General features: G+C 70.9%; 99 protein-coding genes and 1 tRNA gene (2 of these 100 running past the window's edge). 56 read left to right on the top strand and 44 right to left on the bottom strand.

Annotated elements, in window-relative coordinates; genetic code table 11:
* Both lon and B6R96_RS12055 read left to right on the top strand, forming a co-directional pair.
* Nucleotides 1-2,076 carry the 3' portion of an endopeptidase La gene (gene lon, locus B6R96_RS12060; protein ID WP_081522459.1) on the top strand. The gene continues 330 nt to the left of window position 1, outside the view, so only the last 2,076 of its 2,406 coding nucleotides appear in the window; its start codon lies off the left edge, out of view; the stop codon is at nt 2,074-2,076.
* A 141-nt stretch (nt 2,077-2,217) separates the two neighbouring features.
* A complete protein-coding gene (locus tag B6R96_RS12055) occupies nt 2,218-2,658 on the top strand; it encodes a MarR family winged helix-turn-helix transcriptional regulator (RefSeq protein WP_033218751.1) in 441 nt (146 codons plus the stop codon).
* 94 nt (nt 2,659-2,752) lie between these two features.
* Here the strand turns inward: B6R96_RS12055 and B6R96_RS12050 are convergent, their stop codons facing one another.
* On the bottom strand, nt 2,753-3,526 hold the full coding sequence (locus tag B6R96_RS12050) for a protein phosphatase 2C domain-containing protein (protein WP_030390179.1): 774 nt from the start codon (nt 3,524-3,526) through the stop codon (nt 2,753-2,755).
* Between the two features lie 397 nt (nt 3,527-3,923).
* Here B6R96_RS12050 and B6R96_RS38640 point away from each other — a divergent pair, with 397 nt between their 5' ends.
* From B6R96_RS38640 to B6R96_RS12025, 5 genes are read left to right on the top strand one after another with little or no spacing between them, the layout of a single operon-like run.
* Nucleotides 3,924-6,878, top strand: a complete 2,955-nt coding sequence (locus B6R96_RS38640) for a sensor histidine kinase (RefSeq protein WP_081522458.1) — start codon at nt 3,924-3,926, stop codon at nt 6,876-6,878.
* Nucleotides 6,875-7,360, top strand: a complete 486-nt coding sequence (locus B6R96_RS12040) for a roadblock/LC7 domain-containing protein (protein WP_052873774.1) — start codon at nt 6,875-6,877, stop codon at nt 7,358-7,360. Before B6R96_RS38640 ends, B6R96_RS12040 begins: the two co-directional genes overlap by 4 nt.
* Entirely contained in the window at nt 7,357-7,746 is a 390-nt protein-coding gene (locus B6R96_RS12035; RefSeq protein ID WP_030390182.1) for a DUF742 domain-containing protein, read from the top strand. The genes B6R96_RS12040 and B6R96_RS12035 overlap by 4 nt, the downstream gene beginning before the upstream one ends.
* Nucleotides 7,727-8,362 carry a GTP-binding protein gene (locus tag B6R96_RS12030; protein WP_030390183.1) on the top strand — a complete coding sequence of 212 codons (636 nt, stop codon included), beginning with the start codon at nt 7,727-7,729 and terminating at the stop codon, nt 8,360-8,362. The genes B6R96_RS12035 and B6R96_RS12030 overlap by 20 nt, the downstream gene beginning before the upstream one ends.
* 27 nt (nt 8,363-8,389) lie before the next feature.
* A complete protein-coding gene (locus tag B6R96_RS12025) occupies nt 8,390-9,679 on the top strand; it encodes a styrene monooxygenase/indole monooxygenase family protein (protein ID WP_030390184.1) in 1,290 nt (429 codons plus the stop codon).
* Here the strand turns inward: B6R96_RS12025 and B6R96_RS12020 are convergent.
* The 5 genes from B6R96_RS12020 to B6R96_RS12000 form a co-directional block, all read right to left on the bottom strand.
* Nucleotides 9,601-10,800, bottom strand: coding sequence for a C40 family peptidase (locus B6R96_RS12020; protein ID WP_081522457.1), 1,200 nt, complete (start codon nt 10,798-10,800; stop codon nt 9,601-9,603). The two genes, B6R96_RS12025 and B6R96_RS12020, sit on opposite strands and share 79 nt — an antisense overlap.
* A 178-nt stretch (nt 10,801-10,978) precedes the next feature.
* Nucleotides 10,979-11,902 carry an RNA polymerase sigma-70 factor gene (locus B6R96_RS12015; protein WP_081522456.1) on the bottom strand — a complete coding sequence of 308 codons (924 nt, stop codon included), beginning with the start codon at nt 11,900-11,902 and terminating at the stop codon, nt 10,979-10,981.
* 105 nt (nt 11,903-12,007) lie between these two features.
* A complete protein-coding gene (locus B6R96_RS12010) occupies nt 12,008-12,481 on the bottom strand; it encodes a carboxymuconolactone decarboxylase family protein (protein WP_081522455.1) in 474 nt (157 codons plus the stop codon).
* Between the two features lie 236 nt (nt 12,482-12,717).
* Nucleotides 12,718-13,104 (bottom strand): SHOCT domain-containing protein, encoded by a 387-nt coding sequence (locus B6R96_RS12005; RefSeq protein ID WP_081522454.1) that lies wholly within the window; start codon nt 13,102-13,104, stop codon nt 12,718-12,720.
* Complete coding sequence (locus B6R96_RS12000) at nt 13,104-13,511, bottom strand: DUF6325 family protein (RefSeq protein WP_053167712.1); 408 nt, start codon at nt 13,509-13,511, stop codon at nt 13,104-13,106. Before B6R96_RS12000 ends, B6R96_RS12005 begins: the two co-directional genes overlap by 1 nt.
* A gap of 106 nt (nt 13,512-13,617) precedes the next feature.
* On the opposite strand from B6R96_RS12000, the gene B6R96_RS11995 reads away from it, so the two are divergent.
* Both B6R96_RS11995 and B6R96_RS11990 read left to right on the top strand, forming a co-directional pair.
* Nucleotides 13,618-14,988 carry an FtsW/RodA/SpoVE family cell cycle protein gene (locus B6R96_RS11995; RefSeq protein WP_081522453.1) on the top strand — a complete coding sequence of 457 codons (1,371 nt, stop codon included), beginning with the start codon at nt 13,618-13,620 and terminating at the stop codon, nt 14,986-14,988.
* On the top strand, nt 14,985-16,445 hold the full coding sequence (locus tag B6R96_RS11990; protein ID WP_081522452.1) for a penicillin-binding transpeptidase domain-containing protein: 1,461 nt from the start codon (nt 14,985-14,987) through the stop codon (nt 16,443-16,445). Before B6R96_RS11995 ends, B6R96_RS11990 begins: the two co-directional genes overlap by 4 nt.
* A 125-nt stretch (nt 16,446-16,570) precedes the next feature.
* Here the strand turns inward: B6R96_RS11990 and B6R96_RS11985 are convergent, their stop codons facing one another.
* Nucleotides 16,571-17,680 (bottom strand): ferritin-like domain-containing protein, encoded by a 1,110-nt coding sequence (locus tag B6R96_RS11985; protein ID WP_081522451.1) that lies wholly within the window; start codon nt 17,678-17,680, stop codon nt 16,571-16,573.
* A gap of 168 nt (nt 17,681-17,848) precedes the next feature.
* Between B6R96_RS11985 and B6R96_RS11980 the strand changes: the two genes are divergently transcribed.
* The 3 genes from B6R96_RS11980 to B6R96_RS11970 all read left to right on the top strand — a co-directional run bounded on the left by B6R96_RS11980 (nt 17,849) and on the right by B6R96_RS11970 (nt 19,909).
* Entirely contained in the window at nt 17,849-18,778 is a 930-nt protein-coding gene (locus B6R96_RS11980) for an AurF N-oxygenase family protein (protein WP_030390193.1), read from the top strand.
* A 137-nt stretch (nt 18,779-18,915) separates the two neighbouring features.
* On the top strand, nt 18,916-19,629 hold the full coding sequence (locus tag B6R96_RS11975; protein WP_053167702.1) for a TetR/AcrR family transcriptional regulator: 714 nt from the start codon (nt 18,916-18,918) through the stop codon (nt 19,627-19,629).
* A 10-nt stretch (nt 19,630-19,639) separates the two neighbouring features.
* Nucleotides 19,640-19,909: a hypothetical protein gene (locus tag B6R96_RS11970; protein WP_081522450.1), complete on the top strand. Its 270-nt coding sequence runs from the start codon at nt 19,640-19,642 to the stop codon at nt 19,907-19,909.
* A gap of 530 nt (nt 19,910-20,439) precedes the next feature.
* Here B6R96_RS11970 and B6R96_RS11965 read toward each other — a convergent pair.
* From B6R96_RS11965 to B6R96_RS37670, 3 genes are all read right to left on the bottom strand, one after another.
* The gene (locus tag B6R96_RS11965) at nt 20,440-21,696 is read right to left on the bottom strand and encodes a histidine kinase dimerization/phospho-acceptor domain-containing protein (protein ID WP_443070014.1); all 1,257 of its coding nucleotides are present in this window, start codon (nt 21,694-21,696) and stop codon (nt 20,440-20,442) included.
* A 50-nt stretch (nt 21,697-21,746) separates the two neighbouring features.
* Nucleotides 21,747-22,496 (bottom strand): hypothetical protein, encoded by a 750-nt coding sequence (locus tag B6R96_RS11960; RefSeq protein ID WP_051779335.1) that lies wholly within the window; start codon nt 22,494-22,496, stop codon nt 21,747-21,749.
* Between the two features lie 235 nt (nt 22,497-22,731).
* A complete protein-coding gene (locus B6R96_RS37670) occupies nt 22,732-23,385 on the bottom strand; it encodes a hypothetical protein (RefSeq protein WP_081522449.1) in 654 nt (217 codons plus the stop codon).
* 186 nt (nt 23,386-23,571) lie between these two features.
* On the opposite strand from B6R96_RS37670, the gene B6R96_RS11950 reads away from it, so the two are divergent.
* Nucleotides 23,572-24,396 (top strand): nuclease-related domain-containing protein, encoded by an 825-nt coding sequence (locus B6R96_RS11950; RefSeq protein WP_081522448.1) that lies wholly within the window; start codon nt 23,572-23,574, stop codon nt 24,394-24,396.
* Nucleotides 24,397-24,471: 75 nt separating this feature from the next.
* Here the strand turns inward: B6R96_RS11950 and ku are convergent, their stop codons facing one another.
* Nucleotides 24,472-25,614: a non-homologous end joining protein Ku gene (ku, locus tag B6R96_RS11945; RefSeq protein WP_081522447.1), complete on the bottom strand. Its 1,143-nt coding sequence runs from the start codon at nt 25,612-25,614 to the stop codon at nt 24,472-24,474.
* 31 nt (nt 25,615-25,645) lie between these two features.
* On the opposite strand from ku, the gene ligD reads away from it, so the two are divergent.
* Together ligD and B6R96_RS11935 are read left to right on the top strand one after the other, a co-directional pair.
* Complete coding sequence (ligD, locus tag B6R96_RS11940) at nt 25,646-26,542, top strand: non-homologous end-joining DNA ligase (RefSeq protein WP_081522446.1); 897 nt, start codon at nt 25,646-25,648, stop codon at nt 26,540-26,542.
* Nucleotides 26,542-27,426 carry an ATP-dependent DNA ligase gene (locus tag B6R96_RS11935; RefSeq protein ID WP_081525072.1) on the top strand — a complete coding sequence of 295 codons (885 nt, stop codon included), beginning with the start codon at nt 26,542-26,544 and terminating at the stop codon, nt 27,424-27,426. The genes ligD and B6R96_RS11935 overlap by 1 nt, the downstream gene beginning before the upstream one ends.
* A gap of 42 nt (nt 27,427-27,468) precedes the next feature.
* On the opposite strand, the gene B6R96_RS11930 is transcribed toward B6R96_RS11935, so the two are convergent.
* Nucleotides 27,469-27,864 carry a DUF6479 family protein gene (locus B6R96_RS11930; protein WP_051763109.1) on the bottom strand — a complete coding sequence of 132 codons (396 nt, stop codon included), beginning with the start codon at nt 27,862-27,864 and terminating at the stop codon, nt 27,469-27,471.
* A gap of 114 nt (nt 27,865-27,978) precedes the next feature.
* Between B6R96_RS11930 and B6R96_RS11925 the strand changes: the two genes are divergently transcribed.
* On the top strand, nt 27,979-28,314 hold the full coding sequence (locus B6R96_RS11925) for a plasmid stabilization protein (protein ID WP_081522445.1): 336 nt from the start codon (nt 27,979-27,981) through the stop codon (nt 28,312-28,314).
* Here the strand turns inward: B6R96_RS11925 and B6R96_RS38635 are convergent.
* From B6R96_RS38635 to brxD, 3 genes are all read right to left on the bottom strand, one after another.
* Nucleotides 28,311-29,297: an XdhC family protein gene (locus B6R96_RS38635; protein ID WP_081522444.1), complete on the bottom strand. Its 987-nt coding sequence runs from the start codon at nt 29,295-29,297 to the stop codon at nt 28,311-28,313. The two genes, B6R96_RS11925 and B6R96_RS38635, sit on opposite strands and share 4 nt — an antisense overlap.
* A gap of 288 nt (nt 29,298-29,585) precedes the next feature.
* Entirely contained in the window at nt 29,586-31,718 is a 2,133-nt protein-coding gene (locus B6R96_RS11915; protein ID WP_203351617.1) for a DEAD/DEAH box helicase, read from the bottom strand.
* A complete protein-coding gene (gene brxD, locus B6R96_RS11910) occupies nt 31,715-33,049 on the bottom strand; it encodes a BREX system ATP-binding protein BrxD (protein ID WP_081522443.1) in 1,335 nt (444 codons plus the stop codon). Before brxD ends, B6R96_RS11915 begins: the two co-directional genes overlap by 4 nt.
* A gap of 147 nt (nt 33,050-33,196) precedes the next feature.
* Here brxD and B6R96_RS11905 point away from each other — a divergent pair, with 147 nt between their 5' ends.
* Entirely contained in the window at nt 33,197-35,008 is a 1,812-nt protein-coding gene (locus tag B6R96_RS11905) for a DUF262 domain-containing protein (RefSeq protein WP_081522442.1), read from the top strand.
* A gap of 7 nt (nt 35,009-35,015) precedes the next feature.
* Entirely contained in the window at nt 35,016-36,056 is a 1,041-nt protein-coding gene (locus B6R96_RS11900) for a CBS domain-containing protein (protein ID WP_081522441.1), read from the top strand.
* A 51-nt stretch (nt 36,057-36,107) separates the two neighbouring features.
* Here the strand turns inward: B6R96_RS11900 and pglZ are convergent, their stop codons facing one another.
* From pglZ to B6R96_RS11880, 4 genes are all read right to left on the bottom strand, one after another.
* On the bottom strand, nt 36,108-39,050 hold the full coding sequence (gene pglZ, locus B6R96_RS11895; RefSeq protein ID WP_237291400.1) for a BREX-2 system phosphatase PglZ: 2,943 nt from the start codon (nt 39,048-39,050) through the stop codon (nt 36,108-36,110).
* Nucleotides 39,047-42,985, bottom strand: a complete 3,939-nt coding sequence (gene pglY, locus B6R96_RS11890) for a BREX-2 system ATPase PglY (protein WP_081522440.1) — start codon at nt 42,983-42,985, stop codon at nt 39,047-39,049. Before pglY ends, pglZ begins: the two co-directional genes overlap by 4 nt.
* 219 nt (nt 42,986-43,204) lie before the next feature.
* On the bottom strand, nt 43,205-43,408 hold the full coding sequence (locus B6R96_RS11885) for a DUF397 domain-containing protein (RefSeq protein WP_081522439.1): 204 nt from the start codon (nt 43,406-43,408) through the stop codon (nt 43,205-43,207).
* Nucleotides 43,405-44,286, bottom strand: a complete 882-nt coding sequence (locus B6R96_RS11880; RefSeq protein WP_081522438.1) for a helix-turn-helix domain-containing protein — start codon at nt 44,284-44,286, stop codon at nt 43,405-43,407. Before B6R96_RS11880 ends, B6R96_RS11885 begins: the two co-directional genes overlap by 4 nt.
* Before the next feature lie 174 nt (nt 44,287-44,460).
* Between B6R96_RS11880 and B6R96_RS11875 the strand changes: the two genes are divergently transcribed.
* On the top strand, nt 44,461-45,108 hold the full coding sequence (locus tag B6R96_RS11875) for an ATP-binding protein (protein ID WP_081522437.1): 648 nt from the start codon (nt 44,461-44,463) through the stop codon (nt 45,106-45,108).
* A 44-nt stretch (nt 45,109-45,152) separates the two neighbouring features.
* Nucleotides 45,153-45,746, top strand: coding sequence for a Uma2 family endonuclease (locus B6R96_RS11870; protein ID WP_081522436.1), 594 nt, complete (start codon nt 45,153-45,155; stop codon nt 45,744-45,746).
* A 49-nt stretch (nt 45,747-45,795) separates the two neighbouring features.
* Here B6R96_RS11870 and pglX read toward each other — a convergent pair whose 3' ends face one another.
* Both pglX and pglW read right to left on the bottom strand, forming a co-directional pair.
* Nucleotides 45,796-49,560: a BREX-2 system adenine-specific DNA-methyltransferase PglX gene (pglX, locus tag B6R96_RS11865; RefSeq protein WP_443069888.1), complete on the bottom strand. Its 3,765-nt coding sequence runs from the start codon at nt 49,558-49,560 to the stop codon at nt 45,796-45,798.
* 31 nt (nt 49,561-49,591) lie between these two features.
* Nucleotides 49,592-54,295, bottom strand: coding sequence for a BREX system serine/threonine kinase PglW (gene pglW, locus B6R96_RS11860; RefSeq protein ID WP_107475498.1), 4,704 nt, complete (start codon nt 54,293-54,295; stop codon nt 49,592-49,594).
* A 176-nt stretch (nt 54,296-54,471) separates the two neighbouring features.
* Between pglW and B6R96_RS38065 the strand changes: the two genes are divergently transcribed.
* Entirely contained in the window at nt 54,472-55,962 is a 1,491-nt protein-coding gene (locus tag B6R96_RS38065) for an HNH endonuclease (protein ID WP_237291399.1), read from the top strand.
* A gap of 277 nt (nt 55,963-56,239) precedes the next feature.
* Here B6R96_RS38065 and B6R96_RS11850 read toward each other — a convergent pair whose 3' ends face one another.
* The 8 genes from B6R96_RS11850 to B6R96_RS11815 form a co-directional block, all read right to left on the bottom strand.
* Nucleotides 56,240-56,875, bottom strand: coding sequence for a contact-dependent growth inhibition system immunity protein (locus B6R96_RS11850; protein WP_081522435.1), 636 nt, complete (start codon nt 56,873-56,875; stop codon nt 56,240-56,242).
* Nucleotides 56,876-56,885: 10 nt separating this feature from the next.
* Nucleotides 56,886-57,212: an RNase A-like domain-containing protein gene (locus B6R96_RS11845; RefSeq protein ID WP_081522434.1), complete on the bottom strand. Its 327-nt coding sequence runs from the start codon at nt 57,210-57,212 to the stop codon at nt 56,886-56,888.
* Nucleotides 57,209-57,835, bottom strand: coding sequence for a hypothetical protein (locus tag B6R96_RS11840; protein ID WP_159396315.1), 627 nt, complete (start codon nt 57,833-57,835; stop codon nt 57,209-57,211). Before B6R96_RS11840 ends, B6R96_RS11845 begins: the two co-directional genes overlap by 4 nt.
* Nucleotides 57,836-57,877: 42 nt before the next feature.
* The gene (locus tag B6R96_RS38060; protein WP_237291398.1) at nt 57,878-59,548 is read right to left on the bottom strand and encodes an RNase A-like domain-containing protein; all 1,671 of its coding nucleotides are present in this window, start codon (nt 59,546-59,548) and stop codon (nt 57,878-57,880) included.
* Nucleotides 59,548-59,847, bottom strand: coding sequence for a WXG100 family type VII secretion target (locus B6R96_RS11830; protein ID WP_081522432.1), 300 nt, complete (start codon nt 59,845-59,847; stop codon nt 59,548-59,550). Before B6R96_RS11830 ends, B6R96_RS38060 begins: the two co-directional genes overlap by 1 nt.
* 29 nt (nt 59,848-59,876) lie before the next feature.
* Entirely contained in the window at nt 59,877-60,266 is a 390-nt protein-coding gene (locus B6R96_RS11825; protein ID WP_081522431.1) for a WXG100 family type VII secretion target, read from the bottom strand.
* 628 nt (nt 60,267-60,894) lie between these two features.
* Nucleotides 60,895-61,221: a hypothetical protein gene (locus B6R96_RS37235; protein WP_159396314.1), complete on the bottom strand. Its 327-nt coding sequence runs from the start codon at nt 61,219-61,221 to the stop codon at nt 60,895-60,897.
* 111 nt (nt 61,222-61,332) lie between these two features.
* Nucleotides 61,333-61,404, bottom strand: a tRNA-Arg gene (locus B6R96_RS11815).
* Nucleotides 61,405-61,510: 106 nt separating this feature from the next.
* Between B6R96_RS11815 and B6R96_RS11810 the strand changes: the two genes are divergently transcribed.
* The 25 genes from B6R96_RS11810 (at nt 61,511) to B6R96_RS11690 (ending at nt 87,589) form a co-directional block, all read left to right on the top strand.
* Complete coding sequence (locus tag B6R96_RS11810) at nt 61,511-61,996, top strand: response regulator (protein ID WP_371589859.1); 486 nt, start codon at nt 61,511-61,513, stop codon at nt 61,994-61,996.
* A gap of 88 nt (nt 61,997-62,084) precedes the next feature.
* A complete protein-coding gene (nrtL, locus tag B6R96_RS11805; protein WP_081522430.1) occupies nt 62,085-63,026 on the top strand; it encodes an ArgS-related anticodon-binding protein NrtL in 942 nt (313 codons plus the stop codon).
* Between the two features lie 19 nt (nt 63,027-63,045).
* Nucleotides 63,046-64,437 (top strand): diaminopimelate decarboxylase, encoded by a 1,392-nt coding sequence (lysA, locus tag B6R96_RS11800; RefSeq protein ID WP_081522429.1) that lies wholly within the window; start codon nt 63,046-63,048, stop codon nt 64,435-64,437.
* A gap of 125 nt (nt 64,438-64,562) precedes the next feature.
* The gene (locus B6R96_RS11795) at nt 64,563-65,852 is read left to right on the top strand and encodes a homoserine dehydrogenase (protein WP_079408045.1); all 1,290 of its coding nucleotides are present in this window, start codon (nt 64,563-64,565) and stop codon (nt 65,850-65,852) included.
* 6 nt (nt 65,853-65,858) lie between these two features.
* A complete protein-coding gene (gene thrC / locus B6R96_RS11790) occupies nt 65,859-66,929 on the top strand; it encodes a threonine synthase (protein WP_053174591.1) in 1,071 nt (356 codons plus the stop codon).
* Nucleotides 66,930-67,324: 395 nt separating this feature from the next.
* Nucleotides 67,325-68,251, top strand: a complete 927-nt coding sequence (gene thrB, locus B6R96_RS11785) for a homoserine kinase (RefSeq protein ID WP_030386964.1) — start codon at nt 67,325-67,327, stop codon at nt 68,249-68,251.
* 431 nt (nt 68,252-68,682) lie between these two features.
* Nucleotides 68,683-70,812: a transcription termination factor Rho gene (gene rho, locus B6R96_RS11780; RefSeq protein WP_081522428.1), complete on the top strand. Its 2,130-nt coding sequence runs from the start codon at nt 68,683-68,685 to the stop codon at nt 70,810-70,812.
* A gap of 212 nt (nt 70,813-71,024) precedes the next feature.
* Complete coding sequence (locus B6R96_RS11775) at nt 71,025-72,128, top strand: LCP family protein (RefSeq protein WP_081522427.1); 1,104 nt, start codon at nt 71,025-71,027, stop codon at nt 72,126-72,128.
* 194 nt (nt 72,129-72,322) lie between these two features.
* Nucleotides 72,323-72,541: a 50S ribosomal protein L31 gene (gene rpmE / locus B6R96_RS11770; protein WP_030386961.1), complete on the top strand. Its 219-nt coding sequence runs from the start codon at nt 72,323-72,325 to the stop codon at nt 72,539-72,541.
* Nucleotides 72,542-72,667: 126 nt separating this feature from the next.
* Nucleotides 72,668-73,747: a peptide chain release factor 1 gene (gene prfA / locus B6R96_RS11765; RefSeq protein ID WP_030008687.1), complete on the top strand. Its 1,080-nt coding sequence runs from the start codon at nt 72,668-72,670 to the stop codon at nt 73,745-73,747.
* 49 nt (nt 73,748-73,796) lie between these two features.
* Nucleotides 73,797-74,642 (top strand): peptide chain release factor N(5)-glutamine methyltransferase, encoded by an 846-nt coding sequence (gene prmC, locus B6R96_RS11760; RefSeq protein ID WP_030008688.1) that lies wholly within the window; start codon nt 73,797-73,799, stop codon nt 74,640-74,642.
* 49 nt (nt 74,643-74,691) lie between these two features.
* Nucleotides 74,692-75,339 (top strand): L-threonylcarbamoyladenylate synthase, encoded by a 648-nt coding sequence (locus B6R96_RS11755; RefSeq protein ID WP_030386960.1) that lies wholly within the window; start codon nt 74,692-74,694, stop codon nt 75,337-75,339.
* Nucleotides 75,336-75,992, top strand: a complete 657-nt coding sequence (locus B6R96_RS11750; protein ID WP_081522426.1) for an arsenate reductase/protein-tyrosine-phosphatase family protein — start codon at nt 75,336-75,338, stop codon at nt 75,990-75,992. Before B6R96_RS11755 ends, B6R96_RS11750 begins: the two co-directional genes overlap by 4 nt.
* Before the next feature lie 211 nt (nt 75,993-76,203).
* Nucleotides 76,204-77,433, top strand: coding sequence for a serine hydroxymethyltransferase (gene glyA / locus B6R96_RS11745; protein WP_081522425.1), 1,230 nt, complete (start codon nt 76,204-76,206; stop codon nt 77,431-77,433).
* 104 nt (nt 77,434-77,537) lie between these two features.
* Nucleotides 77,538-78,872 (top strand): MraY family glycosyltransferase, encoded by a 1,335-nt coding sequence (locus tag B6R96_RS11740; RefSeq protein WP_030386957.1) that lies wholly within the window; start codon nt 77,538-77,540, stop codon nt 78,870-78,872.
* A gap of 274 nt (nt 78,873-79,146) precedes the next feature.
* Nucleotides 79,147-79,584 (top strand): hypothetical protein, encoded by a 438-nt coding sequence (locus B6R96_RS11735; protein WP_030386956.1) that lies wholly within the window; start codon nt 79,147-79,149, stop codon nt 79,582-79,584.
* Nucleotides 79,585-79,825: 241 nt separating this feature from the next.
* Nucleotides 79,826-80,632 (top strand): F0F1 ATP synthase subunit A, encoded by an 807-nt coding sequence (atpB, locus tag B6R96_RS11730; protein WP_030386955.1) that lies wholly within the window; start codon nt 79,826-79,828, stop codon nt 80,630-80,632.
* Nucleotides 80,633-80,711: 79 nt separating this feature from the next.
* A complete protein-coding gene (gene atpE, locus B6R96_RS11725) occupies nt 80,712-80,939 on the top strand; it encodes an ATP synthase F0 subunit C (protein ID WP_030386954.1) in 228 nt (75 codons plus the stop codon).
* A 40-nt stretch (nt 80,940-80,979) separates the two neighbouring features.
* A complete protein-coding gene (locus tag B6R96_RS11720; protein WP_030386953.1) occupies nt 80,980-81,522 on the top strand; it encodes a F0F1 ATP synthase subunit B in 543 nt (180 codons plus the stop codon).
* Entirely contained in the window at nt 81,519-82,334 is an 816-nt protein-coding gene (locus B6R96_RS11715) for a F0F1 ATP synthase subunit delta (protein ID WP_030386952.1), read from the top strand. The genes B6R96_RS11720 and B6R96_RS11715 overlap by 4 nt, the downstream gene beginning before the upstream one ends.
* A 131-nt stretch (nt 82,335-82,465) precedes the next feature.
* Nucleotides 82,466-84,061: a F0F1 ATP synthase subunit alpha gene (gene atpA / locus B6R96_RS11710; protein WP_030720903.1), complete on the top strand. Its 1,596-nt coding sequence runs from the start codon at nt 82,466-82,468 to the stop codon at nt 84,059-84,061.
* 20 nt (nt 84,062-84,081) lie between these two features.
* Entirely contained in the window at nt 84,082-84,999 is a 918-nt protein-coding gene (locus tag B6R96_RS11705; RefSeq protein WP_030386950.1) for a F0F1 ATP synthase subunit gamma, read from the top strand.
* Entirely contained in the window at nt 84,999-86,441 is a 1,443-nt protein-coding gene (atpD, locus tag B6R96_RS11700) for a F0F1 ATP synthase subunit beta (RefSeq protein WP_030386949.1), read from the top strand. Before B6R96_RS11705 ends, atpD begins: the two co-directional genes overlap by 1 nt.
* A gap of 165 nt (nt 86,442-86,606) precedes the next feature.
* On the top strand, nt 86,607-86,978 hold the full coding sequence (locus B6R96_RS11695) for a F0F1 ATP synthase subunit epsilon (RefSeq protein ID WP_030386948.1): 372 nt from the start codon (nt 86,607-86,609) through the stop codon (nt 86,976-86,978).
* 164 nt (nt 86,979-87,142) lie between these two features.
* Complete coding sequence (locus tag B6R96_RS11690; protein WP_030386947.1) at nt 87,143-87,589, top strand: DUF2550 domain-containing protein; 447 nt, start codon at nt 87,143-87,145, stop codon at nt 87,587-87,589.
* Between the two features lie 66 nt (nt 87,590-87,655).
* Here B6R96_RS11690 and B6R96_RS11685 read toward each other — a convergent pair whose 3' ends face one another.
* From B6R96_RS11685 to B6R96_RS11675, 3 genes are all read right to left on the bottom strand, one after another.
* Nucleotides 87,656-89,557, bottom strand: coding sequence for a glycoside hydrolase family 18 chitinase (locus B6R96_RS11685; RefSeq protein ID WP_081522424.1), 1,902 nt, complete (start codon nt 89,555-89,557; stop codon nt 87,656-87,658).
* Between the two features lie 124 nt (nt 89,558-89,681).
* Nucleotides 89,682-90,335: a response regulator gene (locus B6R96_RS11680; RefSeq protein ID WP_081522423.1), complete on the bottom strand. Its 654-nt coding sequence runs from the start codon at nt 90,333-90,335 to the stop codon at nt 89,682-89,684.
* Nucleotides 90,332-91,579: a sensor histidine kinase gene (locus B6R96_RS11675; protein ID WP_081522422.1), complete on the bottom strand. Its 1,248-nt coding sequence runs from the start codon at nt 91,577-91,579 to the stop codon at nt 90,332-90,334. The genes B6R96_RS11680 and B6R96_RS11675 overlap by 4 nt, the downstream gene beginning before the upstream one ends.
* Before the next feature lie 100 nt (nt 91,580-91,679).
* On the opposite strand from B6R96_RS11675, the gene B6R96_RS11670 reads away from it, so the two are divergent.
* Both B6R96_RS11670 and B6R96_RS11665 read left to right on the top strand, forming a co-directional pair.
* The gene (locus B6R96_RS11670; protein ID WP_053705308.1) at nt 91,680-92,255 is read left to right on the top strand and encodes a hypothetical protein; all 576 of its coding nucleotides are present in this window, start codon (nt 91,680-91,682) and stop codon (nt 92,253-92,255) included.
* Between the two features lie 138 nt (nt 92,256-92,393).
* Nucleotides 92,394-93,314, top strand: coding sequence for a MerR family transcriptional regulator (locus B6R96_RS11665; RefSeq protein ID WP_081522421.1), 921 nt, complete (start codon nt 92,394-92,396; stop codon nt 93,312-93,314).
* Between the two features lie 9 nt (nt 93,315-93,323).
* On the opposite strand, the gene B6R96_RS11660 is transcribed toward B6R96_RS11665, so the two are convergent.
* On the bottom strand, nt 93,324-93,896 hold the full coding sequence (locus B6R96_RS11660) for a cob(I)yrinic acid a,c-diamide adenosyltransferase (RefSeq protein WP_081522420.1): 573 nt from the start codon (nt 93,894-93,896) through the stop codon (nt 93,324-93,326).
* 104 nt (nt 93,897-94,000) lie between these two features.
* Between B6R96_RS11660 and B6R96_RS11655 the strand changes: the two genes are divergently transcribed.
* The 4 genes from B6R96_RS11655 to B6R96_RS11640 all read left to right on the top strand — a co-directional run bounded on the left by B6R96_RS11655 (nt 94,001) and on the right by B6R96_RS11640 (nt 98,783).
* Nucleotides 94,001-94,540 carry a hypothetical protein gene (locus B6R96_RS11655; RefSeq protein ID WP_081522419.1) on the top strand — a complete coding sequence of 180 codons (540 nt, stop codon included), beginning with the start codon at nt 94,001-94,003 and terminating at the stop codon, nt 94,538-94,540.
* A gap of 156 nt (nt 94,541-94,696) precedes the next feature.
* Nucleotides 94,697-95,545, top strand: coding sequence for a 3-hydroxyacyl-CoA dehydrogenase family protein (locus tag B6R96_RS11650; protein WP_030386931.1), 849 nt, complete (start codon nt 94,697-94,699; stop codon nt 95,543-95,545).
* A 175-nt stretch (nt 95,546-95,720) separates the two neighbouring features.
* Entirely contained in the window at nt 95,721-96,044 is a 324-nt protein-coding gene (locus B6R96_RS11645; protein WP_030386930.1) for an STAS domain-containing protein, read from the top strand.
* Between the two features lie 192 nt (nt 96,045-96,236).
* Complete coding sequence (locus tag B6R96_RS11640; protein WP_081522418.1) at nt 96,237-98,783, top strand: hypothetical protein; 2,547 nt, start codon at nt 96,237-96,239, stop codon at nt 98,781-98,783.
* A gap of 66 nt (nt 98,784-98,849) precedes the next feature.
* On the opposite strand, the gene nucS is transcribed toward B6R96_RS11640, so the two are convergent.
* The gene (nucS, locus tag B6R96_RS11635) at nt 98,850-99,521 is read right to left on the bottom strand and encodes an endonuclease NucS (RefSeq protein ID WP_030386928.1); all 672 of its coding nucleotides are present in this window, start codon (nt 99,519-99,521) and stop codon (nt 98,850-98,852) included.
* 220 nt (nt 99,522-99,741) lie between these two features.
* Between nucS and B6R96_RS11630 the strand changes: the two genes are divergently transcribed.
* A complete protein-coding gene (locus B6R96_RS11630) occupies nt 99,742-100,134 on the top strand; it encodes an SCO5389 family protein (protein WP_030386927.1) in 393 nt (130 codons plus the stop codon).
* 74 nt (nt 100,135-100,208) lie between these two features.
* Here the strand turns inward: B6R96_RS11630 and B6R96_RS11625 are convergent, their stop codons facing one another.
* Nucleotides 100,209-101,240, bottom strand: coding sequence for an LLM class flavin-dependent oxidoreductase (locus tag B6R96_RS11625; protein ID WP_081522417.1), 1,032 nt, complete (start codon nt 101,238-101,240; stop codon nt 100,209-100,211).
* Between the two features lie 229 nt (nt 101,241-101,469).
* On the opposite strand from B6R96_RS11625, the gene B6R96_RS11620 reads away from it, so the two are divergent.
* Nucleotides 101,470-101,796: a hypothetical protein gene (locus tag B6R96_RS11620; protein ID WP_030386925.1), complete on the top strand. Its 327-nt coding sequence runs from the start codon at nt 101,470-101,472 to the stop codon at nt 101,794-101,796.
* 50 nt (nt 101,797-101,846) lie between these two features.
* Here the strand turns inward: B6R96_RS11620 and B6R96_RS11615 are convergent, their stop codons facing one another.
* From B6R96_RS11615 to mce, 7 genes are all read right to left on the bottom strand, one after another.
* Nucleotides 101,847-102,683, bottom strand: coding sequence for an ABC transporter permease (locus B6R96_RS11615; protein ID WP_081522416.1), 837 nt, complete (start codon nt 102,681-102,683; stop codon nt 101,847-101,849).
* Nucleotides 102,680-103,810 carry an ABC transporter ATP-binding protein gene (locus B6R96_RS11610; protein ID WP_081522415.1) on the bottom strand — a complete coding sequence of 377 codons (1,131 nt, stop codon included), beginning with the start codon at nt 103,808-103,810 and terminating at the stop codon, nt 102,680-102,682. The genes B6R96_RS11615 and B6R96_RS11610 overlap by 4 nt, the downstream gene beginning before the upstream one ends.
* A 146-nt stretch (nt 103,811-103,956) precedes the next feature.
* Nucleotides 103,957-104,727 carry an ABC transporter permease gene (locus B6R96_RS11605; RefSeq protein WP_053174634.1) on the bottom strand — a complete coding sequence of 257 codons (771 nt, stop codon included), beginning with the start codon at nt 104,725-104,727 and terminating at the stop codon, nt 103,957-103,959.
* A gap of 2 nt (nt 104,728-104,729) precedes the next feature.
* The gene (locus B6R96_RS11600) at nt 104,730-105,725 is read right to left on the bottom strand and encodes an ABC transporter ATP-binding protein (protein ID WP_081522414.1); all 996 of its coding nucleotides are present in this window, start codon (nt 105,723-105,725) and stop codon (nt 104,730-104,732) included.
* Between the two features lie 102 nt (nt 105,726-105,827).
* Nucleotides 105,828-106,766 carry a cellulose-binding protein gene (locus tag B6R96_RS11595; RefSeq protein ID WP_030386920.1) on the bottom strand — a complete coding sequence of 313 codons (939 nt, stop codon included), beginning with the start codon at nt 106,764-106,766 and terminating at the stop codon, nt 105,828-105,830.
* 195 nt (nt 106,767-106,961) lie between these two features.
* Complete coding sequence (scy, locus tag B6R96_RS11590) at nt 106,962-111,518, bottom strand: polarized growth protein Scy (protein ID WP_081522413.1); 4,557 nt, start codon at nt 111,516-111,518, stop codon at nt 106,962-106,964.
* 193 nt (nt 111,519-111,711) lie between these two features.
* Nucleotides 111,712-112,140 (bottom strand): methylmalonyl-CoA epimerase, encoded by a 429-nt coding sequence (gene mce / locus B6R96_RS11585; RefSeq protein WP_030386918.1) that lies wholly within the window; start codon nt 112,138-112,140, stop codon nt 111,712-111,714.
* Between the two features lie 135 nt (nt 112,141-112,275).
* Between mce and B6R96_RS11580 the strand changes: the two genes are divergently transcribed.
* Nucleotides 112,276-113,475, top strand: coding sequence for an acetyl-CoA C-acetyltransferase (locus tag B6R96_RS11580; RefSeq protein WP_030386917.1), 1,200 nt, complete (start codon nt 112,276-112,278; stop codon nt 113,473-113,475).
* A 102-nt stretch (nt 113,476-113,577) separates the two neighbouring features.
* Nucleotides 113,578-114,540: a methylmalonyl Co-A mutase-associated GTPase MeaB gene (gene meaB / locus B6R96_RS11575; RefSeq protein ID WP_030386916.1), complete on the top strand. Its 963-nt coding sequence runs from the start codon at nt 113,578-113,580 to the stop codon at nt 114,538-114,540.
* Between the two features lie 64 nt (nt 114,541-114,604).
* On the opposite strand, the gene B6R96_RS11570 is transcribed toward meaB, so the two are convergent.
* Together B6R96_RS11570 and B6R96_RS11565 are read right to left on the bottom strand one after the other, a co-directional pair.
* Nucleotides 114,605-115,192 carry a PepSY domain-containing protein gene (locus B6R96_RS11570; protein ID WP_081522412.1) on the bottom strand — a complete coding sequence of 196 codons (588 nt, stop codon included), beginning with the start codon at nt 115,190-115,192 and terminating at the stop codon, nt 114,605-114,607.
* A 121-nt stretch (nt 115,193-115,313) separates the two neighbouring features.
* Nucleotides 115,314-115,343, bottom strand: partial view of a MarR family winged helix-turn-helix transcriptional regulator gene (locus tag B6R96_RS11565; RefSeq protein ID WP_053705318.1) — the end only. 447 nt of this gene lie beyond the right edge of the window; only the last 30 of its 477 coding nucleotides appear in the window; its start codon lies beyond the right edge, outside the window; the stop codon is at nt 115,314-115,316.

Raw genomic sequence — 115,343 nt, 5'->3', positions numbered from 1 at the left:
GTCGAGGGCGAGACCGTCGACGAGGCGGTGCCCGATCCGCTGCCCGGAGCGGTCGCCGAGCTCGTCAAGGAGTACAAGGCGCTCGCCACCAGCTGGCTCAAGAAGCGCGGGGCCTGGCAGGTCGTGGACCGGGTCCAGCAGATCGAGGGCGTGTCCGCACTCGCCGACAACTCCGGGTACTCGCCCTTCCTGACGGTCGAGCAGAAGGTCGAACTGCTGGAGACCGCCGACCCGGTCGCCCGCCTCAAGCTCGCCGTCAAGGCCCTCAGCGACCACCTCGCCGAACAGGACGTGGCCGAGTCCATCGCCAAGGACGTCCAGGACGGCGTCGACAAGCAGCAGCGCGAGTTCCTGCTCCGGCGTCAGCTGGAAGCCGTACGCAAGGAACTGCGCGAGCTGAACGGCGAGAAGGACGGCGAGGAGTCCGACGACTACCGCGCCCGCGTCGAGGCCGCCGACCTCCCCGAGAACGTACGGGAGGCCGCGCTCAAGGAGGTCGACAAGCTGGAGCGGTCCAGCGACCAGAGCCCCGAAGGGTCCTGGATCCGGACCTGGCTGGACACCGTGCTGGAACTGCCCTGGAACGAGCGCACCGAGGACGAGTACGACATCCGCGGCGCCCGGGCGGTGCTCGACGCCGAGCACGCGGGCCTCAGCGACGTGAAGGACCGCATCACCGAGTACCTCGCCGTCCGCAAGCGGCGCAGCGAGCGCGGCATGGGCGTCATCGGCGGCCGGCGCGGCGGCGCCGTGCTCGCGCTCGTCGGGCCGCCCGGCGTGGGCAAGACCTCGCTGGGCGAGTCCGTGGCGCACGCCATGGGCCGCAAGTTCGTGCGCGTCGCCCTCGGCGGCGTCCGGGACGAGGCCGAGGTCCGCGGCCACCGCCGCACCTACGTCGGCGCCCTGCCCGGCCGGATCGTCCGGGCCATCAAGGAAGCCGGGTCGATGAACCCGGTGGTGCTCCTCGACGAGATCGACAAGGTGGGCTCCGACTTCCGCGGCGACCCCGCGGCCGCCCTGCTGGAGGTCCTGGACCCGGCGCAGAACCACACCTTCCGCGACCACTACCTGGAGGTGGAGCTCGACCTCAGCGACGTCGTCTTCCTGGCCACCGCCAACGTCCTGGAGGCCATCCCCGAGGCCCTGGCCGACCGGATGGAGCTCGTCCGGCTGGACGGGTACACCGAGGACGAGAAGGTCGTCATCGCCCGCGACCACCTGCTGCCGCGCCAGCTGGAGCGCGCCGGGCTCGGCTCCGACGAAGTGGTCCTGGAGGAGGACGCGCTGCGCAGGCTGGCCGGCGAGTACACCCGCGAGGCGGGCGTACGCACCCTGGAGCGGTCCATCGCCCGCCTGCTGCGCAAGGTCGCCTCGCAGCACGAGCTGGGGGAGCGGGAACTGCCCCTGAGCATCGGCGCGGACGACCTGAGGGCTCTGATCGGGCGCCCGCACCACGTACCGGAGTCCGCCCAGGACCCGGCCGAGCGGCGCACCGCCGTCCCCGGCGTGGCCACCGGCCTCGCGGTGACCGGCGCCGGCGGCGACGTGCTGTTCGTGGAGGCCTCCCTGGCCGACCCGGAGACGGGCGCGGCCGGCCTGACCCTCACCGGCCAGCTCGGCGACGTCATGAAGGAGTCGGCGCAGATCGCGCTGAGCTTCCTGCGCTCGCACGGCGCCGAACTGGAGCTCCCGGTCGCCGACCTGAAGGACCGGGGCGTGCACATCCACTTCCCGGCGGGCGCCGTGCCCAAGGACGGCCCGAGCGCGGGCATCACCATGACCACCGCACTCGCCTCGCTGCTCTCCGGGCGGCAGGTGCGTACGGACGTGGCCATGACCGGTGAGGTCTCGCTGACCGGACGCGTCCTGCCGATCGGCGGCGTGAAGCAGAAGCTGCTCGCCGCGCACCGGGCCGGGCTGACCACCGTCATCATCCCCAAGCGCAACGAGGCCGACCTGGACGACGTCCCGGCGGAGGTGCTGGAGGGGCTGGAGGTGCACCCGGTGACGGACGTGCGCCAGGTCCTGGACCTCGCGCTCGCCCGGGCCGAGGCCCAGGTCACCGTCGCGGCCTGACGGAGGCCCCGGCCCCCGCACAGGGCGACCGCACACGGCCCGGTGTCCCGCTCCGGCGGGGTACCGGGCCGTCGGCACACCCCCTGCGAAATACTGGTCCCGCACCCACCGAGGTGCCGGACACCATCGAAGGAGCAGGACGTGCACGGGAGTGAAGACCAGGAGTTCCTTGCCCTGGAGCGGGAGCTGTCCGTCTTCCTCCGGCGGGCCCGCGCCTCGTCCGGCGAGATGGCCCGCGAGCTCCACCCCGAGCTGGAGCCCGCCGCGTACGGGCTCCTCGTACGCCTGGAGGCGGCCGGCCGGCAGCGGGCCACCGAACTCGCCGCCTACTTCGGGGTCGGCAAGGCCACCATGAGCCGGCAGCTGCGGGCCCTGGAGGTGCTGGGCCTGGTCGCGCGCGAGCCGGACCCCGCCGACGGCCGGGCCTCCCTGGTCGGCCTCACCGAGGAGGGCCGGGAACGGTTCCTGCGGGTCCGGGGCGCGCGGCGCGAGCAGTACATGCGCAAGCTCGCCGACTGGGACCGCGGCGAGGTGGCGGAACTGGCCCGGCTGCTGAACCAGTTGAACGCGGGCGGGGAGTAGGGGAGTAGGGCAGCAGGGGGTGGGGGAGCAGGACCCCGGGCGCGGGACGGCCCGCCGGCACCGGCGGCCGGCACCGGCGGCCGGCGCCGGCCGCTCACAGCTCCGCGTAGACCGCCGAGGCGTCGTCGTGCCGCTTGTACCGGGCCGAGGGGCGGGCCGGATCGCACTCCACGGCGCGCACCCGGTCGATCAGCCCCTGCGCGCCCTCCTTCCGCAGCACCGCCAGGCAGTCCGCCCAGTCGCCCTCCCCGAACGTGTCCGTCCACCGGCTCGCCCCGTCCGTGAGCGCGGCCACCGCCCGGACCTGCCCGCGCGGCGTGCGGCCGGTCACCGCCCGGGCCGCCACCGCCGGGTCCGCGGCCGCCGTGAAGAAGCCGCCCTCCGCGTTCCGCAGCGCGTCCGTCGCGGCCACCGAGCTCAGCACCTCCCGCGGGATCCGGTCCAGCCGGTCGTCGAGCACCGCCGTCACCGCGCCCCCGGGCGCCTCCAGGAGCAGGACGGAGTCCGAGAGGACGAGGTGCTCCACGTACCGGGCGTCCCAGCGGACCACCACGACCGTCGCCTGCGGGGTCCGCACGTGAGAAAGGTCACAGGTGTCCCGGTGGGCGTCGGCCGTGGCGCGGACGGATTCGGCCAGAACCTGATCGAGCGGCATGTCCCGTCGCGATCCGGACAGTTCGGTCAATCGGCCGCCGAGCCGGGTCGCGAACCAGGGCACTCCGTGCACGCACCCGTCGTCCCCGCCCGGCGGCGTGACCCCGTCCAGAACCACCAGGACGCCGCCGCCCGAAGCGGGGATCGCGGCCGACACCCAGTCCTCATTGGGGCGTTCCTGGTGGCCGGGGGCCGAGGCGAGGTCGATGCGCATGCCTGCATTCTGCCGCGCGGGGGCCGCGGAGCACATGCAGGTACGTAACAAATCGGGCGCGGGGTCACGGGGTGCGGGCGCACCTCCCGGACGCGGGCCGCGGCGGCCGCGGCCCCGAGCGGCTCATGTGGGCGGGCATCCTGCCAAAGGCCGTAGCGATCTTTCAACCACCTGTCCACGGGGGCGCGCTGGCACAGGGTGCCCGAGTTGGTCGGCAACTCATCCGTGATGTTCACTCGTTCGAGTGGCCGGGTGGGCGATGTGCGGCTCTCTCCCCAACACGCTGCAAAGGTCTGAGGCGGTACGAGGGGGCAGGGGGCGTTTACTTGTTGACCGGCCGTTACCTCGGCCACACGAGTAGACGAGCAAGAGCACACGTACAGGATTGCGAGCACCGGTGCAGAAGAAGCGGTCTCGGAAGAACGGCACCGCCGCCGACGGCCCGGCCCCCGCAGGACGCCGCGTCCGCGTGCGCCGCAGGCTGGTCATCGGCGTCGCCGTCACCGGCCTCACCGTCCTCGCGGCAGGCGCGCCCGCCGTCGTCTCCGCGTCGAGGGAACTGAACGACTCCCAGCGCCTGGTCACCCTCGCGGAACAGACCCGGCAGACCCTCACCCTCGCGCACCTCCTCGCCGACGAGCGCGACGCCGTCGTCGAGTACGCCGCCAAGGGCCGCCCCGGCTCCGCCAAGGCACCCGTCCAGGAGCGCACCGCCCGGACCGACCGGCAGCTCGCCGAGGTCCAGGCCGAGGCCGACGAGACGACCGCCCGCACCCTCGCACGCGTGGGCGCCGTCCGCGGCGAGGCCGTCGACGGCAAGGGCAGCGCCCTCGCCGCCCACCAGTCCTACGCCTCCGTCATCGCCGAACTCCTCGCGCCGGGCGTCCGGCTCGCCGAACTCACCCCGCCGCGCGCCGGGGACGCCCTCGTCACCACCCGTCCCCTGGCCCCGCTGGGCCAGGCCGTGGAACAGGCCTCGGCCACCCGTGGACTGCTGCTCGCCGCACTGGCCGTCCCCCGCGGCGAGCAGCTCCCCAACTCCGCCGTGGTCGACGAACTCACCACCGCCGCCCAGCGGGCCCGCGTACGGGAACAGGCCGCCCTCGACGACTTCGCGCGGGCCGCACGCCCCGACGTGCGCCAGACCCTGGCCGCCACCGTCACCGGCCCCGAGGTCAAGTCGGCCGACGACTTCCTCAAGCGGCTCACCGACCGGCCCACCCTCAGCACCCCCGACCGCAAGACCGACGGGGCCGCCGTCGGCAGCGCCCTGACCGCGCGCATCGACCGCATGCGGACCGTGGAGGCCACCCTCGCGGGCGAACGGGCCACCGCGCTGGCCACCCTGCGCGACGACGACGTGACCCGGCTCGAGATCGTGATCGCCCTGCTGGGCCTGCTGTTCCTGTTCGCCGTCGGCGTCTCGACCGCCGTGGCACGGTCGTTGACCCGCCCGCTGTCGGTCCTGCGCCGCGGCGCGCAGCGGCTGGCGACGCCGGAGGGCTCCGTCGAACCGGTGCGGTTCACGGGCCGCAACGACGAGTTCGCCGAGGTCGTGCGCCACCTCAACGCGGTGCGCGACCAGACGGTCTCCCTGCACACCCGGATCGCCGGCCTCGACGCCGACCGCCGCCGGATCATCGGTCGCAACGAGGCGCTCGCCGCCGGCCGGGACGTGCTGGAGGAGGAGCTGACCGCGCTGCGGGCGGGGCTGGAGGAGCACCGGCGCATCATGTCGACGACCTCCGTCTCGCTGTCGCTGCGCACCCTGGGCCTGGTGGAGCGCCAGCTCGCGGTCATCGAGGAGCTGGAGTCCAAGGAACAGGACCCGGACCGGCTCGCGACCCTCTTCAAGCTGGACCACCTGGCGACCGTGATGCGCCGCCACAACGAGAACCTGCTGGTCCTCGCCGGGCAGGAACACGGCCACGGGCAGGGCCTGCCGGTGCCGCTCGTCGACGTCATGCGGGCCGCCGTGAGCGAGATCGAGCGCTACGAACGCGTCGAACTCGCCGCACTGCCCTCCTACACCCAGGTCGCGGGGCACGCCGCCGACGACATCTCGCACGTGCTGGCCGAGCTGCTGGAGAACGCGACCACGTTCTCGCCGCCGGACGTCAAGGTGAAGGTGTCCGGCTGGCTCCAGGACTCCGGGGACGTGGTGCTCTCCGTCGTGGACGAGGGCATCGGCGTCACCGGGGACCGCCTGGAGGCGCTGAACACCCGCCTGTCCACGCCCGAGGCCTACGACGAGGAGCCCGAGGCGGAACACGGCCTCGGCCTCGGCCTGTACGTGGCCGGACGGCTCGCGGCCCGGCACGGCGTCACCGCGGAGCTGCGCACCCCGCGGCACGGCGGGACCGAGGCCCTGGTGGTCGTCCCGGCCACGCTGCTACCCGCCACCCCCGTGGTCTCCCCGGTGCACGCCCTGGCCACGCCGGGCGGACCCGCGCTGCGACTGCCCGGCGTGATAGCGGAGGCGAACGAGAACACGCTGCCGACGCGGCGCCGGGGCGCGCACGCGGCCCCGGACCCGGAGGCCGCCACCGACCCGCAGGCGGAGCCGGAGCCCGCGGCTGCCCAGGAGCCGCAGCCGGAGCCCGGGGCGGAGCCCGTGGCTGCCGCCGCGCCCGAGCCCGCGCCCGAGCCCGCCGTCGCGGCCGTCCCGATCACGCTGGCCGAGGCACTGGCCGGCCCCGCCGCCGTGGCCGACGCCCCGGCGGACCCGGACCCGGACCCGGCGCCCGCCGCCGCGGAGCCGGCCGCCGCCGCGCCCGGACTGCCGCCCGCCGACCAGGTGTTCGTGGCCGCGCCCCCCGCAGCGGACCGGCCCACTCCTGAGGAACAGCTGCTCGCGCGGGTCGTCCCCGACGCCGAGCCCGTCGCCCTCGGGGTCCCGGACCCCGCCGAGGACGACCCGGTCGCGGCGCACGACGCCGCACCCGTGGCCGGCGTACGGGAAACCGGACCGGAGGCGGAGCCGCACACCCACGCCCCGGCCGAGGGCAACTGGCTCCCCCGCCAGGGCAGTCACCCTGCCGACCCGGCCGAGCGCGGCGGCGCCGTCACCGACAAGGGCCTGCCGAAGCGGACCCCGCGCGCCGTCCCCGCCAAGCCCGCCGCCCGTGACGACGCACCGCCCGAGCCGCCGCGCCGGGTCGACGCCGAGGAGTTGCGGCGCCGGCTCGGGGGCTTCTACCAGGGGGCCCAGGACGGACGGCGCGTCGTCGCCGCCGAACTCGCGCAGGAACAGGCCCCCGACCAGGCCCCCGACCAGGGGCAGACCCGGACGCAGAGGCAGGGCCAGAGCAAGACCGACCGGGGGGACACCGCACAGGAGGCACGCACATGACCGCGCCCAGTACGTACGGACTGAGCACCCAGGCCCGCAACCTTCAGTGGCTGCTGACCGACCTGGTCGAGGAGGTGCCCGGCGTCAACTCCGTCGCCGTCGTCTCCTCGGACGGGCTGCTGCTCCTGTCCTCCGACCCGGGAGCGGGCGCGGCCGAGCCACCGGCCGAGCCCCGGGCCAAGGGCCCGCGCGGTGCCTCCGCCGACCTCGCCACCATCGTCTCCGGCCTCGGCAGCCTCACCACCGGCGCCGCCGCCCTCATGGACACCGGAGCGGTCAAGCAGACGATGGTGGCGATGGAGCACGGCTCCGTCTTCGTCATGGCCATCAGCGACGGCTCGCTGCTGGGCGTGCACGCCACCCCCGACTGCGACATGAGCGTCGTCGCCTACCACATGGCCCTGTTCGTCGGCCGCGCCGGCCACGTCCTGACCCCCGAAGTCCGCAGTGAGCTGCGCCAGTCGATGGAGAACACCCCGTGAGGAGTACGGCCTCCGACCGGCTGCCGATACGCGGCGCCGACCGCCGCCCCGCCCGCGTCCGCCCGTACTCCCTCACGGGCGGCCGCACCCGCTTCACGCAGGTCCTGAACGTGGAGACCTTCGTCGCCGCCCTGGAGACCAAGGCCTCGGAGCCGCAGAAGCCCGACCGCATGCCCGAGATGCCCGCCATCGTCGAGGTCTGCCGCCGCATGCGCACGATCGCCGAGATAGCCGCGCTGCTGAAGCTGCCGCTCGGTGTGGTCCGCGTCCTGGTCAGCGACCTCGCCGACCAGGGCCGGATCCGCGTCTACGGATCGGGCCACGGCACCGGCCGCCCCGAACGCGCGCTGCTGGAAAGGGTGCTCAGTGGTCTTCGCCGTCTCTGACACCCCGGTGTCCCCGCCGCAGTCGGACGACGACGAGCCGGTCCAGCCCTGGCAGTACGACCGCTCCCGCGCACCCGTCGCCGTCAAGGTGCTGGTCGCGGGCGGCTTCGGCGTCGGCAAGACCACCTTCGTCTCCTCCGTCTCCGAGATCACCCCGCTGCGCACCGAGGCGGTGATGACCCAGGCAAGCGTCCCGACCGACGACCTGTCCGGAACCCCGGACAAGAACACCACCACCGTCGCCATGGACTTCGGCCGCATCACCCTCGACGACGACCTCGTCCTCTACGTGTACGGAACCCCCGGCCAGGAGCGGTTCTGGTTCATGTGGGACGACCTGGTGCGCGGCGCCATCGGCGGTCTCGTGCTGGCCGACACCCGCCGCCTGCGCGACTGCTTCCCGGCCCTCGACTACTTCGAGAGCTGCGGGCTCCCGTACGCCGTCGCCGTCAACCACTTCGACGGCTCGCAGTCCTACGAGCCCGAGGACGTGCGCGAGGCGCTCAGCGTCCCGCCCCACGTACCGGTCGTGATCATGGACGCGCGGCGCCGCGACACGGTGATCGAGTCCCTCCTCGCCCTGGTGGGCCACGCCCTCGACACCACGCCCGAATAGAGCACCCCCGAACAGAGAACGTGAGAGATGCGCAAGATACTTGTCGTGGGGGCCGGCCAGTCCGGTCTCCAGCTCGCCCTCGGACTCCAGTCGAAGGGGTACGAGGTCACCCTCATGTCCAACCGGACGGCGGACGAGATCCGCACCGGGCGGGTCATGTCCACGCAGTGCATGTTCGACTCGGCACTGCAGCACGAGCGCGACCTGCGGATCAACTTCTGGGAGCAGCAGGCCCCGAAGATCGAGGGCCTCGGCGTCTCCGTCGCCACCCCCGACGCCGGCCGCGCCGTCGACTGGCTCGGCCGGCTCAAGGGGTACGCGCAGTCCGTCGACCAGCGCGTGAAGATGGCCGGCTGGCTCGACACCTTCGTGCAGCGGGGCGGGCAGCTGGTCATCCACGGCGCCTCGGTCGCCGACCTCGACTTCTTCTCGCGCACCTACGACCTGGTGCTGGTCGCCGCCGGCAAGGGCGAGCTCGTCTCGATGTTCGGGCGGGACGCGGCGCGTTCCCCCTACGACGCCCCGCAGCGCGCGCTGGCCGTCGCCTACGTCCACGGCCTCGGCCCCCGCCCGGAGCACCCGGAGACGGAAGCGGTCCGCTGCAACCTGGTCCCGGGCGTCGGCGAGCTGTTCGTCATGCCGACCCTGACCACCTCGGGCCGGGCCGACATCCTGTTCTGGGAGGGCGTCCCGGGCGGCCCGCTGGACGTCTTCAAGGGCGTCAAGGACCCGGCGGACCACTTGGCGCTCACGCTGGAGCTGATGGAGAAGTTCGTGCCCTGGGAGTACGCGCGGGCGACGAAGGTGGAGCTGACGGACGCGGGCGCCACGCTCGCCGGGCGGTACGCGCCGGTCGTCCGCAACCCGATCGGCCGCCTCCCGGGCGGCGGCCTGGTGCTGGGCGTCGCGGACGTGGTCGTCGCGAACGACCCGATCACCGGGCAGGGCTCGAACTCCGCCGCGAAGTGCGCGGCCTCGTACCTGTCGTCGATCCTGATGCACGGGGACAAGCCGTTCGACGAGGCGTGGATGAAGGCCACCTTCGACAAGTACTGGTTCACCACCGGCAAGCCGGTCACCCAGTGGACGAACGCGATGCTGGGCGTCCCGCCGGAGCACGTACTGAACCTGATCGGCGCGGCCGGGCAGCTCCAGCCGGTAGCGAATCGATTCGCCAACGGCTTCGACAACCCGGCCGACTTCGACGCGTACTTCTACGACCCCGAGGACGCGGCGGACTACCTGGCGGAGGTCGCCTCCGCCGCCGGGCCGTCGTCCGTAGGGGCCTCCTCCGCAGGGGCCTCCTCGGCGGAGTAGCCGGTGTCGTCCCCCGCCTGCGCCGCCGGTGCCTCCGGCAGCGCGGGCGGGGTGAACTCCGCGAGCGGGGCGCCGTCCGGATCCGGCCGGACCGCCCCCAGCAGCGGGTTCGCGGCGATCGGCGAGACCTTGACCCGGGCCCCGGGCCGCGGCGCCTGGATCACCTTGCCGTCGCCGACGTACAGGCCGACATGGGTGGCCTTGGGGAAGTAGACCACCAGGTCCCCCGGCCGCAGCGACTCCAGCGGCACCTTCGGCAGCCGGGCCCACTGCTCCTGGCTGGTCCGCGGGATGGCCCGCCCGGCGTGCGCCCAGGCCTGCGAGGTCAGCCCGGAGCAGTCGAAGGAACCCGGGCCCTCGGCGCCCCAGACGTACGGCTTGCCGATCTGGGCCGCCGCGTAGCGCAGGGCCGCGCCACCGGCCGCCGTGGGCTTGCCCGTACGGGTTGGGAGCCGGCCCGAGTCGACCAGGTCCCGCTGCGCGGCGGCGGTGTCCTCGGCCTCCTTCGCGCCGAGCCGGGCGAGCTGGTCCGGGGTCAGCGCGGAAAGCACCCGCTCGACCTCCTTGAGCTGGGCCGCGACCTCCTCCTGCTGGAGCTTCTGCCGCGCGGCCAGGCTCTGCCGGGCGTCCAGGGCCGTGCGGGCCCGGGCGGCGAGCGCGTCGGCCTGCCTCTCGCCCCGCGCGAGCCGGGCCAGCACGGCCGCCCGCCGGGAGCCCTCGCGGGCGGCGAGCCGGCGCTGGTCCAGGGCAGCCTGCGGGTTCCCGGCCAGCAGCATCCGGGCGTACGGGGACAGGCCCCGGCCGCCCTGGTACTGCTCCCGGGCCAGCCGGCCGGCGAGGGCCCGTTCGGACTCCAGAGCCGTACGGGCCCTGCCGAGGTCGGCGGTGCGCAGCCGCTCCTCGGCCTGTCCGGCCTTGAGGGCCACGTCGGTGGCGTTGTACGCCTCGGCGGCCTCCTCGGCCTTCTGGTACAGGCCCTGCAGGCGGGTGAGCAGCACTCCGACGGACTCCCCTTCGGGGAGCCCGGGCTCGGCTCCGGCCCGCGGGACGGGCCCGGCGAGCAGGAGCGCTGCGGCGAGGCAGGCGGCGCGAAGCGGCCGATTCGGCAGCCGATATGACATGGGGTCACCTCCGAGGCGGCCGATGCTGCCACGCCCGGTATGACAAATCGCCCAACGGAGTCGGCCGGTCGGCGGGGGCCACCCGGTTGGGGGTGGGCGGGCGGATGCGGGCGGTCCCCGCCCGCCGATCCCGGGGCGACCGCAGCCCCGCCCGGCGGAGCCCTCGGCCCACCTCATTTCACTTCACCCCGCGTCGCGCCCGCCTGATCTCGCGGTCGATCGCCCATGCGTCCGCCACGGCGCCGAGGTGGCCGAGCTTGTCCGGATTGGCCACCGAGCGGATCGTGCGGATCCGGCCGTCCCGCACCTCGAAGGACAGCACGTGCAGCACCCTGCCGTCCGCGTCGCGGGAGATCACGCCCGGCTCGCCGTTGACGTCGCGCACCTCGGAGCCGACACCGACGCGGGGCATCCAGGGGAAGACCGAGGCGAGCAGACGGGCCACGCTGTCGGCGCCGGTGATGGCCCGGGCGAACTGCGGGGCCCTGCCGCCGCTGTCCCCGACCAGTCGGGCGTCGGCCGCCAGCAACTGCCGCAGCCCGCCCACGTCGCCGTCCTTCATCGCGTGCAGGAACCGCGCCGCCAGCTCCTGCCGCTGCGCACGGTCCGCGTGGAAGCGCGGCTGCCCCGCCTCCATGTGCCGCCGCGCCCGCACCAGCAGTTGCCGGCAGGCCGCCTCCGACCGGCCCACCGCGCCGGCGACCTCGTCGAAGCCGAAGGCGAAGACCTCGCGCAGGACGAACACCGAGCGTTCCAGCGGGCTGAGCCGCTCCAGCAGCAGGAGCGCCGCCATCGACACCGAGTCGGCCAGTTCCACCGACCGCGCCGGGTCCTGGTACGGGTCGTTCAGCAGCGGCTCGGGGAACCACGGCCCGACGTACTCCTCCCGCCGGACCCGGGCGGAACGCAGTACGTCGATGGAGAGCCGGGTGATCGTCGTCGACAGGAAGGCCTTGGTCGACGCGGGGCGGGTCGCCGAGGCGTCGAAGCGCAGCCAGGTCTCCTGCACCGCGTCCTCGGCCTCGCTCACGCTGCTCAGGATCCGGTACGCGATCGAGAACAGCAGGGGACGCAGTTCCTCGAACTCCTCGACCTTGCTCATGCCGGCCTTCCTCCCCCGGTTCCCCTCCGCCCGGCCGCACATCGCGGAACGGACGCCCTCCGATGATCATCAGATCATCGGAGGGCGGGGGCAAGGGGATCCGGGTCAGTGGAACTGCCCGACCTCGTAGGTGCCGCCCGGCTGCTGGGTGATGACGTTGAGCCGGTTCACCATGTTCATCATGGAGATCAGCAGCACCAGGGCGTTGAGCTGCTCCTCGTCGTGGTACTTGGCTGCCCGCGCCCACACCTCGTCGGGCACTCCGCCGCCCCCGTCCGCGGTCCGGGTGCCCTGCTCGGCCAGCTCCAGCGCGGCGCGCTCGGCCTCGGTGAAGACCGTGGCCTCCCGCCAGGCCGCGACCAGGTGGAGCCGTACCGCGCTCTCGCCGGCGGCGGCGGCCTCCTTGGTGTGCATGTCGAGACAGACGGCGCAGCCGTTGATCTGGCTGACGCGCAGCGAGACCAGTTCCTGCGTGGCGGCGGGCAGCGGCGATTCCTTGAGCGCCGTGCCGGCCGCCATGAAGTGCTTCAGGGCCTTGCCGGTGGTCCGGCCGGCGAAGAGGTTCAGTCGTGCGTCCATGGTGTGCTCCTCGGTGGTCGTCGTCGGCTACACCTCTGGGACGAGGCAGCCCGACGCCCTGTGACACGGGAGCGCGCACGACCGTGTGTGACCTGCGTCTCCCGCCGGGCGGGCCGTGCGAGGGCGCGCCGGAGCCGGCGGGTACGGGCCTCACGGGGCTGCGGCCGCGTGCGCCGGCGCCTTGAGCCCGCGGCGCCGGGCGCGCCGGGCGGCCGGGGCGGGTCGGCCGGGGCGGGTCAGCCGCGCAGCAGGCGGGCCTTGGCCGCCGTGAACTCCTGCGGGGTCAGCAGGCCCTCGCGGGCCAGCGCGGCCAGTTGGGTGAGCTCCCCGACCAGGCACGCCGAGGTGGCCGGCTCGGCCGCCGGTGCGGTGCCGGCAGGGAGCGCGGCCGCCCGCTCCGGCCCGGCTGCCTCCGCGGAGCCCGCGGCCTCCGGGCGCTCCGCGGTCCGCGGCGGCATGCCCGGCAGTGGCCGGTCCGGGACCACCGCGCCCGCCGTGTCCTGCGCCGGGCCCGTCATGTGCTCCGCCGTCCCCGTGGCCCGCGCCAGCAGGCCCCGGAGCAGCGGGTGTCCGGCCGGGCGGTTCGCCGGGTGGACCGTTACTCCCATCGGGCGGATGAACATCAGGCCGCCCCCGCCCTCGGGTCCGCCGGGACCCGGTCCGGCGGGATGCGGACCGACCCCACGATCCGCCCGCCCGCCGCCCGTACGGCGACCGCCGCGTCCTCGGCCCACACGTGCTCGACCACCAGCAGCAGCGCGCAGCTCCCGCGCTCCAGCAGCCCCGCCGCCTCCTGGACGTCCTCCGGCCCGATCAGCCGTGCCGCGTCCCGGCCCGTCAGCAGGCCGTGCAGCTCCACGAACTCGTCGAACTCGGCCGCCAGCACGTCGCCCGATGCCGTCCTCGTCGCCACGATCCCGTCGATCAGCCGGACCACCCCGCTCTTGCGCAGCCCCATCACGGCCTCGACGGCCGGGGCCCGCAGCTGCTCCTCCGGGAAGGCGAGGACGATGAATTCCACAGGTCCCATGCGCCTCGGCTCCTCACTTTCGACACTTCCGACCGTTTTTGACGACTCTTCGGCACACTATGACATAAGCGGACATATCATCCGTCTGCTTGCTACGTTTCGGTGTATGAGCGCTCTGACGGCAAAGGTGGCGGAGCCCGCCCCGCCCCCGCCCCCCGGCGCCGGCGCCCCCAAACGGCGCGGCGTCGAGCTGACGCTCCTCACCGGCGCCGTCCTGATCTCCGTCCTCGGACACCTCTACGTCGGCCTCGCCACCACCGGCCGCATCCCCGGCCCCGCCACCCGCTACGCCGCCGGCCTGAGCGCCGCCGCCCTGCTGGCGCACCTCGCCGTCAGGATCCGGGCCCCGTACGCCGATCCCCTCCTGCTCCCGATCGCCGTCCTGCTCAACGGCCTCGGCCTCGTCCTCATCCAGCGCCTCGACGTGACCACCCCCGGCCACCTCACCGCCGGGGACCAACTCCTGTGGTCCGCGCTGGGCGTGGCGCTCTTCGTACTGGTGGTCGCCCTGCTCCGCGACCACCGGGTGCTCCAGCGCTACGCGTACCTCTCCGTCGCGGTGTCCCTCGTCCTGATGCTGATCCCCGTCTTCTTCCCGGCGGTCAACGGCGCGCACATCTGGATCCGGTTCGCCGGGCTCTCCTTCCAACCGGGCGAGTTCGCCAAGATCCTGCTCGCCGTCTTCTTCGCCGCCTACCTCGCCGCGAACCGCACGGCGCTCGCCCTGACCGGCCGCCAGCTCTTCTGGAAGCTCCGGCTCCTCCCCGGCCGCGTCCTCGGCCCGATCCTCGCGATCTGGCTGCTCAGCGTCGGCGTGCTGGTCCTGGAGCGGGACCTCGGGACCTCGCTGCTGTTCTTCGGACTGTTCGTGATCATGCTGTTCACCGCCACCGGGCGGATCGGCTGGATCGCGATCGGCCTCCTGCTGGCCGCCCTCGGCGCCTACGCCGTCGGGACCTTCGAGCCGCACGTGCACAGCCGCGTGGACGACTGGCTGAATCCTTTTGCCTCCATCGAACGCGGCGAGGGCCCCGGCCAGCTCGCCCAGTCCCTCTTCGCCTTCGGCGCCGGCGGCCTGCTCGGTGCCGGGCTCGGCCACGGCCAGTCCTTCCTCATCGGCTTCGCCGCCAAATCGGACTTCATCCTCGCCACCGCCGGCGAGGAGCTCGGCCTCGTCGGCCTGGCCGCGATCCTGCTCCTCTACGGCCTCCTCGTCGCCCGCGGCTTCCGCGCCGCACTCGCCCTGCGCGACCCCTTCGGACGGCTGCTGGCCACCGGGCTCGCCTCGATCGTCGCGCTGCAAGTGTTCGTCATCGCCGGCGGCGTCACCGGCCTGATCCCCCTCACCGGCATGGCCATGCCCTTCCTCGCGCAGGGCGGCTCCTCCGTCGTCACCAACTGGATCATCGTCGCCCTGCTGGTCCGGCTCAGCGACAGCGCCCGCAGACCCCGCCCAGGGAAGGAGCCGGCCGAGTGATCCGCTACATCCGCTGGTGCGCGTACTTCTGCGCCCTCCTGCTCGCCGCCCTGCTGGCCAACCTCGCCCGCGTGCAGGTCTGGGAATCCGCCGCCTACGGCGCGAACCCGGCCAACAAGCGCCCCGCCATCGAGCGCTACGCCGAACCCCGCGGGGACATCCTGGTCGACGGGCGCCCCGTCACCGGCTCCCGCGACAGCGGCCAACTGCTGCGCTACGAGCGGACCTACACCAACGGCCCGCTCTACGCGCCCGTCACCGGCTTCTCCTCCCAGACGTACGGGACCAGCTTCGTGGAGCGCGCCGAGGATCAGGTCCTGTCCGGCACCGACCCGGGACTCTCGGCCTTCCCGCTCTGGTACGAACTCTCCCGCGGCCGCCCCGCCGGCGGGAACGCCGTCACCACCGTCCGGGCCGCCGTGCAGCAGGCCGCCTACGCCGGTCTCGCGGGCAAGCGCGGGGCGGTGGCCGCCCTGGACCCCGCCACCGGGAAGATCCTCGCGCTGGTCAGCAGCCCCTCGTACGACCCCGCCGTGCTCTCCGGCACGGGTACGAAGGTGAAGGACGCCTGGACGGCCCTGAACGCGGACCCCGCCCGGCCGATGCTCAACCGGGCGCTGCGCGAGACGTATCCGCCCGGCTCCACCTTCAAGATCGTGACGGCGGCGGCCGCCCTCGACGCGGGCGTGGTCACCGATGTGGACGCGCCGACCCGCACCCCCGACCCCTACCCGCTGCCCGGGACCAGCACCCTGCTGCCGAACGCGGGCACGGGCTGCGAGGACGCCTCGATGGCGGAGGCGGTGCAGTGGTCCTGCAACACGGTGATGGCGAAGATCGGCGTACAGGTCGGGCTGCGCGGGATGGTGGAGGCGGCGCGGCGCTTCGGGTTCAACGGCGGCGAGGGGCTGCGGGTCCCCTCGTGGGTGTCCCGGTCGAACTTCGACACCGACATGAGCCAGGACCAGCTGGCCCTGTCCGCCATCGGGCAGTTCAACACGAAGGCCACCCCGCTCCAGATGGCGATGGTGGCGGCGGCGGTCGCCAACGGCGGCGAGGTCACGTACCCCTACCTGGTGGAGCGGACCACGCAGGACGACGGCTCCCAGGTCCGGCGCGGCGACCGGCGCAGCCTGGGCCGGGCGATGAACCCGGCCACCGCACTGCGGATGCAGGAACTGATGGTGAACGTGGTGGAGAACGGGACCGGACGCAACGCCGCGATCCCCGGCGCGGTGGTCGGCGGCAAGACCGGCACCGCGCAGCACGGGGTCGGCAACGCGGGGACCCCGTACGCCTGGTTCATCTCCTGGGCCAAGGCCGAAGGCGCGCCGCTGCCGCAGGTGGCCGTCGCGGTGGTGGTCGAGGACGCGTCGGCCCACCGGGGCGACATCAGCGGCAACGGCGCGGCGGCGCCGATCGCACGGGCCGTGATGGAAGCGGCCCTGTCCGGCTGACGACAGGACTTGGCCGTCTCTTCGGATCCTGCCGGGCCCGCGACGCCCGGCACCGCACCCGGCCACGTTGCCGGGCACGGCACCGGACGCCGCGGGCCCGGCCGACAAGATCCGAAAGTGATGGCCTAGGGGGCGTCCTCGCCCTCCCGGATGGCGGCCTCGACCTCCGAGACCCGGGCCGACTCCTCTGCCGCGAACCGCTCGCGGTCGAGGGCCTCGGCGATCTCCTCGTCCTGGCTCATCAGCAGGTCCAGGTTGGAGTCGCCCATGTCGAAGACGCCCAGGTCCAGATAGGCCCGCTGGAGCCGCTCGCCCCACAGCCCGATGTCCTTCACGCACGGCACGATCCTGCTGAACAGCAGCCTGCGGAACAGCTGCGTGAACTCCGACTGCTCGCTCAGCCGCACCGCCTCCGCGGCCGGGATGCCGAAGTTCTCCAGCACCTCCACCCCGAGCAGCCGGTCCCGCATCAGGTAGCAGCCCTCGATCACGAACTCCTCGCGCTCGCGCAGCTCGGCGTCCGTCAACTGCTTGTAGTAGTCGCGCAGCGCCATCCGCCCGAAGGCCACGTGCCGGGCCTCGTCCTGCATCACGTACGCCAGGAGCTGCTTCGGCAGCGGCTCGGCGGTCGTGTCGCGGATCATGCCGAAGGCGGCCAGCGCCAGTCCTTCGATGAGCACCTGCATGCCGAGGTAGGGCATGTCCCAGCGGGAGTCGCGCAGCGTATCGCCGAGCAGCCCCTGGAGGCTGTCGTTGATCGGGTACAGCATCCCGACCTTCTCGTGCAGGAAGCGCCCGAAGATCTCGGCGTGCCGGGCCTCGTCCATGGTCTGCGTGGCGGAGTAGAACTTCGCGTCCAGGTCCGGCACCGACTCCACGATGCGCGCCGCGCACACCATCGCGCCCTGTTCGCCGTGCAGGAACTGGCTGAAGTTCCAGGAAGTGTAGTGCCGGCGCAGCTCGCCCCGGTCCTTCTCGCTGAGCTTGGCCCAGTGTCGCGTCCCGTACAGCGGCAGGGCCTCGTCGGGGGTGCCCAGCGGATCGTACGGGTCCACCTCGATGTCCCAGTCGATGCGCTTGCCGCCGTCCCACTGCTTGTCCTTGCCCTTCTGGTAGAGGGCGAGGAGCCGCTCGCGGCCGTCGGCGTACTCCCAGGTGAAGCGGGCGGAGCCGGAGGCGGGGACCTGCCAGACCGTCTCGCCCGGGTTATCGGTGTAGAGCTCATGCGTCGACACTGACGCCCCCTCGTCTCACGTACTGCCGTGTGGGACCGGACAGTTGGCAGCGTCACACGTTGGTAGACACGGGGTCAACAAGTCGTGCGCGAGGGATTGACGACCTTGCTGACAGGCAGTCTCATAAGAAGTGACCGCCGGTAACTCGACGACGAGGTGTCCGAACCCATGACGACCCTGACCGAACGCGCCGCGCTCCAGGACGCCCTCGGCCTGCTCAAGGACCGCGAGCAGATAGCCGAGCGACTGCTCGAATCCTCGGCCAAGCACTCCTTCGACCCCGACAAGGAACTCGACTGGGACGCCCCGCCGATCGAGGGCAAGTACTACTGGCCGCCGGAACTGCTCTCCCTCTACGACACCCCGCTGTGGAAGAAGATGGGGGAGGAGCAGCGCATCGACCTCTCCCGCCACGAGGCCGCGGCGCTCGGCTCCCTCGGCATCTGGTTCGAGATCATCCTCATGCAGCTCATGGTCCGGCACATCTACGACAAGTCCCTGACCAGCAAGCACGTCCGCTACGCGCTCACCGAGATCGCCGACGAATGCCGCCACTCGATGATGTTCGCCCGCATGATCCAGAAGGCCGGCGCCCCCGAGTACCCGGTCTCCCGCCTCAACCACAACCTCGCGCGGATCCTGAAGACCGTCTCCACCACCCCCGGCTCCTTCGCCTGCACCCTCCTCGGCGAGGAGATCCTCGACTGGATGCAGCGCCTGACCTTCCCGGACGAGCGCGTCCAGCCGCTGGTCCGGGGCGTCACCCGGATCCACGTCATCGAGGAGGCCCGGCACGTCCGGTACGCCCGCGAGGAACTGCGCCGCCAGATGCTGACGGCCCCCCGCTGGGAACAGGAACTCACCCGGATCAGCTGCGGCGAGGCCGCCCGCGTCTTCTCACTGGCCTTCGTGAACCCGGCCGTCTACGACAACATCGGCCTGGACCGCCGCGAGGCCGTCGCCCAGGTGAAGGCGAGCGGCCACCGCCGCGAGGTCATGCAGAGCGGCGCCAAGCGGCTCACCGACTTCCTCGACGACATCGGCGTACTGCGCGGAGTCGGCCGGAAGCTGTGGAAGAGCTCGGGCCTGCTCGCGTAGCCCGTGCCGGGTGCCGGGTGCCGGGTGCCGGGTGCCGGGTGGCCGGGTGCCGGACCGCGGCGGTCCGCACCGTTGAGGATCGGGCCCGATCGACCGGACACCCACTCGGCCGACGCCCGCCGGGCTACCCTGCGGACATGACCGTACGCGCGTACCGCAGGCTGAGCGTCGAGGAGCGGCGAGCCCAACTCCTCGACGCCGCCCTCTCGCTGTTCGCGCACCGGGCGCCGGAGGAGGTCTCCCTCGACGACGTGGCCGAGGCCGCCGGGGTCTCGCGCCCGCTCGTCTACCGCTACTTCCCCGGCGGCAAGCAACAGCTCTACGAAGCGGCCCTCCGCTCGGCGGCGGACGTCCTCGAACTGTGCTTCGCCGAACCCCAGGAAGGGCCCCTGACCCGGCGCCTGTCCCGCGCCCTGGACCGCTACCTCGCCTTCGTCGACGAACACGACGCCGGCTTCGCGGCCCTCCTCCAGGGCGGCAGCGTCGTGGAGACCTCCCGCACGACGGCGACCGTCGACGGCATCCGGCGGGCCGCCGCCGAGCAGATCCTCTTCCACCTGGGCGTCCCGGCCCCGGGCCCCCGGCTGCGCATGATGGTCCGTACGTGGATCACCGCGGTCGAGGCGGCGTCCCTCATATGGATCGACGAGGGCAAGCAGCCGGAGGTCGACCGCCTGCGGGACTGGCTGCTGGACCAGTTCATCGCCCTGCTGACGGCCACCGCCGCCACGGACCCGGAAACCGCGGCCGCAGCCCGGGCCGCCCTCGCCCTGGAGTCCGCGGACGGCCCGGTCGGGGTCCTGGCCCGCCGGGTGATCCCGGTGGTGTCCGAGGCCGCCCACCTGCTGTGACACTGGTGGGGTGAGAAGCCAACCGACCCCGTTCGAGGGCGGGCCCATGGACGGCCGGGTCCTGCCCGTCCTCCTCGGCCCGACCGGACACCCCCCGAAGTGGTACGAGATCCCCGTCCCGGCGCCGGACGGCGGCCCGCCGACGGTGCTGCTGTACGAACGCGTTCCCGCGGGGTACTCCAAGCGGCTGGGCCTCCAGAAGGGCTGGAAGTACGACTTCCGCCCCGCGGCCACCAAGCCCAAAATCCGCTGGCCCTGGACAAAGCCCCCCAAATCCTGACCCGGCCCACTCGCGCGGCGGCAAGCGAGCCCGCGCATCGCGAGTTCCGGCGGTGAAGGGGGTCGGGCCGGGTACGGGGGCCGGGGGTGGGTGTGTGTCGGGGCGCTCCCCGCGGGGCGCCGAACGCACCGCCGCATGCCTTTCCGACCGCTCGTCACGTTCGGCGTCCGAGGAGACGCCCCGGCGCGCGCCCGCCCCCGGCCGCAGCCCGCGCTTCGCACCGCCGCCCCGATTCACCCCGCGCCCCCGCCCCCGCCCGCCCCCGGCCCCGCCCGCATCTCCGCCCCGGGCCCCCGGCCAGGACCGCTCCGGCCCTGCGGCCAGGCACGCCCCGCGGGTCCGCCCACGCACCCCCGACCCCGCGCCCGCGCATCGCACCGCCGCCCCGGGCCCCGGCCAGGACCGGACCGACCCCGCGGCCAGGCACGCCCCGCGGGTCCGCCCATGCACCCCCGACCCTCCGCCCGCGGCCCGCGCACCGCACCGCCGCCCCGGCCCCGGCCAGGACCGGCCCCGCGCCCGCGGCCCGGCTAGGAACCCGGGAGGGTGAGGACCGCCAAGCCCCCGCCCCCCTCCGCCGCGCGGAACTCCAGCCGCGCCCCGATCACCGCCGCCTGCCCCACCGCGATGGTCAGCCCCAGCCCGTGGCCCTTCCCGCCGCCGCTGCGGAAGCGCTGCGGCCCGTGCACCGCCAGGTATTCCGGGAACCCGTCCCCGTGGTCCCGTACGGTCACCACCGGCCCGTCCACCGTCAGTACCACGGGCGGCCGCCCGTGCTTGTGGGCGTTGGCCACCAGGTTCCCGAGGACCCGTTCCAGCCGGCGCCGGTCCGTCTCCACGTGGGCGTCCCGGACGACCACCACCTCCGTGTCCGTCCCGGACGCCCGCACCACCCGCCGTACCAGCCGCCCCAGCTGGTGCAGATCGCCCTCCACCACCTCGCTGCCGGAGTCGAGCCGGGAGATCTCCAGCAGGTCTTCCGTCAGCTGCCGCATCGTCCGGACCCGTTCGCGCACCAGCTCCGTCGGCCGCCCCTCCGGCAGCAGTTCCGACGCCGCGTGCAGGCCGGTCAGCGGCGTGCGCAGCTCGTGCGCGACGTCCGCGGTGAACCGCCGCTCGCTCTCCAGCTTCGACTGCAGGCTTCCCGCCATGGTGTCCAGCGCCGCCGCCACCGTCGCCACCTCGTCCTGGTGCCGCGCGGGGGTCCTGGTCCGCGGGTCGTCGACGCGTGCGTCGAGGTCGCCCTGGGTGATTCGCCGCGCCACCAGTGCCGTCTGGTGCAGCCGCCGGGTCACGCGGGTCACCGCGAACGCGCCCACCAGCAGCGTGCCGCCGATCGCCAGCAGTGAGGATCCGATGATCGCGTGGTCCAGCCCGCTGATGGTGCGGGCGCTCTGCCCGTAGTCCACGGCGGCCGCGAGCGCCCGGCCGTCGGCCGGGGCCGCCGCCCACATGGTCGGGCGGCCGCGGTGGTCCGCCACCAGAGTGCCCCGCCGCCCGCTCACGGCGAGCGCGCGCAGCTCCGGCGGCAGCCCCACCGGGTCCAGCCCCGCGCCGCGCGGCAGGGGTTCGCCGGCCTCGTACGCGAGCGTGACGTCGTGCAGTTTGCCGAGTGCCTTCTCCCGCGCCGTGGCCACCGTCTGCCGGGTCACCTCCACGTGCACGAGAGCGCCCAGTACAGCCGCCAGCGAGCAGCACATCACCACGATGAAGCACGCCGACTTCCAGGTCAGCGTGGCCGTCCAGGCGGGCAGCTTCAGGCGCTTCAGGTGCTTCGAACGCTTCAGCCGCGTCCCGAGCCCCGCCCGCCCGGGATGCCCCGCCGGCCCCGGCAGTCTCACGGCCGGCCCGGCCCGGGAGCGGGCTCCCGGTTCCCCGGGCCCTGCGGACTGCCGGGCACCCGTACGATCTGCTCGCGCGTCGGCAGCATGGTCAGCTGCTTCTCGTCCCAGGACCAGGCGGTGATCAGCTCGTATCCGTGGTTGCCGCTGGGCACCCGCAGGATCACGTCACGCCCGGCCAGTTCCACCGAGATGACCGTCTCCGTGGTCGCCATGATCCGGTTGAGCCGCCCGTCCGGGTCGGCCGTGTACACCCGTACGGACATCATCTTGTCGGGGAACTCGATGCCGACGATCAGCTCGTCCTTGCCGTTGCCCGTGAGGTCCCGGTAGTACGGCTTCTGCACCGGGCACGCCTCGGGATCCTCGTCGTCCCTCGCGTCCCTGTCCGTCGCGCACTCCCTGATCGCGGCCGCCGTCGCGGCCGGCATGCCGTCGGCGCCGACCTCGATGTTCGGATGGGCGCGCAGCTCCGCCTGGACGAGGGCCACCGGGTCGACGGCGTGCACGTCCTGGTCGTGGACGGGCGGGATCCCCTTGACGTACTGGGGCGGCGCCCCGCCCGGATCGGCGGGCGGTACGGAAGCCCCCCGGCGGTCGGGCCACAGGTGTACGGGCCCGCTCGCGGTCGGTGTGGACCCGGCGCTCACCAGCCCGCCGCTGTCCCCGCAGCCCGCCAGCAGCGGTACGAGGGCGAGGACCGGGAGCAGCGGGTACGCGGCCACACGCAGGCGCAACCTGTTCACAGCTCCTGTGCCCTCCTGCCCGCCGTCCGCCGACGCTCGAAAACGTTCGATCGCGTCAACCATATGCGGAGGTACATACCTTTTACCGCGAGACCGGGGGCAGCACAGCCGTCCGGGCCGTCACAGCAGCCCTGACCCCCGGCGGTCCCGGGTTCCCGGCCGTTCCGGCCGTCCCGGCCGTCTCCGCGCTCCCGGTGGTCCCGGCGCTCCGGGCCGTCCCGGCCGTCTCCGCGTCTCAGCCGTCCGTGCGCCCGCGCCGCAGCATCGCGAAGCCGAGCCCGGCGGCGCCGACGGCCGCGATACCGCCCGCGGCCGCGAGCAGCAGCACGCCCTCGCCCGGACCGTCCGCCAGGGTGCTCAGCCGCCGCCCGCCGCCGGCGCCTTCGGCGACCGTGCGGGTGCTCCCGGCGGCCGGCTGCTGCGCGGCCTGCGGAACGGAGGCCGGGACGACGTGCCCGCCGTGGGCCCCGGTGCGGGTCCCCGTCTTGTACCCGTCCCCGTCCACGGTGTGATCGGCGCCCGGGGCGGGGGCGTCGCCGACCCAGGAGGTCAGCCGTCCGGTGGAGTCCAGCGCGGCGTGCAGCTCCCCGGTGCCGCCGAAGCCGGTGACCCCGCCGTGGCTGGTCAGCGTCGCGGCCCGGGTGCCGTCGGCCGCCAGGATCTCGGCGTGGTAGCCGCCCTGCGTCGTGCGGTAGACCTTCGCCGTGGACGTCCCGTCCGCCAGCGAGAGGCTCTTGACGAGGCTCAGCTGCGGGGCGGCGGAGCGCGCGGACGAGGCCGCGGGCACCCCCTCGGCCAGGGCGGCGGCGGTGGGCAGCGCCAGCAGACTTCCGGCGCATGCGGTCACGGCGGCGGCGCGAACGAGAGTGCGGCGGCTGACGGTGCTCACGGAGAAGTCCTTCGGTGCTGGTCAGGGCCTGGGCCATCCAGGTGGGTCAAACCTAGGGCCCGGCCGTTGCGGCAGCGCCCCGGTCGTGTAACAGCGGAGTCGCAAGGTTCCGTCGGAGCCGTTACACATCCGAGGGATTGCCGTGCGGCGCCCCGGCTGCTCCCATGGACGGCGGGGGTGAGGGCGATGCGCGGACTCAAGGTACTGCCGAGCGGCCGGCCCGGCCGCGGCCGGCTGTATGTCAACCTGCCGGACGGGCAGGCGGTGGCCTGGTACGACCGGCAGGCCAACCGGATCAGCGTCCTCGCGGACGACCACCGCGAGGCGGTCCTGGCGGTGCTGCGGCCCTACCTGAGCGGGACGGTCTCGATCGGCCCGCCCCCCGTCCCCACCGCCGCCGACCTGCGGCGTCTCGCACTGCGGCCGGACGCGGACCTGGCCCCGAACCGTCCGGGGGAGACCCTGCTGGGGGAGCTGGAACACGGCCCGGCGGGCACCAGAGCCCGCCACCGGATGCGCCAGGACCTGACGGCGCAGCAGCGGATGGGCGACGTCTTCGACGCCCTGGAGCCCGACGGCTGGCGGATCCTGCACTGCGTCCCGCTGCCGGGGCTGGGCCGCCTCGACCACCTGCTCATCGGACCGGCGGGGATCTTCTGCGTGCGTACGGTCCCCGGCCGCCGCCAGCGCGCGGTGGTCGGTGACCTCCTGCTCACGGTGGGCCGCACCGAGCCCCGCCCCGAACCGCGTTGGATCCGCGGCGCGGCGGCCTGCGCGAGGGCGGCCCTGTCGGCGAAGGTCACCCCGGCGCTGGCGGTGGTCGACGCCTCACGCGTCGAGACGGCCCCCACGGTGCGCGACATCCGCATCCTCCAGGCGCCGACCGTCGGCCCGACCCTCGCCGCCTTCCCCACGACACTGAAACCCCCGGAGATCGACGCCCTTTTCGCCCGAGCCCGAGACTCCGCGACCTGGCTCCACCCCACCCGCCCCGGCCCGGGCGGCGTTTGAGGCGCGGGGCTCCGGGGGCGGAACCCGATTCCGGGGGAGGCCCGGGCGGAGGGGCTTCCCACCCCACCGCCGTGGTCAGGCAGAGGTCCGCTTCCGCGGCGTGGCCGCCTTCTTGGACGCCCCGGCCCCTGTCTTCTTCGCGGCCGCCGTCTTGGCCGTGCTCTTCGTGGCCGCCGTCCTGGACGTCGACTTCGACGCCCCCGAAGCCGACTTGCCCGCCGCGGACTTGCCCGCGGCGCCCGCGCCCGTGGCTTTCTTCTTCGTCGCGGAGGCCGCCGTCTTCTTCGCCGAAGCAGCCGTCGACTTCTTCCCGCCCACCGCCTTCGGCGCAGCCGCCGCCGCACCGGTACCCGTCCCCGCACCCCGGCCCGTACCGGCCTTCCGCCGAATCGGCGTCACCTCGGCCTCCGCCTCGTCGGAGCCCTCCGCCCCGCCCTCCCCGCGGGAGGCCTTCGCCGCCCGCACGCTCTTCTCCAGCGCCGCCATCAGGTCGATCACCTGACCGCCGGCCGGCTCCACCACGGCCTCCGTCGGCTCGAACGCCCCGCCCGACTTGGCGACGATCATCGCCTCCACGGCCTCCCGGTAGTCGTCGTGCAGCGAGGCCATCTCCACCTCGCCCAGCGTCGCCATCAGCGCGTCCGCGAGGTCCAGTTCGGCGTCCCGGACGGACACCGTGCCCTCCGGAGCCACCCCCTCCGGCGCCCGGATCTCGTCCGGCCAGAGCAGCCCGTGCATCGCGATCACGTCGTCCACGACCCGCAGCATCCCCAGCCGCTCCCGCCCCCGCAGCGCGTACTTGGCGATCGCGACCTTCCGGCTCCGCTTCAGCGCCTCCCGCAGGAGCGTGTACGGCTTCGCCGCCGTCGCCCCGTTCGCCGCGAGGTAGTACGCCGCGTCCATCTGCAGCGGATCGATCTCCTCCGCAGGGACGAACGACATGATCTCGATGGTCTTCGCGGTCGCCAGCGGCAGCTGCGCCAGGTCCTCGTCCGTGATCGGGACGATCGACCCGTCGGCCTCCTCGTAGCCCTTGCCGATCTCGGCGCTCGGCACCTCCTCCCCGTCCAGCTCGCACACCTTGCGGTACCGGACGCGTCCGCCGTCACTCACATGGATCTGGCGGAAGGAGATCGAGTGGCTCTCGGTGGCGTTCACGAGCTTGATCGGGATGCTGACCAGGCCGAAGGAGATCGCCCCGTTCCAAATGGATCGCACGGTTCCTCCCGTTTCGTGGCAATCTCATCGTATGACGCCGATCACCATGGTGGAGGGCCATCGCATCGCGCTCAGCAATCTCGACAAGGTCCTCCACCCGGAGACCGGCTTCACCAAGGGCGAGATGCTGCACTACTACGCCACCGTCGCGGGCCCGCTGCTCGCCCACATCCACGACCGGCCGGTGTCCTTCCTGCGCTATCCCGACGGGCCGGACGGCCAGCTCTTCTTCACCAAGAACCCGCCGCCCGGCACGCCCGACTGGGTGAAGACCACCCCCGTGCCCCGCTCCGAGGACCTGTCCGCCGCCCAGGTGGTCGTCGCAGACCTGGCCACCCTCATGTGGTCCGCCAACCTCGTCGTGGAGTTCCACACCCCCCAGTGGACCGCCGGCCACCCCGGCCTCGCCGACCGGCTGGTCCTCGACCTCGACCCCGGCCCGCCCGCCACCGTCGTCGAGTGCTGCACCACCGCGCTCTGGCTGCGCGAGCGGCTCGCCGCCGACGGCCTGCACGCCTACGCCAAGACCTCCGGCTCCAAGGGCATCCACCTGGCCGTGCCGCTGGAGCCGACCCCGTCCGAGCGGGTGTCCGCGTACGCGAAGCAGCTCGCCCAGGAGGCCGAGCGCGAGCTCCCCGACCTGGTGGTGCACCGCATGGCCAAGGCGCTGCGCCCCGGCAAGGTCTTCGTCGACCACAGCCAGAACGCCGCAGCCAAGACCACCGCCGCCCCCTACACCCTGCGCGCGCGGGCCCGGCCCACCGTGTCCGCGCCCGTCTCCTGGGCGGAGGTCGAGGCCTGCCGGACCGCGGCCGGCCTGGTCTTCCTCGCCGACGACATCGCACCCAGGCTCGCCCGCGACGGGGACCTCTTCGCCCCGCTGACCGACCCGGGGCAGGCCCGCCCGCTCCCGGGGGCCCGGCCGTGATCCGCGTCGCGCTGGCCGCACCCGTACGCACGCTGCCGCGCGGGGCCGGACTGGCGTACGAGCCGAAGTTCGACGGCCACCGGCTCGTCGTGCTGCGCTCGGCGACCGACGTGACGCTCCAGGCGCGCTCCGGCCGCATCGTGACCAGCGCCTTTCCCGATCTGGCCGCGGCCGCACTGCAGTTGCCCGCCGATACGGTGCTCGACGGCGAGGTGGTGGTCTGGCACGCGGGCCGGACCGACTTCGCGCTGGTGCAGCGGCGGGCCGCGGCCACCGCCGCGCGGGCCGCCGTACTGGCGCAGCGCCTGCCGGCCTCGTACGCCGCCTTCGACGTCCTCGAACTGGCCGGGCTCGACCTGCGCGCCCGCCCGTACGAGCGCCGCCGGGCCCTCCTCGTCGACCTGCTCCTGCCGCTCGGGCCGCCGCTGCAGCCCGTACCGATGACGACCGACCCGGAACTGGCCGCCACCTGGTACGAGACGCTCCCGGCCAGCGGCATCGAGGGCCTCGTCGTCAAACGGCTCGACCAGGCCTACCCGGCCGGGCGGCGGGGCTGGCAGAAGCTGCGGCACACCGACGTGCGGGACGCGGCGGTGGTCGGCTACACCGGCACCCCGCGCCGGCCGCTCGCCCTGGTACTGGTCCTGCCCGTCGGGGACGAGACCCCGCTCGTGTCGAGCCCGCTGACGGCGGCGCTGCGCACGGAGGTGGCCGCCGAGGTGGCCGCCCGCGGGGCGGCCTCGCCCTCCCTGGCCACGGTCACGGCGATCGGGTTCGGGGACGTCCCCTTCCGGGCGCTGGACCCCCCGCTGACGGCGGAGGTCCGGCACACCTCGGCCCGGCACCCGCCGCCGGAGGTGCTCCGGCTGCGGACGGATCTCTGACCCGCGCGGGAGGCGCGGGTCAGAGGCCGTCGAAGTGGTGCGTCAGGCGTGTGCGCCGCGCCCGGCGTCCGGCGGAGACCCCGGCTGTGGATGCGGTCCCGGGCCCTCCGGCAGCTTGTATCCGGACTCCCGTTCCGCCCGGACCTCGTCCGGATGGGCGGAGGTGGTGGAGCCGAAGTTCCCGTAGCCCTGCATCTCGTGCGGCCGTAGACCCCCCTCGGGGATCTCCACCTGGTCCCGCTCCTCGCGGACCTCGTAGACCGCCCCGCCCTCCGGCAGGTGGGGCTGGCTCTCGGCGGTGGGCGGGGGTGGCTCGTGATTCCGCACCCTCTTGCCCAGCAGGAAGCCGCCCAGCAGGAAGCCGGCGACGAGGATGCCGACGACCAGGAACCAGGCGATGTCGGCGAGGGTCGCGTCCACGCTCAGGGTCGTGTCCATACGGACCATGTTCCCGCACGCAGGTCCGAAATGCTCCGCTATGGCCTGGATGCCTTGGGCCATCCGGGGTACACGCCTGGTGCGCGTACCCGCCGAACGAGAAGGAGGCCGACCATGCCCCGCGGATCGTCCCCGAAGCGCGAGCGACAGTACGAACACATCAAGGAAGGCCTGGAGGAGCGCGGCGAGCCGGAGAAGAAGGCGAAGGAGATCGCCGCCCGGACCGTGAACAAGGAACGGGCCCGGGCCGGCGAATCCCGGACGGCGAGCAAGGAGTCACTGGAGGACATCTCCTCGTCCCGGCGCGGGGGCCTGCACTCCCACTCGGGCGCGCAGGGCCCCACGTACGAACAGCTCTACGCCGAAGCCCGGCGCCGCAACATCCACGGCCGCTCGGACATGAACAAGACGCAGCTCAAGCGCGCCCTGGGGAGTGACGGTCCCGGCTAGGCGTTGATGGGCCCGTCGGCGTCCCGCAGGGCGCCGGCGGCCTTGCGTTGCCCGAGCGCCCCCAGGATCTCCGCGCAGATCGCCAGCGCGGTCTCCGCCGGGGTACGGGCGCCCAGGTCCAGGCCGATCGGGCCGTGCACCCGAGCCAGTTGGGCCTCGGTGACCCCGGCCGCGAGCAGCCCCTCCCGCCGCCGGGCCGTGGTCTTGCGGGAGCCCAGCGCGCCGACGTACGGCACCTCCTGGGTCAGCGCCACCCGCAGCGTCGGCACGTCGAACGACTCCTCATGGCTCAGCATGACCAGGCACGCGGCGTCCCGGCGCGCCTCCAGCACCTTGCCGGCCTCCTCCGGCCCCGTGACCAGTACGGCCTCCCAGCCCAGCAGCAGCGACTGCCGCTCGATGATCTCGGCCAGCTCGCCGCCGCCGCCGATGACCACGTACGGGGACGACGGGAACGCCTCGACCAGCACCAGCCCCGACTCCGCGTACAGCGCGTCGCGCCCGGCCCGCCGGGTCGCCAGCAGTTCGCCCGCCCGCCGCCCGGCATCGTCACCGGGCGCGTCCGTGGCCCGTACCACCTCACTGGTGGCCCGGTCGGCGGCCTCGTTCAGCCGGGTCACCAACGCCACCCCGACCCCGTCGCCGAGCAGCTCCCACCACTCCGCCGGGATCGCCGCGAGCGGCTGCAGCAGCACCTCGGCCTGCCCGCCGCAGGTCAGCTTCGCCTCCACGGCCTCGGCCGCGCGCACCGACACCTCGCACACCCGCGCCGTGACCCCGGCCGGCAGGGCCGCGACCTCGGCGGCGAGCTCAGCGTCGAAGACCCCGCGGTACAGGGTCCCCACGCACTCCCCCCGCGCATCGACGAGCAGGGCCCCGGCAGGATCCCGCGGCCCGAAGCCCTGCTCGGTCACGGGCCGGGCCAGATACCCGGCCCGCCCCTCCGCCGCCCACCGCCGCGCCGTCTCCACCAGCTCACGCATCCGCGCCGCCCCTTCTCGATCGTCAGAGCCCGCCACACGGCACTTGGCCGGCGGCGCCATGCAGCCTCACCCCCAACGTACGCACGCACCCCGCACCTACCCACCCCCCAAATCCCACAGACCCCGCCCCACTTCCCTCGTACGGACCACCGGAACCGCCCAGGTCCACGCGGACTCGGTTCCGCCCCGGGTTGACGCCCGTGTCACCCGTTCTGCGCCGAACCGTGCCCTCGTGGACAGCCGGTCAGTCGCTATCTCGCCGGGCAGGCGATATCAGGGATTGCGCGTCTACGGCGACAGATGCATGTATGTGGATGGTTCGCGGAGGGCGGCAGCAGCCCCTTCCAGATCTGCCAGGCGGGCTGCGAGCGTGGCCTCAGCCAGGCGGGGCGGCAGTGCCGCGCTGAATTTCAGGCCGGACAGTGCCCGGAAGTCCACCGCTGGTAGACATAGCTGTTCACCGGCTACCTTCCGAGCCTTCGCCCACTCCTGGGGCGTGATGTCCTCCCGCAGGCGCAGGTATGCCGCGTTTGGACGCTGCAGTGGATCGGCGGCCGAGCCGAGGCTGGCCGCGAGCGTGGCGTTGGCGCGGTAGCCGCCCCAGGTCCACCAACGGACATTGGTGTCATGGCCTCCTCTGACAATGACGGACCGCTCGGGGTGGACCAGCTTTGCGTTGCGCTCGCGTGTTAGTGCGAGGGCATTCTCGGCCCGGCGGGTGAGTGCAACCTGCGGGGTTACGTCGAGCAGCACCTCCCGGACCGCGCGAGTGAGTTCGTACGAGGTGGCGCGCGCCAGGCCTAGACCAGCCCAGCGCGCCCGCCCCCCACCGTCCACCGGCTCTACGAAACAGCGGCGCCGTGACCAGTCGATGTACGTAACCTGCCAGCTGCGCCCCGCGAGCAGCAGCCTTCGCGGGCCGGCCACTTCCTCGGTGAGCAGTGAGGGGTCGGTGGTCCCGATTTCCGTTCGCCCGGCCAGCACCGTGAACTCGGGAGCCGACGTGAACACGGCTGTCAGATCCATGAAGTGGCGGTAGCCGAACCGCTTCTCGGCCTTCGGTCCGATGAACAGCATGCCGCCGTCACTGTCCAGATAGCCCTCCGCGACGAGGTGCCGTACGACCGGCTCCGCGGCCGGTCCGAACGGGCCGAGGCCGCCCCACCACTCCCGCCACAGCTGGTCGCCGACCCGGTGCTCCTGCAAGCAGAGCGCAAGGATCTGCTGCGCGGCGATGTGCCGGGGCTCGGGCGGCGCGGTCACGGGTTCCACCCAGCCGCGCCCCCAGAGCAGGAGCAGCGCCGACGCGGCGAGGAGCCCGCCCTCGTCGAGGGCCAGGAAGAGACAGTTACGGGACGAGCCCGGCCTGCGTCCGGTGCGGCCGAGGCGCTGCAGGAAGGAAGCGACCGTACTGGGTGCGTCGATCTGGATGACTCGGTCCAAGTCTCCTACGTCGATGCCGAGTTCCAGCGTGCTGGTGGAGACGATCACGCAGTCACGGGCCTCGGCGAATGCCTCTTCAGCCCGTCGCCGCTCATCGGCGGAGAGCGAGGCATGCGAGAGGAAGGTGGTAACGCCCTTGGCACGCAGGCTGGCGCCGAGCTCCTCCACCTGCTTACGTGATTCACAGAACACCAGCCGCTTCTCACCGCGGTGGAGCGCCGCGATCACCGTGGCGGCATTGGCGAGCGAGCCCACGTAGTCGAGCTGGACGTCACCGGGGGGCGGAAGCGCGGGCGACTCCTCGCGAAGGTGCGGGGCGACGACCTGGGAGGGCCGTTTGCCGGCCCCCGACCCCTGCAGCCAGCCGAGCAGTTCCTCCGGATTGCCGACGGTGGCCGACAGTCCGACGCGCTGGACCGGCTGTCCGACGACCCGCTCCAGCCGCTCCAGTACTGCGAGCAGGTGCCATCCGCGGTCATCCCCGGCGAACGCGTGTACTTCGTCCACCACGATCGCGCGCAGGCCCGAGAAGAACGAGCGGTGGTCGACGTTCGCGCTGACCAGCATCGCTTCCAGGGACTCAGGGGTGGTCAGCAGGACATCGGGCCGCTCGCGCAGAATCCGCTTGCGCTGCCCTTGGGGCACGTCGCCGTGCCAGAGTGCGGCAGATCGCCCCAGCCATGAGGTGTAGGCCTCGAGTCGTGGCAGCAGGTTGTTGAGCAGCGCCTTGAGTGGGCAGACGTACAGCACTGATGTGCCGGTCCACTGCTCCTGGGCCATGCGCGACAGGAGAGGGAAGGACGCGGCTTCGGTCTTTCCGCCGGCGGTGGGGGCGAGCAGTACGGCATCCGATCCGTCGAGCAGCGGCTCGATGGCTTCCCGTTGCAGGGGACGCAGTCCGGGCCAGCCCAGCGTGTTGACGATGTGGTGGAGCAGCCCGGGATGCAGCCGGTCCAGCGGATCGGGGCTCTCGGTCACGACAGCTCCAGCTCGACCTCGTCGGCGCTGCCGGCCGCAGCGTTGCGTTCCACCTCGCTCATCTCCGACCCACTCATGGTGAGTGCGTAGTGCCGACGTGGGTCGAAGTCCTCGAACTGGTCAATACGGTCAAGCACATCGCCGACCAGCTTCTTCAGGAACAGCCGGGGGGCCACCCCTACCTTGCCGCCCAGCGCACCGCCGACCGCACTCGCCAGGTCGGCGACGTACGCATCGTCCGCGGCCGCCAAAACCCGCTGAGGTGCGGCGGATCCGCTCGCATACAGGTCGCGGATGGTACGCCCGAGTGAGACCAGCGAGTCCTGTGTGAAGCCGGGGAGCCGCACCTGCACAGCGCGCGGGTTGTCGAAGCGCGGGTCCGTGGTGAAATCGGTGGCCAGCCGCTGGGCGAGCGGCGCGAGCCGCTGGACGCCCTGCTGCCCGTCGAAGAATGCGGGTGTTCCGGTGATCACGAGGTACAGGCCGGGGAACCGCCCTGAGTGGACCTCGTCGATGAGTTGCCGCAGTGCGTTGAGCGCTTTGTCGCGGGCATCGGAACGGACCCGCTGCAGCGTCTCGACCTCGTCCAGGACGAGGAACAGCCCCGAATGGCCCGAGTCGCGGAGCACGGTGAGGAGTCCCTGCAGGAAGCCGAAGGCTCCGAAGTGGTCCAGGTCGCCTCTCACCCCGGCGGCTCGGCGTGCGGAGGCGGCCACGTGCGGCTGGCCGCCCAGCCAGGCCATCACAGCCGATGCGGTCGCCTCGTCTCCTGCGTCCTGGGCCGTGCGGTAGCCGCGCAACGCGGCCGCGAACGAGGGCGCGTGCCGCGAGACCTCGGCCAGCCGGGCCGCCATCAACCGGTCCACCTGGCCTGCCAGCTCCTCGTCGGTCACCCCGGCAGCGAGAGCATGTTCCTCCAAGGTGTAGAACCAGGCGTCGACCACAGGCCGCAGGGCACTCGGTGGGAACCCGGGCGTCGCCAGCCGCTCGGTCAGCCGCCGGTACACGGTCTCCAGCTTGTGCAGGGGGGTCTCGGTCTCGGAGATCTGGATCTCGGCCACCGCGAAGTTCCGGCGCTTGGCACGCTCACCGAGCCACCTGGTGAAGAAGGTCTTGCCGGACCCGTATTCGCCGCGCACGGCCTTGAAGACGGAGGAGCCGGAGGCGACCGCATCCAGCTCCGCATCGAGCGCAGCCTCGAACCGGTCCAGCCCCGTTGCCAGCAGGTCCAGCCCCGATTCGGGTACGGCTCCGCGGCGCAGGGCGTCGATGACGTCACGGCGGCGCGCCGCGCTGACGGTGGCGGGGCGGTGGGGCTGTTCGGTGCTCACGGCACCAGTGTTTCATCCCGTGGTCAGGGGGCGGGCAGCCTAGGAGAAGCTGACCGAGGCCGAAAATAGCCGTTGACGCGAGACGAGGGCCGTTGGTGCAATTGCCTATTGCACATTTTACGCGCCATTGGTGGGGGATCGACGAGCGTGTCGCTTGACAGTCCACAGCTCAAGAAGCTGCTTCAGGATGTGGCCTCGGGAGCCCTTCAGCTTCCCGACTTCCAGCGTGAGTGGGTGTGGGACGACGAGCGGATCAAGGCGCTCATCGCCACCGTGACCCTCGACTATCCGCTGGGTGTGGTCATGGCGCTCCAGACGGGTGGCTCCACACCCTTCCGGGCCCGGCCGATCAACGGGACGGAGGGCTGCGATTCACGCACCCCCGACCTGCTACTGCTGGATGGCCAGCAGCGCATGACCTCGCTCTTCCAGGCGCTGTACCGCGACCAGCCGGTTGCGACGGTCGACGGCCGGGGCAAGGAGATGAAAGCCTGGTACTACATCGACATCGCCAAGGCCATCGGCTCGCCCGCCGATCGCGATGACGCGATCGTGTCGGTGCCCGAAAATCGCATCCTCACCACCGGACCGGCGCCGCGCGTCACCCTCGACGTGAGCACCATCGAACTCGAATGCGAAGCGGGCCTGTTCCCGCTCCACATCGTGTTCGACACCCAGCGCATCACAGCCTGGCAGAAGGCGTACGTCGACCGAGACGTCGCGAACTGGGGCCCCTGGTCTGAGTTCAAGGACCGCGTGCTCGACCACGTGCGGTCGTTCGTCGTACCCATGATCAATCTGCCGGTCGATACGACCATGGACGCTGTGTGCGCGGTGTTCGAGCGAGTGAACACCGGAGGCGTGCAGCTGAACGTCTTCGAGCTGCTCACCGCGACCTTCGCGGGCGACCAGGCGTATGTGGCCGAATTCGGCGACTACTACCATCTGCCGGCCGGCTGGGAGGCCATCAAGCAGCGGCTTGCGTCCCGGTACCCCGTGTTCGGAAGCCTGGAGCCGGGGCGGTCGGACGGCCTCAGCAGCAGCGACTTCCTGCAGGCCGTGGCACTCGTGCGCACCTGGGAGCTCAAGAAGGTGGGCAAGGCCACCACGGTCTCCTGCAAGCGTCGGGACCTGCTGAATCTCCCGCTCGCCGACTTCCGCAGACTGGCTCCCCGAATTGCCGATGCCTTCGAATGGATCGGGGGGTTCCTGGAGAAGCAGTGCATCGTCAGGACCGGCGACCTTCCCTATGCCTCGCAGCTCGTACCGCTCGCTGCAGTCCGCGCCATCGTCGGAGAAGAGGCCGACACCGCGGGCGGGGAGGAGCGGATCGACCAGTGGTACTGGAACGGCGTGCTCGGTGAGATGTACGGCCAGTCGACCGAAAGCCGCTTCTCTCGAGACGTGGAGCAGCTGGTTGCCTGGATCAGGCGCGAACCGAACGTGGTCCCGGACACCGTGACCGAGGCCGTCTTCGTCGACGACCGGCTGGACACCCTCACCACCCGCAACAGCGCCGCCTACAAGGGCATCTATGCGCTTCTCATCAGGCAGGGTGCGGTGGACTGGTTCTACGTCGACGGACCTCTCAAGGCATCTCAGATCGTCGCGCAGAACATCGACGTGCGGCAAATCTTCCCCAAGAACTGGGTCGCCGCGAACGCGCCACGGCACGCCAAGCATGTGAACTCCATCGTCAACAAGACGCCATTGTCGTTCCGGGTCAGCCGCGGCATGGTCGGGGTTCCGAAGTCGTACCTGAAGAGTCTCCAGCTGGAATCCGGCATGCGCCACCCCGAGTGGTTCGACGATGTGATCGCGACCCATTTGATTGATCCCGCGCTGCTGCACGAGTCGGACTTCGACCAGTTCTATGAAAATCGAGCTAAGCAACTGCTCGATCTCGTGCAGAGTGCGATGGGTAAGCGCACCGTGTACCGCGACGCCCCGGGCCGGTGAGGGCACGATGACACAGACCCCCTCGACGACTGACATCGCAGCCCTGAAGGGCAAGTCAATCTATGTGAGGGAACTCCTCACACTCTTCGGGCTGAGCAACCGCGACGACCAGGCCGTAATGGTGGTCAAGCAGGCCTTGAAAGACGCAGGGCTGACAACCGTCCCGTCCTTCGCCACTTGCGGTCATGGCATACCTCTGCACATTCAGGTCCAGGAGGCCGTTGCGCCGGCCGATGCAGTGATCGACGCCGAATCGGATGAAGGCGAGGAAGAGGACCTTCCGGCGGGTGCGCTTCCGCAGCAGGCCATGAGGGTGGGGGACATGCTGGTCGGCTCGAGCGGCTTCGTCTCGCTCGAGCCGACGGCGCAGCTCGTCCAGGCCACCTATCTCATGCGGGAACACGGGTTCTCCCAGCTGCCGGTGGTGGAGTCCACCACCCTGCACGGAGTTGTTACCTGGAAGTCGGTCGTCAAGCTCTACGAGACCAACAAGCCGCTCACGCTGGCCAACGCCCTCGAAACGGACGTGCCCGTGGCCGAGGAGCAGCACGACTTCTTTTCGATCCTGCCCAGGATCAGCGAGAAGGGCTACGTGCTGGTCAGGGGCAGCGACGGCGCCTTCAAGGGGATCGTGACGGCATCGGATGTCACCGAGCGCTTCACCGTCACTGCCCGCCCGTTCTTCATGGTCGGCGAGATCGAACTCCGGCTGCGCAAGTGCCTGGGTGCGGTCATCGCTCCCGAAGCCATCAAGGCCGTGCAGACACGCAAGAAGACCGGTCTGGTCGCCGACCTGACGCTCGGTGCATACGTAGTGCTGCTGGATTGCCAGCAGAGCAAGGACCAGCTGAGGCTGAGGGCCGAGCAGAACTGGGCCGACCTCAAATGGGACGGGGTGGACCGGGTCATGTTCGTGCGCCAGCTCGCCCAGGTGCGTGACATCCGTAACCGCATCGCCCACTTCGATCCGCAACCGCTGCCCGAGACGAAGGCCGAGGATCTGCGGAGGTTCTTGCAGCTTCTGCGGGATTACGTCCCGGACCTCTGACCGTGCCTGGGTTGTGGGCTTGCCTCCTGGCGAGCCCACAACCCATAGCACCTACCCCAGCTCGAACTGCTCCCGCAGCAGCGCAAGGTTGAGGCGCAGAGTCCGACCGTCTTGCAGGGTTTCCAGCACTTGCACGCCGTCGTAGTTGAGCAGCTGCCGTAGAACGGCGGCGAAGCCCTCTGGGCGTCGTGGCGGCTTGATACCCACCCGCTGGGCCAGCGCGGACATGGGGAGCGTCCCGCTTGCTTCGAGCAGGGCGCGCAGCGCTCGTTCGACCTGTACCGAAGTCGGTTTGTTCACCAGCATGCCGAGCTGGGCCTTGTAGATCTCCGATGCCAGTAGTCCGCTGACCAGCGCATCGTCAGGCGAGACCAACTCCACGGACAGCAAGGCGCCGTCGGCCGACGGTGTCGAGGGCGGTACCAGCGCCACATCGAACAGCGAGTCGTGGCTCTTGGCCAGCTCGGCCTCTGCCTTCGACTGCCTGCCGGTACCGGACTTCGTGGGTGCTGGTGCAGGAACATGAACGGCCACCGCAGCAGCTTCTGGACGTCCCACCTGCGGCTCCCACCAAGCCGGCCGCTGGCTGCCCAGCTCCCGCCAGCCCTTCGGCGGCGCCGCCCCGAACGGCAGGAAGGCCAGCACGGGAATCGTGAACTCCGAGAGTGCGGCGCCGCCGTGGTAGCCGGCCCGCTGCGAGCTGTAGCGCGCGTCCGCATCCCACAGGGCAATGATCTCGCCGCCCGGCTCGGGCGCCACCACGCGGGGCCCGGACAGCCGTACCTCTGCCTCGGCGAGGGGTTCCCCGGTTTCAGCAGCTCGCCGGTGGCGGGCCGATTCCATGCTCGGGGCCGAAACCCGGTACCCGTGCCGGTCGACGACGTGCCCGTGGTCGCTGGTCAGGACCACGGCCCTCCCCTGCCGTGCGGCGTAGCGCAGCAGGTCGCGCAGTGCTCCTATGTCGGACAGTCGCCAGGCACCGTCGCCGAGCTTGTGCTCACTGGAGAGCCTGTCGTCGACCGTGTTCAGCACGACCGCGACGTGTGTCTCGTCGCCTTCCAACGCCGCGAGCAGCTCGGGGCCCAGCCAGTCACCGCCACTGTCGGCCCGCAGGTCGTCCTTGTGGAAGACAGCTGCTTTCTGCTCGCCCCAGAAACGGTGCGCCGGGAACAGCCGCTTCTCGTCCTTCTGCGAGCCGAGCGTCAACCGTGCCGCGAACAGTGAGGTCCGCGAGACGGCCGTGACGGTGGGCAGAGCGGCCGCCATGCCACGACGGCGCGGAATGTCCTTGGTCCGGCTCTCGGGCAGCGGATCGTACTCGGCCCAGCTCTCGCGGAGTTCCTCGCCGAGTTCGGCGGCGATGGCGGCGCTCATCCCGTCCAGCACCAGGAGCAGCAGACGCCGCTTCTTGTCCTTCACCAGCGGCGCGATGACCTCCGGCAGGAACGTCTCCACCGTCAGCATCGAGCCCGCACCTTGGGCGCCCTCGGTCCGTACCGCCAGCGTCCGCGCGAAGGCCCGGTCGATGGCCCGCCTCTTGTCCCGTACCTTGCCGCACACAGCGTCGTACGCTGCCTTCAGCTCCGGCTCGGTGTCCCCGCCCGCCTGGACATGCTCCAGGGCCATGTCCACCCAGCCGGTCTCGCGCATGTGCCGGGCGACGGCCTCGGCCACGTGGGGCACGTCGGTGTCCGGCCCGTCCGCCAGCCACTGCGCCAGGCGCCCGGCCATGGTGACCCGCTCGATACGGACCGCCTCGTCCTGCCGAGACGCCAGCCTGTGATCCCGTAGCGCGTCCAGTGATTCATGCACCTGTGGCGCAGCACCGGAGCGCAGTGCCACACCGGCATCGGCGAAGCGTGCCTCCAGCCCTTCCCGGAGTACGGGGCTACGGCGACCGGCCGCCTCCGCCCCGAACTGCCGCATCAGGGAGGTGGCCCGGTCCAGCACGGTCGCGGACATCCGACGCGCGTCGTACGGGGCGTCGCCGCCGTCCGCGTGCACGGACCGGTCGGTGAGCAGCAGACCGGAGACGAACTCCTCGCAAGCACGCCCGAAGGCGGCGGCCAGCACGTCGAGCGCCTCGCCCCGGACCTCGGACTCCTCTCCGAACCAGCGCTCGGCCCGGCCGCGGGCCCGGTAGACCTCCGCGTCGGCCTGTGGGTCGGCGTGGCTCCACAGAGCCGCGCACAGCAGCCCGAAGGCCACGGCGTCCGGCCCGTGCTCGGCGCTCACCAGTGCGAACAGTGCCTGGCCGGCCTTCCCACCCTGTTCGTCCTCCGCGAGGAACTCGGCGAGCCCCTTCCGCTCGTCGATCCGGAGCGCGAGAAAACGGTCCGGTCCGCCGGGCTGCAGGGACCAGCACAGCAATGCGGGTACGTCGACCACGTCCGCCTGCGTTCCGGTGGCGGGATGGTCGGGGTCGTAGCGGCCGATGCCCAGCCGTCGCAGCGCCAGCTTGGCGAGGGTGTCCCGGCGCTCCAGCATGCCGCCGGCCACCGCCGGCCATCCGCCCGGTGGTGCGGCGTCCAGGAGCGCTTCCGCGGCCCAGTTGGAGTTCAGCAGGCGCGGATCGGTGTCGGCTGCGGCGAAGGTCTCGCGTACGACGTCCCACGTGTCGACGGCGTTGACCCGGTGTTTGTAGACCTTGGCCAGGACGTCGGGTCCCAGCTCCGACTCCTCCCGGTCCACGAGGATGGTCAGTACCTCGGGGCCGGTGGCCCCGGGGGCCAGGTGAGCGAGGACCTCCTCGTACACGGCGAGCGGCGAGGGCGCAGCGGCTACGCGGGCGCGCCGGTTCTCCCCCCAGACCACCTCGGACGGGCCGTCCCACTGAGGCGCGGCGCGCAGCAGCACCGCGCGCCGCTTGGCGGATGCCCGGAGGCGGGGCTGGGCCGCCAGGTACTGGGTGATGGTGGCGGCGTTGAGCCGTACCGCGCTCGTCGTTGCGGTACGGGTCGGGGACGACGTCGGCACCGGCGCCTCGGGGGTCACTCGACCACCCGCCAGCTGATCTCGACCGTTGCGTTCGGCTCGGCGGCCAGCAGGTCGGCCAGCTCGGCGTGCAGCTCGGCCACGGCCTGCGCCGCCTTGGTCCGGCCACCGCCGGAGCGGCGCGAAGCCCGGCCGGTACCGGTGCCGGTGGGGTGGGTGGTGGGCACCGGAGGCCGGCTGGTCTCGGTGTTGAGGTCGATCTCGTTGGGGTTGCGCGGTAGGTCCGGCGCGGGCGTCGGCTCGGCGGGGGGCGCTGTCCGGGCAGGGGCGGCAGCCGCCTCGGCGCGGTCGAGGACGGTGTGCATCGCCCCCTCGGCGTCGGACAGTGCATCCTCCAGCTTGGCCGTGCGCTGATCGGCCCGTGCAGCAGCGTGCAGGGCTTCGAGCACGGCTTCGCCGGCCGTCCCGTACTTGTGCGCGCGCTCCAGAAGCTTCCAGGGCCCTACGAGCAAGGCTGAGGCAACGGCCCGCGCCTGCTTGACCGAGGTGCTGTACCGACTGGCGGGTACCCCGCGGAGGTCGAAGGAAGCGAAGGCGGTGATGATCTGCTTGGCAGCAGAGGAGGCACCGGACGGGCCCTGCTCCAGCCCCGACAGCTCGTGCAGCAGGTCGCGTGAGCGCCGGGCCAGGGCCAGCCGTCCGTCCTCGATCGTGCTGTCCAGGCCGAGCAGGACGGAGTGGCTCTCCAACTGGGTCACGAGCGCGTCCACGTCGTCGCGGTATTTCCTGGCCGCGCTGGTGATCTGCCGGGCGAACTGGCCGACCAGTCGGCCGCGGCGCAGGGTCGGCGCGCTGTCGCCGAAGATGTCCAGGAAGCGGCGGCCCGCCTCTTCCCATACCTCCGCCTCCGGCAGCGGCTGGGAGCGCAGCGCATCGATCGGCTTGATGCTGGCGGGCTCGGGCGCGGGATCCAGCGGCGATCCGCCCCGCACCCACACCCGGTCGTCCATCTCCGCGTACGCGGCGATCACCAGGTTGGCGAGCAGTGGCTCCAGCCCCATCGGCTGGGGCCGGTCGATCCAGTCGGTGAGCTGGACGACGGTCAGGTCGCCGTGGCCGCCCTCGGCGCGTGCCTGCAGCGCGAAGTGCTCCACCCAGCGGGTAGAGAGGCGGAAGTACGCCTCCTTCTGCTGGCCCAGCTGGAGCGGTTCGGCTAGGCGCCGCATCGAGATGCGGTCCTTGGCCGGGATCTCGGCCTGCCGGTCGCCGGCCTCGGAGGCGGCGCGGATGTGACCGAAAACGGTCCGTACGTCGGCGGCCTTGAAGGCGGTGTGGGTGTTGTCGGGGTCGAGGTCCGGGTGCGCGGGGAACTGCTGGGCCAGCAGCTTCGAGGCGATGTGCCGGGCGGCGTCGGCGAGGGTCTGGCCGACGGACACCTTGAGGTCCGGCACCTCGCGCAGGGAAGCGAAGTGGTCCTCGAAGGACACGTCCACATCGGCAGGCAGCTTGGCTGCGCAGCCGTAGGCCTGCCGGAATGCGGCCTTGATCGTCTTGATGAGGGAGTCGCGCTGGCCTTCGAGCAGGGCCTTGGCCCGGGCTCGGTTGTCGGCGTTCAGGTGCTGGGCGTACTGGGTGTCGAAGCGGCGCTGGTCGGCGAGCGCGTAGTCGATGGTGACCAGCCGCTGGAAGTCCTGGAAGCGGGCGTTCGACAGGTGGGTCGGGATCCATGCCACGGTCTGCGGCGCCGCGCCGGGGCGCTCACGCAACCGCTCCATACGCGTGACGTCTTCGCGGGGGCCGTACTGGCCCTCGTCGTAGGGCAGGTCGATGACCAGCCGCCACTGGCCAGGCGCGCTGGGGGCGAAGTCGTGGTCGGGCATTGAATCGGTGTCGGCGACGTTGCCGAAGACCACCTCGGCGGTGCGGTTGGTACCGCGCCACACCAGCCGCAGCTCGTCGGAGCCGAGCTGGTCCTGGCGGTTCAGCCGCAGTTCCTCCTCCAGGAGGCGCTTGGCGAGGGACCGGCGGTTGGAGGGGTTGTTGTTGACGTTGGCATTGGCGATGACGGAGTCGACGTCGACGCCGGCCAGCTCCAGGCGCACGCCCGGGTTGGTGTCCGTACCGGTGGGCTTGATCTCGGCGAACCGGGAGGCCCACTCGGCGACCTTGGCCTTGATCACGCCGACCTCGGCGCCAGGGATCGGGGAGACGACCGAACCGTGGTTGAGCGCGCCGAGGCGCCGGATGGTCATGTCCCGCAGGGCGGGCACGCTGGGGGCCAGGGCCGACAGCAGCAGGGTGCACATCAGCCGGTTGTCGCCGACGAAGCCCTTGCAGCGGCCGACGAGCTGCGGGTCTGTGACGCTGGCGCGGCGGTGGCGGTAGCGCTCGATGTCCTCCTCGGTGACGTCGTACGTCGCCAGGAGGTGCGGGCGCAGCTTGGTGCGGTACAGCTTGTCGGCGGCCTGGAACTCGACCTTCAAGCTGTCCACGAACGGCTTGTCGCCGCCGTCCGCGATCACCGGGTAAAGATCGCCGAGCGGGACGAGGTCGTTGAGGGTGAGCTCGTCCCGGTGGCCGGCCAGCAGCTGGCCCATGAGCTTGAGACCGGTGCGGGAACGCTGGAGGGCCGAGGAGATGTGGACGAGGGTGTCCATGAAGGCGGGGGAGAAGGGGTACGTCAGCCGGAAGGACTCCTCATCCGCGCCCGTCGTCCCCTCGTCCGAGCCGAGCAGCGTGTCCCAGACCTGCGGACCGACCCGCTTGATCCGGGCGAAGGCGTCGTTGAGCTTGGCCGCGGCTTCGGCGTCCTTGGGCCTCAGGAGCCGGGCGTGGGCGATCTGCGGGAGGTTGCGGTCCTCCAGCGTGATCTTGTCGAAGCGGCCGGAGGCGAGGTTGAGGCTGTCCTGGATCGCGGTCTCTGCGGCACCCGAGGTCTCCTCGCCGACCAGTTCGCGCAGGTCGCGCTGGCGGGCGATGAAGGACACGATCGGGATCGCGCGGCGGGAGTCGGCGCCCTCGACGAAGTTGGTGATCTTGTCGGCTTCGCGTGAGACGAACCGCTGGTCGTGGATGCGGTTGGCGAGCCAGAGGATCAGCTCGTCCATGAAGAGGATCAGGCCGTCGTAGCCGAGCGACTTCGCGTGCTCGGCGATCACGGCCAGGCCGGCGTCGAGGGAGATGAACCCGTGCTCATCCTCGGCGGCGTTCTTCGCGAAGCCGGGGAACCAGGTGGTGCTGGCGTCGTGGACCAGCTTGGCGCGCAGCTCGGCGGGGGTGGACGGGTTGACCAGATCGAGGTTGACCTCGCCTCCGTCCAGCTCCTCGGCGTCGAGGGCGGAGTCGAGGAGGGCGGGGGTCCAGGCAAAGGCATCGCCCCACTCGTCGTCCTGGCCAGCGGTGCCGGTCTCCCCTTCGGCCCCGCTGAGCCCGTTGATGAAGGCCTCGTCACCCATGCGCATCCGGTGCGACCGGATGTCCTCGAAGAGGGAGTCAGTGCGGTAGACGTGGGGGGTGGGCGCGCCCGGGTGGAGAGCCTTTACGTGGCTGACGTACCCGCCGAGGACCCGCTGCTCCAGGGACTTCGCGCCGAGCATGTGGTACGGGACGAGCAGGAACCGCTTGCGCTCCATGCTCAGCCACTCGTGCCGGGTTAGGACCGGGTCGAACTCGTGGCGGGAGAGGGCGGCCCGGTCGCCCCTGAGGAGGGCGTGGAGGACGGCCATGAAGTGCGACTTACCGGAACCGAAGGATCCGTGGAGGTAGGCGGCCTTCGAGGTGTGCCCGTCGAGGGCGGCCTTGATCAGACCGAGGGCCTCGTCGAAGTTCTCCAGGAGGCGCTCGGTGACGACGTAGTCGCGCAGCGCACGCTCGGCTCCCTCTTCGGTGACCGCCTCGGCGAGCTTCAGGACGAAGTCGGAGGTGGAGATCGACGTCTTGATGTCGATCACATCGCGAAGCAGGGGGGCCGTGGCGGCGTTGGCGGTCGAGGCCATGTCTGTTCGCGTCTCCTGTTGTCTGGCGTCGTCGTTGTCGAGGGGCGTCTGCGCGGCACCGCTGGCCACTGGGTATCACGCGCGGTGCGCGGACGGTCCCGGTGCGCGGCTACCGGTGGGGCGCCGCAGCCTGGGCGGGCTACGGGCCATCCTCGATCGTACCGGTGCATATAGAAAAGAACCGGTGTGCGGCCCGGACCGGGCGGCTTCGGCCGACTGTCAGACCAGGTGCGCGACGAATGCCTGCCAGGCGTGGGGGCCGAATCCGATCACGGGGCCGGCGGGACGCTTGCTGTCGCGGACGGGGATGAGGCCGGGGATGTTGTCGGCGACCTCGACGCACTCGTTGTTGCCGCCGCTGAACCTGCTGCTGCGCCACCTCGCGCCCGTCAGGTCCGGCGTGCCGTGGCGTTCGCTGGTCATGTTCTGTGCTCCTTGGCCCTGCGCTGGATGACAGTGCGGGACTCCACGGGGGACAGCGCGGACGTGCGTGCAGCGTCGAACAGGTCTCGGTAGCGGGCAACCTCTGCTTCCCGTTCGAACCAGAAGGATCCGGTCGGATTGTCCGCCAGCACCACGTCGAGTGCTCCTTCCTCGCGGAACCCCAGCACTACGTACGGGCCGAACATACTCGCATGGGCCCCGCGGGAGAACGGCAGGACCTGGACAGTGACGTTCGGCCGTTCGGAAGCCGCCAGTAGATGCTCCAGCTGTGTCTGCATCACCTGCGGGCCGCCTACCTGCTGGAGGAGCACGGCTTCCGAGACCACGGCCCAGAGTTGGAGCGGAGATTCGCCGTCCAGCCGCTCTTGCCGGGCCAGGCGCACCTGAACGAACTTCTCGATCTCGTCGCCGGTCTGCCACTGCTTCGAGGCGACGGTCACGGCGCGGATGTACTCCGGGGTCTGGAGAAGCCCGGGAACGAGCTGTGCCTGGAAGGTGCGAATGGATCCGGCAATCGCCTCCAGCGCAATGTAGTCACGATACGTGTCGGCAAGGACTGGACCGTACTGATTCCACCACCCTTCCCTGCGGCGTCGGTTGGCCTTCTTGGCGAGGGCGCCCAGTCGGGATCGAATGTCTTCGCCTGTCACCCCGTAGGCCTGCAACATCGCGGTGAGATCAGGCAGTCGGAGGGTGACCCGGCCGTTCTCGATTCGACTGATCTTGCCCTTGGTGCAGTCGAGCGCTTCGGCGGCATCGGTGGTCGTGAGTCCAGCACTCTCGCGCAACCGACGCAATTCATCACCGAGTTGGCGCCCAAGGACTGTCGACGGCGCAGTCGTGCTCTTCGCTTCCATGTCAACACCTCTAGCAGAGCCCGACGCATGAGGGCGCTGCTTTAACTCGAAAGGGCGAAAGTGGACCACGACGCTACTAGCAACGTTGCAAGTTGATGGCGACCCGGCCATCCTGCTGGTCATGGCACCGGCCGTCTGGCGCTGGTGGATCGCTGACCCTCAGGGGGTTGCACCGTGACTGCACTGATCGACCTCTCCTTCCGGCTGACCCGCCGACCGCGCAGCGTGCCGAGAGCGCGGTCGGCGCTCCATGCGGTGCTTGCGGACTGGGGCGCGGGGGATGAGCTGCTGCACATCGCAGAGCTGGTGCTCTCAGAGCTGGTCACCAATGCCCTGCGCGTACGAGGGCCCAGCGACCGACAGGTCGGCGTTCGCATCGCGCACTCGTCGGCGGATGGGCTGCTGCGACTGGAGGTGAGCGACGCAGGAACGGGCCGGCCGGAGGTCAGGCACCCGGAGGAGGACGACACCCAAGGCCGGGGGTTGTGGATCGTGGATGCGGTCAGCCACCGGTGGGGCGTGAGCGAGCGCCTCGGCGGCATCGGTAAAACGGTGTGGTCCGAGCTGAAAGCCCCCGACCTCGTCCCCGCACCCGCGACGCGCGAGATCGCGGCGATCGCGGTTCAGGCCGGTCAGTCCGTGAGGGTCTGGGGCGAGTGGCGCACAATCCGCAGCGTGACGTCGGAGCGGCATGCTGCGGGTGGGCTGATGGTCGTGCTGTGGCTGGACGATGGTCCGCCGCTGAGGGTGCCGGCCGGGGAGCCTCTCGCGGTACGAGTGCGGGTTCCGGGATCGCATGCAACACCCCCGGCCGTAGAGTGAGACGCGCCGCGTGCTCAGTCCCGCGCAGGCAAGGAGGAGACCCCTTGACCAGCTCCGGCCATCACCCCATCCCTGTCCGCCGTGGACACCTGCGTGAAGCTGCCGAGAAGATCGAGCAGGCCACAGGGATGCGCGTGGAAATCATCGGAGGAACCCTCGTGATGTCCCCGAGCCCGAGCGGCAAGCACGCCGGGATCGTGATCGACCTTCGCGACGCAATTCGTCCCGGCGTCGCGGCCGTGTACGAGGCGTACGAGAACGTATCCGTCCCGATGCTCGACGATCCGGACGACTACTCGACTCCGGACCTGACCATCGGGCCGCGCGCGTTCAAGGAAGAGGACGGCTGGCTGCTCGATGCAGATGCGGTCGCGCTGGCGGTGGAAGTGATCTCACCGAACGAGCGACTGAAAGGGATCAACGAGAAGACCGCGTGGTACGCAGCGGCGGGAGTCTCCCGGCTTCTGCAAGTCGATCCGCGCACGGGCACCTGGTCTCTCTTCACTCGACCCGGAGAGGGCGAATACAGGGGTGTCGTTCACGGAAAGTACGGCGAGGATGTGCCGCTCCCCAAGGAGCTCGGCGGCGACCTGTCTACGTCAGGTCTTCCCCTGTACGGCACGCAGCCGGGCAACTGACAGCCGGGTGTCCTCCTCGCTGGACGAGCGAGGAGGACACTCCGGCTGATCAGCTTGTGGCTGCTCGCCGTCCTCCGCGGGCGGCCGGGGGACGCCAGTTGCGCAGGTCGTCGTCCGTCAGACCCCGCTCGCCCTGCTGAGTGGCGCGATAGCCCTCGAAGAAGGCCGCGGGGGACCCGCTGTAGTTGATGTCGAACTCGTTGTGCCACTGGGTGAGCCAGGGCTGCAGTTCGAGGAGACCCGCGAGGAGGGGGGTGATCTCCTCGGTGGACAGGTCGCCGTGGTTGGTGAAGTAGGCAGCGAGCGCCTGCGCCTGCTCCCGGTGATCCCAGCCGGCCCACCCGAAGAGTTCGGGGGTGCCGGAGATCGCCCCCGTCGCGTACGAGATGAACCGCTCCTTGGGCACGTCGAGTTTGCCGCGGGCGCGCCAGTAGGACGGCTTTAGGAAGTCGGCCGACGTGTACTTCGGCGGGACAGGGATGGAGTCGCGGATCTTCCGCTTCTCGTTCTCGTCCGTGGTGAAGTCCTCCCTGCGCTGGAGGTCCCAGACATGCTCCCAGTCGGCCCGCTTCTTTAGAGCGGCGGGCTTGTAGCGGAGCGCGGAGAGGAATGGAACGTGCTCGTTGGAGAGCAGGTCGGCAACGACGTCAGCGAGTTCCTTCCGGGGCGCGTAGAGCTCGGTGACGGAGACGAAGTCCTCGTCGCGGGAGAGCGTGTCGGTGATCTGGGCACGGGTGAGGATTGTCGGCTGGCCGTTCTCGTCGTACCAGTGCTCGCGCTTCTCGATCCCCTCGAGCAGCCAGGAGCGCAGCGCCTTCTCCTGGAGCGCGTCCCAGCCCTCGGTTGCCCAGCGCCGTTTGTACTCGGGTCGCTCGACCATGCCGATGGCACGGTTGGTCTCGATGACGTTGATGCGCTTTTGGACGACAGCCTTGTAAGCGTCCGACCAGTGCTCGGGCAGCTTTGTGATGGCCGTCGACCCGTGCCGCTTGAACCATTCGCCGGATGCCTCGCCAGCCGCCACCCGCCGCGCGAGCACGATCTCGAAAGCCCGCTCCCCGAGGGAGAGTTCGGGCACGTCGCCTTCGGGCGCGCGTAGATCTTCGGAGCACAGGTTGTAGAGCGAGTACACCTGCCAATCCAGCTCTTCTTGCAGCGCGATCATTCGATTGTGGGTGGCATGCCATGCATCTTTGGCGACCTGTAGGGCGGCCGGGGACGGTTTCCCTGATCTGACCAGAGCCAAGGGGGATGATGCGGTGAGCTGCTGAGCGAGATCATCGATGGTGGCGGCGAGAATAGTTGGGAATGCTGGTGGGAGGGGGAATTGCTGGAGCTTCTTGCCCGTGAACTCGTAGAACTGCTCCCAGAGTTCAGTCTTGATTCCGGACTGATGCCCCTCGGTGCCCTTGCTGTGGCTGACCATTTTGAGCCAGAAGCAGGCGGTGGAACTATTGAGTAGCCCCAGCAGATTTTGGTGCTCCGCTTCCCCTGTTCCTTGTTTTAGTTTTATTACCGGCGCGTGGCGATTGAAGACACTTCCGCCTCGATCGAGTACGAAGTGATTTTGAGTCGATACGAAGGCGAACATGATTGAGAGTGGGGATTTGTAGGCGGAGGCCGTGTACTGCATGTAGTCCCACCACTGGAGCCCGGCATCCTCCATGCCCCCCTGGAATGTGCTTCGGGCCTCGAGGGTGCGCCGCAGAGGCCACAATTCCTCCGCGAGCATACTCAGGTCGAATTCGGGAGTGTATGGGAACCAGATCGACTCTTCAGGGTTGGCGTTCCAGTCCCTGACGACATCGCCGGTCATGAACGGTCGGAGGCCTTTGCTGTCGGCCCTCGTCCTGTAGGTGCCGCGTAGGGGGCGCAGGTATGCACCGTCTGCACCTACTCGGACTGCCCGTCCGATGGGAGGCTCAATTGCGCGTTCAAGTCGCCGCAAGGTGGCTTGCTCTAGCCTCTCCACCATTTCGAGACCGCCGTCGGTGAGTACCCATGGCTGGCGACCGAAGTAGCGCGTGCGTTCCAAGTCGTCGGAGGAAACCCATGGGGTTACTGTGCCGGGTCGGTCGATAGCGGCAGTGATGGCATTCCAGACGAGCCCATCTTCTGCCTTAGTGGGGACTGCCGGCTCACCCTGAATGCTGCGAACAGTGCGAATTGTTTCGGCTCTCCCACTTCCGGCGCGCCTGCGGCCAACTAGAATTACTGTCGGCGTGCCATGCCCCGGAATGTATGCCCCCGAGGTGTCAATAACCTCGGTTAGTTCAACCTTGTGTGCGAAGTACTCCTCGATGAGCTTTGTTCCAAACTCGCGCTTCATGAAGGAGTTTGCCGTGATCTGGCCGACCATCCCGTACCTGCGCCCGTCCGGCTCGCCCGCCCTCGCGAGCTGGAAGAACCGCTCCGCGAAAGGTACTGATAGGGCGTAAGTCCCCGAACAGGACTTGTACAGCTCCCGGTACAGCAAATTTAGCGTCTTGTCCTTGACCGTGATGTAGGGCGGGTTGCCCACCACCACGTCATAGCGCCCCTGGTCCAGGATCCCCTTGTGCTCGTGCACGTCCTCCGTGGCGTACGAGAACTCCGCAAGCTCGTCCCGCTGTTCCTCCGAATCGACGAACTCCAGCTCACCCTGGCCTCCAGCGCCCACCAGACCGAACTCAAGCTGACGTGCCTTGATCAGCGAGTCGCCCACCGCGAGGTGAACCGGCCAGTCGTACCGCGCCGCCGCCTTCAGCGTCCGGATGTTCGCTGCCGCCATCGCCGCCATCAGCAGACGGAACCGGGCGATAGCCACCGCGAACGGGTTCAGGTCCACACCGTGCACCGCATTCAGCGCGAGCCGCACGCGCTCGTGCGGGTTCTGGCCGAGCCCCTTGGCCTCCAGCGCCTTCAGCATCCGCCGGAACGCGCCCAGCACGAAGTGGCCCGACCCACACGTCGGGTCGATCATCTTCAGCTCGCCGACCAGGCCGCCCATCTCCCGGACCACCGGGTCCATCGTCCGCTGGAGGATGAAGTCCTCCACGAACTCCGGCGTCTGCAGCAGCGCGTACGTCTTCCGCGCCGCCTCCGACAGGTCCTGGTACAGGTCACCCAAGAAGTGGGTGTCCCACCCGTCCGTACCGTCATCATTCAGCGGGTCGGTGAAGTCGTGGACCAGGACATCTGACTCGTCACGCTCACGCCAGAACTCCACCAGCGCCCGCGCCCCGTCGTGCGACAGCGGGATCTGGTACAGCGGGTTGTGGCGCTGGCTGAACAGCAGCCTGCCGGCGTCGCCCGCGCCCAGCTCCTCGAAGGCACGCTCCATCCAGCCGCGGTACGTCGGGTCCTGCTCCTCCTCGACGTACTGCCTGTACCGCGCCTCCGCCAGGTCGCGGCGCTCCGGCTCCGCGCCCGTGAGGTACGGCTCCGGAATCAGCCGGTTGTCCTCGCAGAACCGGACGAACACGGTGCCCAGCACCCACGCCACCGCGACCTGCGTGACCCGGTCGTCCAGCCACGCGTTCCACGTCGCCGCCGTACGCCCCAGCTTGAAAGCCTGGTCGTACTCGGCACGCAGCCGGCCCGCCACCCTCGCCCGCTCCGCGCGGTCGTCCGGCATGCCCGCAAGCTGCGGCTCCAGCCAGTCGGCCCACTGCCCCGGCCTCGCCCCCGGCGCCACAGTCTTCAGCAGCTTCGCGTACTCGGCTCGCAGCGGCTTCGCCACCTTGTCGCCGTCGGCGACCTGCGCCGCAAGGTCGGACTCGACCGCCTTGACCTGCTTGATCAGGTCGGCCTTCAGCGCATCGCGGTCGATCACTTCGCCTCGTCTCCCGTAAGTCCCACGAAAATCATTCCCCCAGCCCCGAACGGCGCTGATCGTCCACCCACGCGTCCGGCAGCGGAATCCACTCACCGAGCCCCGCCTGATAAGGCACGGCCACACTCCCCAGCCTAGGCGGACGCGCCGGGTCGCTCTGAGGGCACAGCAGCCACAGCCCGCGCCCGCCTTCCCGTGCCCGCTCCGCGAGCCGCTCCAGCACGCCCATCGCGTCGTACCGCGCCAGCACGCCACCATCGGTCAGCAGCAGTGGGACACCAGCAGTACGGCCACCCTCCAGCAGCTCCGCCAGCCGCGGCTCCACCGTGCCCCACGCCGTCCGCGCGTACTCGGCGAACTTCAGCGCACCCCTGGTACCCGGCTCCGCCACATCCGCCCGCAGGATCGTCTCCCACGTCGGCAGCGGCCGCTGGTCCACCAGCTCGTGCAGGGCGCCGAGGAACATCTTGGTCACCGACACCGGCTCAGCGCTGAACTGCTCACCCACCAGGGCTGCGCCCGCCTTCGGCGCCAGACCGGTCCGTACGGTCAGTACCCGGAAGCCGTCCCGCGGCGCCGACGACAGCAGCCGCTCCTGCGCCGCCACCGCCTCCGCCACCTGCGGGTCGTCCGCGTACCGGTGCGCCGACAGGGTGGCGGTCGGCTGCCGCCGGTCGCCCAAGGTGAGGAAGTTGGAGTCGTCCTTGCGTTTCGTCGGCAGGTAGCGGACCACGGAGGTGCCCGCCCGGGTCTCCAGGTCCAGGTCGAACCCGGCATCCCGCAGCGCGGTGGTCAGCGGACCGCCCACCGGCAGGGTGTGGCCGCCACGCGCATCCAGGATCTCCGGGAACCGGGCCCGGACTCGGTCGTGCACATCGGAAGGCGTCAGGCCCGGCTGGCGGTCGCGGTCCAGGCCGGGGGTCAGGCGGATCAGCCCCGCCTGGGTCAGCCGCAGGGCCCGTACGAGGGGCAGGTCACGCGGGTAGATCTCCAGGCGCGGGGTGGCCGCCGCGTTACGCGAAGCAGCCGCTGCCAGCTCGACCATGCGACGCTCGTCCCAGTCCACCGCCGCGCTCGGCTGCGGGACACCGCTCAGCTCGCCGAGGACGGTCGCCGCTGTCGGCAGGGTATCGAGCTTCGCCAGCCGGTCCGCGACCTTCCCGAGCCGCAGTGCGTACGCGAGCAGCCCAGGGGCCGATGGGGTGTCCGGGGCATCGTCCTCGGCGACCTCCAAGGCCAGCAGCCCGGCGCCCATGGCCTCGTCGGAAGCATTCCGGTTGGGCGAGTGCTGGAAGTCGGTGGGGTCGGCCGCCTCGACCTCCACCACCGCACGCACCGCCGCCAGAGCCAGAGCCCGCCGCTGCTCGGGCTCGGCGAGCTCTGTGCCCCTGCGCACTGCGAGCGCGTCCGCGATCTCGGCGGCCGAGGCGACCCGGCCCAGCTCGCGCAACAACTCCAGGATCTCGGTACGCAGCGTCTGGACGGCAGGCTGCTTGGCCCAGCGCTTGCGCTGCTCCTTGATCAGGTTCGAGATGGTGCTGGGATCGAGCCCCAGCGCCGCGGCCACGTCCTTCTGCCTCGGCCAGACACCGATCTGAGGCAGCACACCGCGCTCGTCGGGGAGCCGCAGCAGCAGCCGTACCGTCTCGCACTCGTTGCGGTTCGACTCGTTCTTCTTCAGCTCCGGCACGAAGACCGTGGCCAGTGCGTCCAGGCTGATGGTCCGCAGGGCCCGCTCGGTCAGCTCCCGCGCCGCGTCCGTGCCCACCAAGGAGACCGCGACCGCAGACTCCGCCGCCGACAGCTCTTCCTTCGCGGCTTTGCGGCCCGCTGGGGTGAGCGGTGCGGCGGGCTGCTCGGCGAGGAGCTGTCGCCACTGCTTGATCCGGGCCAGGACTTCGTTACGGGTCTTCGGGCCCAGTCCCGGCGCGTTGACCAGAGTCCGCTGGCTGTAGTCCAGCAGCTGGCCGACCGTCTCCACGTCCAGCCCGAAGACGAAGGATTGGGCGGCCGGGCTCAGGCCGGCGGCCGAGAGGTTGGTCTCCCGGTCCACGGCGGCGGCCAGCTGGTCGCGCAGCTCCTCCGCGGTCTCTTCCTCGGCGTCGGCGATGGCAGCCGGCCCGCGCTCGGCGGCCGTCTGAGGAGCCGTCGCCGGCTGCTGGCCCGGCCGCTTCGACTTCGTCGACGGCTTGGCCTGGTCCATGGCCAGGAAGATCCGCTTCCAGGCGTCGCGCATCGGCTTCAGATCCGGGAAGCGCTGAGAGGCGTCGCGGTGCAGGGCCGTACGGAAGAACTCCACCAGCCCGTCCTTGACCGCGGGGTCGAAGGCATCGGCGGCGATGGCCGGGTACGGCTCCACCTCCGGGTCGGTCTGGCGCGGGACCACTCGGCCGCCGCCCCATACGGGCAGCTCGCGCGAGGCCATCTCGTGCAAGGTGACCGCCACGGCGTACCGCTCCGCGTGCGCGTCGTACACCGAGCGGTCGGTGAGCGTGCCGATGAAGGGGTCGAGGTAGCCCTCCGTGCCCGCCTCGGTCTCCTGTACGGGGAAGCCCGCCAGTGAGAAGTCGATCAGAACGAGCTCGCGCGTTCGGTTGCGGCGGATGCGGATCGCGATGTTGTCCGGCTTGATGTCGCGGTGCCAGACGCCCTCGCCCTCGAGGAAGTCGACCGCTCCGAAGAGGTAGTCGCCGTAGGCCTCCAGCTGGTCCACGGACAGACGCCCGAATTCACGCAGCTGGCGGGCCACGGTCTCCTCGCGGCGCCGGTTCCTGGTCGAGCCGGGGACCGCTGGCTCGTCACCGGGGTCGCGTTCGTCGCCGACGTACTCCATGACCAGGACGGTGCGCGTGCCGATCCTCTGCGGCTCGGGCTTGATCAGCCGGATGATGCCGGAATGCGGGCGCAGCTGCTCCATGACCGCGGCCTCGCGGACCAGGACCTCGTTGCTCCGCTCCGAAACGGCGACCTTGATGACGGCCAAGGACTTCGCGAAGGGCAGCTCGGGGGCCGCGGTGAGGTCGCGGACGAGGAAGGCGCGGCTGGTCGAGCCGGTGCCGAGCCGACGGCGGACCTCCCAGCGGCCGGCCAGGACATCGCCCGCCACCGCCTCCAGCGGGTCCTTCTCCTCCTGCTCCTGTTCCTGCTTCGCCTTCTGCTCGGCCTCGGCGGGAACGGGAGTGGGGGCAGGGGCCGGGGTCGCGGCCGGCTCAGCGGCAGCAGGCTCGGCGACCGCAGGCTGGGCGGGCGGCTCGGTCAGGGTGTCCTCGACGACCTCCAGCATCTCCAGGAAGTCGTCCACCGAAGTCAGGCGGTCCAGGACGCGGTACGCGGTGGCGGCCTGGACCAGCTCGTCGATGTACTCCGAGAGGCCGTCCACGACCGCGCTCGGGCGCAGCCCCTCGCCCGCCTCGTAGCGCGCCATGAGCTCGGCCTGGCTGGCGGCCGGAGCCTTGCCGGTGGCCAGCAGGTACGTGAGGACGCCCAGGCCGTAGACGTCCAGCGCGACCGGATCCGCCTTGGGGGCGGTCAGCTCGGGCGCGAGGTACGGGTCGGCGCCCTCCGAGAGGTGGGCCCCGGCCCGGGAGAAGGTTGTCGGAGCGAACCGCTCGGCTCCCGCGTTCGGCCCGCCTTCCTGACCGGCGCCGCGCTGGACGGCGATCTGCCAGTCCGAGATCTGCAGCTGCGGGGTCAGCCAGCCGGCTTCGCCACGGTCCCGGCCACCCGGGGTGACATGGATGGCACGGGCCGCCAGGGTGCGGTGGTAGAGGCGGCGGCTGTGCGCGGAGCGCATGGTCTCGGCGAGCTGGCGGGCGAGCGCCATACGGGACAGGACGTCCAGCTTCTCGCCGTACTGGAACAGGTACTCGTCCAGCCGGAGCGTGCGCGGATCGAAGTCGAAGATCAGGGCAGGGCCGGCGGAGTGCCCCGTCGGATCGTACTGCTTGAGCTGCACGACACCCCGGTGCCGGAACCCGCGCAGCACCGCTGCCTCGCGCCGGGCCGCGCGCTCGACGGAGGCACGCTGCGCGGCATCCGAGCCGCGTTCGCGCAGGTAGACGCGGACGCGGGCAGCTTCGGGCAGCTCGCTGTGCTGGGCCTGGTAGTCGGCCCAGGTGGGGCCGGAGTCGAAGGACTTGCGGTTCAGCAGGTACGGGCCCACCTTGTACTCGGCGTCGCTGCGGGCGATCCCGATGTCTTTCAGTGCGGCGGCGATCCTCCGGGAGCGCGGGCCGTCGATCCGGCGGCGCTCCTCGCGCGGGGGCTCCTCCAGCATCTGGACGAGCTGGTCCACGGTGTGGACGCCGTGCTGGTCGTGGGCGGGCAGCCGGGTCCGCAGGGAGGCGTCAGTGAAGCAGACCGCCTCGGAGACCCAGACGGACTCGCCCTGGTCCTTGAGGAGCGAGGCCAGCTCCTTGGCCTTCTTGTTCGCCAGGTGAAGGGGGTTGCCGTGGGTGCGCTGCCGGGTGCCGGGGCCTGGCAGGGTCTGCAGCCAGGTGCCGTTGCGGGACTCGACGCTGCCGTGCCAGTCCTTCAGCTCAATCAGGTGGACGCCTCTGGGGGAGATCACCAGGAGGTCAACCTCGCGGACGTGGCCGGTGCCCGCGGTGAACGTGAAGTTCGACCAGGCACGCCAGGGGTCGTTGTCGCGGAGCTTCTCGCGGATGGCTTCGAGACCGCGCTGCTCGTGCGGAAACTCGGATTCGGTGACCGACACCCACCGGCCGTCCCGCATGTGGCTTCCCTCTTTGTGGTGATTCTTGGAGGTCTGTGACTGCTCGCGAACGTTTTTCCGCGCCTCGGATCCTATCGGGTGGCATCCAGTGACAGCTCAAACTTGGGTGATCTTGACCTAGCCCACCTTCGCTGTCGGACTTTATTACTAATGTGATCACCGTGGGAGGGGAACGCATGACACAGGCACCCGCCGAGGGTACGGACATCAAGTGGCTGCTGCAGCCGATCGGGCAGGCCGCCCAGCGTGGACCCCAGAACTTCGAGCATTCCGTCCGGAGGGGTGTGGAGCTTGCCGACTATGCGGCCGAGCTCGGCGACCAGGCGGATGATCTCAAGACGCTCTTCCCCGGGGGGCGGGCACGGTTCTGGGGGTCGGTGCGGGCAAAGAAGGAGAGCCACGGCAAGAACAAGGCGATCGACACCACCCGTCCGGGCGACGAGGTGCTGTTCTATGCCGAGGGGTCTTTCATCGCTCGGGCCACGATCGTGGCAGCCTTCAGGAACCGAGCTCTGGCCGAGAAGATCTGGCGCAAGGACAAGGACGGAAATCCCTGGGAATACATGGTCGCCCTCGACAACGTCGTCGAGATCAGCGTCCCGGCCCGGCGGATCCTGGCAAAGCTGGACTACAAGGCCGGCCACGTGCAGTCCCTGATCCAGGTGACGGCCGCGAACGTGCTCCGCCTCCGCCCGTTGCTGGACGATGCCGATCCCCTGACACTGCCGCTGCCGAAAGATTCGGTGATCCCGCGACAGAAACAGCGAGCACCCCGGTTGGGCAGCGAGGACCTGCTGCGCATGCTCGGCAACCTGAACACTTACTCCCAGCCGGATGGAAGCCCGGCCCGCCACAAGCCGCTGGCCCTTCTCTGGGCGATCGGCCGGCTGACGGCCGGGCAGGAGAGGCTCGCGCCCTGGGAGGAGTTCGAGGCGGAAGTCGGTTCCCTGCTGGACGAGTTCGGCGGCGAACATGACCGCAGGACGCCCGAGTACCCGTTCTGGCACCTGCGGAGCAGCGGATTGTGGGAGGTCCAGGGCATCGACGACAGCGGGTTCAAGCCCACGGTGGCAGCCCTGCGCGCAGCGAAGGCCCGAGCAGGTTTCAGCAGCGACGCGGCCAAGCGTCTCAAGCGCGCCCTGACCCGCGCCCAGGCAGTCCGTCGGTTGCACTCCACGTACTTCGCCGAGTCCGGTATCGACAAGGACGTACTCCTTGACCGGGTGGGCCTCGACGGGTACAGCAGCGCCAGTGGCCGGAGTACGGACGCTCCGGCCGCGCCCGGCCCGGTCGCTCGCCGCCCGGCGACTGGCACCCGGCCCGACCGCGACCGCAGCCTCCCCGACCAGGTCAAGATCCTGCACGAGGACCGGTGTCAGGTCTGCGGTGAGCAGCTGGAGACACGGGACAGCCACTACAGCGAGGCCGCGCACATCCAGGGTGTTGCCAGCCCGCACTTGGGGCCTGACGTATTGGAGAACCTGCTCTGCCTCTGCCCCAATCACCACAAGCAGTTCGACCACTTCGGCATCTACATCGATGTCGACTGGGCGGTCCGGCACACCAGGAGCGGCGAGCAGGTCGGAACCCTCACACGCATCCCCGAGCACCGGGTGGACCCGGAGTATGTCGAGTACCACCGCGACCAGTGCCTCAATAGCGAGTAAACGGCTTGATCTCGCACTCCCTGGACGGCGGGCGGGCGCCTCCCGCGCGCGCCCGCCGACGGCAACCAGTGCTGTGACCGGCAGGGTAGGCAGCTACTCCCTCGGCGACGACCAGACGTGGGGCGTCCCCCGGCGCCGCAAGGGCATCTACCACACCTGCCCGACGCGCTGCTTCTCGCGCAGAGAACACGCAGGCTCTGTGGGGGGCGGCCCAGGGGCAGCTCGGCATCGACGCCAGATCCGTTCCTGTCCCGCGCTGGACGGCAGCCCAGCCTGTTCAGGGGAGGCGGGCGGCCAGTTCGGAGAGCCAGGCGCCGGGGCTGTACGACGTGGGCGGATCGACCTCCATGCCCAGTTCGGCGAGGGCGAGGGCGTGGTCCGACTCCTCCAGCGGCAGCGACAGCAGGTCGGACAACTCCCCGCGGAGCTGGGCGATCAGGCCGGGGTCGGTGCCGTCGACGTAGTCATGCAGCGCCGCGTCGTGATCCTCGAACTCGTCCGGCATGTCCTGGGAGAACCAGCCTCCGAGCAGCTGCCCGAGTTCGGGGAAGCGGGCGTGCCACTCCCAGTGGGTCTGGGGCGTGGCAGGGGCTGGCGCCGAGCCCGTCTCCACGCACTCCTTGAGCCGGTCCGCCAGCTGGACGAGCCAGGTCTGGATCTCCGCGTCGGGCAGCCCTACGTCGGGTACGGGATAGAACTCGCCGAGGCGAAGCCGGAGCCGCCCGGGCGGGTTCTGCGCGTACTCGCGGAGCTGGTTCTCGGCGACCGCGATAGCCCAGGGCCGGGTGCGCCAGCAATGCCGGAGGTAGGCGGTGAGGGCTTCCTCGTCATGGGCGGAGTGACCCAGGTGCGCCCGGATCACCTGGTCAAGTTCGCCGTACTTCCGGTCGTGTTCGAGGGGCTTGAGGGACACGAGGCTGCCTCTAGAGGTAGATCGGGAAGGTGCCGTGGACGGTGAAGCCGTGGGGGCTCGCGGTGTTCCGCTTGAGTACGACACGGGCCGCGCGTACATCTACGGCGTCCCGACCGGCCAGCATCATGGCCTGGAGCAGGACCCGCCCGACGGGCTCGGGGCGGGAAGGCCAGGCGGCCTCGATGGTCAGGCGCTGCCGCGTCGACTGGGCCAGCCAGCGGTGGATCACCTGCTCGTTGCGGGTGACCACGTGCTGGGTTGCCCACTGGGCCGTTTCGCGATCAGGGTAGGTGGCGGCCCGGTTCGCGACGGGTGTCGTGTTCTCGACAGGGGTCATGAGTGTTCTCGCTGCATATGGTCGTTGACGGTTTCGAGGAGTGCGTGGAGCCGCTGGCGGGAGATCCAGGAGACGTACCGGCCCAAGGACTGCTCGTCGGGAAAGAGTACGAGGGCACGCTGAGCCTCGGTGGTGATGGCGACGGCAACGTCGGCGCAGTCAGGGTGTTCGTTGGTGACATAGCTGGTGACGGCGTCGGCGAACGAGGCATGGCCGCCGTCCATCATCTCGGCCGTGAAGCCGTCGAGGTGGGGGAAGGTGGCCGAGAGCTCCCACCGGGACATGGGGAGCTCGTCGTACTGTGCGGGCGGCTCGCGGTCGAGGATCCGTACCATTCCCGCGAGCATGTGGACGTACTCCGCCGGATCCATGCCGCCCGCAGCCCGGGAGATCTTCTCGTCGAAGGTCCTCGGGCGGGATGCCAGGAATTCCGGTGAGGAAATGACGACACCGATGAAGTCCAACAGTGCTGCTGTCGTGAACGGAGGACAGTTCCAGTTGGCTCTCCAGGAATTCCTGATCATTCGATTGTAGCGTCGAATTTCATCATCGAGAGACAGTCCGCCGCCGGTTTCCTGGACACGGATGGCCAGGTCGATGAGCCGGGTGGCCGGACTGTCCATGAATACGGCCGTAGGGGATGGCTCCACTTGATATCGCCCGATCTAGGGAGTGGGTATGGAGGTGAGCACAATGAATGGTGGTTCCAGTCCGTGTGCGTACCGGAGTACCACCTTCACGGAGTGAGTCGGAGCTCCGGTGGAGTTCACTCCTTGAACCGTACGTCCCGTCTCTTCCTGGAATGTTAGCTCGATAGGCGGCTGGATTTTGGATCTATTAGGGTCCCAGTTCGGGTTATTCTTCATCCTCCGTTCGACCCTGTCGATCCAGTCGGCTATTCGGTTTTCGTTCGCGTTGTCCCGTAGTGCGTCCTGAGTGAACTTCTGCGCCGAGCCGAGATCCTTGAAACTGGAGGCGGCCGATGCACTGCTGTCGTCCCGCATGCGCTGCCTGAGTTGATCGTCGCTCAGTCCCACGTGCCTGTCGATGGAGTGACTGTCGTACAGGCCCTCCTGGTTCGCCAGGTCAAGCGGATAGTAGATGTGGTCCGGGTCTTCCCCCGGTACGGTGAACTTGTGCTCCGGCTTGAAGTCGTTCAGCGAGCGCGCACCGAAGGCCTGAGCGCGCGCATCCTCCGCCTGGAAGGTCGGCGCACTCAGGTAGGCCTCGTCAAGCGCCGGCAGCAGCGCGGTGAGTCGGCTCTCCACTCCGCGAAGTTCGCCTTCGTACAAGGAGACCGCTCGGTTGATCGCGGCGGTGTCGACTTTGAGCGTGATGCCGATGGCCACCTCCTTGCCGATCCCGAGCAGTTTCTTGCCGATCCTCTTGACGTCGTCGAAATCGGGAAGCTGCTTCAGCTCCGCCAATGCATCCCAGATGGCCTTCTTGTAGATACGCCAGACCTCGTGTCGCATCTTGGCGGCCGACTTCGCGAAGTCCCGCATGGCCTTGCTGACTTCTTGAGTGGTGTTGAAGAGCACGCTCATCACAGGATGGCTGCCCGTGCCCTGTCCACCGGCGGTGTCGTGCTTCCACTGATAGTTCGCTGTCGACGTGCCCCACGCCGTCGTTCCCCAGATGGAACTGGTGAACTGGCGCATTGCGGCCTGCCACTCACCGTTGTTGGGGTCCGAGATGGAACCAGCCAATCCGGTCAGTGCGGTCTCCACCTGTGAGACAGCGAACCCGGGCTGCAGCCAGGCGAGGGCGATCTCGTCGATCTGCTCGTAGTCAGGAAGGGGAATGATGTCGGCGGCCTTTCCCCACCTGCCGACGTGGTGCAACAGCTCCCGCACGATGTCCATCGCCCAGTCGGGAACCCCCTCCAGCAGCCATGAGATGAAACCGCTGCTGTAGTCGTCCATGTCGCCCCACCGCAGATCGGTGATCTGTTGGTACTTCGGGGGCTGGTCGATGACCTTGGGGACGGGGAACTGCACAGGTTTGGTGGTGCCCGACGGATGGCTGGCCGCTTCCGCCCTGGAGTAGTTGTTCGCCGTCGTGACGAATCCGACCGCGACGCCCCCAACGCTGACGACGCTCTTGCCCCACACGTCGAGGAAGCGATTTCCCACCTTCACGTACGCGGCGGACACCGCCTGCGCCGCACTCCCGTAGCCGCCGCAGTCCATGTACTCGACGAGCTCGTAGAGGAAATCGTTCGCGGCCTTGTTGAGCACGTTCTGCTGCAGGACCACGCTCCCGGCAACGCCGTTCAGCTTGGCTGGCGTCACATCGAACCCGCTGGACTGGGCGGGTGCCGTCGGACCGGCCATCAGGACGCCCCCCATCCGCGCAGCACGGCTCGATGGGCGGCTGTGTAGTTCGTCTGCCCCGTCGTCACGACCTCATGGAGCCACTTCTGAGCGGCGCGCAGGTCCTGCATCTGGCGGTCCCAGCGGTCGAGTTCGTCGACGAACGCCTCACGAGCCTGGCCGTCCCAGCTCAGGACCGCTTTCTCGGTGCGTTCGTAGAGCGCCTCGAGCTTTTCGTCGAGTTCTCGAAGGATGCCTTCCAGCTCCTGCGCAAGCTCCTGAAGGGTGCCGAAACTGACCCCTATGTGGTCGTCGGACATGGAGTCCGCCCTCCCCGAAGTGAACGTGATCAGATGTCGAGCAGGCTGCTGCGCGGTCCTGGCGACGCCGGGCCCTCGGAGAGCCGGTCCACCTCGCGGGCGACGTCCACCGAACTGTGCACCCCGCGAAACGACTGGAGGGTGTCCAATTCCTGCTGGGTGAACCCGTTACGGCTCATCCGTACGGCCTGCTCGAGGACGACGAGGATTTCCCGAATGCGCACGGTGTCCTCGGCGGCCGCCCGGTGCAGAGCTCGGTACGCCGAGCCCGTCTCACCTCTCCACCCGGCCTCGATCCGGTCTACGACCGCGTCCATCCGCCGCACTTGGCGGTCGAGGTACCGCTGCATTGAGTCCATGTCGTCGGCGAGCTTGGTCAGTCCGTCCTCGGACACGTTCAAATCGGCGTCGATTGTCATGGCCCCCACCCTCCATCGCTAATGCAACCCTAACAACGGGTCGGTCGAGGACGAGGACGCGCCGCGCCAGGACACGCCGGACACGCGGATGAAGGGGTCACTCTTCGCCGGACGCACTTCCGGGGCTTTCGGCCGGTGCCGGACCCGGCCCAGCTCGTGGCTGTCCCCCGCGAGCGCCTCCACACCTCCGGGGCAGTCCAGGTCGGGAGTGCGTCTCTTCTTCAGCGAGCGCGGGGGAGCGGCCTCCTTCTCTGGCTCAGCGGCCTGATGACTTGAGGCACTCGGCGCCGGAGTGTCGAGGACCTGCTGCGCGAGTACGAGCTCTCCAGGGGGCTTCGTCGCCTCGTCGCTCCTGAGTTGGCCTGGGCTCGCTCCGCGGCCAGTGCGCGCGAGGCTGTCACGTGCACTGCCGAGCGCGGCGAGCATCTGTAGCCGGCCTGCTCGAAGTGTGGATCGACCTCGACGCCGAGGTCATGTCGCAGCGTGACCCGCAGGAGGTACACGCCGTCGGACAAGGGGCCGCTTAACCAGCTCTTGGCGCGCTGATATGCCTCGTCGAGCTGCGGATTGCTCGGCAGATGTTTGAAGACCGACTACCCGACTCCGAGTGGTCTGTTGACGGCTGAGGCTACTTGCAGGAGTACTGCTCGGCCCAGGCTTCCCTGGCGGTGTCGAGTAGGGCCGCGTCGACGCTCTCACGGCGTTCGGCGGCTTCAACGGCCTCTCGGGCGGCGACCCGGTAAGCGCGAGCTGTGGTGTTCAGATGGGCATAGGGGCCACGCTTGGCCTGCAGGGCTCGCTCGGCGCGCCCCTCCTCGCGTTCACGGTCGGCACGCCGGTTCTGCTCCGCAGCTTGGGCTCGGCCGGCGCGCTGGCTGAGGACTACCCCGCTCAAGGTGCCGCAGACCGTTCCTTCGGTGCCTACGAGTGCGACGGAAAACGTGTTCACATCCACGAGATCCCCCGGTCGCCCATGAGTCGTACGGTGGGAGCTGGCTGCGCATACGCGAAGACCCCGTCTCAGCTAAAGCGCTGATGGCGGGGTCTTTGGGCACTTCCTGCGAAGTGCCCCCGGCAGGATTCGAACCTGCGCACACGGCTCCGGAGGCCGTTGCTCTATCCCCTGAGCTACGGGGGCGCGTCGTCGGTGTTGCGGCGACGGGTTGAACACTACCAGCTTCGGTGGGGTGATCAGGAACGGGTTTGCGGGGGAGGAGGGGGTGGTTCGCCCGCAGGGGGTGGAAGTGGCGAAAACCCGGACGCGGGGGCCCGGGCGGACCTACTCTCGAGTTGTGCCAGGCGTCTCGGGCCGGGTGCTTGTTGTCGACGACAACAAGGTCATCCGGCATCTGATCAAGGTCAATCTCGAGCTGGAGGGCTTCGAGGTCGTGACCGCGAACGATGGTGCCGAGTGTCTCGACATCGTGCATCGGGTGTGTCCCGACGCCATCACCCTTGATGTGGTCATGCCGCGGCTCGACGGGTTCGGGGCCGCGGCGCAGTTGCGTGCCGATCCGCGGACCCGGGACGTGCCCGTCGCCATCGTCAGCGCCTGCACGCAGCAGGAGGTGGAGGCCGGGATCGTGGCCGGGGTGGACGCCTTCCTCGCGAAGCCGTTCGAGCCCACCGAGCTGGTACGGGTCGTGCGCCGGCTGATCGAGCGCAAGGATCTGCGCGACGGGAGGAAAGGCACCCCCGCCGGGCGGGGGAGGGGGAGTCCCCTTCAGTAGCCCGACGTCGGGTCCCGTTGTCCGGCGCTCTGTTCACATGGCGAAACCCTTCGACTGATGACGGTGCGTCTCCCCTAGGCTGGGTCCCGTGACCCCCGCCGACCTCTCCCGTTGCGTCGTGAGCGCCGTGCGCCACGCCGTCGAGGACGGTGAGCTGGGCGGGACCGTGCCCGCGCGGGTGGTGGTCGAGCGGACCAGGCCCGGTGGGGTCGGGGAGTACGCCACCCCCGTCGCCTTCCAGATCGCGAAGGGTGCCGGCCTGCGACCGGCCCAGGTCGCCGAGGTGCTGGCCCGCCGGTTGGGCGGGGTCGCCGGGATCGAGCGGGTCGAGATCACCGGAGCCGGGTTCCTGAATTTCTCGCTGACCTCCGTTTCCGCCGCCCGGCTGGTGCGTGACGTGCGCCCGTTGGCGGTGATCGAGGTCCCGGATCCGCCGTCCGGCGAGCCGCGCGAGCCGCGCGAGCGGTTCGTGCGGGCCGCCGTCGCACGGATCGAGGCCGCACAGGGGGTCGGACCCGGGCCGGAGTTCCCGATCGCGCCCGTCGCCCGCCGCGACGGTGACGTGCTCGCGCGGTACGGGGCCGACGCCGTCGCCTGGGCCGTGCTCACCACCCCCGCGCGCGAGACCCCCGAGTTCTCCGACACGCTGCTCGTACAAGGGGAGGGCAACGAGCTCTTCCGGGTGCGGTACGCCCACGCCCGCGCCCACGCCCTCGTACGCAACGCCGAGCAGCTCGGCTTCCGCCCCGAGATCGGTGACGACGTCGACGCGCCCGCCCTGCTGCGCGTCCTCGCCGATCACCCCCTCGTCCTCGAGGCCGCCGCCCACCACCGCGCGCCCGAGCGGCTGGTGCGCCAGCTCGTCGAGGTGGCCGACGCGCTGCTCGACTTCCAGTACCGCGTGCTGCCCAAGGGCGACGAGAAACCCTCGGCCGCCCACCGCGCCCGGCTGGCTCTTGCCGAAGCCGCCGGGACGGTGCTGGCCGGCGGCCTGGCCCTGCTCGGCATAGACGCACCGACACGCCTGTGACCCGCGAAGAGAGATACCGATGAGCCGTTCCGCGCACCCCGCCGGCCCCCGCCACGCCGACGTCCTGCCCGAGGGGCACTACTCCCCGCCGCCCGCCGACCTGAACGCGCTGGACGAGAAGGTCTGGGCGCGCACCGTCACGCGCGGCAGCGACGGCGTCGTCACCGTCGGCGGCCTCGAAGTCACCAAGCTCGCCGAGGAGTTCGGAACCCCCGCCTACTTCCTCGACGAGGAGGACTTCCGGGCCCGGTGTCGGGCCTGGGCGCACGCCTTCGGCCCCGACGCCGACGTCTTCTACGCCGGCAAGGCGTTCCTCTCCAAGGCCGTCGTGAAGTGGCTGAAGGAGGAGGGGCTCAACGTCGACGTGTGCTCCGGCGGTGAGCTGAGCACCGCGCTCGCCGCCGGGATGCCCGCCTCGCGCATCGCCTTCCACGGCAATAACAAGTCCGAGAGCGAGATCCGCCGGGCCGTCGAGGCCGGGGTCGGGCGCATCGTGCTCGACTCCTTCCAGGAGATCGCCCGCGTCGCGCACATCGCCCGCGAGCTGGGCGTACGCCAGCCCGTCCAGATCCGGGTGACGGTCGGCGTCGAGGCGCACACCCACGAGTTCATCGCCACCGCGCACGAGGACCAGAAGTTCGGCATCGCAGTGGCCGACGGTTCCGCCGCCGAGGCCGTGCGGCGCGCGCTCGGGCACGACTCGCTGGAGCTGCTCGGCGTCCACTCCCACATCGGTTCGCAGATCTTCGACATGGCCGGCTTCGAGGTCTCCGCCAAGCGCGTCGTGCGGCTGCTGGCCGCCGTACGGGACGAGCACGGCGTGGAGCTGCCCGAGATCGACCTCGGCGGCGGCCTCGGTATCGCCTACACCGCGAGCGACGACCCGCGCGAGCCCCACGAGATCGCCAAGGCCCTGCACGAGATCGTGGCCCGCGAGTGCGAGAGCGCCGGGCTGGCCGCCCCCAGGATCTCGGTCGAGCCCGGCCGCGCCATCGTCGGCCCGACCGCCTTCACCCTGTACGAGGTGGGGACGATCAAGCCGCTGGAGGGGCTGCGCACCTACGTCTCCGTCGACGGCGGGATGTCCGACAACATCCGCACCGCCCTGTACGACGCCGAGTACTCCATCTCCCTGGCCTCCCGCACCTCCGACGCCGAGCCCATGCTCGTGCGCGTCGTCGGCAAGCACTGCGAGAGCGGGGACATCGTCGTGAAGGACGCGTTCCTGCCCGCCGACCTGGCCCCCGGCGACCTGCTGGCCGTCCCGGCCACCGGCGCGTACTGCCGCTCCATGGCCAGCAACTACAACCACGCGCTCCGCCCGCCGGTCGTCGCCGTGCGCGACGGAGCGGCCCGTGTGATCGTCCGCCGCGAGACGGAGGAAGATCTCCTGCGTCTCGACCTCGGATGATGAAATAGGTGTCTCACTCAATGGACCGAGGATGGAAACTGCTGTCCATTGAGTGAGACTGGTTCCACCCGGCGGGCAAACCGCCCGCAGGGTACTGATGGAAGACGAAAGGCGTAGGTCGAATGATGCGTACGCGTCCGCTGAAGGTGGCGCTGCTGGGCTGTGGAGTGGTCGGCTCAGAGGTGGCTCGCATCATGACGACACACGCCGACGACCTCACGCAGAGGATCGGCGCGCCCGTGGAGCTCGCGGGCGTGGCGGTACGCCGCCCCTCCAAGGTGCGCGAGGGCATCGACCCCGCCCTGATCACCACCGATGCGACCGCCCTCCTCAAAAGCGGTGACATCGACATCGCCATCGAGGTCATCGGTGGGATCGAGCCCGCCCGTACGCTGATCACCACGGCCTTCGAGCAGGGCATCTCCGTGGTCTCCGCGAACAAGGCGCTGCTCGCCCAGGACGGCGCCGCGCTGCATGCCGCGGCCGAGACCCACGGCCTGGACCTCTACTACGAGGCCGCCGTCGCCGGAGCCATCCCGCTGGTCCGCCCGATGCGCGAGTCGCTCGCCGGCGACAAGATCAACCGGGTGATGGGCATCGTCAACGGCACGACGAACTTCATCCTCGACAAGATGGACTCCACCGGCGCCGGGTACCAGGAGGCGCTCGACGAGGCCACCGCCCTCGGGTACGCCGAGGCCGACCCGACCGCCGACGTCGAGGGCTACGACGCCGCCGCCAAGGCCGCGATCCTGGCCGGCATCGCCTTCCACACCCGGGTCCGGCTGGACGACGTGTACCGCGAGGGCATGACCGAGGTCAGCGCCGCCGACTTCGCGTCCGCCAAGCGGATGGGCTGCACCATCAAGCTCCTCGCCATCCTGGAGCGCGCCGCCGACGGCGAGTCCGTCACCGCCCGCGTCCACCCGGCGATGATCCCGCTCAGCCACCCGCTCGCCTCCGTCCGCGAGGCGTACAACGCCGTCTTCGTCGAGGCGGAGGCCGCCGGGCGGCTCATGTTCTACGGGCCCGGCGCGGGCGGCGCACCGACCGCGTCCGCGGTCCTCGGCGACCTCGTCGCCGTCGCCCGCAACAAGCTCGCCGAGGCAACGGGGCCCGGCGAGTCGGCCTACACCCAGCTGCCGGTCAGCCCCATGGGGGATGTCGTCACCCGCTACCACATCAGCCTCGATGTGGCGGACAAGCCGGGCGTCCTCGCCCAGGTGGCGACCACCTTCGCGGAGGCCGGCGTGTCGATCGACACGGTGCGGCAGCAGGGCAAGGACGGCGAGGCCTCCCTCGTCGTCGTCACTCACCGCGCACCCGACGCCGCCCTCTCCGGGACCGTCGAGGCGCTGCGGAAGCTGGACACCGTCCGCGGTGTCGCCAGCATCATGCGTGTTGAAGGGGAGTAAGGACCCATGAGCAGCAATCGCACCCACCAGTGGCGCGGCATCATCGAGGAGTACCGGGACCGCCTGCCGGTGACGGACACGACTCCCGTGGTGACGCTCCGCGAGGGCGGCACTCCCCTCGTCCCCGCCCAGGTGCTCTCCGAGCGCACCGGCTGCGAGGTGCACCTCAAGGTCGAGGGGGCGAACCCCACCGGGTCCTTCAAGGACCGCGGCATGACCATGGCGATCACCAAGGCCAAGGAGGAGGGCGCGAAGGCGGTCATCTGCGCCTCCACGGGCAACACTTCGGCCTCCGCCGCCGCGTACGCGGTGCGCGCCGGGATGGTGTCCGCGGTGCTCGTGCCCCGCGGCAAGATCGCACTCGGCAAGATGGGCCAGGCGCTGGTGCACGGCGCCAAGATCCTTCAGGTGGACGGCAACTTCGACGACTGCCTGAACCTGGCCCGCGCGCTCTCCGACAACTACCCGGTCGCGCTGGTCAATTCGGTCAACCCGGTGCGTATCGAGGGCCAGAAGACGGCCGCGTTCGAGATCGTCGACGCGCTCGGCGACGCCCCCGACATCCATGTGCTGCCCGTCGGCAACGCCGGCAACATCACCGCGTACTGGAAGGGCTTCAAGGAGTACAAGGCCGACGGCCTGTCCACCCGTACGCCCCGCGTGTGGGGTTTCCAGGCCTCCGGTTCCGCGCCCATCGTGCGCGGCGAGGTCGTCAAGGAGCCGCACACCATCGCCACCGCGATCCGGATCGGCAACCCGGCGTCCTGGGACTACGCGCTGGCCGCGCGTGACGAGTCGGGCGGCTTCATCGACGAGGTGACGGACCGCCAGATCCTGGCCGCCTACCGGCTGTTGGCCGCGCAGGAGGGCGTCTTCGTCGAGCCCGCCTCGGCCGCCTCGGTGGCCGGCCTGCTCAAGGCCGCCGAGCTGGGCCTGGTCGACCCCGGCCAGAAGATCGTGTGCACCGTCACCGGCAACGGCCTGAAGGACCCCGACTGGGCGATCGCCGGCGCTCCGCAGCCGATCACCGTTCCGGTGGACGCCGAGGCCGCCGCCGTGCGCCTCGGCCTGGTCTGACGCCGGCGCAGTACCGTCAGCCGCACCGGGGTGGTTCCGGGGCGGCGCGGTGCCTGAGCAGTACCGGGTGAAGCCGGGTCCCGGAGGGCTCGCGAGGGCCTTTCGAGGCCTTCCCGAAGCCCCTCCGGAACCCGGCAACTCGCCCCGTACGGCAACAAAAATGCGTCCGAAGTCGGTCGAAGTCGGTCGAAGTCCGCGACACGCATCGTGCGCCTCCTGTGCGCCCTATGTCGCGAGAGAACCTTCCTTCGATACGCTGTACCTACATCCGCCACCGCGCATATGACTGCGGTGCTGCCCCGAGGGCCTTCGGGTGTCGTACGTTCTCCAGTACATTCGCAGCGAGCCAGCGAAGAGCGAAGATCTCGCACAGTCACAAGGAGTGTCATCGGACGATGGCCGGTCCAGCGTTCCGCGCCGCCGCCGTACGGGTGCGCGTCCCCGCCAGCAGTGCCAACCTCGGTCCGGGCTTCGACGCCCTGGGCCTGGCCCTGGGGCTCTACGACGACGTAGTCGTCCGGGTGGCCGACTCCGGCCTGAACATCGACATCGCGGGTGAGGGCGCCGACACCCTCCCGCGGGACGAGAGCCACCTGCTCGTACGCTCCATGCGCACCGCCTTCGACCTGCTGGGCGGCCAGCCGCGCGGCCTGGAGGTCGTCTGCGCCAACCGCATCCCGCACGGCCGCGGCCTGGGCTCCTCCTCCGCCGCGATCTGCGCGGGCATCGTCGCCGCCCGCGCCGTGACCATAGGTGGCGAGGCCAAGCTCGACGACGCGGCGCTGCTGGAACTCGCCACCGAGATCGAGGGCCACCCCGACAACGTCGCCGCCTGTCTCCTCGGCGGGTTCACCCTCGCCTGGATGGACGGCGGCAGTGCCAAGGCCATCCGTATGGAGCCGGCCGAATCCATCGTTCCGGTGGTCTTCGTGCCGTCCAGGCCGGTTCTGACCGAGACCGCGCGCGGCCTGCTGCCGCGCACCGTCCCGCACGTGGACGCAGCCGTCAACGCGGGCCGCGCGGGCCTGCTCGTGGAAGCCCTGACCAGGCGTCCCGAGCTCCTGCTGCCGGCCACCGAGGACCGGCTCCACCAGGAGTACCGGTCCCCGGCGATGCCGGAGAGCGTCGCACTCGTCAACAGGCTGCGGGCGGACGGGATCCCCGCGGTCATCTCCGGCGCGGGACCCACGGTCCTCGCGCTGGTCGACAACGGCGCGGCCGACAAGGTCGCGCAGCTCGCGGGCGAGGGGTGGGCGGCCAACCGGCTCGCTCTCGACGCCGCGGGCGCGAGCGTACTTCCGCTGGGCGCCCAGGGCGGCTGAGGCCGCTTTTCTGGAGTGCGCAGCCGGTCAGGGGCGGGCGGCCTGGGCAGGCCGCCCGCGCGGAAGGCGCGATTGCCGGTGATTGAGAGGGGGAATATCTATTGGATCCGGTAGTGTTAGTCTCAAGTGCGCATCGGAAGCCGCCATGGCTCGGTGCTCAGTGTCCCCATTCGGGACCACATTTCTTCCGGGAGCCTCCCCGACTGCTTTGATCACTTCCAGCAGTTTCGAGCACGCTCCGGAATCGGCGTGACATTCCCACGCTTCCAGCTCGGGGGCTTCTCGCCGGAACCAGCCATGCACGTTTCTTCCGCCGTATGTCTATCGGCGGACCACCGCCCCGGCACGGTCCACACCTAGGACTGTTGTCGGACAGCACAACCGGTCGCCGAGCCAGACAGGCCGACGTCCGCTCCAGGGAAGGACCCTTCGTGAGCGACACCACCGATCTGATGGGCGCTGCCGACACCTCTGTCGACACCAGTGCCCCCGCCGCGGGCGCCGCACCCAAGCGTCGACGCACCGGCACCGGCCTTGACGGCATGGTCCTGGCCGAGCTGCAGCAGGTCGCGTCGGGCCTCGGGATCAGGGGCACCGCGCGGATGCGCAAGAGCCAGCTGATCGAGGTCATCAAGGAGGCGCAGGCGGGCAGCGGTGCCCCCAAGGCCGCTGCCTCCGCTGCCGCAGACACCGCCGAGGCCAAGCCGAAGCGCCGCGCCACCAGCAAGGCCCGCACGAGTGAGGCCGCCGCCGAGGCGCCCGCCGAGAAGCCCGCCAAGCAGGCGCAGATCGAGATCCCGGGCCAGCCGGCAGGGGGCCCCTCCCGCTCGAGCGCAGCCGAGAGCGCGGGAGACGACGCCCCGGTCGGCGAGCGCCGCCGGCGCCGTGCCACGGCCCCCACGGGCAGCCCGGAGGCCTCGGCCCCCGTCGCCGTCCAGGTCGAGCAGAAGACCGAGACCGCACCCGCCGCCACCGCCCCGTCCGAGGCCAAGGCCGAAGCCGCCACCGCGGTTTCCGCCGGCCAGGCGCAGGGCCAGGACGGCGAGGGCCGCGGCCGTCGCGACCGCCGTGACCGCGGCGAGCGCGGTGACCGCGCCGACCGTCAGCGCGACCGCCGTGACCGCGGTGCCAAGGGCGACGACCAGGGCCAGGGCGGCCAGGGTCAGGGCGCGCAGGGCGGCCAGAGCCAGGGCGGTCAGGGTGGCGGCCGTCAGGACCGCGCCGACCGCCAGCAGCAGGGCGGCCGCGGCCAGGGCCAGGGCCAGGGTCAGCAGGGCCGTCAGGACCGCCAGGACAACGGCCCCCAGGACGACTTCGACGGCGAGGACGGCCGTCGCGGCCGCCGCGGCCGCTACCGGGACCGCCGTGGCCGCCGTGGCCGCGACGAGTTCGCGCCGAGCGAGCCGCAGGTCGCCGACGACGACGTGCTGATCCCCGTCGCGGGCATCCTCGACATCCTCGACAACTACGCGTTCATCCGGACCTCGGGCTACCTGCCCGGCCCCAACGACGTGTACGTCTCCCTCGCCCAGGTCCGCAAGGCCGGCCTGCGCAAGGGCGACCACACCACGGGCGCCGTGCGCCAGCCCAAGGACGGCGAGCGCCGCGAGAAGTTCAACGCCCTGGTGCGTCTGGACTCGGTGAACGGCATGGCGCCCGAATCCGGCCGCGGCCGACCGGAGTTCCAGAAGCTGACGCCCCTGTACCCGCAGGACCGGCTCCGCCTGGAGACCGACCCGGGCGTGCTGACCACCCGCATCATCGACCTCGTGTCGCCGATCGGTAAGGGCCAGCGCGGTCTGATCGTGGCCCCGCCGAAGACCGGCAAGACCATGATCATGCAGGCGATCGCCAACGCGATCACCACCAACAACCCCGAGTGCCACCTGATGGTCGTCCTGGTCGACGAGCGTCCGGAAGAGGTCACCGACATGCAGCGGTCGGTCAAGGGCGAGGTCATCTCCTCGACCTTCGACCGCCCGGCCGAGGACCACACCACCGTCGCCGAGCTGGCCATCGAGCGCGCCAAGCGCCTCGTCGAGCTGGGTCACGACGTGGTCGTCCTGCTGGACTCCATCACCCGTCTGGGCCGCGCGTACAACCTCGCGGCGCCCGCCTCCGGCCGCATCCTGTCCGGTGGTGTCGACTCGACCGCGCTGTACCCGCCGAAGCGCTTCTTCGGTGCCGCGCGCAACATCGAGGACGGCGGCTCGCTGACCATCCTGGCCACCGCGCTCGTCGACACCGGCTCGCGCATGGACGAGGTGATCTTCGAGGAGTTCAAGGGCACCGGCAACATGGAGCTCAAGCTCGACCGGAAGCTCGCCGACAAGCGCATCTTCCCGGCCGTCGACGTCGACCCGTCGGGCACCCGCAAGGAGGAGATCCTCCTCAACGCGGAGGAGCTCGCCATCGTCTGGAAGCTGCGCCGGGTGCTGCACGCGCTCGACTCGCAGCAGGCGATCGAGCTGCTGCTCGACAAGATGAAGCAGACGAAGTCGAACGCCGAGTTCCTGATGCAGATCGCGAAGACGACCCCGTCGGGCAAGAACGACGACTGACGTCCGGCTCGCGCATCACGCGACAGCCCCCGCCGCACCCGCGGCGGGGGCTGTCGCGCGTCAGGACGGCGTTACGGGGGTAGACGCGGCCTTGCGGTGCGGTTCGGCCCGGAATGGAACCCTGCGCGCCGTACACCCGTCTGTGTCAGAGGAACCGCGGGGTGGACGGCGGGCCGGAACGACCGGGGACCGGACCAAGGACTGAGGAGAGCATGACCGAGGAGAGCACCGACCACGGCGGGCGCGCTGCCGCCCGGCGCGCCCGCCGCAAACCGGCGAAGCGCCGCAGGGCCCTGGCCATCGCCGCCTGGAGCGCCGCGGGGGTGGTCCTGCTGGGGGGTGCGGGCCTCGGTTACTACTACGTCAAGTTCAACGGCAACCTGAAGACCGTCGACATCGACCAGGCGCTCGGCACCGACCGCCCGCAGAACGTCGACAACGGCTCGATGGACATACTCGTCCTCGGCTCCGACTCCCGCGGCGGCGCCAACGGCGAGTACGGCCAGGACGACGGCGGCTCCGCCCGCTCCGACACGGCGATGATCGTCCACCTCTACGAGGGCCACGAGAAGGCCAGCGTGGTGTCCATACCGCGCGACACGATGATCGCCCGCCCCTCCTGCACGACGTCCGGCGGGAAGACCGACCCCGGCGGCTCGCGCACCCAGTTCAACGAGGCGTTCACCGTCGGCGGGGCCGCCTGCGCGGTCAAGACCGTCGAGAAGATGTCCGGGATCCGCATGGATCACTACATCGAGGTCGACTTCACCGGCTTCAAGAAGATCATCGACAACCTCGGCGGCGTCGAGGTGACGACCACCAAGCCGATCAAGGACGGTGCCAGCCACCTCGACCTGGCGGCCGGCACGAACAAGCTCAACGGCGAGCAGGCGCTCGGCCTCGTACGCACCCGCAAGAGCGTCGGCGACGGCAGCGACCTGGGCCGAATACAGCTGCAGCAGGCCTTCATCAAGGCGCTCATCAAGCAGGTCAAGGGCATCGGGGTCTTCGACAACCCGAAGAAGCTCCTCGACCTCGCCGACTCCGCCACCAAGGCGATCACCACCGACAAGGCGCTCGGTGATGTGAAATCCCTCATGGGCTTCGCCCAGGGCCTCCAGGGCATCGACGCCCAGGACATGCAGATGATCACCCTGCCGGTCACCACGGACCCCCGCGACGCCAACCGCGTGGCCCCCCTGACCAAGGAGACCAAGATGGTCTGGGAAGCCCTGCTGGCCGACCGGCCCATCCCGGCCGAGGCCACCGCGAACTCCTCCGGGGACAAGAGCGAGGCCGGGTCGATCGTCCAGTAGGACCCGCCGCGTGACCTGCTCCGCACGGCCCTCGGGCCGGTGCGGAATAGATGGCGACCCCTCCCCGTTGAGGAAGGCGTCCTCAGAATTTTGACAGGCAGCCCGGTCCTGGCAGACTGGTCTGTCGGCCCCGGTTCACGCAGTGCGCAATTCGGCTCCTGCGACCCGGCGCCCTCCCGAATCTAGGAGACACCTTGAAGCGCGATGTTCACCCCCAGTACGTCGAGACCCAGGTCAGCTGCACCTGTGGCGCGTCGTTCACCACCCGTAGCACCCTGACCGAGGGCTCCATCCGGGCCGAGGTCTGCTCCGAGTGCCACCCGTTCTACACGGGCAAGCAGAAGATCCTCGACACCGGTGGCCGCGTGGCCCGCTTCGAGGCGCGCTTCGGCAAGGGTGCGGCCAAGAAGTAGCGCGACCCAGGCGCCGGTCTCCGGCCGCCCCCTGTCCACTCGGGGGCGGCCGGACCGGCGCCTTTGTCGTCGTTCCGGCACGTCCCCCCAGCAGTCCTTCGCACTTTTCACCCCAGGAGTCCCCCGATGTTCGAAGCGGTCGAGGAATTGGTCGGCGAACACGCCGATCTTGAGAAGAAGCTCGCCGACCCTTCGGTCCACTCGGATCAGGCCAACGCGCGCAAGCTGAACAAGCGCTACGCGGAGCTGACCCCGATCGTCGCGACCTTCCGCGCCTGGAAGCAGTCCGCCGAGGACATCGAGACGGCCAAGGAGTTCGCGGCCGACGACCCCGACTTCGCTGCCGAGGCCAAGGAACTGACCGCACAGCGCGAGGAGCTCACCGAGAAGCTCCGCCTGCTGCTCGTTCCGCGCGACCCCAGCGACGACAAGGACGTGCTCCTGGAGGTCAAGGCGGGCGCCGGCGGCGACGAGTCCGCCCTGTTCGCCGGTGACCTGCTGCGCATGTACCTGCGCTACGCCGAGCGCGTGGGCTGGAAGACCGAGATCATCGACGCCACCGAGTCCGAGCTCGGCGGCTACAAGGACGTCCAGGTCTCCGTCCGCACCAAGGGCGGCAACGGCGCCACCGAGCCCGGCCAGGGCGTGTGGGCCCGCCTGAAGTACGAGGGCGGCGTGCACCGCGTCCAGCGGGTGCCGGCCACCGAGTCCCAGGGCCGCATCCACACCTCCGCCGCCGGCGTGCTCGTCACCCCGGAGGCCGAGGAGGTCGAGGTCGAGATCAACATGAACGACCTCCGCATCGACGTGTACCGCTCGTCCGGCCCCGGCGGCCAGTCCGTGAACACCACCGACTCGGCCGTGCGCATCACGCACATCCCGACCGGTGTGGTCGCCTCCTGCCAGAACGAGAAGAGCCAGCTCCAGAACAAGGAGCAGGCCATGCGCATCCTGCGCTCGCGGCTGCTGGCCGCCGCCCAGGAGGCCGCCGAGCAGGAGGCTTCGGACGTGCGCCGCAGCCAGGTGCGCTCCGTGGACCGTTCCGAGAAGATCCGTACGTACAACTACCCGGAAAACCGGATCTCGGACCACCGGACCGGTTTCAAGGCGTACAACTTGGACCAGGTGCTCGACGGTGACCTCGACGCGGTCATCCAGGCCTGCGTGGACACGGACTCCGCGGCCAAGCTCGCGGCCGCCCACTGACCCGATTCCCGCACCACCCCCCCGTACGACAGCAGCCCGGAGGACCAGCGTGAACTTGCTGCTTGCCGAGGTGGCCCAGGCCACCCAGCGGCTGGCCGCCGCCGGCGTGCCCTCACCGCGCTTCGACGCGGAGGAGCTCGCCGCCTTCGTGCACGGCGTCAAACGGGGGGAACTGCACCACGTCAAGGACGCGGACTTCGACGCCCGCTACTGGGAGGCCGTCGCCCGCCGCGAGGCCCGCGAGCCGCTCCAGCACATCACCGGCCGCGCCTTCTTCCGGTACCTGGAGCTCCAGGTCGGGCCCGGGGTCTTCGTGCCCCGGCCCGAGACCGAATCGGTCGTGGACTGGGCCATACACGCCGTCCGCGCGATGGACGTCGTCGAGCCGCTGATCGTGGACCTGTGCACCGGCTCCGGCGCCATCGCACTGGCCATGGCCCAGGAGGTGCCGCGCTCGCGCGTGCACGCGGTCGAGCTGTCCGAGGACGCCCTGCGGTGGACCCGCAAGAACGCCGAGGGCTCCCGGGTCACCGTCCACCAGGGCGACGCCCTGAGCGCGCTGCCCGAGCTCGACGGCCAGGTCGACCTGGTCATCTCCAACCCGCCGTACATCCCGCTCACCGAGTGGGAGTACGTCGCCCCCGAGGCCCGCGACCACGATCCGGAGATGGCGCTCTTCTCCGGCGAGGACGGCCTCGACACCATCCGCGGCATCGAGCGCACCGCACACCGGCTGCTGCGGCCCGGCGGCATCGTCGTCATCGAGCACGCCGACACCCAGGGCGGCCAAGTGCCGTGGATCTTCGCCGAGGAGCGGGGCTGGGCCGACGCGGCCGACCACCCGGACCTCAACAACCGCCCGCGCTTCGCGACCGCCCGCAAGGCCCTGCCGTGACCGGCACGACGATGTACGCCACCCACCTGCTGCACGAGGAGGCCCGCTGATGGCCCGGCGATACGACTGCAACGACGCGACGGACCGTAAGACGGGTCTGCGTGAAGCCGCATCCGCCGTGCGCCGCGGAGAGCTCGTCGTGCTGCCCACCGACACCCTGTACGGGATCGGCGCGGACGCCTTCAGCCCGGAGGCCGTCCACGACCTGCTCGCCGCCAAGGGCCGGGGCCGCGGCATGCCCACCCCGGTGCTCATCGGCTCCCCGAACACCCTCCACGGCCTCGTCACGGACTTCTCCGAGCAGGCCTGGGAGCTCGTCGACGCCTTCTGGCCGGGCGCGCTGACGCTGGTCGCCAAGCACCAGCCGTCGCTGGCGTGGGACCTGGGCGACACCGGGGGCACCGTCGCCGTCCGCATGCCCCTGCACCCCGTCGCGATCGAGTTGCTGACCGAGGTCGGCCCGATGGCGGTGTCCTCGGCCAACCTGTCCGGGCACCCGGCGCCCGAGGACTGCGACGCCGCGCGCGAGATGCTCGGCGACTCCGTGTCCGTGTACCTGGACGGCGGCCCGACGCCCGGCATCCAGCCGTCGTCGATCGTCGACGTCACCGGGAAGGTTCCCGTCCTGCTCCGCGAGGGGGCACTCACCGCGGACCAGCTGCGGGAGGTCGTACCCGACCTCGAGGTCGCCCCGTGAGCCCTGAGGGGCGTGGCATAGCAGGGGGGTACCGCCCGCCGGTAGCCGGGGGAAGCACTTTCCGCATACTCCACGTCAGCACGGGGAACGTGTGCCGCTCGCCCATCACCGAGCGGCTGACGCGGCATGCCCTCTCGCACCGCCTCGGCGGCCCCGTCACCGGCGACCTCATCGTGGAGAGCGCCGGCACCTGGGGCCACGAGGGCGCCCCCATGGAGGCGAACGCGGCCGCCGTGCTGGCGGACTTCGGGGCCGACGCGTCCGGGTTCACCGGGCGGGAGCTGCTGGACGAGCACGTCATACGCGCGGACCTGGTGCTGACCGCGACCCGTGACCACCGGGCCCAGGTCATCTCGATGGGCCACTCGGCCGGTCTGCGCACCTTCACGCTGAAGGAGTTCACCCGCCTGGTCCGCGCGATAGACCCGGCCACGCTGCCGCCGCTGGACGACGGGATGGCGGAGCGGGCCCGCGCACTGGTCCGGGCCGCCGCGGCGCTGCGCGGCTGGCTGCTGGCGCCGTCGCCGGACGCGGACGAGGTGTACGACCCGTACGGGGCGCCCATCACCTTCTTCCGCTCGATCGGCGACGAGATCAACCAGGCGCTGGATCCGGTCGTGACCGCCCTGACGGGCGTGACGGCCTCGCGCTGAGCGTTCGCCGGCCGGAGGCCGGCGCAGCGGTACGAAGCCCGGGAGGCCCCCCGGGGCCGAGCGGTGCGAGCGCCGCGTCGGGGGAGGGGCTCAGCCAGGCGCTGGATCCGGTCGTGACCGCCCCGACGGGCGTGGCGGCCTCGCGCTGACAGGGCACGGCGAGGTCCGCGGGCCTACAGTGGCTGGTACCCGGTACCCCTGGAGTCTCGCCATGAGCGTCATCACCCAGCCCACGGACCTGCTGCGCGTGCAGGACCCGCAGATGGCCGACGTACTGGCCGGGGAGCGGCAGCGGCAGGCCGACACGTTGCAGCTGAGCGCCGCCGAGAACTTCACCTCGACCGCCGTGCTCGCCGCGCTCGGGTCGGCGCTCGCCAACAAATACGCCGAGGGATACCCGGGCGCCCGCCACCACGGCGGGTGCGAGTACGCCGATCTGGCCGAGCGGACCGCCGTGGAGCGGGCCAAGGCGCTCTTCGGGGCCGAGCACGCGAACGTGCAGCCGCACTCCGGCTCCTCCGCCGTCCTCGCCGCGTACGCCGCCCTGCTGCGCCCCGGGGACACCGTGCTGGCGATGGGGCTCCCGTACGGGGGCCACCTCACCCACGGTTCTCCCGCCAACTTCTCGGGGCGGTGGTTCGACTTCGTCGGGTACGGGCTCGACGCCAAGACCGGCCTCATCGACTACCGGCAGGTGCAGGACCTCGCCCACGCCCACCGGCCCAAGGCGATCGTGTGCGGCTCGATCTCCTACTCCCGCCACCCCGAGTACTCGGCCTTCCGGGAGATCGCCGACGAGGTGGGGGCCTACCTCATCGCGGACGCCGCCCATCCGATCGGGCTGGTGGCCGGCGGGGCCGCGCCCAGTCCCGTCCCGTACGCCGACATCGTGTGCGCGACCACGCACAAGGTGCTGCGCGGTCCGCGCGGCGGCATGGTGCTGTGCGGGGCCGAATACGCCGAGCGCATCGACCGGGCGGTGTTCCCCTTCACCCAGGGCGGGGCCCAGATGCACACCATCGCCGCCAAGGCCGTGGCGTTCGGCGAGGCGGCCCGGCCGGCCTTCACCACGTACGCCCACCGGGTCGTCGCCAATGCCCGGGCCCTCACGGCGGCCCTCCAGGAGCGGGGCTTCGCCATCACCACGGGTGGTACCGACACGCACCTGATCACCGCCGATCCGGCGCCGCTGGGCGTGGACGGGCCGACCGCCCGCGGCCGGCTGGCGGCCGCCGGGATCGTGCTGGACACCTGCGCCCTCCCGTACGGGGACCAGCGCGGCGTCCGGCTGGGCACGGCCGCGGTGACCACCCAGGGGATGGGGGAGGCGGAGATGGTCCGGATCGCGACGTTGTTCGCCGCGGCGCTGGACGGGGATGGCGCGAAAACACGTACGGAGGTCGGCGAGCTCACGATGGAATTTCCCCCTTACGGGGTGTAAGCAGGACAAGCGGGGCGTACTGCAACCGGGATACCGCCCCCTCGCGTCCTCGGTGATGGTGACATCGCAGCTAATGTGTGGGGCTGAGATGGCCGGCGATACATCTGGGGCAGCCCGTGCGTGAATATCTGCTGACGCTTTGCGTCACGGTCGCGGTGACCTACCTGCTGACCGGGCCCGTGCGGAAGTTCGCGATCGCGGCCGGGGCCATGCCGGAGATCCGCGCCCGCGACGTGCACCGCGAGCCCACGCCGCGGCTCGGCGGCATCGCGATGTTCGGTGGCCTGTGCGCGGGCCTGCTGGTCGCCGACCACCTGACGAACCTCAACGGCGTCTTCGAGCTGTCGAACGAACCACGGGCGCTGCTCTCCGGCGCCGCACTGATCTGGCTGATCGGTGTGCTCGACGACAAGTTCGAGATCGACGCCCTCATCAAGCTCGGCGCACAGATGATCTCCGCCGGCGTGATGGTGATGCAGGGCCTGACCATCCTGTGGATCCCGGTGCCCTTCATCGGCACGGTCGCGCTCACCCAGTGGCAGGGCAACCTGCTCACCGTGGCGCTCGTCGTGATCACCATCAACGCGGTGAACTTCGTCGACGGTCTCGACGGCCTCGCCGCCGGCATGGTCTGCATCGCCGCGGCCGCGTTCTTCATGTACGCGTACCGGATCTGGTTCGGCTACGGCATCGAGGCGGCGGCGCCCGCCACCCTCTTCGCCGCGATCCTGATGGGCATGTGCCTCGGCTTCCTGCCGCACAACATGCATCCCGCCCGGATCTTCATGGGCGACTCCGGCTCGATGCTCATCGGCCTGGTGCTCGCCGCCGCCGCCATCTCCATCACTGGTCAGGTGGACCCCGATGCCCTGGCCCTGTACGCCCAGGGCGAGCGCAACGCGACGCACGCGATGCTCCCGGTCTTCATCCCGCTGATCCTGCCCCTGACGATCATCGCGATCCCGATGGCCGACCTGGTCCTGGCCATTGTCCGGCGCACCTGGAAGGGCCAGTCGCCCTTCGCGGCCGACCGCGGGCACCTCCACCACCGGCTGCTGGAACTCGGGCACTCGCACAGCCGCGCGGTCCTGATCATGTACTTCTGGTCGGGCCTGATCGCCTTCGGCACGGTGGCCTACTCGGTGCACTCCGCCACGATGTGGATCGTGCTGGCGATCGCCGCGCTGAGTGCGGTGGGCCTGATCCTGCTGCTCCTGCCGCGCTTCACCCCGCGCGCCCCGCGCTGGGCGGAGGGTCTGGTTCCGCCGCGTTACCGCCACGCGGAACGGGCGGCCGAGGCCGCCGCACAGGACACCTCGGGCCTTGAGCCGGAGCCCGTGAGGCCCATTGCGGCGGGCGTCTCCGGCGTCAACGGAGCGACCGCCGTGGGCCCCCGTTCGCGCTTCCCCGACCGGCGTAAGGCTGAATCCACCCGCTGACCCCCCGGTCACATGTCGGACATGGATGCCCTTTACCAGACAAGCCAGCTCGCTGTCGCGCACACACGCGCAGGGTCACTCTCATGTGTGACAGTCGGCACACCGAGCAGGTAAAGCTCTCATCAAATAGTTTGTGATACCGTTCACTAAACCCGGCGACAGAGCCGAAGGACCGTAGTGCGACGGTCCCTTGGCCCGAGGTTCTCTCTCGGACCGGGCTTACGCTCGTCCTGTACGAGTCCAGTGCCCCCACCACCACGCGGAGCAAACCGCCATGCGGTCAGATGACGTCCGACTCCTCCTGCAAGCCGCCGTACCCACCGCTGTAGCCGGCGCTATCGCCGCCGTGATCAGCGCGTTGGTCGTCGGCAGCAAGGGTGCAGTCGGAGCCGTCGTCGCGACGCTGGTCGTGATTCTGTTCATGGGCATCGGATTCGTCGTTCTGCAGCGCACGGCGAAATCACTCCCGCATCTCTTCCAGGCCATGGGGCTCATGCTCTACACGGCCCAGATTCTGCTGCTCTTCGTGTTTGTCGCGGCGTTCAAGAACACCACCCTGTTCAACCCCAAGGCGTTCGCGATCACGCTCGTCGCCACCACCCTGGTGTGGATCGGCGCGCAGACCCGTGCTCATATGAAGGCCAAGATTCTTTACGTCGAGCCGGACTCGGTGAAGGGCGACAAGCCCGAAAATCCGGGGCCGAAGTCGTGAAGGGTAGGGCCGGGATAAGTGGGCGTTCGAGATCCTGCTATCGTCCGGTGCCAACTGCGGCACTGCGGGCGCGGGCATCTGAGCTGACGCCTGTTCCATCGCGAGGCTCGATGCCTGACTGCCGCCCCACCATCCGTTACACCAGTCCAGTGCCGAACCGCGGCTGCGCGCCGCGCCGACACAACGAGGTTGCCGTACCTATGCGCCACGCTGAAGGAGCCCTGCGGTGAGTGCTGCTGACATGACGCTCGCCTTCGAGATCAATTGTCATTTCGAAGACGGCACTGGCTGCGGCTTCCCGGGCCCGACCCTGTACTCGTTCCTGTTCAAGCCGATCTTCGGTGACGACAGCGGCCTGTACTTCAACAAGACGATGCTGCTGGCCCTGCTGGGCTCGATCATCATCGTCGGCTTCTTCTGGGCTGCGTTCCGGAAGCCGAAGGTCGTCCCGGGCAAGCTGCAGATGGTCGCCGAGGCCGGCTACGACTTCGTGCGCCGCGGCATCGTCTACGAGACGCTGGGCAAGAAGGAGGGCGAGAAGTACGTCCCCTTCATGGTCGCGACGTTCTTCTTCGTCTGGATGATGAACCTCTGGTCCATCGTTCCGCTCGCCCAGTTCCCGGTGACCGCGGTCATCGCGTACCCGGCCGGCCTGGCCCTCGTCATCTACGTCATGTGGATGTCGGTGACCTTCAAGCGCCACGGCTTCGTCGGCGGCTTCAAGAACATCACGGGCTACGACAAGTCGCTCGGCCCGGTCCTGCCGATGGTCATGATCATCGAGTTCTTCTCGAACGTGCTGGTCCGCCCCTTCACCCACGCGGTCCGACTGTTCGCGAACATGTTCGCCGGTCACACCCTGCTGCTGCTGTTCACCATCGCCAGCTGGTACCTGCTGAACGGGATCGGCATCGCCTACGCGGGCGTCTCGTTCGTCATGGTCATCGTGATGACCGCGTTCGAACTCTTCATCCAGGCTGTCCAGGCCTACGTCTTCGTGCTCCTGGCCTGCAGCTTCCTGCAGGGCGCGCTCGCCGAGCACCACTGAGCGATCCCCGCTCCAGCTATCCCCCCAGTCGTCCGGTGGCCAACCCCCACCGGTCCGTGAAAGAGAAGGAAGAACTGGCATGTCCCAGACCCTTGCTGCCGTCACCGGTTCCCTCAGCTCCGTTGGCTACGGCCTCGCGGCGATCGGCCCCGGCGTCGGCGTCGGCATCATCTTCGGTAACGGCACCCAGGCGCTCGCCCGTCAGCCCGAAGCTGCCGGTCTGATCCGCGCCAACCAGATCCTCGGCTTCGCCTTCTGTGAGGCGCTCGCCCTCATCGGTCTGGTCATGCCGTTCGTCTACAGCTGACGAACCCCACGACTAGTCCGAATCGACGAAAGGCACTGATGTGAACCTCCTGGTTCTCGCGGCCGAGGAGCCTCAAAACCCCCTCGTCCCGCCGATCCCCGAGCTCGTCATCGGTCTGCTCGCCTTCGTCATCGTCTTCGGTTTCCTCGCGAAGAAGCTCCTCCCGAACATCAACAAGGTTCTGGAAGAGCGCCGCGAGGCCATCGAGGGCGGTATCGAGAAGGCGGAATCCGCCCAGACCGAGGCCCAGAGCGTCCTGGAGCAGTACAAGGCCCAGCTCGCCGAAGCCCGGCACGAGGCCGCGCGCCTGCGCCAGGAAGCGCTGGAGCAGGGCACTGCGCTCAAGGAAGAACTGCGCGCAGAGGGCCAGCGGCAGCGTGAGGAGATCATCGCTGCCGGCCACGCCCAGATCGCGGCGGACCGCAAGGCCGCTTCCCAGGCGCTGCGCCAGGACGTGGGCAAGCTCGCCACCGACCTGGCCGGAAAGCTCGTCGGCGAGTCCCTTGAGGACCACGCCCGGCAGAGCCGCACCATCGACCGTTTCCTCAGCGAGCTCGAGGAGAAGGCCGAGGCGGCCCGATGAACGGAGCGAGCCGCGAGGCGCTGGCCTCCGCGCGCGAGCGTCTCGACGCGCTGACGGACAACACGTCCGTCGACGCGGCGAAGCTCGCCGGTGAGCTGGCTGCCGTCACTGCGCTGCTCGACCGTGAGGTCTCGCTGCGTCGGGTCCTCACCGACCCGGCGCAGTCCGGCGAGGCCAAGGCCGAGCTTGCCGGTCGGCTGCTCGGCGGCCAGGTCGGCGGGGAGACCCTCGACCTGGTGTCCGGCATGGTCCGGTCCCGCTGGTCGCAGTCCCGCGACCTGGTGGACTCGCTGGAGGAGCTGGCGGCCACCGCCGACCTCACGGCGGCCCAGCAGGGCGACGCGCTCGACAACGTCGAGGACGAGGTGTTCCGGTTCGGCCGGATCGTCACCTCGAGCACCGAGCTGCGTTCCGCGCTGACCGACCGTGCGGCGACCGCCTCCGCCAAGAGCGAGCTGCTGCGCAGCCTGCTCGGCGGCAAGGTGAACGCCGTCACCGAGCGCCTGGTGATCCGTCTTGTCACGCACCCGCGTGGACGTAGCCTGGAAGCGGGACTCGAGTCCCTTTCCAAGCTCGCCGCCGAGCGCCGTGACCGCATGGTCGCCACCGTGACCAGCGCGGTTCCGCTCAGCGACGTGCAGAAGACGCGTCTCGGCGCGGTGCTGGCCAAGCTGTACGGCCGCCAGATGCACCTGAACCTCGACGTGGACCCCGAGGTCCTCGGCGGGATCTCGGTGCGAGTCGGCGACGAGGTCATCGACGGCACCATCGCGGACCGCCTCGCCGAGGCGTCGCGCCGCATGGCCGGCTGACCAGCCACCAAAAGAACAAAAAGCATTCCTAGCGGCCCGGTTGGGCCGTGCAGAACTTGCAGAAGATTCCTGGGGGTCGCCCCCAGACCCCTAAGAAGCTTCAGGCCCAACAAGGAGAGCAGGGAACCCAGATGGCGGAGCTCACGATCCGGCCGGAGGAGATCCGGGACGCACTGGAGAACTTTGTCCAGTCGTACCAGCCGGACGCGGCCTCGCGCGAGGAGGTCGGAACGGTCAGCGTTGCCGGCGACGGCATCGCGAAGGTGGAGGGCCTGCCCTCCGCCATGGCGAACGAGCTGCTGAAGTTCGAGGACGGCACCCTCGGTCTCGCCCTCAACCTCGAGGAGCGCGAGATCGGTGCGGTCGTCCTCGGCGAGTTCAGCGGTATCGAGGAGGGCCAGCCGGTGCAGCGCACCGGTGAGGTGCTCTCCGTCGGCGTCGGCGAGGGTTACCTCGGCCGCGTCGTCGACCCGCTCGGCAACCCGATCGACGGTCTCGGCGAGATCGCGACCGAAGGCCGCCGCGCCCTCGAGCTGCAGGCCCCCGGCGTCATGGTCCGCAAGTCGGTCCACGAGCCGATGCAGACCGGCTACAAGGCCATCGACGCGATGGTCCCCGTCGGCCGCGGCCAGCGTCAGCTGATCATCGGCGACCGTCAGACGGGTAAGACCGCTCTGGCCGTCGACACGATCATCAACCAGCGCGACAACTGGCGCTCGGGCGACGTGAACAAGCAGGTTCGCTGCATCTACGTCGCCATCGGCCAGAAGGGCTCGACCATCGCGTCCGTTCGCGGCGCCCTGGAAGACGCCGGCGCGCTCGAGTACACGACGATCGTCGCCGCCCCGGCGTCCGACCCGGCCGGCTTCAAGTACCTGGCGCCGTACACCGGTTCCGCCATCGGCCAGCACTGGATGTACGCCGGCAAGCACGTCCTGATCATCTTCGACGACCTGTCGAAGCAGGCCGACGCCTACCGCGCCGTGTCGCTGCTGCTGCGCCGCCCGCCGGGCCGCGAGGCCTACCCGGGTGACGTCTTCTACCTGCACTCCCGTCTGCTGGAGCGCTGCGCGAAGCTGTCCGACGACATGGGTGCCGGTTCGATGACCGGTCTGCCGATCGTCGAGACCAAGGCGAACGACGTGTCGGCGTTCATCCCGACCAACGTCATCTCCATCACCGACGGCCAGTGCTTCCTGGAGTCCGACCTGTTCAACGCGGGCCAGCGCCCGGCGCTGAACGTCGGTATCTCGGTCTCCCGCGTCGGTGGCTCCGCCCAGCACAAGGCCATGAAGCAGGTTTCCGGCCGTCTGCGCCTGGACCTCGCCCAGTACCGCGAGCTGGAGGCGTTCGCCGCCTTCGGTTCCGACCTGGACGCCGCTTCGAAGGCTTCGCTGGAGCGCGGCAAGCGCCTGGTCGAGCTGCTGAAGCAGGGCCAGTACCAGCCGATGCCCGTCGAGGAGCAGGTCGTCTCCGTCTGGGCCGGCACCACCGGCAAGATGGACGACGTTCCGGTCGCCGACATCCGTCGCTTCGAGTCGGAGCTGCTGGAGCACCTGCGCCGCGAGCGCAAGGACCTCCTCACCTCCATCGCCGACGGCGGCAAGATGTCGGACGACACCCTGTCCTCCATCGCGGACGCCATCGCTTCCTTCAAGCGCCAGTTCGAGACCTCGGACGGCAAGCTCCTGGGCGAGGACGCACCGGCCGTCAACGTCTCCAAGTGACGACGGAAGGGACCTGACTCATGGGAGCGCAGCTCCGGGTCTACAAGCGTCGCATCCGTGCCATCACGGCGACCAAGAAGATCACCAAGGCGATGGAGATGATCGCCGCCTCGCGCATCGTCAAGGCGCAGCGCAAGGTGGCGGCATCGATGCCGTACGCGACCGAGCTCACCCGTGCGGTGACCGCGGTGGCGACCGGCTCGAACACCAAGCACGCCCTGACCACCGAGGTCGAGGCGCCGACCCGTGCCGCGATCGTGCTCATCACGAGCGACCGCGGTCTGGCCGGCGGCTACTCCTCGAATGCCATCAAGCAGGCGGAGCGGCTCACCGAGCGGCTGCGCGGCGAGGGCAAGGAGGTCGACACCTACATCGTCGGCCGTAAGGGTCTGGCCTACTACGGCTTCCGCGAGCGCAAGGTCGTGGATTCGTGGACCGGCTTCACCGACAGCCCGGCCTACGCCGACGCCAAGCGCGTCGCGGGGCCGCTGATCGAGGCCATCCAGCTGGAAACGGCCGAGGGTGGCGTCGACGAGCTGCACATCGTCTACACGGAATTCGTGTCGATGATGACGCAGAACCCGGTCGACGGCCGGATGCTGCCGCTCAGCCTCGATCAGGCTCAGGAGGAGACCGGTGCGAAGGGCGAGATCCTTCCGCTGTTCGACTTCGAGCCGTCGGCGGAGGACGTCCTCGACGCCCTGCTGCCGCGCTACGTCGAGAGCCGCATCTACAACGCACTGCTGCAGTCGGCCGCTTCCGAGCACGCCGCCCGCCGCCGCGCGATGAAGGCGGCGACCGACAACGCCGGAGACCTCATCAAGAGCCTCTCCCGGCTTGCCAACGCGGCCCGCCAGGCCGAAATCACCCAGGAAATCAGCGAGATCGTCGGTGGCGCGAGCGCCATGGCTGACGCGACCGCGGGGAGTGACAAGTAATGACGACCACTGTTGAGACGGCCGCCGCCACGGGCCGCGTCGCCCGGGTCATCGGCCCGGTCGTCGACGTGGAGTTCCCCGTCGACGCCATGCCCGAGATCTACAACGCGCTGAAGGTCCAGGTCGCCGACCCGGCCGAGGACGGCGCGCTGAAGACCCTGACCCTCGAGGTCGCGCAGCACCTGGGTGACGGCCTCGTCCGTACCATCTCGATGCAGCCGACCGACGGCCTGGTCCGCCAGGCCCCGGTGACCGACACGGGCGAGGGCATCACCGTCCCCGTCGGTGACTTCACCAAGGGCAAGGTCTTCAACACCCTCGGTGAGGTGCTGAACTACCCGGAGGAGAACGCCAACGTCACCGAGCGCTGGCCGATCCACCGCAAGGCCCCTCGCTTCGACGAGCTCGAGTCGAAGACCGAGATGTTCGAGACCGGCGTCAAGGTCATCGACCTTCTCACCCCGTACGTCAAGGGTGGAAAGATCGGTCTGTTCGGTGGTGCCGGTGTCGGCAAGACCGTTCTGATCCAGGAAATGATCTACCGCGTCGCCAACAACCACGACGGTGTGTCGGTGTTCGCGGGCGTCGGTGAGCGCACCCGTGAGGGCAACGACCTCATCGAGGAAATGGCCGACTCGGGCGTCATCGACAAGACGGCGCTTGTCTTCGGCCAGATGGACGAGCCCCCGGGCACCCGTCTGCGCGTCGCGCTTGCCGGTCTGACCATGGCGGAGTACTTCCGCGATGTGCAGAAGCAGGACGTGCTCTTCTTCATCGACAACATCTTCCGGTACACCCAGGCGGGTTCCGAGGTGTCGACCCTGCTCGGCCGTATGCCCTCCGCGGTGGGTTACCAGCCGAACCTGGCCGACGAGATGGGTCTCCTCCAGGAGCGCATCACCTCGACCCGTGGTCACTCGATCACCTCGATGCAGGCGATCTACGTCCCCGCGGACGACCTGACCGACCCGGCGCCGGCGACCACCTTCGCCCACCTCGACGCGACGACGGTTCTCTCCCGTCCGATCTCCGAGAAGGGCATCTACCCGGCCGTGGACCCGCTGGACTCGACGTCCCGCATCCTCGACCCGCGGTACATCGCGGCGGACCACTACGCCACGGCGATGCGCGTCAAGGGGATCCTGCAGAAGTACAAGGACCTCCAGGACATCATCGCGATCCTCGGTATCGACGAGCTGGGCGAGGAGGACAAGCTCGTTGTCCACCGTGCCCGTCGTGTCGAGCGCTTCCTGTCGCAGAACACCCACGTCGCCAAGCAGTTCACCGGCGTGGACGGTTCGGACGTTCCGCTCGACGAGTCGATCACCGCGTTCAACGCGATCTGCGACGGTGACTACGACCACTTCCCCGAGCAGGCGTTCTTCCTGTGCGGTGGCATCGAGGACCTGAAGGCCAACGCCAAGGAGCTGGGCGTCTCCTGATCCGGCGCGCTCCGCGAGGGGCGCTCCGGTTCGCAGGCCGCCGGCGAAGGCCGGCCGTGTCTTGCAGACGGAGAGGGGCGGGTATGTCCCGTCCCTCTCCTCACGCCCATTAGAATTTGACCCAACACCCGGCCGACCCGCCGGGTGGTGACCCGAGGAGCCACCTTGGCTGCTGAGCTGCACGTCGAGCTGGTCGCGGCGGACCGCAATGTCTGGTCCGGCGAGGCCACCCTTGTTGTCGCCCGCACCACGTCCGGCGACATCGGCGTCATGCCCGGTCACCAGCCGCTTCTCGGTGTGCTGGAATCGGGCCCGGTGACCATCCGCACCAGCGAGGGCAACACTGTCGTCGCCGCGGTGCACGGCGGTTTCATCTCGTTCGCGGACAACAAGCTGTCCCTGCTGGCCGAGATCGCCGAGCTCGCGGACGAGATTGACGTCCAGCGTGCGGAGCGGGCACTGGAGCGCGCGAAGTCGGAGGCCGATGCGGCCGCCGAGCGTCGCGCTGATGTCCGGCTGCGCGCCGTAACGGGCTGAATGCCCGTCGGAGTTTGATCGCTTGAGTCCCGGGGGGCGACCGCCGGGAGTCAGCAGACCTCAGCCGCGGTCCGTGCTGGAATTTTCCAGACCGGGTCGCGGCTGAGGCGATGCAGGTCCGTTTTTTTCTCATGCGTATTCGATGAGCGAGGAGGTCGGTGAAGATGCTCCTCGCTCTGCTTGTGAGCGGCCTGGTCGTAACCCTGGTGGTGATCGGGCTGTTCGTGTTCGGACTGCGCCGCAGACTCATCCAGCGGTCCGGCGGCACCTTCGACTGCAGCATGCGCTGGGGCGTGTCGGAGGAGCCCGACATCTCCGGCAAGGGCTGGGTGTACGGGGTCGCCCGCTACAGCGGTGACCGGATCGAGTGGTTCCGGGTGTTCTCGTACTCCCCGCGGCCGCGCCGGCTGCTGGAGCGTTCCTCCATCGAGGTCGTCGCCCGCCGCGCCCCGGAGGGCGAGGAGGAGCTGGCCCTGCTCTCCGACGCCGTCGTGCTCGGCTGTGTCCACCGGGGGACGCGCCTGGAGCTGGCGATGAGCGAGGACGCGCTGACCGGATTCCTGGCGTGGCTGGAGGCGGCTCCTCCCGGCCAGCGGGTGAACGTGGCGTAGTACCCCGGCGGGGTACGGAGAAGCCGGGGAGACGGGGGCGGACCCGTCTCCCCGGCTTCCGTCTTGTTACTGGAGCCCGGTGTGGACCGCGTTCGCGAGTTCACCGTTCGCGGTGTCGCCGCTGAACTCCCAGTAGAAGGCTCCCCTGAGGCCCTGCTGCTTGGCCCAGCTCATCTTCCCGGCGATGGTGGCGGGGGTGTCGTAGCTCCACCAGTTGCTGCCGCACTTGGCGTAGGCGGTGCCGGCGACGGTGCCGGTGGCCGGGCAGGTGTTCTTGAGGACCTTGTAGTCCTCGTTGCCGGGCTCGTAGGTGCCCTGGGCCGGTCCGGTGGCGGTGCCGCCGGGGGTGGCCTGGGTGACTCCGGTCCAGCCGCGGCCGTAGAAGCCGATGCCGAGGTTCAGCTTGCTGCCGCTGATCCCCTTGCCCTTGAGCTTGCTGATCGCGGCCTCGGAGTGGAAGCCCTCCTGCGGGATGCCCGCGTAGGAGGTCAGCGGCGAGTGCGGGGCCGTCGGGCCCTGGGCGGCCCAGGTGCCGAAGAAGTCGTAGGTCATCACGTTGTAGAAGTCGACGTACTGGGCGGCGCCCGCGTAGTCGGCCGCATCCAGCTTGCCGCCGCTGGTGCCGTCGGCGGAGATGGCGGCGGTGACCAGGTTGCCCGTGCCGAACTTGGCGCGCATCGCCTGCATCACGTTCTTCAGGGCGGCCGGGCCGGAGGTGTCGCAGGTCAGGCCGCAGGCGTTCGGGTACTCCCAGTCCAGGTCGATGCCGTCGAAGACATCGGCCCAGCGCGGGTCCTCGACCAGGTCGTAGCAGGACTGGGCGAAGGCCGCCGGATTGGCCGCGGCCTGGCCGAACCCGCCGGACCAGGTCCAGCCGCCGAAGGACCACAGGATCTTGATGTTCGGGTACTGGGCCTTCAGCTTGCGCAGCTGGTTGAAGTTGCCGCGCAGCGGCTGGTCCCAGGTGTCGGCCTTGCCGTCGACGCTCTGGTCGGCGGTGTAGGCCTTGTCGTAGTCGGCGTAGGAGTCACCGATGGTGCAGCGGCCGCCCTGGACGTTGCCGAAGGCGTAGTTGATGTGGGTGATCTTGCCCGCGGTGCCGGAGGTCACCAGGTTCTTCACGTGGTAGTTGCGGCCGTAGACGCCCCAGTTGGTGAAGTAGCCGAGCTTGACCTTGCCGCCCGGGTCCGGGGGGATGACCCCGCCGGTGGTGGTGACCGTGGCGGAGCCGGAGGAGGGGCCCGTCTGGTCGATGGTGTCGCGGGCGGTGACGCTGTAGGTGTACGTCGTGCCCTTGGTCAGGCCGGAGTCCGCGTAGCCGGTCCCGGTGACGGTGGCGATCTTGGCGGAGCCCCGGTAGACGTCGTAGTTCTTGACGCCCTTGTCGTCGGTGGCCGGGGTCCAGGTCAGGGTGAGCGAGGTGTCGGCGACGTTGCTCGCGGTGGGGGTGCCGGGAGCCGTGGGGGGAGTGTCGCCGGGCTGGGTGCCGCCGTCGCAGGAGGCGCCGTTGATCTTGCAGCCGCTCGGGGCGCCGCCGCCGGCGCCGTTGAAGCCGAAGCTGGCGGTCGCCCCGGGAGCGAGCGTGCCGTTCCAGCCGACGTTCTTCGCGGTCCAGTGGGTGCCCGAGCCGGTGACGGTGGCGTCCCAGGCCGAGGTGACCGAGGTGCCCGCCGGGTAGTCCCACTCCACGGTCCAGCTGCTGAGGGTGGTGGTGCCGGTGTTCTTCACCACCCACTTGCCCTCGAAGCCGGAGCCCCAGTCGGAGACCTTGGTGTACGTGGCCGTCGCGGAGGCGGCCGCCTGGGCCGGGCCGGCCAGTACGACGAGTCCGGTGACGGGCAGGGCGAGGGCGGCCACGACGGCCGCCACTCGGCGGAAGAACCGGGTGCGCCGGGTGCGGGGTGGGGATGCTGTGCTCAAGGGTGATCCTCCGTAGGTCCGTCGCCGCCGTGGGGCCGACTGCGACATGGGGGTGGGACCTGCGCCGCCCGTGAGCACGCTTTGTCATGGCACGCTCACCACAGTGTTGCGGCGAGCGTAGAAAGGTCTGGACCAACCGTCAAGAGGTCCAGACCGGTGCGCGACCGCGCAGCTATATCCCCAACTCCTGAGCCAGCACCGCCGCTTGGAGTCTGCTGCGCAGATCCAGCTTGCCGAGCAGCCTGCTGACGTGCGTCTTGGCCGTCGCCTCCGCCATGTCCAGGCGCACGGCGATCTCCGCGTTCGACAGGCCCTCGCCCAGCGCGCTCAGCACCTCCCGCTCCCGCGGGGTGAGGGAGGCGACCGCCGCGGCCCGCTCCGGCGCCGGGGCCGGCCGCGCCGGCCGGGGCGCCGCGAACTCGGCGATCAGCCGCCGTGTCACTGCCGGCGCGATCAGACCCTCCCCGCGCGCGACCGTCCGTACCGCCGCGATCAGCTCGGCCGCGTCCGCGTTCTTCAGGAGGAAGCCCGCGGCCCCCGCCCGCAGCGCCCCGAAGACGTACTCGTCGAGGTCGAAGGTGGTCAGCACCAGGACGTCGGCCAGGCCCTCCGACACCACCTGACGCGTCGCGGACACCCCGTCGAGCCGGGGCATCTGCACGTCCATGAGGACGAGATCCGGCCGCAGCTCCCGGGCGAGGCGCACCGCCTCCTCCCCGTCGCCGGCCTCGCCCACGACCTCGACGTCCCCCGCACTGCGCAGGATGAGCACCAGCCCCGCCCGTACCGCGCACTGATCCTCGGCCACCACCACCCGGATGGTCATGCCTCCACCACCTTCTCCTCCGCGGGCAGTGTCGCCCGTACCTGCCACACGGCGCCGGACCGGCCCGCAGTGAACTCCCCGCCCAGCAGTTCCGTCCGCTCCCGCATGCCGATCAGACCCGCCCCGGAGCCGGGGGCGCGGGGGCCGGGCCGGTCCCCGTAGGGGGAGTCCACCGCCACGCGCAGCAGCCCGTCGGCGCGCGCCACCCGGACCGTGACGGTGCCCGGGGCGGCGTGCTTGAGGGCATTGGTCAGCGACTCCTGGACGATCCGGTACGCGGCCAGCTCCACGGGGGCCGCCGTGGGCTCCCCGGACGGCCGGTCGTCGTGGAGTACGAAGGTCAGCCCGCTCCCCGAGCCATTGGTCCGGGCCTGCCCGATCAAGGCGTCCAGACCGTCCAGCGAGGGCACGGCGACCGGCTCCCGGTCGCCCCCGGCATCCCGCAGCAGCCCGATCAGACGGCGCATTTCGGCCAGTCCCTGCACGCTGTTCTCGCGGATCACCCCGAGCGCGTCGCGACTGGTCGCGGCGGTGTCGATGGAGAGCGCGGCGGTGGAGTGGATGGCGATGGCGGAGAGGTGGTTGGCCACCATGTCGTGGAGCTCCCGGGCCATCCGGGCGCGCTCGGCGGCCACGGCCTGGCTGCGGTCCATCTCGGCCAGCAGCGCGGTCTGCTCCGCCCGCAGCCGGGCCGCCTCGGCGGCCTCCCGGTGGTTGCGCAGGGTGGCGCCGGTCAGTGCCGGGGCGAAGCTCACGATGCCGGTGATAACGCCGATCAGCAGGGCCTGCGGGGTCCGCAGCCAGGCCAGCGAGGCGATGGTGACCACGACGGTGATCAGGCCGGTGGTGACCGGGAGCCGTCGGGCCATGGCCGGTTTTCCGTACACGACGGCGGCGTACATCAGGTCCGTGAAGATCACGACGGTGGCGAGGCTGCCGACCGTGAACTGGTCGGCGATCACCCCGGCGGTGCCGACGGCCAGGGTCACCTGCGGCAGGGTCCGGCGCAGCAGCTCCATCGAGCCGAGGAGCACCAGCGGGACGAGGGCCGCCCAGGCCGGCAGGAAGTCGCGGCCGGGGCTGCTGTAGACCCCGAGCGCCCAGAAGGCCAGGCCGGCGGCCGTGCTGACCACCGCGAGGAGGACGTCGTCACGGTGGGGGCGCAGGCTCTTCTCGGTCACGTTCCCATCCAACAGGGTGCGCGGGCCCCGCACCTCGGCGGAGCGGCCGAGGCGGGGGTACATCGAACGATGCAGGCCCACATGGTCAATGGCGACGACGTATCGGGCCCGTGCGGACGGGAGCCTGGAAGGGAACGAAGAACCCGAGCGGACGGAGAGTCCCATGATCGTCGCGCTGATCATCGCCTGCGAGGTCGGCTTCTGGGTACTGCTGGCGGCCGGTCTGGCGCTGCGGTACCTCGCGAAGATGCCGAGGCTCGGGGCGGCCGTCCTGCTGTGCGAGCCGCTGATGGAGCTGGTGCTGCTCGTGGTCAGCACGCTCGACCTCAAGAACGGCGCCGAGCCGGACTGGAAGCACGGACTGGCCGCGCTCTACATCGGCTACACCGTCGCCTACGGCCACTACACGATCAAGTGGCTCGACGGGCACGCCGCGTACCGGCTGGCCGGGGGGCCGAAGCCGGCGGGCGCCGGGTACGGGAAGGCCCGCGCCCGGCACGAGTGGAAGCTGTGGGTCCGTACCGTGATCGCCGCGGCCGTCGCCCTGGCCCTGCTCCAGGTGGCGATCTGGTACGTCGGCGACGCGGGCGACGTCAGCTCGCTCCAGGCCTGGCAGTTCGGCGCGCTGCGCGTGGTCGGCATCCACGCCCTGGTCGCCGCGGCCTACACGATCTGGCCGACGAAGGCCCCGGCGAAGGCCGCCGGGGAACCGACCCCCCTGGCCCGCACGGAGCGCTAGGCGCTCCGGGCCGGGTTGCCTGCGCAGGGCCTGCGCCTCGCGGTGCGGATGCGGGGCGGAGCGCCGCGCGTTGCACCTTCCGTAGCGGTATGTGGTCGGGTGGACCCACGTACCACTCCCCTGAGGAAGGCCCGGCTCATGTATGCGTCCTTCATCCCTCCGCGCCGGGTCAGGATCGGTGACGCGGCGGCCTTCGTCGGCACCACACCGCGGGCGATCCGCCACTACCACGAGATCGGCCTGCTCCCCGAGCCCGAGCGGGGCAGTGACGACCGCCGCCGCTACGGCTACGAGGACATGGTCCGGCTCCTGTGGATCCGCAGGACGGCCGACGCCGGGATCGCCCTGGACGACATCCGCGACGCCTTCGCCGACACGGCTTCCGCCGGTGCCGACGGCGACCACGGCATCGCGGGCATCCTGGAACGGCTGGAGGAATCCCTGGTCGCGCAGGAAGCAGAGCTGCGGCGGCAGCGGACCGCCGTGCAGCGCATGCGCACCGAGGGCAGCAGGCTGGGCCTGCTCTCCGACTTCGTCACCAGCCGGCTCAGGGGCCTGCCCGAGGGCTCCCTGCGCCGGGAGGACCTGGACAGCCTGCTGGTCACCGAGCGGATCTTCGGGCCGCTCGGTGCGGCTCTCCAGGCCTCCCGTTTCATCGCCCTGGCCGTCCATCCGGATCTGCGGGAGGAGTCCGACCGCGTCGATGCCGCCGAGGAGGCACTGGATGACACGATCGCTGTCGATGACCCCCGCGTGGCCCGGGTGGCTGCCGAACGGCACGCCTTCGAAAAGCTGCTGCAGGCCGTCATCGAGGATTCCGGCGCGGCAGAGAGCGACGATGCGCTCTTCGACTCCTGGGACGCCTTGCACCCCGCTACCGCCGATGGGGGTGGGGACGGGGCCGGGGCCGGCCGGGGCTCCGGCGGGGGACAGGAGTCCCTGAGCGCGTTCGCGGCCATCGGAAAGATGCCCTACGACTTGTCCCCGGCCCGCCTGCGCTGCATGGAACTGGCCGAAGAGCTCGCCGCCCACGAGCCACCCGCTTCTGCGACCCCCTAGGGCAGGTGGTCAGCGCTCGCCGCCCGGTACCCACAGAACGTCCCCGACCTCCTTGTTGGCCACCCGGGCCAGGATGAACAGGAGGTCGGAGAGGCGGTTGAGGTAGGTCGCGGTCAGCAGGTTCATCACCTCGCCGTGCACCTCCAGCGCCGCCCACGTCGAGCGCTCGGCGCGCCGCACCACCGTGCAGGCCTGGTGCAGCAGGGCCGCGCCCGGGGTGCCGCCGGGAAGGATGAAGCTGCGCAGCTTCTCCACCTGCTCCAGGAAGTGGTCGCAGTCCGCCTCCAGCTTGTCCACGTAGAACTGCTCCACGCGCAGCGGCGGATACTCCGGGTTCTCGGCCACGGGGGTGCACAGGTCGGCGCCGACGTCGAACAGGTCGTTCTGCACGCGGACCAGGACCTTGACCACGTCCGCGGACAGCCCGCCGAGCGCGATCGCCGTCCCGATGGCCGCGTTGGCCTCGTTGGCGTCGGCGTACGCGGAGATCCGCAGGTCGGTCTTGGCGGTGCGGCTCATGTCGCCCAGGGCGGTCGTGCCCTTGTCGCCGGTACGGGTGTAGATGCGCGTGAGGTTCACCATGCGGCCAGGGTAGACGGGCCCGCCGGGGTAATTCCGGGCGCGGTCGGCGGTGTCCGCGTACGGTCCTGTGGGGCCGGCCGGCCCCGGGACGGGAGGGCGGCGAAGTGGCCGACGTGTACTACATCTGGCGCCTCGCCGAGGCCGCCCAGCAGATCGACCTCCTGGCGGGCTTCCTCGTCACCCGGCAGGAGCAGGGCCCGGACGCCCGCCGTGACGTGGCCGGCCGTGCCGGCGCCGGGCGCGCGGCCGTGGCCGCCGGCCGCCTGGGCGAGGCCCTCGAGCACGTCGACGAGCTGCGCGAGCGCGCCGCCCGCTGGGCGGGGCACCCGCACCATCCGGGCGAACCGGGCGCCGCCTGGCACGAGGCGAGGGTCTGGGACTACGCGAAGGACATGCTGCGGGCGGAGCCCGGGCTCGCGCGGGCGGACCTCGCCACGGCCCGCCGGATCCTCGGGGACCTCAGTCATCTGCAACGGAAGATCTGCGCACGGCCGGAGGTGGACGCGCAGGCCTGCGCCGACGCGCACCACCTCGCGGGCCGTGGTGCCATGGCCGTCGAACTCGGCCGCTTCGGCGCCGCGCGCAAGGAGCTGCGACGGCTGCGCGCACTGGCCGAGCGGTCCGCAGGGACCGACGTCACATGAACTGGACGGCCGGGCACGGCTGCTGGGCCGTACCGGTGTGATGTCCGTCATCTGAGACGTGACGCGTGTTACTTCACGGTCACACCGCACCGCCCGGGCGCTAGTCTCCGCCGGAGTGGCTACGTGACTGTGCCGTAGGGAAACGAGGGGTGTGTAGTGGCTGGGAAGCTCGCCGTCATCGGTGCCGGACTCATGGGTTCCGGCATCGCGCAGGTCTCCGCTCAGGCGGGTTGGGACGTCGTACTCCGCGATGTCACCGATGCCGCGCTGACGCGTGGCACGGACGGAATCAAGGCCTCCTACGACAAGTTCGTCTCCAAGGGCAAGCTGACGGCCGAGGACGCCGAGGCGGCGCTCGCGCGCATCACCACCACCACGGACCTCGACGCGGCCTCCGACGTCGACATCGTGGTGGAGGCCGCCTTCGAGAAGATCGAGATCAAGCACGAGATCTTCCGCGCCCTGGACAAGATCGTCCGTGAGGACACGATCCTCGCCTCCAACACCTCCGCCATCCCGATCACCAAGATCGCGGCCGTGACGGAGCGTCCGGAGCGGGTCGTCGGCGCGCACTTCTTCTCGCCCGTCCCGATGATGCAGCTGTGCGAGCTCGTGCGCGGCTACAAGACGAGCGACGAAACCCTCGCCACCACCCGGGCGTTCGCCGAGTCCGTCGGCAAGACGTGCATCGTGGTCAACCGCGACGTCGCCGGCTTCGTGACGACCCGTCTGATCTCCGCGCTGGTCGTCGAGGCCGCCAAGCTGTACGAGTCGGGCGTGGCCTCCGCCGAGGACATCGACATCGCCTGCAAGCTCGGCTTCGGGCACGCGATGGGGCCGCTGGCCACCGCCGACCTCACCGGCGTCGACATCCTGCTGCACGCCACCAGCAACATCTACACCGAGTCCCAGGACGAGAAGTTCGCCCCGCCGGAGCTGATGCGGCGGATGGTGGACGCCGGGGACATCGGCCGCAAGAGCGGCCAGGGCTTCTACAAGCACTGAGGCCTGGCCCCGCCACCGAGCAGCACCGTTCGAATGCCTTCACCCGCCAGGGTGAATTAGGTATCGGTTCGCTCACGGTCGGCAACTTCCTCGCTCGCGCGACAGTCAGTTGCAGTGAGAGTTGCCGACCACGGACCAGTCGGACCATACGTACGCAGTACCGCCGGGAGTACACATGCACATCAGGGGCGACCACGCCGAACTCGCTGTCGGGGGCCGCCTCGACGTGCGCAGCGCGGCGGACGCCCGTACGGCCCTCCACACCGCCCTCGACGACGGCCAGGGCGATCTCGTGCTCGACCTCACCGGGCTCGACTCCTGGGACGCGACCGGCCTCGGCGTGATCATGGGTGCGCACCGCCGGGCCGGCCGGACCGGCCGGCGCCTGGTCCTGCGCGGCGTGCCGCCGCAGATGCAGCGGCTCCTCGTGGCGACCCGGCTGCACCGGATCCTCGCGATCGAGGGCGGGCTCGAAGCCGAGTCCCTGCCCCGCGTCTGACCGGCAGGCCGCTGACCTTTGCATTTCCTGCGGAAACGTAACGGTCCGGTGGTGATCGCCCCCCTGCGGTTTCCCGCACGACCGGCCACGGTCTAGGGTTCGGGCGGAAACCGGACCAGGAGCGACAGCGCGTGCGCGAAGGCCGGGCGGTACGACGGCGAGGCACGCGGCCCGCGATCGGGGGACTGGGTCATGGACCGTACACAGGGGCAGGACGAGCAGCACGAGCAGCCCACGGGCGGCTCCGCGCCCGCGGTGCCCACGGGCCCCGCGGTCTCCACAGGTCCCGCGGTGTCCACCGCGCCCGCGCCGGGAGCCCCGGCCGCCGGCCCGGCCCGCGTCGTGAGCCTGACCGCCGGCGACTTCACCCTCACCGTCAACCCGGTCGACGGCAGCGAGATCGAACCGCTGCGCCCCGGCACCGAGCCCGGCCGCCCCGCCCGCCGCGACGCCGCCGCCCGCGCGGTCCGGGACTCCGCCGCCCGGCCGCCCGTACTGCCGGGCCCCGCCGTCCCCGCCCGGCCCCTGCTGGAGCGCGAGGAGGAGCGGGAACGGCTCGTCCGCCTGCTGGGCCGGGGCCGCTCCGTACGGCTGACCGGGCCCGCGGGATCCGGCCGCAGCGCCCTGCTCGACGCGGTCGCCGACCGGTGCGCGGGCCTCGCGCCCGACGGCGTCGTACGGCTCTCCGGGTACGGGCACCAGCAGCCCGGAGAACTGCTCCACGCGCTCTACGCCACCGTGTACGAGGCCGAACGGGCCCGGCCAGGGCGGATCGAGCTCCTGGCCCGCGTACGGGAGATAGGCGCCGTCGTCCTCCTGGACGACCTGGAGATGGGCGGGCCCGCCCTCGACGAGCTGCTGCGCGCCACCCCCGAATGCGCCTACCTGCTGGCCGCCACCCCCGACACCCGCGCCCCCTCGGACCACTCGCACGTCGAAGAGGTCTTCCTCGGCGGGCTGGGCAAGGCCGAGTGCCTGGAACTGCTGGAGTCCGGTGCCGGACGGCCGCTGACCGACGAGGAGATCGCCTGGGCGGGCGACCTGTGCTTCGCCTCCGAGGGGCTGCCGCTGCGCTTCGTCCAGGCCGCCGCACTGCTGCGGCAGCGCGACGAGCTCAACCACAGCGACGAGGACGACGAGGAGGAGGAGCCCGGCGTCTTCGAGGGGCGCCCGCGCGACGCCGTACAGGTACCGCTGCCCACCCTCGCCGAGGGCGCGGCCCCGGCCGAGCTGCTGGCCTCGCGGGTCAGTGAATCGGCGCGCGCGGCCCTGCGCATCGCGTGCGCGCTCGGCGGGGAACTGCCGCACCACGCGCACCTGCCGGCGCTGGTGGGGGACACCCACGCCGACACGGCGGTGGCGGAGCTGCTCGCCTGCGGGCTGCTGACCCCCGTCGGGACGCGGTACCGGCTGGCCGCCGGCGTCGCCCGCCAGCTGGAGGAGGTCGGGTACGGGGACACCGCCTCCGAGGAGGCCCGTACGGCCGCCCGGCACTACGCCTGGTGGACCGGGCACGCCTCGGTGGTCCCGGAGCGGGTCGCGGCGGAGGCGGACGCGGTGCTCGCGGCGCTGGCCGGTGCGGACGTGGTCGCGGCGGTGCTGCTGGCACGCACGGCGGCTCCGGCGTTCGCGGCCTCGCTGCACTGGGAGGCCTGGGAGCGGGTGCTGCGCTCGGGCGCCGAGGCCGCACGCAAGGCCGGGGAAGTCGCCGAGCAGGCCTACTTCCACCACGAACTCGGTGTGCTGGCCCTGTGCGAGGAGCGCCTGGACCGGGCGCGCGCCGAGCTGGAGACCTCGATCGGGCTGCGGGGCGCGCTGGCGGACAAGCGGGGCACGGTCGCGGGACGGCGGGCGCTGGCCCTGGTCGTCGACCGGGAGAACGCCGTGGCGGCCGTGTCGCCGCCGCTCCGGCTGGAGGCCCCGGCGGCCCCGGCAGCGTCCCCGGACGCCGTGACGGTGGCCACCCCGGCCGCTCCGGCGGCCCCTGCGTCCAAGGCACCCAAGACGGCCAAGCCGGCACCCAAGACGGCCAAGCCGGCACCCGGCGCCCCGGCGGCTTCCGAGGCACCTACGGCCAAGGTGGCCCCCGTGGCTCCCGGGGCCCGTGTGGCTCCTGTGGTCCCGGTCTCCGCCGAGGCGGTGACCCGGATGACTCCGGTCGTTCCGGTGACCGCCCGCTCGGAGCCGCCCACGACGCTGTCCGAGGTCTTCGAGGACGCCTTCCCGCTGACCCCGAAGCCCGCTCCGACCCCCGCCCTGCGGCCCGCCGCCGCGCCGGCCCCGGCCCCCGGCCGCCGCCGGCGGGTGCTGCTGGCCGGTGCGGGAGCGCTGACGGTGGTGGCGCTGGGCACGGTCGTGAGCCTGGCACTGAGTTCCTCGGACACCTCGCCGCCGGCCGAGGGGCCGTCGGTGACCCGTACCCCGACGGTCACGGCGCCCACGACGGCTCCGGTCGTCAGCAAGAACGATCCTGCACCGGAGCCGCCCGTCTCGGCCCCGCCGGCGCAGTCCGCGGTGCCCGGCCAGAGCCTCGCCCCGACCCCGGGCCGCACCCCCGCCCGGACCCCGTCCCGCCGTCCGTCCGCGACGCCCCCGAACTCCCCGCCCGCGACGTCCGTTTCGCCGCCGCCGACCACGGCCGGACCCTCGCCCACCCCGACGGAGACCGTCGTGCCGTCGCCGACGGCCACCACCCAGACGGGTACCGCCACGGCCACCTCGCCGGCCACGGGCCGGTGAACGGCATCGGCTCCGTCCCGCGGGACGGAGCCGATGCTCGAGAAGTGCCGGAGAACCGGAAGAGGATCAGAACAGGCGGAGCTTGTCGTCCTCGATACCGCGCAGCGCGTTGTAGTCCAGAACCACGCAGTCCATCCCGCGGTCCGTCGCCAGCACCTTCGCCTGCGGCTTGATCTCCTGGGCCGCGAACACGCCGCGGACCGGGGCCAGGTGCGGGTCGCGGTTGAGGAGTTCGAGGTAGCGGGTCAGCTGCTCGACGCCGTCGATCTCGCCACGGCGCTTGATCTCCACGGCCACCGTCGCGCCCTTGGCGTCCCGGCACAGGATGTCCACCGGGCCGATCGCCGTCATGTACTCGCGCCGGATCAGGGTGTAGCCCTCGCCCAGCGTTTCGATGCGGTCCGCGAGGAGTTCCTGGAGGTGTGCCTCGACGCCGTCCTTGATGAGGCCCGGGTCGGTGCCCAGCTCGTGGGAGGAGTCGTGCAGGACTTCCTCCATGGTGATGATGAGCTTCTCGCCCGCCTTGTTGATGACCGTCCACACGTTGGCCTCGTCACCGCTCCCCTCCTTGAGGGTGCACGGCGGCGACATCCAGTTGAGCGGTTTGTACGCTCGGTCGTCCGCGTGGATCGAGACACTGCCGTCGGCCTTCACGAGGATCAGACGGGGTGCCGAGGGCAGATGGGCGGTGAGCCGGCCCGCGTAGTCGACGGAGCAGCGGGCAATGACGAGACGCATGGTCGGCAACGCTACTCGACGAGAAGGCCTTCACGCGATTCGCCCCTGAAAGCCCCCTTCGCCGATGGCGCGTTGTATGCGCATTCTCCTGGTGCGTCACCCATGGGGCGCCTACCGTGGTGAGCGGGAGGTTGTCGAGCGTGCACTCTGCGTCGCGATCTCCTTCCCTGCCCGTAAGACTCCGGCAACCCAAACAGCCGGGGTCGCGAGAGGAGAACCCATGTCGCTCGACGTCTCACCGGCCCTACTCGAACAGGCCGAGCGAGGCGAGGTCGACGAAGCCGCTTTCGTCGACTGCGTCCGGACCTCCCTGCCCTACGCCTGGGAGATGATCAGCTCGCTGGTGGCACAGCTGAAGGTGGACGGCGGACAGTTCGCCGACAACCAGACGCCGCCGCCGGACGAGCAGGCGCGGGGGCAGCTGCTGCGCGCCCTCGCGAGTGACGCGATACGCGGTGCGCTGCAGCGGCACTTCGGAGTGCGCCTGGCCTTCCAGAACTGTCACCGGTTGGCGGTGTTCCCGCTGGATCCCTCGGTGGACGACAGGCTGGCCAAGTTCACTTCGATCCGCGGTCAGCTGCTCAACCAGTCGCCGGAGCTGCGGGACTGCTAGGCCGTCTCTTTCGGATCATGCCCGGCTCCACGGGGGTGATCCGAAAGAAACGGCCCGGGTAGGACCGGCAGGTCTCAGTCGAGACGGGGAAGGACCTCGGCGCCGAGCCGTCGTACGTTCTCCTCCGTCGCGGCGAGATCGCCGGAGCCCTCCGTCAGGAGGGCGAAGCGCGTGATGCCCGTCCGTGCCGACGTGGCCGCCAGCCGGTCCGCCGCCACCTCCGGGGTGCCGACCGGGTGCAGGTCGCAGAGCAGTTCCGTGTAGGCGACCGGATCCCGCATCGCGCGCGCCCGACCGTCGACCGTCACGTGCGCGTCGAGGCCCTGCTTGAGCCAGCCCGGCATCGCCTTCAGCAGGGTCTCGCGCGCATCCGCCGTGCGGTCGGCGATCTGGCACACCCCGGCCGAGACGTGTCCCGCGCCGGCCACGGACTCGCGCGAGTGGCCCGCCGCCAGCGCCGTGCTGCGCCACAGGGCGACCATCTCCGCCTTGGTGTCGTCCCCGCAGTGCATCCCCAGCAGCATCGCGAGCCCCCGCTCCGCGGCCATCCGTACCGACGCGGGCGAGGTGCAGGCCACGATCACCTCGGGCCCGGCCGCGTCCCCGTCGAGGGCCTCCGAGGGCCGCGGTACGACCGCCACCTCGCGGAATCCGTACCGCTCGCCGGCGGCTCCCACCCGCGCCTCGGTCAGCCAGCGCCGCAGCAGGTCCAGGGCCTCCGGGAAGCCGTTCTCGTAGCTGTCCAGGCCGCCCCCGAACACCTCCAGGTCGACCCAGGGCCCGCCCCGTCCCACCCCGAGGGTGAACCGGCCGCCCGAGGTCATGTGCAGCAGGGCCGCCTGCTCCCCGAGCGCCACCGGGTGCGTGCTGGGCAGCACGCTGACCGCCGTGCCCACCCGCAGCCGCCGGGTCCGGCCCAGCAGCAGGGCCGCCAGGGTCACCGCCGACGGGCAGACCCCGTACGGGACGAAGTGGTGCTCGGCGAGCCAGACCGAGTCGAGACCGGCCTCCTCGGCCACCTCGGCGGTCCGCACCGCCCGGTGCAGTGCCTCTCCCTGTCCCTGGCCCGGGAACTGGGCCGCCAGTACAAACGCTCCTACGCGCATCGCCTTTAGCCTCCTCGCGGCTGACGCGGCCTCCCCCAGGTGGACCGGTTCTTCCTATGGCAACAACGTCTGACACGTGCCAAAGGCACGGGCTGACACGAAAGTTATTGGGATTGTCGGGCCATTCCTCTTCGCGCCTCCGCCTTCTTCAGCCACCCTGCGGGTACCCGGGCTCGCTGCGCGTAGTCTGGGAGAAAGTCACTGCCGTCCGCCCATCCGTGAGGTATACGTGTCACCGCGCAACAACCGCCCCAGGGGCGGCGAGACCCCGGACGAACGCCCCAGCACCGGCCTCGACCGCTACGGGCTGGAGCGCACGGAGGAGTACCAGGGCGAGGACTGGAAGGTCCGGCACGTGGCCGGCGCGAGCGCGGCGGGCAAGCGCTACCGCTGCCCCGGCTGCGACCAGGAGATCCCCTCCGGCACCCCGCACCTGGTGGCCTGGCCCGAGTACGGCGGCGTGGACGACCGGCGGCACTGGCACAAGGCCTGCTGGAACGCGAAGGACCGCCGCACCACGAAGGTGCAGCGGTCCCGCAACGCTCCGAAGTACTAAGCCGTCTCTTTCGGATCCTGTCGGGCCCGACAGGATCCGAAAGAGACGGCCTAGACGTCCCGGCGGCCGACGACCACGTACGAGCCGGCCACCGCGGCGCCGGCGATCACCACGATCAGCGCCAGGTGCGCGAAGTTGCTCGGCGACGGGCCGAGGTCGCCGCCCTCCGGCAGGCCGAACAGCTGCATCATCGCCACCGGCACGTTGTGCCGCAGGATGAGCCGCCCGATGGGCTCGACGGCCACCCACATGCTGAGCATGCCGCCGATCACCGGGGGCAGCGTGACCAGGCCCAGCATCACGGCGATGGCTCCGGCCGAGTGCCGCACGAGCGCGCCGATCGCGAGCGCGAGCACGCCGAGCAGGGTGACGTAGCCGCAGCCGAGCAGCGCCCCGAACCACTCGCCGGCCGCGTGCGGGCCGGACGCGGTGCCGCCGCGCACGACCGCCGCGGCGACCCCGACGGTGAAGACCGACAGGGTGGTGGTGACGAAGGCCGTCATGCTGAAGACGAGGTACTTCGCGGTCAGCACCCGGTGCCGGTCGGGGGCGGCCGTGAAGGTGGTCCGCACCAGCCCGGTGCCGTGTTCCGAGCTGATGGTCAGCACGCCGAGGACGATCACCGCGAGCTGGCCGACCAGCAGGCCGATCAGGGCGGGCGTGGTGAAGTTGATCTGCGCGAAGTCCGCGTCCGCGGTCTGCGCGACGACGGTCAGGCCGACGCCGACGACGATCACCACGAGCGAGCCCAGCGTCCACAGGGTGGAGCGGAGCGAGACCAGCTTGGTCCACTCCGAGGCCAGGGCGTGTCCCAGGTGCGGCCGCGGCGTGGCCAGGGGGGAGCTGTAGCTCCCGTGCTGCTCCGCCGTCGTGGTCGTCGGGGTCATCGGGTGTCCTCGGGGGTGTTCGGGGAGGGGTTCCCGGACGTGCTCGCCAGCTCGCCGGGGTTGCTCGGCATCAGGAAGGGCTGCCCGCCCGCGCCGGGCGGCGGGGGAGCGTAGAAGCCCGTCTGCGGAACCTGGGGGGAGGCCGGTACCTCGTCCTCCCACGCGGGGACGGAGAGCGGCTCCGGTTCCCACAGCTCGGCCCGCGGGTCATCGGTGGAGGTGTACTCGACCGAGGACTGGGTCATCCGCATGTACGCCTCCTCCAGCGAGGCCCGGTGCGGTGACAGCTCCCACAGCCGTACGCCGGCCCCGTGCGCGAGGTCCGAGATCTGCGGCAGCTCCAGCCCGGTCACGCGCAGTGTTCCGTCGGGCTCCTGGAGGACCCGTCCGCCCGCCTTGGTGAGGGCCCTGCCCAGCGTCTCCCGGCCATCGCGATCAGTGTCGGCCGCGCGTACCCGAGCGAATCCGGCCGAGTTGTGCGCGATGAACTCCTGGGTGCCCATATCGGCCAGCAGGCGCCCCCGGCCGATCACGATCAGGTGGTCGGCGGTCAGCGCCATCTCGCTCATCAGATGGGAGGAGACGAGGACGGTGCGGCCCTCGGAGGCGAGGCGGCGCATGAGGTTGCGGACCCAGAGGATGCCCTCGGGGTCGAGGCCGTTGACCGGCTCGTCGAACAGAAGCACCTGCGGATCGCCGAGCAGGGCGGTGGCGATGCCGAGCCGCTGGCCCATGCCGAGCGAGAAGCCCTTCGTGCGCTGCCGGGCGGCGTCCTGGAGGCCGACCACGGCCAGCACCTCGTCCACCCGCTTCTCCGGGATCCCGGAGAGCTGGGCGATGGAGAGCAGGTGGGCGCGGGCCCGGCGGCCGCCGTGCACGGCCTTGGCGTCGAGCAGGGCGCCGACGTGCCGCTGGGCGTTCGGCAGGTCCCGGAAGGGCCGGCCGTTGATCGTGACGTGACCGGACGTGGGCCGGTCCAGGCCCACGATCATGCGCATGGTGGTGGATTTGCCGGAGCCGTTGGGCCCCAGGAATCCGGTGACGTGACCGGGCTTGACCTGGAAGGACAGCTGGTCGACGGCGGTCTTCGCGCCATAGCGCTTGGTCAGGCCGACTGCCTCGATCATCTTGCTGCCCCTTACCAGGCCGGGACGACTTTCGCCCGCGTAAGGGTTAAGAGGATAACGAGCTTCCTACGGTTCCGTCCCCGCCCGGATCCCTGAGCCGCCCCTGAGGCCGACCCGGGGATCTCCCGTAGTACGGGGGTGGGAGGTCAGGCGTCCCTCTTGCGGAGGACGGCGTAGCCCCCCAGTACCGCGGCCAGTGTCCACAGGACCAGGATCCCGAAGCCGCCCCACGGGCCGTACGGAGTTTCGGGGCTGTCGAACGCGTTGGGCACGACCTGCATGATCCGCCCCCCGGCATTGCTCGGCAGGTACTGGCCGACCGTACGCGTCGCCTCGAAACTCACGAGGAGGTTCGAGACGATCAGGAAGAAGGGGACCAGGACGCTGATGGCGGCGACCGAACTGCGCAGCATGGCCGCCACGCCCATGCAGAAGAGGGCCAGCAGTGCCAGGTACAGTCCGGCGCCGGTCACGGCGCGCAGCACGTTCTCCTCGCCGATCCCGATGCCGAGGTCACCGAGGAGCGCCTGGGTGAGGAAGAACGACGCGAAGCTGGTCAGCAGCCCCACGGCCAGGGCCAGCGCCGTCGCGACCGCCATCTTGCCGAGCAGGAAGTGCTCCCGACGGGGTACGGCGGCCAGCGAGGTGCGGATCATGCCCGTGCTGTACTCGGTGCTCACGACCAGCACACCGAAGACGATCATGGCCAGCTGGCCGAGCTGCATCGAGCTGAGGCTCGTGGCGGTGGGGTCGAAGGTGGCCCGCTGGGCCGCGTTCAGGTTGTTCGGATCGAACGTGGCGCTGAACAGCGCGGCGAACCCGACGGTGACGAGGAAGACGAGGGCGAGGGTCCAGCTGGTGGAGGCGACCGTGCGGATCTTGGTCCACTCGGACTGAAGGACGGCGGTGAAGGCCATGCTCACTCACCGGCCCTGTGCGTCGCGGTGTGGCCGGCGCCCCAGGCGGGGACGTCGGCCGGCCGGGCCGGGTTGTCGGCAGCCATGCCCGGTGCGTGGGCGTGGTACTCGACGGAGTCCGCCGTCATACGCATGAACGCTTCCTCCAGTGATGCCCGTTGCGGGCTGAGTTCGTGCAGCACGATCTGGTGCTGGGCGGCCAGCTCGCCGAGCTGCTCCGCGCTCACCCCGTCGATCTCCAGGGTGCCGGTGGCGGGAACGCTGACGGCATTGATCCCGGACTCGTGCAGGAGGTCCTTCAGCCGTTCCTGCTGCGGCGAGCGCAGCCGGACGTAGCTGCGCGAGTTCTGCTGGATGAAATCGGCCATCGGCAGGTCTGCCAGCAGCTTTCCCTGTCCGATGACGACCAAATGGTCCGCGGTCAGCGCCATTTCGCTCATCAGGTGGGACGACACGAAGATCGTCCTTCCTTCCGCCGCCAGGCCCTTCATCAGATTGCGGATCCAGAGAATTCCCTCGGGGTCCAGGCCGTTGACGGGCTCGTCGAACATCAGGATTTCCGGATCGCCCAGCAATGCGGAGGCGATTCCCAGCCGTTGGCTCATTCCGAGCGAAAATCCTTTGGACTTCTTCTTCGCCACGGCCGTCAGGCCGACCAGGTCCAGCACCTCGTCGACCCGCTGCCGCGGGATGCGGTTCGACTGGGCCAGGCAGAGGAGGTTGTTGTACGCAGTTCGGCCACCGTGCATGGCCTTCGCGTCCAGCAGCGCCCCGACGTGCTTCAGCGGCTCCGACAGGTCGCGGTAGTGCTTCCCGTACACCCTGACCGTGCCGCTGGTCGGATTGTCGAGGTCGAGCATCATGCGCATCGTCGTCGATTTGCCCGCGCCGTTCGGGCCCAGGAAGCCGGTCACCACACCCGGCCGGATCTGGAAGCTGAGGTGGTCCACGGCGGTCGTCGTACCGAATCGTTTGGTAAGGCCCTCAAGCTCGATCATGCGGCCACGCTAGAACGCCCGAGGGCCCTACGCCACCTCTAAAGGGTGACATAGGGCCCTCGATCGGGCGCACGGCGGATACCGCGTACGACCCGCCGGTGATCAGCGGCTCTGCTGCGCCGGGACGCCGCGCGTGACGGGCTCGTCGTCCACGATCGGGTTGGCCGCCGCGACGGCCGCACCGGTGAGCGTCGCCAGCATCTCGCGGACGTTGGTCAGCTGCGCGTTGATCGAGTCGCGGCGGTTGGTGAGCGCCGCCAGCTCGCGCTCGGACTCGCTGCGGATCCGGTCCGCCTTGGCGTTGGCGTCGGCCACGATGTCCTCGGCCTGGCGCTGCGCGGTCTCCACGGTCTGGCGGGCCCGGCGCTCGGCGTCCGTACGGAGCTTCTCGGCCTCCAGGCGCAGCTGCTCGGCGCGGTGCTCGATCTCCGCGAGACGCTTCTCGGCCTTGGCCTGACGGGAGGCCAGGTCGCGCTCGGACTGCTCACGGCGCTTGGCCAGGTTGGTCTCGAAGTCCGCGGCGGCCTGGGCGGCCTTGGCGCGGGTCTCCTCGAACAGCGCGTCGGCCTCCTCACGCTTGGAGGCCGCGTCCTTCTGGGCCTCGGCGCGCAGGGTCGACGCGTCGCCCTTGGCCTTCTCGACGATGCGGACGCCCTCGTCCTCCGCCTTCGACTTGCGGTCGGCGGCGAACGACTCGGCGTCGTTGCGCACCTGCTGGGCGGCCGACTCGGCGAGCTCGCGGTGCTGCTCGGCCGCGCGACGGGCCTCCTCGCGCAGGTCCTTCGCCTCCTCCTCGGCCAGCCGCAGGATCTTCTCGACCCGGGCGCCGAGGCCGGCGTACGACGGCTCGGCGTCGTTCACCTGGGCCTGGGCGTTCTGCGTCTCGAGGTGCAACTCCTCGATCCGCTTTTCCAGAGAGTTGATACGTCCAAGGGCGCTGTCGCGGTCGGAGACCAGCTTGGTAATGCGGTCGTCCACCTGACCACGGTCGTAACCACGCCGCACGAGCTCGAAGCCGAAGGGGGAGGAAGTGTCGCTCATGGGGTTCCTGTCGAATGAGACCGATGAGGTGCTACGTGAGGTGTTAGGGGAATCCTAGGCGCCCAGACGGCGTGTCATCGAGTCAATCCGCGTTTGATCTGGACAATGACACCCCTTTTGAGTGGCAAGACAGCAGAACGCTTGTCACTCGTTCGCCTGAACCTTCATCAGGTGCACACATCGTTGGGCATTTGGCTACCCGTCCGACGCCTTGCCACCCGAACGAGTGGAACCTGCTGTCGCTCCGGCCTTCACGCCCCCCGCGCCCTGACCGCCGACCGCCGGCTTTCCGCCGCCCGAAGGCGCCTCGAATGATTCCAACGCCTCAAGAACGTCCTGGACACGGGAGATCTCGGCCTGAATGTCCTCACGACGGCGCACCAGCACCTCCAGCTCGCGGCGACCCTCGTCGACGAGCTGCTCGGCCTCCGCCTTGGCCTGCGCGAGCGCGCTCTCGGCCTCCCGGGCCAGCTCCGCCTTCTTCTGCTCGGCCTCCTTGAGCAGCGCCTCCGCCTTGCGGACCGCGGCGATGCGCACCTTGCTCGCCTCGCTGCTCGCGTCCGACACCAGCTCCTTGGCCTTCGCCTCGGCCTCGACGCTCTGCTCCGTCGCCGCGCGCACCAGCTTGTCCACGCGCTCGCCGGCCGACTTCATCTGCTCGGCCGACTCCCGGCGGGCCCGCTCGTGCAGCTCCTCGACCTCGCCCTCGACGCGGCCGCGCAGCTCCTCCGCCCGTTCTCTTATGGCAGCCGCATCGCTGCGCGCCCCCACCAGCAGCTCGTTTGCGTCCGTACGGGCCTTCTCCACCAGGGAGTTGCCCTCGACGGTCGCCTCCGAGGTGATCCGCACGGCCTCCTTGCGGGCCGCGTCGACCATCGCGTCGGCCTGCTCCTCGGCCGCCGTGGTGGCGGCGAGGGCCTGCTGCTGGGCGTCGGTCGTCAGCTTCTCGGCCTCCGCGGAAGCCTCCGTGATGAGCCGGTCGACCTGCTCCGCGGCCTCGCTGCGGCGCTTGTTGGCCGCCTCGCGGGCCTCGTCCAGCAGCCGCTCGGACTCCGTACGCGCCCCGCTGCGGATGCGCTCCGCCTCGGCGGCCGCCTGCGCCTTGACCCGCTCGGCCTCCGACCGGGTGCGGGTCGCGTGCTCCTGCGCCGAGGACAGCGCCTCGGACGCCTCCGCGCGCAGCCGCTCGGCTTCGGCGGCCGCCTCGCCGACCGTGCGCTCGTTGTCCTTGCGGGTCTGCTCGGTGAGCTTCTCCGTCTCGGACACGGCCTCCGTGACGAGCCGGTCCGCCTGCTCGGCCGCCTCGGTGCGCAGCCGGTTCGCCTCGGCGCGCGCCTCGTCCAGCGTCTGCTCGGCATCGCGCTCGGCGCCCGCCAGGGTCTCGTTCGCCGCGACCGTGACCCGGTCCGCCTCCGCGGTGGCCTCGCCGATGATCCGGCCGCCCTCCGCACGGGCGTCGTCCAGCTCCCGGGCCGCCTCGGCGCGCAGCCGCTCGGCCTCGGCCGCGGCCTCGCCGACGGTGGCCTCGTTGGCCACACGGGTCTCGTCGATCAGCCGGTCGCCCTCGGCACGCGAGTCGACCATGATCCGCGCGGCGTCGCGCTCGGCACTCGCCAGCGTCTCGGCCGCCTGCGCCTTGAGCCGGGTCGCCGCGGTGGTGAGCCGCTCGGCCTCCGCAGCCGCCTCGCCGACCGTCGCCGCGTTCGCCGCCCGGGTCTCCTCGGTGAGCCGGTCGGCCTCCGCCGAAGCCTCGGTGATGAGCCGGTCGATCTGCTCCGCGGCCTCGGTGCGCAGCCGGTTGGCGTCGGCCCGGGCCTCGTCCAGGATGTTCGCGGCCTCGGCGCGGGTGGCCTCGGCGGCCTCCGCCGCCTCGGCGGTGATCCGCGCGGCCTCCGCCTCGGCGTCGGCGACCGTGGCCGCGTTCGCCGCCCGGGTCTCCTCGGTGAGCCGCTCGGCCTCCGCGGCCGCCTCGGCCGTGATCCGGGCGCCCTCGGCGCGGGCGGTCTCCAGGGCCTCCGCCGCCTCGCCGCGGATGCGGTTCGCGTCGTCCCGGGCGTCGGCCCGGGTCCGGGCCGCGTCCCGCTCCGAGGCGGCCAGCGCGTCCGTGGCCTCCGTACGCACCCGCTGGGCGTACTCGGCGGTGTCGCTGCGCAGCTGCTCCGCCTCGGCGATCGCCTCGCCGACCGTCCGCTCCGCCAGCGCCTTCGCCGCGTCCGTCTCGGCCCGCGCCTCGCTGCGGACCCGGTTGGCGTCCTCGGTGGCCCGCTCCCGCTCCGCGTAGGCGTCGCCGCGGACCCGGCCGGCCTCTTCCTCGGCCTCCGACTTCGTACGCTCCGCCGCGTGCTCGGCGGCGTTGCGCAGCCCGGCGATCTCCTCCTCGGCCTGCTCGTGCAGCCCGGCCACGGAGTCCCGCACCTGCTGGGCCGTGGCCTCCGCCGCCGACACGACCTCCGACGCGCGCCGCTCGGCCTCCTCGGTCAGCCAGACCGCCTCGGCCTGCGCCTCCTCGGAGCGCTTGCGGGCCTGCGCCAGCAGTTCCTCGCTCTGCTCGCGGGCCTGGGCCCGCTCGCTGTCCGCGTCGGTCCGCGCCGACGCAAGGGTCTCCTCGGACTCCCGGCGGCGCCGGGCGGCCTCCTCCTGGGCGGCGGCCAGCGCCTCCGCGGCCTCCTCGGCGACCCGCTCGGCGGCGGCCTTCGCCTCCGCGCGCAGCCGGTCCGCGGTCTCCTGCGCCTCGGAGCGCACCCGCTCCGCCTCGGCCTCGGCCTCGCCGCGCAGCCGCACGGCGGACTGCTCGGCCTCCGCGCGGACCCGGCCAGCGTCCTGGGCCGCGTCGGTGCGCAGCTGGTCGGCCTCGGCCTCCGACTGCGTCTGGAGGGTACGGATCCGCTCCGCCGCCTCGGCACGCAGCCGGTCGTTCTCCTCCGTCGTCTCCCGACGGATGTTCTCCGCCGCGGCGCGGGCGTCGCGCAGCGTCTGCTCGGCCGTCGTCAGCCGGCCCTCGGCCTCGGTGTGCAGCCGTACGAGTTCCTCGTCGGCCTCCGCGCGCTTGGCGGCCAGCGCCTGCTCGGTCTCCTCGCGCCGGGCGAGCGCCGCGGCGTCCGCCTCGGCCCGTACGCTCTCCGCGCGTTCCTCGGCCTCGGCGCGCAGCCGCTCGGCCTCGGTACGGGTCCGCTCCAGGGTCTCCTCGGCCTGCTTGCGCAGGGTGCCGGCCCGCTCCACGGCCTCGGCGCGCACCCGCTCGCTCTCGGCGGTCGCCCCGCCGCGCAGCTCGTCCGCGTCCGCCTTGGCCTTGCCGAGCAGTTCCTCGGCGGTCCGGGCCGCCTCCTCGATCTGCTGGACGGCCTCGCGGCGGGCCTCGCCGCGGATCCGCTCGCCCTCGGCGACGGCCTCGGCGCGCAGCTGCTCGGCCTCGCCGCGCAGCCGCCGGGCCTCCTCCTGGAGCTCGACCGTGCGGGCCCGGTACTCCTCGGTGTCGTCCTTCGCGGCGCCCTTGAGCTCGTCGGCCGTGGTTGCCGCCTGCAGGCGCAGCCGGTCGGCCTCGGTCTCGGCCTCGCGGCGGATCCGCTCGGCCTCCTCGGACGCGGCGCGGGTGGTGGCCCGGGCGTCCTCCGAGGCCTTGTTCAGTACGTCCTCGGCCGTACGGGCGGCCTTCGCCAGCTGGGCCGCCATGTCCTCGGCCGCGGCCGTACGGGCGCTGTCGCCCGCCTCGGCGCGCAGCCGCTCGGCCTCCGCGCGGGCGTCGGCCAGGGCCTGCTCGGCCTCCGCCTTGAGGGCCTCGGCCTCCTTGGTGGCCTCGCCGACCAGCCGGGCGACCTGCTCCTTGGCGGTGCGGGTGCGCTGCTCGTTGACGGACTCCGCCGACGCCAGCTGCCGGGTGGAGCTCTCCTTGGCCTCCGCGAGGAGCTTCTCGGCCTCGGCACGGGCCTCGCGCAGCGCGGAATCGGCCTCCTGCACACGGGATTCGGCCAGCCGGCCGAGGTCCAGGGTCTGCTGCCGGGTGTGCTCGGCCTCGGCGGAGGTGGTGGAGCGCAGCCGCTCCGCGTGCTCGGTGGCCTCCTGGGCCTGCGCGGAGGCGGCGGTCAGCAGCCGCTCGGCCTCCTTGCGGGCACGCAGCAGAGTTGCCTCGGCCTCCCCGCGGGCGGCCTCGGCGTCCGCGGCCATCCGGCGCCGGGTCTCCTCGGCGACCCGGGCGGCTTCCGCGCGGGCGGCGTTCAGGGCCTGCTCGGCCTCGGCGCGGGACTCCTCCATGAGCCGGCGCGCCTGGGCCTCCGTACGGGCGCGCAACTGCTCGGCCCAGGCCACGTTCTCATTGACGTGGGCCTCGACGGTCTGGCGCCGTTCGCCCAGCTCCTGGTCCAGGCGCTGGCGGCGGTTGACGGCCTCGGCGTGCAGCTCGGCCTGCAGGCGCGCCTGGTGCTCGGCGTGCTCCTGGAGGATGCGCTGGGTCTGCGCCCGGGCGTCGCGCAGCTCGCGCTCGGCGTCCGAGCGCATCTGGTCGGCCTGGATCTGGGCATTGCGAAGCAGCTGCTCCGCCTGGTAGCCCATGTCCGCGCCGTCGTAGGCGGGGCGGGACGCCAGTGAGCGTCGTACCTCGTGAAGCTTGGCGCGCAGCACCTCGACCTGGTATCCCAGGTCCTCAGCGTGCTGGACGGCCTTCCCGCGCTCCTTCTTCAGCCGCTCCATCTCGGCCTCGAAGCGCGAGAGATGGTCGGCCTCGGCCTGATGGCTCTCCTGGCTTTCGTAGCCCCGCACAGCGCGGTCCCATCCGTCCCCTGGTCGCAAGCTCACTCCCAAATGAGCATCGCTCGCCCGCTGAACGACGCCCCCGGGGGAATGGTGTCAGATACCGGGGCAGGGGTCACAGGCCCCGACCCCGTTTCCGCACCGAACCCCGGCCGAGCCATGGCCACTCTACCGGCCGGGGAATCGGGCCATCAGTGGTCCATCAGTGCTGGGGGTTCGAGGTGACCAGTTCGGTGAGGACGCCGTGGCAGTCCTTGGGGTGCAGGAAGGTGATCGAGGAGCCCATCGAGCCCGTGCGGGGCTGGTCGTAGAGGACCCGGACGCCCTTGCCGCGGATGGCCTCCGAGTCCCCCTGGACGTCCTCGGTGCCGAAGGCGATGTGGTGGACCCCCTCGCCGTTCTTGGCCAGCCACTTGCCCACGGCGGAGTCCTCGCGGGTGGGTTCCAGGAGCTGGAGGTAGGAGGCGCCGCCGTCCGAGGTTTCGTTGATCTTCAACATGGCCTCGCGGACACCCTGCTCCTCGTTGACCTCGGAGTGGAACACCTCGAAGCCGTACGTGGCACGGTAGAACTCGACAGTCTTGTCCAGGTCGAAGCAGGCGATCCCGATGTGGTCGATTCTTGTCAGCATGGGGACAGTGCACTCCTGAAGGGGGTGGTCACGCAACGTGCGCGCGATCACACCGGCAGCCCGGTGACCGCTGCGGTACCGCCCAGTACATTCACGTAAACCCTCGTTCACTCCTCATCCAAGGGGCTGTGCCTCATGTCCGGATCGAACAACACCACTTCTGTGATCGTCGCCGGGGCCCGCACGCCCATGGGGCGGCTGCTCGGCTCGCTGAAGTCCTTCTCGGGTGCCGACCTCGGCGGCTTCGCCATCAAGTCCGCGCTGGACCGGGCCGGGATCTCCGGCGACCAGGTGCAGTACGTGATCATGGGCCAGGTGCTGCAGGCCGGCGCGGGCCAGATCCCCGCCCGCCAGGCGGCGGTCAAGGCCGGCATTCCGATGAACGTGCCCGCCCTCACGATCAACAAGGTGTGTCTCTCGGGTCTGGACGCGATCGCGCTGGCCGACCAGCTGATCCGCGCCGGGGAGTTCGACATCGTGGTCGCGGGCGGTCAGGAGTCCATGACCAACGCCCCGCACCTGCTGCCCAAGTCCCGCGAGGGCTTCAAGTACGGCGCCATCGAGATGCTGGACGCGATGGCCTACGACGGCCTGACCGACGCCTTCGAGAACATCGCGATGGGCGAGTCCACCGAGAAGCACAACACCCGCCTGGGCATCGAGCGCGCCCCGCAGGACGAATTCGCCGCCTCCTCGCACCAGCGGGCCGCGGCCGCGCAGAAGAACGGCGTCTTCGAGGCCGAGATCGTCCCCGTGGAGATCCCGCAGCGCAAGGGCGACCCGGTCATCTTCTCGTCGGACGAGGGCATCCGCCCCGAGACCACGGTGGAGTCCCTCGGCAAGCTGCGTCCGGCCTTCGCCAAGGACGGCACCATCACCGCCGGCACCTCCTCCCAGATCAGCGACGGCGCGGCCGCCGTGGTCGTGATGAGCAAGGCGAAGGCCGAGGAGCTCGGCCTGGAGTGGATCGCCGAGATCGGCGCCCACGGCAACGTGGCCGGCCCCGACAACTCCCTCCAGTCGCAGCCGTCGAACGCGATCCTGCACGCGCTGAAGAAGGAGGGCCTCCAGGTCTCCGACCTGGACCTTATCGAGATCAACGAGGCCTTCGCGGCGGTCGCCGTGCAGTCAATGAAGGACCTCGGCGTGACCCCGGAAAAGGTGAACGTCAATGGTGGCGCCATTGCCCTGGGCCACCCGATCGGCATGTCCGGAGCCCGTGTGGTGCTGCACCTGGCGCTGGAGCTCAAGCGCCGCGGCGGCGGCGTCGGCGCGGCCGCCCTGTGCGGCGGCGGCGGCCAGGGCGACGCGCTGATCGTCCGCGTCGCCAAGTAGGCAGTGCCGGGCCGCCGGCCCCGACACGGGGCCGGCGGCCCCTTTTCCCCGGGCCTGGCGGCCCGCACGCATCCCGTACGAGAACCGAGGAGCGCAGCACGTATGACGGCGGTGGACGTCCCCCAGCTGGTGGCCCAGGCCCGTGAGGGCCGGCCGAGAGCGGTGGCCCGGCTGATCTCGCTGGTCGAGGGGGCGTCCCCGCAGCTGCGCGAGGTGATGGCCGCGCTGGCGCCGCTGACGGGCGGGGCGTACGTGGTGGGGCTGACGGGGTCGCCGGGTGTCGGCAAGTCGACCTCGACCTCGGCGCTCGTGTCCGCGTACCGCAAGGCCGGCAAGCGGGTCGGCGTCCTGGCCGTGGACCCGTCCTCGCCCTTCTCGGGCGGCGCGCTGCTCGGCGACCGGGTGCGGATGTCGGACCACGCCTCCGACCCGGGGGTCTACATCCGCTCCATGGCCACCCGGGGCCACCTGGGAGGGCTCGCCTGGGCCGCCCCGCAGGCGATCCGGGTGCTGGACGCCGCCGGCTGCGAGGTGATCCTCGTCGAGACGGTCGGGGTCGGGCAGTCGGAGGTGGAGATCGCCTCCCAGGCCGACACCTCGGTGGTGCTGCTGGCGCCCGGCATGGGCGACGGCATCCAGGCCGCCAAGGCGGGCATCCTGGAGATCGGCGACGTGTACGTGGTCAACAAGGCGGACCGGGACGGCGCGGACGCGACGGCCCGGGAGCTGAACCACATGCTGGGCCTGGGCGAGGCGCGGGGCCGGGACGACTGGCGGCCGCCGATCGTGAAGACGGTCGCGGCCCGCGGCCAGGGCATCGACGAGCTGGTCGAGGCGCTGGAGAAGCACCGGGCGTGGATGGACGAGCGCGGGGTACTGGCGCAGCGCCGGGCGGCCCGGGCGGCCCGGGAGGTCGAGACGATCGCCGTGACGGCGCTGCGGGCGCGGATGGCGGACCTGCACGGTGACGCCCACCTGGACGCGCTGGCCGCGCGGGTGGCCGTGGGCGAGCTGGACCCGTACGCGGCGGCGGACGCACTGCTGGCGACCCTGACGGAGGCCTAGGCCGGGCGCGGGCCGGCCCCGGCAGGGCGCGTGCGGCGTCGCTGCCGGGGCCGGGCCGGGGGCGTCAGTTGTTCTGGTCGGAGTCCGAGTCCGAATCGGAGTCCGAGTCCGAGTCGGACTGCGCGGTGACCTTGCCGGTCGTGGCGTCCACGGATCCGTCCCAGGTCTTGCCGTCGGAGCCGCGCACCTCGACGTGCCAGTAGGCGGTCTGGCCGTTGTCGTCGTCGGAGTCCCATTCCACGGTCCACACCGTGCCCGGGTGGGCCGCCACGGCGGCCTTGGCGGCCTGTTCCGCGGTGACCTTGGCCGCGAGCAGGTCCTTGTGCTCGCTCGGGTTCTCGTCGGTGTCCACGTTCTCGCGGGTGACCTTGCCCGTGGCGGCGTCGACCTCCAGCTCGGCGTGGCCCTTGCCGTCCTTGGTGATCACGTCCACGTGCCAGACGTTGCCGTCCCTGTCGAGGGACTCGACGACGCCGGGGTAGTCCTTGAGGGCGGCGGCCACGGCCTGCTCGGCCGTGACGTCCGCCCGGGCCGCGGCCGCGGGGGCGGTTCTCGCCGTGTCGGCGGACGCCGCGGCGGCACTGGTGGCGACGGGTCCCGCGACCAGCAGGGTCACGGACACGGCTGCGGTGACGAACACGTTGCGCTTCATACGCTGGACCTCCTCAGGCCGGCCCGACGGGCACGGGGCCGGCAGCGAGCGTTCCCAGCCATTGTCGGGCCGATCGCCGCCCGGGGCGCGACGAGAGCGCGCACCCCGGACGGCGGCGGCCTCAGACCTTGCCGCGGTTGTCGCGCAGGTG

This window comes from Streptomyces sp. Sge12 (assembly GCF_002080455.1).
Taxonomy (GTDB): domain Bacteria; phylum Actinomycetota; class Actinomycetes; order Streptomycetales; family Streptomycetaceae; genus Streptomyces.
The sequence above is the reverse complement of the archived record's forward strand: the minus strand, read 5'-3'. Positions and strand labels throughout refer to the sequence as shown.

What these genes read in the sequence shown, in the direction of transcription:
- B6R96_RS12050 (WP_030390179.1), bottom strand. Translation starts at nt 3,526, where the DNA reads ATGCGCATCGACCTCGCCTCGGCCCCCGGCCACCAGGAACGCCCCAAT.
- B6R96_RS12040 (WP_052873774.1), top strand. Translation starts at nt 6,875, where the DNA reads ATGACCGCGCCCAGTACGTACGGACTGAGCACCCAGGCCCGCAACCTT.
- B6R96_RS12025 (WP_030390184.1), top strand. Translation starts at nt 8,390, where the DNA reads ATGCGCAAGATACTTGTCGTGGGGGCCGGCCAGTCCGGTCTCCAGCTC.
- B6R96_RS12020 (WP_081522457.1), bottom strand. Translation starts at nt 10,800, where the DNA reads ATGTCATATCGGCTGCCGAATCGGCCGCTTCGCGCCGCCTGCCTCGCC.
- B6R96_RS12015 (WP_081522456.1), bottom strand. Translation starts at nt 11,902, where the DNA reads ATGAGCAAGGTCGAGGAGTTCGAGGAACTGCGTCCCCTGCTGTTCTCG.
- B6R96_RS12010 (WP_081522455.1), bottom strand. Translation starts at nt 12,481, where the DNA reads ATGGACGCACGACTGAACCTCTTCGCCGGCCGGACCACCGGCAAGGCC.
- B6R96_RS12005 (WP_081522454.1), bottom strand. Translation starts at nt 13,104, where the DNA reads ATGTTCATCCGCCCGATGGGAGTAACGGTCCACCCGGCGAACCGCCCG.
- B6R96_RS12000 (WP_053167712.1), bottom strand. Translation starts at nt 13,511, where the DNA reads ATGGGACCTGTGGAATTCATCGTCCTCGCCTTCCCGGAGGAGCAGCTG.
- B6R96_RS11995 (WP_081522453.1), top strand. Translation starts at nt 13,618, where the DNA reads ATGAGCGCTCTGACGGCAAAGGTGGCGGAGCCCGCCCCGCCCCCGCCC.
- B6R96_RS11980 (WP_030390193.1), top strand. Translation starts at nt 17,849, where the DNA reads ATGACGACCCTGACCGAACGCGCCGCGCTCCAGGACGCCCTCGGCCTG.
- B6R96_RS11975 (WP_053167702.1), top strand. Translation starts at nt 18,916, where the DNA reads ATGACCGTACGCGCGTACCGCAGGCTGAGCGTCGAGGAGCGGCGAGCC.
- B6R96_RS11950 (WP_081522448.1), top strand. Translation starts at nt 23,572, where the DNA reads ATGCGCGGACTCAAGGTACTGCCGAGCGGCCGGCCCGGCCGCGGCCGG.
- ligD (WP_081522446.1), top strand. Translation starts at nt 25,646, where the DNA reads ATGACGCCGATCACCATGGTGGAGGGCCATCGCATCGCGCTCAGCAAT.
- B6R96_RS11930 (WP_051763109.1), bottom strand. Translation starts at nt 27,864, where the DNA reads ATGGACACGACCCTGAGCGTGGACGCGACCCTCGCCGACATCGCCTGG.
- B6R96_RS11925 (WP_081522445.1), top strand. Translation starts at nt 27,979, where the DNA reads ATGCCCCGCGGATCGTCCCCGAAGCGCGAGCGACAGTACGAACACATC.
- B6R96_RS38635 (WP_081522444.1), bottom strand. Translation starts at nt 29,297, where the DNA reads ATGCGTGAGCTGGTGGAGACGGCGCGGCGGTGGGCGGCGGAGGGGCGG.
- B6R96_RS11900 (WP_081522441.1), top strand. Translation starts at nt 35,016, where the DNA reads ATGACACAGACCCCCTCGACGACTGACATCGCAGCCCTGAAGGGCAAG.
- pglY (WP_081522440.1), bottom strand. Translation starts at nt 42,985, where the DNA reads ATGGCCTCGACCGCCAACGCCGCCACGGCCCCCCTGCTTCGCGATGTG.
- B6R96_RS11885 (WP_081522439.1), bottom strand. Translation starts at nt 43,408, where the DNA reads ATGACCAGCGAACGCCACGGCACGCCGGACCTGACGGGCGCGAGGTGG.
- B6R96_RS11880 (WP_081522438.1), bottom strand. Translation starts at nt 44,286, where the DNA reads ATGGAAGCGAAGAGCACGACTGCGCCGTCGACAGTCCTTGGGCGCCAA.
- pglW (WP_107475498.1), bottom strand. Translation starts at nt 54,295, where the DNA reads ATGCGGGACGGCCGGTGGGTGTCGGTCACCGAATCCGAGTTTCCGCAC.
- B6R96_RS38065 (WP_237291399.1), top strand. Translation starts at nt 54,472, where the DNA reads ATGACACAGGCACCCGCCGAGGGTACGGACATCAAGTGGCTGCTGCAG.
- B6R96_RS11845 (WP_081522434.1), bottom strand. Translation starts at nt 57,212, where the DNA reads ATGACCCCTGTCGAGAACACGACACCCGTCGCGAACCGGGCCGCCACC.
- B6R96_RS11840 (WP_159396315.1), bottom strand. Translation starts at nt 57,835, where the DNA reads ATGGACAGTCCGGCCACCCGGCTCATCGACCTGGCCATCCGTGTCCAG.
- B6R96_RS38060 (WP_237291398.1), bottom strand. Translation starts at nt 59,548, where the DNA reads ATGGCCGGTCCGACGGCACCCGCCCAGTCCAGCGGGTTCGATGTGACG.
- B6R96_RS11830 (WP_081522432.1), bottom strand. Translation starts at nt 59,847, where the DNA reads ATGTCCGACGACCACATAGGGGTCAGTTTCGGCACCCTTCAGGAGCTT.
- B6R96_RS11825 (WP_081522431.1), bottom strand. Translation starts at nt 60,266, where the DNA reads ATGACAATCGACGCCGATTTGAACGTGTCCGAGGACGGACTGACCAAG.
- lysA (WP_081522429.1), top strand. Translation starts at nt 63,046, where the DNA reads ATGAGCCGTTCCGCGCACCCCGCCGGCCCCCGCCACGCCGACGTCCTG.
- B6R96_RS11795 (WP_079408045.1), top strand. Translation starts at nt 64,563, where the DNA reads ATGCGTACGCGTCCGCTGAAGGTGGCGCTGCTGGGCTGTGGAGTGGTC.
- thrC (WP_053174591.1), top strand. Translation starts at nt 65,859, where the DNA reads ATGAGCAGCAATCGCACCCACCAGTGGCGCGGCATCATCGAGGAGTAC.
- thrB (WP_030386964.1), top strand. Translation starts at nt 67,325, where the DNA reads ATGGCCGGTCCAGCGTTCCGCGCCGCCGCCGTACGGGTGCGCGTCCCC.
- B6R96_RS11775 (WP_081522427.1), top strand. Translation starts at nt 71,025, where the DNA reads ATGACCGAGGAGAGCACCGACCACGGCGGGCGCGCTGCCGCCCGGCGC.
- prfA (WP_030008687.1), top strand. Translation starts at nt 72,668, where the DNA reads ATGTTCGAAGCGGTCGAGGAATTGGTCGGCGAACACGCCGATCTTGAG.
- B6R96_RS11755 (WP_030386960.1), top strand. Translation starts at nt 74,692, where the DNA reads ATGGCCCGGCGATACGACTGCAACGACGCGACGGACCGTAAGACGGGT.
- glyA (WP_081522425.1), top strand. Translation starts at nt 76,204, where the DNA reads ATGAGCGTCATCACCCAGCCCACGGACCTGCTGCGCGTGCAGGACCCG.
- B6R96_RS11735 (WP_030386956.1), top strand. Translation starts at nt 79,147, where the DNA reads ATGCGGTCAGATGACGTCCGACTCCTCCTGCAAGCCGCCGTACCCACC.
- atpB (WP_030386955.1), top strand. Translation starts at nt 79,826, where the DNA reads ATGACGCTCGCCTTCGAGATCAATTGTCATTTCGAAGACGGCACTGGC.
- atpE (WP_030386954.1), top strand. Translation starts at nt 80,712, where the DNA reads ATGTCCCAGACCCTTGCTGCCGTCACCGGTTCCCTCAGCTCCGTTGGC.
- B6R96_RS11715 (WP_030386952.1), top strand. Translation starts at nt 81,519, where the DNA reads ATGAACGGAGCGAGCCGCGAGGCGCTGGCCTCCGCGCGCGAGCGTCTC.
- atpA (WP_030720903.1), top strand. Translation starts at nt 82,466, where the DNA reads ATGGCGGAGCTCACGATCCGGCCGGAGGAGATCCGGGACGCACTGGAG.
- B6R96_RS11705 (WP_030386950.1), top strand. Translation starts at nt 84,082, where the DNA reads ATGGGAGCGCAGCTCCGGGTCTACAAGCGTCGCATCCGTGCCATCACG.
- atpD (WP_030386949.1), top strand. Translation starts at nt 84,999, where the DNA reads ATGACGACCACTGTTGAGACGGCCGCCGCCACGGGCCGCGTCGCCCGG.
- B6R96_RS11690 (WP_030386947.1), top strand. Translation starts at nt 87,143, where the DNA reads ATGCTCCTCGCTCTGCTTGTGAGCGGCCTGGTCGTAACCCTGGTGGTG.
- B6R96_RS11685 (WP_081522424.1), bottom strand. Translation starts at nt 89,557, where the DNA reads ATGTCGCAGTCGGCCCCACGGCGGCGACGGACCTACGGAGGATCACCC.
- B6R96_RS11680 (WP_081522423.1), bottom strand. Translation starts at nt 90,335, where the DNA reads ATGACCATCCGGGTGGTGGTGGCCGAGGATCAGTGCGCGGTACGGGCG.
- B6R96_RS11675 (WP_081522422.1), bottom strand. Translation starts at nt 91,579, where the DNA reads ATGTACCCCCGCCTCGGCCGCTCCGCCGAGGTGCGGGGCCCGCGCACC.
- B6R96_RS11670 (WP_053705308.1), top strand. Translation starts at nt 91,680, where the DNA reads ATGATCGTCGCGCTGATCATCGCCTGCGAGGTCGGCTTCTGGGTACTG.
- B6R96_RS11665 (WP_081522421.1), top strand. Translation starts at nt 92,394, where the DNA reads ATGTATGCGTCCTTCATCCCTCCGCGCCGGGTCAGGATCGGTGACGCG.
- B6R96_RS11660 (WP_081522420.1), bottom strand. Translation starts at nt 93,896, where the DNA reads ATGGTGAACCTCACGCGCATCTACACCCGTACCGGCGACAAGGGCACG.
- B6R96_RS11645 (WP_030386930.1), top strand. Translation starts at nt 95,721, where the DNA reads ATGCACATCAGGGGCGACCACGCCGAACTCGCTGTCGGGGGCCGCCTC.
- B6R96_RS11640 (WP_081522418.1), top strand. Translation starts at nt 96,237, where the DNA reads ATGGACCGTACACAGGGGCAGGACGAGCAGCACGAGCAGCCCACGGGC.
- nucS (WP_030386928.1), bottom strand. Translation starts at nt 99,521, where the DNA reads ATGCGTCTCGTCATTGCCCGCTGCTCCGTCGACTACGCGGGCCGGCTC.
- B6R96_RS11630 (WP_030386927.1), top strand. Translation starts at nt 99,742, where the DNA reads ATGTCGCTCGACGTCTCACCGGCCCTACTCGAACAGGCCGAGCGAGGC.
- B6R96_RS11625 (WP_081522417.1), bottom strand. Translation starts at nt 101,240, where the DNA reads ATGCGCGTAGGAGCGTTTGTACTGGCGGCCCAGTTCCCGGGCCAGGGA.
- B6R96_RS11615 (WP_081522416.1), bottom strand. Translation starts at nt 102,683, where the DNA reads ATGACCCCGACGACCACGACGGCGGAGCAGCACGGGAGCTACAGCTCC.
- B6R96_RS11610 (WP_081522415.1), bottom strand. Translation starts at nt 103,810, where the DNA reads ATGATCGAGGCAGTCGGCCTGACCAAGCGCTATGGCGCGAAGACCGCC.
- B6R96_RS11605 (WP_053174634.1), bottom strand. Translation starts at nt 104,727, where the DNA reads ATGGCCTTCACCGCCGTCCTTCAGTCCGAGTGGACCAAGATCCGCACG.
- B6R96_RS11600 (WP_081522414.1), bottom strand. Translation starts at nt 105,725, where the DNA reads ATGATCGAGCTTGAGGGCCTTACCAAACGATTCGGTACGACGACCGCC.
- B6R96_RS11595 (WP_030386920.1), bottom strand. Translation starts at nt 106,766, where the DNA reads ATGAGCGACACTTCCTCCCCCTTCGGCTTCGAGCTCGTGCGGCGTGGT.
- mce (WP_030386918.1), bottom strand. Translation starts at nt 112,140, where the DNA reads ATGCTGACAAGAATCGACCACATCGGGATCGCCTGCTTCGACCTGGAC.
- B6R96_RS11580 (WP_030386917.1), top strand. Translation starts at nt 112,276, where the DNA reads ATGTCCGGATCGAACAACACCACTTCTGTGATCGTCGCCGGGGCCCGC.
- meaB (WP_030386916.1), top strand. Translation starts at nt 113,578, where the DNA reads ATGACGGCGGTGGACGTCCCCCAGCTGGTGGCCCAGGCCCGTGAGGGC.
- B6R96_RS11570 (WP_081522412.1), bottom strand. Translation starts at nt 115,192, where the DNA reads ATGAAGCGCAACGTGTTCGTCACCGCAGCCGTGTCCGTGACCCTGCTG.